This is a genomic window from Tumebacillus sp. BK434 (assembly GCF_004340785.1).
Taxonomy (GTDB): Bacteria; Bacillota; Bacilli; order Tumebacillales; family Tumebacillaceae; genus Tumebacillus_A.
In genome coordinates, this window is the sequence record NZ_SLXS01000001.1 from 1 (window position 1) to 115343 (window position 115343).

Annotated in this window: 123 protein-coding genes (1 of these 123 running past the window's edge); 116 read left to right on the forward strand and 7 right to left on the reverse strand. The window is 57.1% G+C overall.

Features of this window, described 5'->3' with window-relative positions; all coding sequences use genetic code 11:
* Positions 1 to 115: 115 nt before the first annotated feature.
* On the reverse strand, positions 116 to 601 hold the full coding sequence (locus EV586_RS00005; protein ID WP_132943043.1) for a nitroreductase family protein: 486 nt from the start codon (positions 599 to 601) through the stop codon (positions 116 to 118).
* Between the two features lie 163 nt (positions 602 to 764).
* Here EV586_RS00005 and EV586_RS00010 point away from each other — a divergent pair, with 163 nt between their 5' ends.
* From EV586_RS00010 to ispG, 57 genes are all read left to right on the forward strand, one after another.
* On the forward strand, positions 765 to 1001 hold the full coding sequence (locus EV586_RS00010; protein ID WP_132943044.1) for a hypothetical protein: 237 nt from the start codon (positions 765 to 767) through the stop codon (positions 999 to 1001).
* 77 nt (positions 1002 to 1078) lie between these two features.
* Positions 1079 to 1243, forward strand: coding sequence for a DUF2197 domain-containing protein (locus EV586_RS00015; protein ID WP_132943045.1), 165 nt, complete (start codon positions 1079 to 1081; stop codon positions 1241 to 1243).
* Between the two features lie 115 nt (positions 1244 to 1358).
* Complete coding sequence (sucC, locus tag EV586_RS00020; RefSeq protein ID WP_132943046.1) at positions 1359 to 2516, forward strand: ADP-forming succinate--CoA ligase subunit beta; 1158 nt, start codon at positions 1359 to 1361, stop codon at positions 2514 to 2516.
* Between the two features lie 24 nt (positions 2517 to 2540).
* The gene (sucD, locus tag EV586_RS00025) at positions 2541 to 3443 is read left to right on the forward strand and encodes a succinate--CoA ligase subunit alpha (protein ID WP_132943047.1); all 903 of its coding nucleotides are present in this window, start codon (positions 2541 to 2543) and stop codon (positions 3441 to 3443) included.
* Between the two features lie 65 nt (positions 3444 to 3508).
* Positions 3509 to 4606, forward strand: a complete 1098-nt coding sequence (gene dprA / locus EV586_RS00030) for a DNA-processing protein DprA (RefSeq protein ID WP_132943048.1) — start codon at positions 3509 to 3511, stop codon at positions 4604 to 4606.
* A 204-nt stretch (positions 4607 to 4810) separates the two neighbouring features.
* Positions 4811 to 6919: a type I DNA topoisomerase gene (gene topA, locus EV586_RS00035; protein WP_132943049.1), complete on the forward strand. Its 2109-nt coding sequence runs from the start codon at positions 4811 to 4813 to the stop codon at positions 6917 to 6919.
* Positions 6920 to 6959: 40 nt separating this feature from the next.
* Entirely contained in the window at positions 6960 to 8273 is a 1314-nt protein-coding gene (gene trmFO / locus EV586_RS00040) for an FADH(2)-oxidizing methylenetetrahydrofolate--tRNA-(uracil(54)-C(5))-methyltransferase TrmFO (RefSeq protein WP_132943050.1), read from the forward strand.
* A 56-nt stretch (positions 8274 to 8329) separates the two neighbouring features.
* Entirely contained in the window at positions 8330 to 9250 is a 921-nt protein-coding gene (gene xerC / locus EV586_RS00045; RefSeq protein WP_207893837.1) for a tyrosine recombinase XerC, read from the forward strand.
* A 20-nt stretch (positions 9251 to 9270) separates the two neighbouring features.
* Positions 9271 to 9816, forward strand: a complete 546-nt coding sequence (gene hslV, locus EV586_RS00050; protein WP_132943051.1) for an ATP-dependent protease subunit HslV — start codon at positions 9271 to 9273, stop codon at positions 9814 to 9816.
* Between the two features lie 15 nt (positions 9817 to 9831).
* Positions 9832 to 11235, forward strand: a complete 1404-nt coding sequence (gene hslU / locus EV586_RS00055; protein ID WP_132943052.1) for an ATP-dependent protease ATPase subunit HslU — start codon at positions 9832 to 9834, stop codon at positions 11233 to 11235.
* Positions 11236 to 11263: 28 nt separating this feature from the next.
* The gene (gene codY / locus EV586_RS00060; RefSeq protein WP_132943053.1) at positions 11264 to 12028 is read left to right on the forward strand and encodes a GTP-sensing pleiotropic transcriptional regulator CodY; all 765 of its coding nucleotides are present in this window, start codon (positions 11264 to 11266) and stop codon (positions 12026 to 12028) included.
* Positions 12029 to 12285: 257 nt separating this feature from the next.
* On the forward strand, positions 12286 to 12699 hold the full coding sequence (gene flgB, locus EV586_RS00065; protein ID WP_132943054.1) for a flagellar basal body rod protein FlgB: 414 nt from the start codon (positions 12286 to 12288) through the stop codon (positions 12697 to 12699).
* Between the two features lie 2 nt (positions 12700 to 12701).
* Entirely contained in the window at positions 12702 to 13154 is a 453-nt protein-coding gene (gene flgC / locus EV586_RS00070; protein ID WP_132943055.1) for a flagellar basal body rod protein FlgC, read from the forward strand.
* Between the two features lie 18 nt (positions 13155 to 13172).
* A complete protein-coding gene (fliE, locus tag EV586_RS00075; protein ID WP_132943056.1) occupies positions 13173 to 13481 on the forward strand; it encodes a flagellar hook-basal body complex protein FliE in 309 nt (102 codons plus the stop codon).
* A gap of 68 nt (positions 13482 to 13549) precedes the next feature.
* On the forward strand, positions 13550 to 15073 hold the full coding sequence (fliF, locus tag EV586_RS00080) for a flagellar basal-body MS-ring/collar protein FliF (RefSeq protein ID WP_165898124.1): 1524 nt from the start codon (positions 13550 to 13552) through the stop codon (positions 15071 to 15073).
* 21 nt (positions 15074 to 15094) lie between these two features.
* Entirely contained in the window at positions 15095 to 16099 is a 1005-nt protein-coding gene (fliG, locus tag EV586_RS00085) for a flagellar motor switch protein FliG (protein WP_481937747.1), read from the forward strand.
* The gene (locus EV586_RS00090) at positions 16092 to 16862 is read left to right on the forward strand and encodes a FliH/SctL family protein (protein ID WP_132943059.1); all 771 of its coding nucleotides are present in this window, start codon (positions 16092 to 16094) and stop codon (positions 16860 to 16862) included. Before fliG ends, EV586_RS00090 begins: the two co-directional genes overlap by 8 nt.
* Positions 16859 to 18184 carry a flagellar protein export ATPase FliI gene (gene fliI / locus EV586_RS00095; protein ID WP_132943060.1) on the forward strand — a complete coding sequence of 442 codons (1326 nt, stop codon included), beginning with the start codon at positions 16859 to 16861 and terminating at the stop codon, positions 18182 to 18184. Before EV586_RS00090 ends, fliI begins: the two co-directional genes overlap by 4 nt.
* Complete coding sequence (locus tag EV586_RS00100) at positions 18181 to 18627, forward strand: flagellar export protein FliJ (RefSeq protein ID WP_132943061.1); 447 nt, start codon at positions 18181 to 18183, stop codon at positions 18625 to 18627. Before fliI ends, EV586_RS00100 begins: the two co-directional genes overlap by 4 nt.
* Before the next feature lie 10 nt (positions 18628 to 18637).
* Positions 18638 to 19192: a MotE family protein gene (locus tag EV586_RS00105; RefSeq protein ID WP_132943062.1), complete on the forward strand. Its 555-nt coding sequence runs from the start codon at positions 18638 to 18640 to the stop codon at positions 19190 to 19192.
* A gap of 21 nt (positions 19193 to 19213) precedes the next feature.
* A complete protein-coding gene (locus tag EV586_RS00110) occupies positions 19214 to 20635 on the forward strand; it encodes a flagellar hook-length control protein FliK (RefSeq protein WP_132943063.1) in 1422 nt (473 codons plus the stop codon).
* A gap of 17 nt (positions 20636 to 20652) precedes the next feature.
* A complete protein-coding gene (locus tag EV586_RS00115) occupies positions 20653 to 21063 on the forward strand; it encodes a flagellar hook capping FlgD N-terminal domain-containing protein (protein ID WP_132943064.1) in 411 nt (136 codons plus the stop codon).
* A 23-nt stretch (positions 21064 to 21086) separates the two neighbouring features.
* Positions 21087 to 21482 (forward strand): TIGR02530 family flagellar biosynthesis protein, encoded by a 396-nt coding sequence (locus EV586_RS00120; protein WP_207893838.1) that lies wholly within the window; start codon positions 21087 to 21089, stop codon positions 21480 to 21482.
* A 78-nt stretch (positions 21483 to 21560) separates the two neighbouring features.
* The gene (flgG, locus tag EV586_RS00125) at positions 21561 to 22370 is read left to right on the forward strand and encodes a flagellar basal body rod protein FlgG (protein WP_132943065.1); all 810 of its coding nucleotides are present in this window, start codon (positions 21561 to 21563) and stop codon (positions 22368 to 22370) included.
* 21 nt (positions 22371 to 22391) lie between these two features.
* A complete protein-coding gene (locus EV586_RS00130) occupies positions 22392 to 22622 on the forward strand; it encodes a flagellar FlbD family protein (RefSeq protein WP_132943066.1) in 231 nt (76 codons plus the stop codon).
* Complete coding sequence (locus EV586_RS00135; protein ID WP_165898125.1) at positions 22612 to 23052, forward strand: flagellar basal body-associated FliL family protein; 441 nt, start codon at positions 22612 to 22614, stop codon at positions 23050 to 23052. Before EV586_RS00130 ends, EV586_RS00135 begins: the two co-directional genes overlap by 11 nt.
* 32 nt (positions 23053 to 23084) lie before the next feature.
* The gene (gene fliM, locus EV586_RS00140; protein ID WP_132943068.1) at positions 23085 to 24089 is read left to right on the forward strand and encodes a flagellar motor switch protein FliM; all 1005 of its coding nucleotides are present in this window, start codon (positions 23085 to 23087) and stop codon (positions 24087 to 24089) included.
* The gene (fliY, locus tag EV586_RS00145; RefSeq protein WP_132943069.1) at positions 24082 to 25410 is read left to right on the forward strand and encodes a flagellar motor switch phosphatase FliY; all 1329 of its coding nucleotides are present in this window, start codon (positions 24082 to 24084) and stop codon (positions 25408 to 25410) included. The genes fliM and fliY overlap by 8 nt, the downstream gene beginning before the upstream one ends.
* A gap of 18 nt (positions 25411 to 25428) precedes the next feature.
* Positions 25429 to 25791: a response regulator gene (locus EV586_RS00150; RefSeq protein WP_087457825.1), complete on the forward strand. Its 363-nt coding sequence runs from the start codon at positions 25429 to 25431 to the stop codon at positions 25789 to 25791.
* Positions 25792 to 25885: 94 nt separating this feature from the next.
* Positions 25886 to 26452, forward strand: a complete 567-nt coding sequence (locus EV586_RS00155) for a flagellar biosynthetic protein FliO (protein ID WP_165898126.1) — start codon at positions 25886 to 25888, stop codon at positions 26450 to 26452.
* Positions 26452 to 27216 (forward strand): flagellar type III secretion system pore protein FliP, encoded by a 765-nt coding sequence (gene fliP / locus EV586_RS00160; RefSeq protein ID WP_132943071.1) that lies wholly within the window; start codon positions 26452 to 26454, stop codon positions 27214 to 27216. Before EV586_RS00155 ends, fliP begins: the two co-directional genes overlap by 1 nt.
* A gap of 20 nt (positions 27217 to 27236) precedes the next feature.
* Positions 27237 to 27506, forward strand: a complete 270-nt coding sequence (gene fliQ / locus EV586_RS00165; RefSeq protein ID WP_132943072.1) for a flagellar biosynthesis protein FliQ — start codon at positions 27237 to 27239, stop codon at positions 27504 to 27506.
* A 16-nt stretch (positions 27507 to 27522) separates the two neighbouring features.
* Complete coding sequence (gene fliR / locus EV586_RS00170; protein WP_132943073.1) at positions 27523 to 28311, forward strand: flagellar biosynthetic protein FliR; 789 nt, start codon at positions 27523 to 27525, stop codon at positions 28309 to 28311.
* Between the two features lie 3 nt (positions 28312 to 28314).
* Positions 28315 to 29391 carry a flagellar biosynthesis protein FlhB gene (gene flhB / locus EV586_RS00175; protein WP_132943074.1) on the forward strand — a complete coding sequence of 359 codons (1077 nt, stop codon included), beginning with the start codon at positions 28315 to 28317 and terminating at the stop codon, positions 29389 to 29391.
* A gap of 17 nt (positions 29392 to 29408) precedes the next feature.
* Positions 29409 to 31442, forward strand: a complete 2034-nt coding sequence (flhA, locus tag EV586_RS00180; RefSeq protein ID WP_132943075.1) for a flagellar biosynthesis protein FlhA — start codon at positions 29409 to 29411, stop codon at positions 31440 to 31442.
* Positions 31442 to 32722: a flagellar biosynthesis GTPase FlhF gene (gene flhF, locus EV586_RS00185; RefSeq protein ID WP_132943076.1), complete on the forward strand. Its 1281-nt coding sequence runs from the start codon at positions 31442 to 31444 to the stop codon at positions 32720 to 32722. Before flhA ends, flhF begins: the two co-directional genes overlap by 1 nt.
* Complete coding sequence (locus EV586_RS00190) at positions 32715 to 33590, forward strand: MinD/ParA family protein (RefSeq protein ID WP_132943077.1); 876 nt, start codon at positions 32715 to 32717, stop codon at positions 33588 to 33590. The genes flhF and EV586_RS00190 overlap by 8 nt, the downstream gene beginning before the upstream one ends.
* Positions 33591 to 33618: 28 nt before the next feature.
* Positions 33619 to 34680, forward strand: a complete 1062-nt coding sequence (locus EV586_RS00195; protein WP_132943078.1) for a protein-glutamate methylesterase/protein-glutamine glutaminase — start codon at positions 33619 to 33621, stop codon at positions 34678 to 34680.
* A 13-nt stretch (positions 34681 to 34693) separates the two neighbouring features.
* Positions 34694 to 36739, forward strand: a complete 2046-nt coding sequence (locus EV586_RS00200) for a chemotaxis protein CheA (RefSeq protein WP_132943079.1) — start codon at positions 34694 to 34696, stop codon at positions 36737 to 36739.
* A 14-nt stretch (positions 36740 to 36753) separates the two neighbouring features.
* On the forward strand, positions 36754 to 37230 hold the full coding sequence (locus EV586_RS00205) for a chemotaxis protein CheW (RefSeq protein ID WP_132943080.1): 477 nt from the start codon (positions 36754 to 36756) through the stop codon (positions 37228 to 37230).
* Between the two features lie 6 nt (positions 37231 to 37236).
* Positions 37237 to 37860: a chemotaxis protein CheC gene (locus EV586_RS00210; protein WP_132943835.1), complete on the forward strand. Its 624-nt coding sequence runs from the start codon at positions 37237 to 37239 to the stop codon at positions 37858 to 37860.
* Complete coding sequence (locus tag EV586_RS00215; RefSeq protein WP_132943081.1) at positions 37857 to 38336, forward strand: chemotaxis protein CheD; 480 nt, start codon at positions 37857 to 37859, stop codon at positions 38334 to 38336. Before EV586_RS00210 ends, EV586_RS00215 begins: the two co-directional genes overlap by 4 nt.
* A complete protein-coding gene (locus EV586_RS00220; RefSeq protein ID WP_132943082.1) occupies positions 38336 to 38734 on the forward strand; it encodes a hypothetical protein in 399 nt (132 codons plus the stop codon). The genes EV586_RS00215 and EV586_RS00220 overlap by 1 nt, the downstream gene beginning before the upstream one ends.
* Positions 38735 to 38749: 15 nt before the next feature.
* A complete protein-coding gene (locus EV586_RS00225; protein WP_132943083.1) occupies positions 38750 to 39538 on the forward strand; it encodes a sigma-70 family RNA polymerase sigma factor in 789 nt (262 codons plus the stop codon).
* Between the two features lie 26 nt (positions 39539 to 39564).
* Complete coding sequence (locus EV586_RS00230) at positions 39565 to 40995, forward strand: DUF342 domain-containing protein (protein WP_132943084.1); 1431 nt, start codon at positions 39565 to 39567, stop codon at positions 40993 to 40995.
* Positions 40996 to 41012: 17 nt separating this feature from the next.
* Complete coding sequence (locus EV586_RS00235) at positions 41013 to 41321, forward strand: hypothetical protein (protein WP_132943085.1); 309 nt, start codon at positions 41013 to 41015, stop codon at positions 41319 to 41321.
* Between the two features lie 19 nt (positions 41322 to 41340).
* Positions 41341 to 41901: a DUF6115 domain-containing protein gene (locus EV586_RS00240; RefSeq protein ID WP_132943086.1), complete on the forward strand. Its 561-nt coding sequence runs from the start codon at positions 41341 to 41343 to the stop codon at positions 41899 to 41901.
* Complete coding sequence (locus tag EV586_RS00245) at positions 41901 to 42386, forward strand: hypothetical protein (protein WP_132943087.1); 486 nt, start codon at positions 41901 to 41903, stop codon at positions 42384 to 42386. The genes EV586_RS00240 and EV586_RS00245 overlap by 1 nt, the downstream gene beginning before the upstream one ends.
* A 226-nt stretch (positions 42387 to 42612) precedes the next feature.
* Positions 42613 to 43314, forward strand: a complete 702-nt coding sequence (rpsB, locus tag EV586_RS00250; RefSeq protein ID WP_132943088.1) for a 30S ribosomal protein S2 — start codon at positions 42613 to 42615, stop codon at positions 43312 to 43314.
* A 90-nt stretch (positions 43315 to 43404) separates the two neighbouring features.
* Positions 43405 to 44055 carry a translation elongation factor Ts gene (gene tsf, locus EV586_RS00255; RefSeq protein WP_132943089.1) on the forward strand — a complete coding sequence of 217 codons (651 nt, stop codon included), beginning with the start codon at positions 43405 to 43407 and terminating at the stop codon, positions 44053 to 44055.
* Positions 44056 to 44164: 109 nt separating this feature from the next.
* Positions 44165 to 44884 carry a UMP kinase gene (pyrH, locus tag EV586_RS00260; RefSeq protein WP_132943090.1) on the forward strand — a complete coding sequence of 240 codons (720 nt, stop codon included), beginning with the start codon at positions 44165 to 44167 and terminating at the stop codon, positions 44882 to 44884.
* A gap of 7 nt (positions 44885 to 44891) precedes the next feature.
* Positions 44892 to 45449, forward strand: coding sequence for a ribosome recycling factor (gene frr, locus EV586_RS00265; RefSeq protein ID WP_132943091.1), 558 nt, complete (start codon positions 44892 to 44894; stop codon positions 45447 to 45449).
* Between the two features lie 54 nt (positions 45450 to 45503).
* A complete protein-coding gene (locus tag EV586_RS00270) occupies positions 45504 to 46277 on the forward strand; it encodes an isoprenyl transferase (RefSeq protein WP_132943092.1) in 774 nt (257 codons plus the stop codon).
* Positions 46278 to 46290: 13 nt separating this feature from the next.
* A complete protein-coding gene (locus EV586_RS00275; protein WP_132943093.1) occupies positions 46291 to 47103 on the forward strand; it encodes a phosphatidate cytidylyltransferase in 813 nt (270 codons plus the stop codon).
* A gap of 30 nt (positions 47104 to 47133) precedes the next feature.
* Positions 47134 to 48300 (forward strand): 1-deoxy-D-xylulose-5-phosphate reductoisomerase, encoded by a 1167-nt coding sequence (locus EV586_RS00280; protein WP_132943094.1) that lies wholly within the window; start codon positions 47134 to 47136, stop codon positions 48298 to 48300.
* Positions 48297 to 48869: a hypothetical protein gene (locus EV586_RS00285; protein ID WP_132943095.1), complete on the forward strand. Its 573-nt coding sequence runs from the start codon at positions 48297 to 48299 to the stop codon at positions 48867 to 48869. Before EV586_RS00280 ends, EV586_RS00285 begins: the two co-directional genes overlap by 4 nt.
* A 44-nt stretch (positions 48870 to 48913) precedes the next feature.
* A complete protein-coding gene (gene ispG / locus EV586_RS00290) occupies positions 48914 to 50002 on the forward strand; it encodes a flavodoxin-dependent (E)-4-hydroxy-3-methylbut-2-enyl-diphosphate synthase (protein WP_279388240.1) in 1089 nt (362 codons plus the stop codon).
* A gap of 49 nt (positions 50003 to 50051) precedes the next feature.
* Here ispG and EV586_RS00295 read toward each other — a convergent pair whose 3' ends face one another.
* On the reverse strand, positions 50052 to 50885 hold the full coding sequence (locus tag EV586_RS00295; protein ID WP_132943096.1) for a glycerophosphodiester phosphodiesterase: 834 nt from the start codon (positions 50883 to 50885) through the stop codon (positions 50052 to 50054).
* A 634-nt stretch (positions 50886 to 51519) separates the two neighbouring features.
* On the opposite strand from EV586_RS00295, the gene EV586_RS00300 reads away from it, so the two are divergent.
* The 39 genes from EV586_RS00300 (at position 51520) to EV586_RS00490 (ending at position 93824) form a co-directional block, all read left to right on the forward strand.
* A complete protein-coding gene (locus EV586_RS00300) occupies positions 51520 to 52893 on the forward strand; it encodes an APC family permease (RefSeq protein WP_132943097.1) in 1374 nt (457 codons plus the stop codon).
* Positions 52894 to 52907: 14 nt separating this feature from the next.
* Positions 52908 to 53666 carry an SDR family NAD(P)-dependent oxidoreductase gene (locus EV586_RS00305; RefSeq protein WP_132943098.1) on the forward strand — a complete coding sequence of 253 codons (759 nt, stop codon included), beginning with the start codon at positions 52908 to 52910 and terminating at the stop codon, positions 53664 to 53666.
* Positions 53667 to 53782: 116 nt separating this feature from the next.
* Positions 53783 to 55501, forward strand: coding sequence for a proline--tRNA ligase (locus EV586_RS00310; protein ID WP_132943099.1), 1719 nt, complete (start codon positions 53783 to 53785; stop codon positions 55499 to 55501).
* A gap of 71 nt (positions 55502 to 55572) precedes the next feature.
* A complete protein-coding gene (locus EV586_RS00315; protein WP_132943100.1) occupies positions 55573 to 56196 on the forward strand; it encodes a glycosyltransferase family 2 protein in 624 nt (207 codons plus the stop codon).
* Between the two features lie 50 nt (positions 56197 to 56246).
* Complete coding sequence (locus EV586_RS00320) at positions 56247 to 60608, forward strand: PolC-type DNA polymerase III (protein ID WP_132943101.1); 4362 nt, start codon at positions 56247 to 56249, stop codon at positions 60606 to 60608.
* A gap of 176 nt (positions 60609 to 60784) precedes the next feature.
* Positions 60785 to 61246: a ribosome maturation factor RimP gene (gene rimP / locus EV586_RS00325; RefSeq protein ID WP_132943102.1), complete on the forward strand. Its 462-nt coding sequence runs from the start codon at positions 60785 to 60787 to the stop codon at positions 61244 to 61246.
* A 33-nt stretch (positions 61247 to 61279) separates the two neighbouring features.
* Positions 61280 to 62419 (forward strand): transcription termination factor NusA, encoded by a 1140-nt coding sequence (gene nusA, locus EV586_RS00330; RefSeq protein WP_132943103.1) that lies wholly within the window; start codon positions 61280 to 61282, stop codon positions 62417 to 62419.
* Positions 62420 to 62439: 20 nt separating this feature from the next.
* The gene (rnpM, locus tag EV586_RS00335) at positions 62440 to 62727 is read left to right on the forward strand and encodes an RNase P modulator RnpM (protein WP_132943104.1); all 288 of its coding nucleotides are present in this window, start codon (positions 62440 to 62442) and stop codon (positions 62725 to 62727) included.
* Positions 62720 to 63046 (forward strand): L7Ae/L30e/S12e/Gadd45 family ribosomal protein, encoded by a 327-nt coding sequence (locus EV586_RS00340; RefSeq protein ID WP_132943105.1) that lies wholly within the window; start codon positions 62720 to 62722, stop codon positions 63044 to 63046. The genes rnpM and EV586_RS00340 overlap by 8 nt, the downstream gene beginning before the upstream one ends.
* On the forward strand, positions 63043 to 65493 hold the full coding sequence (gene infB, locus EV586_RS00345) for a translation initiation factor IF-2 (protein WP_132943106.1): 2451 nt from the start codon (positions 63043 to 63045) through the stop codon (positions 65491 to 65493). The genes EV586_RS00340 and infB overlap by 4 nt, the downstream gene beginning before the upstream one ends.
* Positions 65494 to 65607: 114 nt before the next feature.
* Positions 65608 to 65994, forward strand: a complete 387-nt coding sequence (gene rbfA / locus EV586_RS00350) for a 30S ribosome-binding factor RbfA (protein ID WP_132943107.1) — start codon at positions 65608 to 65610, stop codon at positions 65992 to 65994.
* Complete coding sequence (locus EV586_RS00355) at positions 65960 to 66976, forward strand: DHH family phosphoesterase (protein ID WP_132943108.1); 1017 nt, start codon at positions 65960 to 65962, stop codon at positions 66974 to 66976. Before rbfA ends, EV586_RS00355 begins: the two co-directional genes overlap by 35 nt.
* Positions 66973 to 67887, forward strand: a complete 915-nt coding sequence (truB, locus tag EV586_RS00360) for a tRNA pseudouridine(55) synthase TruB (RefSeq protein WP_132943109.1) — start codon at positions 66973 to 66975, stop codon at positions 67885 to 67887. The genes EV586_RS00355 and truB overlap by 4 nt, the downstream gene beginning before the upstream one ends.
* 11 nt (positions 67888 to 67898) lie before the next feature.
* Positions 67899 to 68855 carry a bifunctional riboflavin kinase/FAD synthetase gene (locus EV586_RS00365; RefSeq protein WP_243652885.1) on the forward strand — a complete coding sequence of 319 codons (957 nt, stop codon included), beginning with the start codon at positions 67899 to 67901 and terminating at the stop codon, positions 68853 to 68855.
* A gap of 142 nt (positions 68856 to 68997) precedes the next feature.
* Positions 68998 to 69225, forward strand: a complete 228-nt coding sequence (locus EV586_RS00370) for a hypothetical protein (RefSeq protein WP_087457866.1) — start codon at positions 68998 to 69000, stop codon at positions 69223 to 69225.
* Positions 69226 to 69227: 2 nt separating this feature from the next.
* Entirely contained in the window at positions 69228 to 69449 is a 222-nt protein-coding gene (locus EV586_RS00375) for a hypothetical protein (protein ID WP_132943110.1), read from the forward strand.
* Between the two features lie 82 nt (positions 69450 to 69531).
* Entirely contained in the window at positions 69532 to 69801 is a 270-nt protein-coding gene (gene rpsO / locus EV586_RS00380) for a 30S ribosomal protein S15 (RefSeq protein WP_094236838.1), read from the forward strand.
* A 188-nt stretch (positions 69802 to 69989) separates the two neighbouring features.
* Positions 69990 to 72227: a polyribonucleotide nucleotidyltransferase gene (gene pnp, locus EV586_RS00385; RefSeq protein WP_132943111.1), complete on the forward strand. Its 2238-nt coding sequence runs from the start codon at positions 69990 to 69992 to the stop codon at positions 72225 to 72227.
* Positions 72228 to 72380: 153 nt separating this feature from the next.
* The gene (locus tag EV586_RS00390) at positions 72381 to 73085 is read left to right on the forward strand and encodes a polysaccharide deacetylase family protein (protein WP_165898127.1); all 705 of its coding nucleotides are present in this window, start codon (positions 72381 to 72383) and stop codon (positions 73083 to 73085) included.
* Positions 73082 to 74065: a polysaccharide deacetylase family protein gene (locus tag EV586_RS00395; RefSeq protein ID WP_132943113.1), complete on the forward strand. Its 984-nt coding sequence runs from the start codon at positions 73082 to 73084 to the stop codon at positions 74063 to 74065. Before EV586_RS00390 ends, EV586_RS00395 begins: the two co-directional genes overlap by 4 nt.
* 110 nt (positions 74066 to 74175) lie before the next feature.
* Positions 74176 to 75420 carry a M16 family metallopeptidase gene (locus EV586_RS00400; protein ID WP_243652886.1) on the forward strand — a complete coding sequence of 415 codons (1245 nt, stop codon included), beginning with the start codon at positions 74176 to 74178 and terminating at the stop codon, positions 75418 to 75420.
* Positions 75421 to 75510: 90 nt separating this feature from the next.
* Positions 75511 to 75792: a YlmC/YmxH family sporulation protein gene (locus tag EV586_RS00405; RefSeq protein WP_132943115.1), complete on the forward strand. Its 282-nt coding sequence runs from the start codon at positions 75511 to 75513 to the stop codon at positions 75790 to 75792.
* A 135-nt stretch (positions 75793 to 75927) separates the two neighbouring features.
* Positions 75928 to 76806, forward strand: coding sequence for a dipicolinate synthase subunit DpsA (gene dpsA / locus EV586_RS00410; protein WP_132943116.1), 879 nt, complete (start codon positions 75928 to 75930; stop codon positions 76804 to 76806).
* A 16-nt stretch (positions 76807 to 76822) separates the two neighbouring features.
* Complete coding sequence (locus tag EV586_RS00415; protein ID WP_132943117.1) at positions 76823 to 77425, forward strand: dipicolinate synthase subunit B; 603 nt, start codon at positions 76823 to 76825, stop codon at positions 77423 to 77425.
* Between the two features lie 37 nt (positions 77426 to 77462).
* A complete protein-coding gene (locus tag EV586_RS00420; RefSeq protein WP_132943118.1) occupies positions 77463 to 78500 on the forward strand; it encodes an aspartate-semialdehyde dehydrogenase in 1038 nt (345 codons plus the stop codon).
* 15 nt (positions 78501 to 78515) lie between these two features.
* Complete coding sequence (dapG, locus tag EV586_RS00425) at positions 78516 to 79733, forward strand: aspartate kinase (protein ID WP_132943119.1); 1218 nt, start codon at positions 78516 to 78518, stop codon at positions 79731 to 79733.
* 53 nt (positions 79734 to 79786) lie between these two features.
* Positions 79787 to 80662 (forward strand): 4-hydroxy-tetrahydrodipicolinate synthase, encoded by an 876-nt coding sequence (dapA, locus tag EV586_RS00430; RefSeq protein WP_132943838.1) that lies wholly within the window; start codon positions 79787 to 79789, stop codon positions 80660 to 80662.
* A gap of 214 nt (positions 80663 to 80876) precedes the next feature.
* Positions 80877 to 82544, forward strand: a complete 1668-nt coding sequence (locus tag EV586_RS00435; protein WP_132943120.1) for a ribonuclease J — start codon at positions 80877 to 80879, stop codon at positions 82542 to 82544.
* Positions 82545 to 82646: 102 nt separating this feature from the next.
* Complete coding sequence (locus tag EV586_RS00440) at positions 82647 to 83435, forward strand: ClpP family protease (RefSeq protein WP_132943121.1); 789 nt, start codon at positions 82647 to 82649, stop codon at positions 83433 to 83435.
* The gene (locus EV586_RS00445) at positions 83432 to 83659 is read left to right on the forward strand and encodes a YlzJ-like family protein (RefSeq protein ID WP_132943122.1); all 228 of its coding nucleotides are present in this window, start codon (positions 83432 to 83434) and stop codon (positions 83657 to 83659) included. The genes EV586_RS00440 and EV586_RS00445 overlap by 4 nt, the downstream gene beginning before the upstream one ends.
* A 131-nt stretch (positions 83660 to 83790) precedes the next feature.
* Positions 83791 to 86361, forward strand: a complete 2571-nt coding sequence (locus tag EV586_RS00450; protein ID WP_132943123.1) for a DNA translocase FtsK — start codon at positions 83791 to 83793, stop codon at positions 86359 to 86361.
* 166 nt (positions 86362 to 86527) lie between these two features.
* Positions 86528 to 87259, forward strand: coding sequence for a GntR family transcriptional regulator (locus tag EV586_RS00455; protein ID WP_243652887.1), 732 nt, complete (start codon positions 86528 to 86530; stop codon positions 87257 to 87259).
* A gap of 97 nt (positions 87260 to 87356) precedes the next feature.
* A complete protein-coding gene (locus EV586_RS00460; RefSeq protein WP_132943124.1) occupies positions 87357 to 88412 on the forward strand; it encodes a BMP family lipoprotein in 1056 nt (351 codons plus the stop codon).
* A gap of 94 nt (positions 88413 to 88506) precedes the next feature.
* Positions 88507 to 90033: an ABC transporter ATP-binding protein gene (locus EV586_RS00465; protein WP_132943125.1), complete on the forward strand. Its 1527-nt coding sequence runs from the start codon at positions 88507 to 88509 to the stop codon at positions 90031 to 90033.
* Positions 90030 to 91091 (forward strand): ABC transporter permease, encoded by a 1062-nt coding sequence (locus EV586_RS00470; protein ID WP_132943126.1) that lies wholly within the window; start codon positions 90030 to 90032, stop codon positions 91089 to 91091. Before EV586_RS00465 ends, EV586_RS00470 begins: the two co-directional genes overlap by 4 nt.
* A complete protein-coding gene (locus EV586_RS00475) occupies positions 91091 to 92059 on the forward strand; it encodes an ABC transporter permease (protein WP_132943127.1) in 969 nt (322 codons plus the stop codon). The genes EV586_RS00470 and EV586_RS00475 overlap by 1 nt, the downstream gene beginning before the upstream one ends.
* A gap of 96 nt (positions 92060 to 92155) precedes the next feature.
* Positions 92156 to 93199, forward strand: a complete 1044-nt coding sequence (locus EV586_RS00480) for an HD-GYP domain-containing protein (protein ID WP_132943128.1) — start codon at positions 92156 to 92158, stop codon at positions 93197 to 93199.
* A 41-nt stretch (positions 93200 to 93240) separates the two neighbouring features.
* Complete coding sequence (locus EV586_RS00485) at positions 93241 to 93444, forward strand: helix-turn-helix domain-containing protein (RefSeq protein WP_132943129.1); 204 nt, start codon at positions 93241 to 93243, stop codon at positions 93442 to 93444.
* Positions 93444 to 93824, forward strand: a complete 381-nt coding sequence (locus EV586_RS00490) for a gamma-glutamylcyclotransferase family protein (protein ID WP_132943130.1) — start codon at positions 93444 to 93446, stop codon at positions 93822 to 93824. Before EV586_RS00485 ends, EV586_RS00490 begins: the two co-directional genes overlap by 1 nt.
* Positions 93825 to 93909: 85 nt before the next feature.
* On the opposite strand, the gene EV586_RS00495 is transcribed toward EV586_RS00490, so the two are convergent.
* The gene (locus EV586_RS00495) at positions 93910 to 94122 is read right to left on the reverse strand and encodes an alpha/beta-type small acid-soluble spore protein (protein WP_132943131.1); all 213 of its coding nucleotides are present in this window, start codon (positions 94120 to 94122) and stop codon (positions 93910 to 93912) included.
* Between the two features lie 120 nt (positions 94123 to 94242).
* On the opposite strand from EV586_RS00495, the gene EV586_RS00500 reads away from it, so the two are divergent.
* Entirely contained in the window at positions 94243 to 94425 is a 183-nt protein-coding gene (locus EV586_RS00500; RefSeq protein ID WP_132943132.1) for a hypothetical protein, read from the forward strand.
* Positions 94426 to 94604: 179 nt separating this feature from the next.
* Here the strand turns inward: EV586_RS00500 and EV586_RS00505 are convergent, their stop codons facing one another.
* Both EV586_RS00505 and EV586_RS00510 read right to left on the reverse strand, forming a co-directional pair.
* Positions 94605 to 94949, reverse strand: a complete 345-nt coding sequence (locus tag EV586_RS00505; RefSeq protein ID WP_132943133.1) for a hypothetical protein — start codon at positions 94947 to 94949, stop codon at positions 94605 to 94607.
* A 239-nt stretch (positions 94950 to 95188) separates the two neighbouring features.
* Positions 95189 to 96412, reverse strand: a complete 1224-nt coding sequence (locus EV586_RS00510; protein ID WP_132943134.1) for an MFS transporter — start codon at positions 96410 to 96412, stop codon at positions 95189 to 95191.
* A 185-nt stretch (positions 96413 to 96597) separates the two neighbouring features.
* Here EV586_RS00510 and EV586_RS00515 point away from each other — a divergent pair, with 185 nt between their 5' ends.
* The 3 genes from EV586_RS00515 to EV586_RS00525 are packed head-to-tail and all read left to right on the forward strand — an operon-like array spanning position 96598 to position 99281.
* Positions 96598 to 97617 (forward strand): type 1 periplasmic-binding domain-containing protein, encoded by a 1020-nt coding sequence (locus EV586_RS00515; protein ID WP_132943135.1) that lies wholly within the window; start codon positions 96598 to 96600, stop codon positions 97615 to 97617.
* Between the two features lie 27 nt (positions 97618 to 97644).
* Entirely contained in the window at positions 97645 to 98424 is a 780-nt protein-coding gene (locus EV586_RS00520; protein ID WP_132943136.1) for a DUF3388 domain-containing protein, read from the forward strand.
* Between the two features lie 38 nt (positions 98425 to 98462).
* Positions 98463 to 99281 (forward strand): helix-turn-helix domain-containing protein, encoded by an 819-nt coding sequence (locus EV586_RS00525; protein WP_132943137.1) that lies wholly within the window; start codon positions 98463 to 98465, stop codon positions 99279 to 99281.
* A 54-nt stretch (positions 99282 to 99335) separates the two neighbouring features.
* Here EV586_RS00525 and EV586_RS00530 read toward each other — a convergent pair whose 3' ends face one another.
* Both EV586_RS00530 and EV586_RS00535 read right to left on the reverse strand, forming a co-directional pair.
* Positions 99336 to 99704, reverse strand: a complete 369-nt coding sequence (locus tag EV586_RS00530) for a hypothetical protein (RefSeq protein WP_132943138.1) — start codon at positions 99702 to 99704, stop codon at positions 99336 to 99338.
* Between the two features lie 5 nt (positions 99705 to 99709).
* The gene (locus tag EV586_RS00535; RefSeq protein ID WP_132943139.1) at positions 99710 to 100063 is read right to left on the reverse strand and encodes a YhjD family protein; all 354 of its coding nucleotides are present in this window, start codon (positions 100061 to 100063) and stop codon (positions 99710 to 99712) included.
* A 182-nt stretch (positions 100064 to 100245) separates the two neighbouring features.
* On the opposite strand from EV586_RS00535, the gene EV586_RS00540 reads away from it, so the two are divergent.
* The 16 genes from EV586_RS00540 to EV586_RS00615 form a co-directional block, all read left to right on the forward strand.
* Entirely contained in the window at positions 100246 to 100737 is a 492-nt protein-coding gene (locus EV586_RS00540) for a YajQ family cyclic di-GMP-binding protein (RefSeq protein WP_132943140.1), read from the forward strand.
* Positions 100738 to 100872: 135 nt separating this feature from the next.
* Positions 100873 to 102219 carry a 30S ribosomal protein S12 methylthiotransferase RimO gene (gene rimO / locus EV586_RS00545; protein ID WP_132943141.1) on the forward strand — a complete coding sequence of 449 codons (1347 nt, stop codon included), beginning with the start codon at positions 100873 to 100875 and terminating at the stop codon, positions 102217 to 102219.
* Positions 102220 to 102798, forward strand: a complete 579-nt coding sequence (pgsA, locus tag EV586_RS00550; RefSeq protein WP_132943142.1) for a CDP-diacylglycerol--glycerol-3-phosphate 3-phosphatidyltransferase — start codon at positions 102220 to 102222, stop codon at positions 102796 to 102798.
* A gap of 82 nt (positions 102799 to 102880) precedes the next feature.
* Complete coding sequence (locus EV586_RS00555) at positions 102881 to 104134, forward strand: competence/damage-inducible protein A (RefSeq protein WP_132943143.1); 1254 nt, start codon at positions 102881 to 102883, stop codon at positions 104132 to 104134.
* A gap of 10 nt (positions 104135 to 104144) precedes the next feature.
* Entirely contained in the window at positions 104145 to 105725 is a 1581-nt protein-coding gene (locus EV586_RS00560) for a DEAD/DEAH box helicase (protein ID WP_132943144.1), read from the forward strand.
* 195 nt (positions 105726 to 105920) lie between these two features.
* Positions 105921 to 106964: a recombinase RecA gene (recA, locus tag EV586_RS00565; RefSeq protein ID WP_207893849.1), complete on the forward strand. Its 1044-nt coding sequence runs from the start codon at positions 105921 to 105923 to the stop codon at positions 106962 to 106964.
* A 10-nt stretch (positions 106965 to 106974) separates the two neighbouring features.
* Positions 106975 to 107667: a regulatory protein RecX gene (locus EV586_RS00570; RefSeq protein ID WP_132943145.1), complete on the forward strand. Its 693-nt coding sequence runs from the start codon at positions 106975 to 106977 to the stop codon at positions 107665 to 107667.
* 124 nt (positions 107668 to 107791) lie between these two features.
* Positions 107792 to 109333, forward strand: coding sequence for a ribonuclease Y (gene rny, locus EV586_RS00575; protein WP_132943146.1), 1542 nt, complete (start codon positions 107792 to 107794; stop codon positions 109331 to 109333).
* A gap of 115 nt (positions 109334 to 109448) precedes the next feature.
* Positions 109449 to 109955, forward strand: coding sequence for a hypothetical protein (locus EV586_RS00580; protein ID WP_132943147.1), 507 nt, complete (start codon positions 109449 to 109451; stop codon positions 109953 to 109955).
* Positions 109956 to 110001: 46 nt separating this feature from the next.
* Positions 110002 to 110814 (forward strand): TIGR00282 family metallophosphoesterase, encoded by an 813-nt coding sequence (locus EV586_RS00585; protein WP_132943148.1) that lies wholly within the window; start codon positions 110002 to 110004, stop codon positions 110812 to 110814.
* 147 nt (positions 110815 to 110961) lie between these two features.
* The gene (spoVS, locus tag EV586_RS00590) at positions 110962 to 111222 is read left to right on the forward strand and encodes a stage V sporulation protein SpoVS (RefSeq protein ID WP_087457906.1); all 261 of its coding nucleotides are present in this window, start codon (positions 110962 to 110964) and stop codon (positions 111220 to 111222) included.
* Positions 111223 to 111340: 118 nt separating this feature from the next.
* Entirely contained in the window at positions 111341 to 112288 is a 948-nt protein-coding gene (locus tag EV586_RS00595) for a dipeptidase (protein ID WP_132943149.1), read from the forward strand.
* 6 nt (positions 112289 to 112294) lie between these two features.
* Entirely contained in the window at positions 112295 to 113125 is an 831-nt protein-coding gene (locus EV586_RS00600) for a PHP domain-containing protein (RefSeq protein ID WP_165898128.1), read from the forward strand.
* Positions 113126 to 113243: 118 nt separating this feature from the next.
* On the forward strand, positions 113244 to 113906 hold the full coding sequence (gene pduL, locus EV586_RS00605; RefSeq protein ID WP_132943151.1) for a phosphate propanoyltransferase: 663 nt from the start codon (positions 113244 to 113246) through the stop codon (positions 113904 to 113906).
* 15 nt (positions 113907 to 113921) lie between these two features.
* On the forward strand, positions 113922 to 115010 hold the full coding sequence (gene mnmH / locus EV586_RS00610; RefSeq protein ID WP_132943152.1) for a tRNA 2-selenouridine(34) synthase MnmH: 1089 nt from the start codon (positions 113922 to 113924) through the stop codon (positions 115008 to 115010).
* A gap of 116 nt (positions 115011 to 115126) precedes the next feature.
* Positions 115127 to 115343, forward strand: the start of a protein-coding gene (locus EV586_RS00615; RefSeq protein ID WP_132943153.1) for an MBL fold metallo-hydrolase. Its footprint extends 527 nt past the window's final position; 217 of the gene's 744 nt are visible here — the first part of the coding sequence; the start codon lies at positions 115127 to 115129; its stop codon lies off the right edge, out of view.

Below are 115343 nucleotides of genomic sequence, written 5' to 3' on the forward strand. Positions count from 1 at the left end.
CTAAATTAAGCGAGCGCTCCCCCGTTGAGTACCGGAAAGCGCTCGCTGCATAATACATGTCCTTTATTACTGTCTACTTGACGGGGCTACGACCACAGCGACGGGTGTCTTTTGTTTAAGGCAGTTGATGCAGTTTTTCCTGAATCGGGGTGCGCGGTTTGGCTTCCGGCACTTCCAGCGGATAGCCGACCGGCAGGAAGCCGACGATCTCCATCCCCTGCGGCAGTTGGAGCAGTTCACGCACGCGGGGTGAGACGCCAAGCGAGGACCAGCCAGTGCCGACTCCATCGGCGTGGGCGGCCAGCATGAAGTTCTGAATGAAGCAGGCCACCGCTGCGATATGCTCATCCCGGTCGACCGCCGTTTTCGCCGGTGTGGAGGCAACGGCGAGCAGGAGCGGTGCGCCGCCAAAATCGGTCTTGTGCTTCACGTGCGCCCGCGTTTCCGGACCGACCACGCAGACGATCCAAGGCTCGGCCATGCGGTGGTTTGGCGCATAGCTGGCCCAAGTCAGCCACTCCTCGACATGCTCCATCGGCACCGGGTCCGGCTTGAATTGTTTGATGTTGCGGCGGGTGAGAATCGCATCTTTTACATCCATCAGTACGCGCTCCTTTCCAAGTACCAAAAGTATCTCCTAGTAGGATATGTGGGCATACCGAAATTGTAGTATTCCGAATTTTTTTCAACGACGCAAACAGGTTTGTATTTTCCACAAGGTTGGATTATCCTAAGGAAGATGTGTGTGGAAGGGGGCTATGCGGATGGATAAAGCTTCTGTTCGCGCGATGGTGATCAAGAAAGTCGTTGACGAACTCTATCTTGACGAGCAGTTTGTCACCGAGCAGATTGACGCGATGGAAAAGGAGCTTGGCGATGACCTTTACGGCCGCGACACGATCGCGGAAGTAGTCGCCCGCATGCTCGACATCATGGACGACGTGGAGTGGTCCAGCGACAAATCCGGCCTGGTCGACAAGCCTGTCAAGAAAGTAAACTGATCGGCGTACAAGCATCTAAGAGGTAAGGAAGCAGCATACTAGTCTCATCTGTTACCATTCAAAAGGAGTGACGCCAGATGAATCAAGAGTATACGCTTCGCTGTTCGCTCTGCGGCACAACGCATGAAGCGGACGCGGCATCGGTCGAACAGGTACAGGCTGCGAAAGAAGGCAGCTCCACCTTTATCTGCGATACGTGCGGACGCAAAGTGCAGTTCGAAAGCGAACAAAAATTCCGCTAAGAAATTGTCACTGATTTGTCGATTCTTGCAGGACTCGGACGAAACGGGTCGAATATAGAAGTTTGGTTTGGGCAATTGTACATTTTTTCACGAATCAAGTGGAGGAGGAAGCGGAATGAACATCCATGAGTATCAAGGCAAAGCTGTCTTGAAAAAGTATGGCGTCGCGGTTCCGAACGGCCGCGTGGCCTTTACGGTAGATGAAGCAGTACAGATCGCTGAAGAACTGGGCGGCAAAGCTGTAGTGAAAGCACAGATCCATGCAGGCGGCCGCGGCAAGGCAGGCGGCGTCAAGCTCGGCAAGAGCGTTGACGAAGTACGTACATACACAGAACAGATTCTCGGCATGACCTTGGTCACGCATCAGACCGGCCCGGAAGGCAAGGTTGTCAACCGCCTCCTGATCGAAGAGCTGTCCGACATCAAGAAAGAGTACTACATCGGCCTCGTCGTCGACCGCGCGACCCAGCGCGTCGTCATGATGGCGTCTGAAGAAGGCGGCACCGAGATCGAAGAAGTGGCAGCAGCAACTCCGGAGAAGATCTTCAAAGAAGCGATCGACCCGGCTGTCGGTCTGGCTGCTTTCCAAGCGCAAAAGCTGGCGTACGCGATCAACATCCCGAACGAGCTGGTCAAGCAGGCTGTGAAGTTCATGCAAGGCCTGTACAACGCTTTCGTTGAAAACGACTGCTCGATCGCTGAGATCAACCCGCTCGTCGTCACCGGCGACGGCCGCGTTGTCGCGCTGGATGCGAAGCTGAACTTCGACTCCAACGCCCTGTTCCGCCATGCGGACATCCTCGAACTGCGCGATCTGGAAGAAGAAGATCCGAAAGAGATCGAAGCTTCCAAGTTCGACCTGACCTACATTGCACTCGAAGGCAACATCGGCTGCATGGTCAACGGTGCAGGCCTGGCGATGGCGACGATGGACACCATCCAGCACTACGGCGGCACCCCGGCGAACTTCCTTGACGTAGGGGGCGGCGCGACCACTGAGAAAGTTACGGCTGCCTTCAAGATCATCCTGTCTGACGAAAACGTCAAAGGCATCCTCGTCAACATCTTTGGCGGCATCATGAAGTGTGACACCATCGCAGAAGGCGTTGTCGCAGCTGCGAAAGAGATCGGCCTCAACCAGCCGCTCGTCGTTCGCCTCGAAGGCACCAACGTCGAGCTCGGCAAGAAGATCTTGAACGAGTCCGGCCTGAACATCGTCGCAGCAGACAGCCTCGCGGACGCAGCGCAAAAGATCGTCGCATTGGTGAAGTAATACGAGCGGAGGAGGGTAACCCAAATGTCTATCTTGATTAACAAAGATACGAAGGTCATGACCCAGGGCATCACGGGTAAAACGGGCCTTTTCCATACAAAGCAAGCGATTGAATACGGAACGAACATGGTTGCAGGCGTAACCCCGGGCAAAGGCGGCACCGAAATCGAAGGCGTGCCGATCTTCAACACCGTGCTGGAAGCGAAGAACGCGACCGGCGCAAACGTTTCGGTCGTGTACGTTCCGCCGGCGTTTGCAGCAGACTCGATCTTGGAAGCGGTAGACGCTGACCTCGATCTCGTCATCTGCATCACCGAGGGCATCCCGGTCATGGACATGATCAAAGTGCGTCGCTTCATGGAAGGCAAGCGCACCCGCCTGATCGGTCCGAACTGCCCGGGCGTGATCACGCCGGGCGAGTGCAAGATCGGCATCATGCCGGGCTACATCCACACCCCGGGCCGCGTGGGCGTTGTTTCCCGCTCCGGCACCTTGACCTATGAAGCGGTGCATCAGCTGACCACGGAAAACATCGGTCAATCCACCGCAGTCGGCATCGGCGGCGACCCGATCAACGGCACCAACTTCATCGATGTTTTGGAACTGTTCCAAAACGACCCGGACACCGACGCGATCATCATGATCGGCGAAATCGGCGGCACTGCGGAAGAAGAAGCGGCTGAGTGGATCCAAGCGAACTGCACCAAGCCGGTTGTCGGCTTCATCGCAGGCGCAACCGCACCTCCGGGCAAGCGCATGGGCCACGCAGGCGCGATCATCTCCGGCGGCAAGGGCACCGCAGCTGAAAAGATTGCGGCGATGGAAGCAGCGGGCATCCGCGTAGCTCCGACCCCGTCCGACCTCGGCTCGACCATGGTCGCACTGCTCAAGGAAAAAGGTCTGCTTGAAAAAGTGACCGTGAAGTAATTTCACACAATCAGCAAGAGAGACTCCTGGGAGTCTCTCTTTTTTATCCGAGAGGGGGAACGTTTGTGCGCGTTGACGATATTTTGCTATGGCTGTCTGTAACGCCCGGCGCAGGCGGGGTTACGGTGCGCCGGCTGTATGACACGTTTGGCTGTTGGGAGAGCGTGTGGGCGGCCGGGGAAGCGGAGATGGAGCGGCAGTCCGGGGTGAAGAAGCAGATCATCCGCTCCCTGGTCGCGACCCGGGCCTCTTTTGACCCGGTGGCGGTGCGCAAGCAGTTTGAGCCGCAAGGGGTGCGCTACGTTTCGCAGGTAAACGGTGAATATCCGCAGATCCTGCATACGCTGTACGATCCGCCTGCAGGTCTGTTTGTGATCGGGACGATTCCGCGAACGGGCGCTGCGGCGCTCGCTGTCGTCGGCGCGCGGACGCTGACCGCCTACGGGCGGCTGGCGACGGAGCGGCTGGTGACAGAGCTTGCTGCAAGCGGCTTGACGATCGTCTCCGGCTTGGCGCGGGGTATCGACACAGCGGCACACCATGCGGTGCTGCAGGCGGGCGGACAGACGATCGCGGTGCTCGGGAGCGGCGTGCTGCAGATCTACCCCCGGGAGAATGTCACCCTCGCGCATCGCATCGCCGACGGCCATGGCGCCGTGCTCTCCGAATATCCCCCGCATGCTCCCGGCCGTCCACAGAATTTCCCGGTCCGCAACCGGATCATCTCCGGTCTTTCGCAAGCCACCCTCGTCGTCGAAGCGGGTGAAAAAAGCGGTTCGCTGATCACCGCCGACCAAGCGCTCGAACAAGGCCGCGACGTCTATGCCGTCCCCGGACCGATCACCTCCCCGGCCAGCGCCGGCACCAACCGTCTGATCCAACAAGGTGCCAAGCTCGTGCTGTCCGCCGCTGATCTCCTCGAAGACTACGAGTTTTCCCTCCCGCAAAACACAACGCATTTCCCGCAACATGACCTGACGTATCTGCCCTCCGAGTTCCGTATCCTTTTCGAAGCACTCGGCCATGAAGCAGCCACGCTAGACGAACTGCATCTTCACACCGGACTCCCCCTTGGCCAGCTGCACAGCACGCTGTTGCGGTTGCAGTTGCAAGGGGAGATCGCCGCCTTGCCTGGCAACCGTTTCCTGCGCGTCAAACGGTAAGCAAGAGAGGGTGCGACCCTCTCTTTTTTGGTTGCCACCGTTTGCCGTTTGTGCGGTTTGGATAATACTAATCCATGAGTTCATGCATAAAAAATATCGTTTTGTCGTGACAAACGGTGATTTCTTGATATATATTGGTACATAGCATCTCGGATTTGGCTTATGAAAACGCATTCTAATACATAAAGAAAGGAGGAGAGAGTCGTGTCCGATTATCTCGTAATCGTCGAATCTCCCGCCAAAGCAAAGACGATCGGCAAATACCTTGGGAAAAAATACGTGGTCAAAGCGTCGATGGGTCACGTTCGCGATTTGCCCAAATCGCAGCTTGGCGTAACTGTAGAAGACGACTTCTCTCCGAAATACATAACCATTCGTGGAAAAGGCGACATTTTGAAAGAGCTGCGCGACGCCCGCAAAAAAGCGAAACAAGTTTTTCTCGCAGCCGACCCGGATCGCGAAGGTGAAGCGATCGCGTGGCATTTGGCGCATATTCTCGATGTGGACACTGCGACACCTTGCCGCGTGGTCTTCAACGAGATCACCAAAGACGCCGTCAAAGAAGCGTTCAAACATCCGCGCTCGATCAATATGAACTTGGTCAACGCCCAGCAGGCCCGCCGCATTTTGGACCGTCTCGTCGGCTATCAGATCTCCCCCCTTCTATGGAAGAAAGTCAAAAAGGGGCTGTCTGCCGGCCGCGTCCAATCGGTCTCGGTGCGCTTGATCATCGACCGCGAAAACGAAATCCGCGCCTTCGAGCCGGAGGAGTACTGGACGCTCACCGCTCATTTCAAAATTGACAAAAGCAAATTTGAAGCAAGATTCCACGGTTTCGGAGAAGAGAAAAAAGAATTGAAATCGGAGGCGGACGTGCTGGAGATCCAGCAGAAGATCGCCGGTCAGAATTGGGTCGTGCAATCGGTCAAGATGACCGAGCGCAGACGCAACCCGTCCGCGCCGTTCACCACCTCCACCCTGCAGCAGGAAGCAGCCCGCAAATTAAACTTCCGCGCATCGAAGACGATGTCGCTCGCCCAGCAGCTCTATGAAGGGATCGACATCGGCGGCGAAGGGACGGTCGGTTTGATCACGTATATGCGTACCGACTCTGTCCGCATCTCTCCGATCGCACAAGAGGAAGCGAGAGAATATATCACGGAGGAATTCGGCGCGGACTATTATCCGCCCGAACCGCGCAACTACGCGACCAAGTCTAAAGGCGCACAGGAAGCGCATGAAGCGGTACGCCCCTCTTCGGTGCTGCGGCACCCGGACAAGATCAAGGAATTTTTGAGCCGCGACCAGTTCCGCCTCTACAAGTTGATCTGGGACCGCTTTGTCGCTTCGCAGATGGCGTCGGCGGTGCTCGATACGATGACGGTCGACATTGCCGTCGGCGAGACGCGTTTTCGCGCGACCGGGTCGAAGATCAAGTTCCCTGGCTTCATGACCTTATATATTGAAGGAAATGATGAAGGGAAGGACGAAGACGAGAAATTCCTGCCGCCGATGGAAGAAGGGCAGCAGCTGAAAGACCCCGAGGTCGAGCCGAAACAGCACTTTACGCAGCCGCCGCCCCGCTATACGGAAGCGCGCCTCGTCAAGACGATGGAGGAGATCGGCATCGGACGCCCGTCCACCTATGCGCCGACCTTGGAGACGATTCAGAAGCGCGGCTACGTGCTGCTCGAAGAGAAGCGTTTCGTACCGACCGAGCTTGGCGAGATCGTGCACGAGATGATGGAAGAGTTCTTCCCGCAGATCGTCGACGTCGATTTCACTTCCAACATCGAGCAAGAGCTCGACGAAGTGGAAGAAGGCGACATCGACTGGGTGAAAGTGCTCGGCGAGTTCTACGTGGATTTTGAAAAGCATCTGCGGATCGCCGAAGAAGAGATGAAGCATGTCGAGCTCCAGGAGGAAGTCTCCGATGTCCCCTGTGAGAAATGTGGGAAGCTGATGGTATACAAACACGGCCGCTACGGCAAGTTTTTGGCTTGCCCGGGTTTCCCGGACTGCCGCAACACCAAGCCGATTTTAAAAGAGATCGGCGTTGCTTGCCCGAAATGCAAGGAAGGGCAGCTCGTCGAGCGCAAAGGCAAGCGCCGCCGCGTCTTCTTCGGCTGTGACCGCTATCCGGAATGCGATTTCATCATCTGGGATCGTCCGACCGGCCAACCTTGCCCGGAATGCGGCGAACCGCTAGTCATAAAACGCACCGGAAAAGGTGAAGGTAAAGAAGTCATCCAGTGTTCCGGTGCGGAATGCAACCATAAGGAAGAAGTGACCGCAGAGGGCAAACAGGGGTAGTTTGCCCCTGTTTTTTGTGGTACGAAAGGAGACATACATCATGACACAACCGATCACAGTCATCGGAGCGGGGCTGGCAGGTTCGGAGGCAGCGTGGCAGATCGCCAAGCGCGGCCATCAGGTCAACCTGTACGAAATGCGCCCTGTTCGCAAGACTGATGCACATAAAACGGAAAACTTCGCCGAGCTGGTCTGCTCGAACTCCCTGCGCGGAGCTTCGCTGACCAATGCGGTCGGCCTGTTGAAAGAAGAGATGCGCCGCCTCGACTCGGTGATCATCACTTCGGCCGACAAGACGGCCGTTCCGGCAGGCGGTGCGCTTGCTGTCGACCGCGATGTGTTCTCCGGGGAAGTGACGCACCGCGTCATGGAGCACCCGAACATCAACGTCATCCGCGAAGAGATCACCGAGATTCCCAAGGAAGGCATCGTGATTATCGCCAGCGGTCCGCTGACCTCACCGCACCTGTCGCAAGCGATTCTGGAGCTGACCGGGGAGGAGTATCTGTATTTTTACGATGCGGCCGCTCCGATCATCAACAAGGAATCGATCAACTTTGACAAAGCGTACATCGCCTCCCGCTATGACAAAGGCGAAGCAGCATACATCAACTGCCCGATGACCGAAGAGGAGTACAACGCGTTTTACGAAGCGCTGATCACGGCGGAAGGCGTTCCGCTCAAAGAGTTTGAGAAAGAGATCTTCTTTGAAGGGTGTATGCCGATCGAAGTGATGGCCAAACGCGGCCGCCAGACGATGCTGTTCGGTCCCTTGAAACCGGTCGGCCTCCCCGACCCGCGCACCGGCAAAGAGCCGTTTGCCGTCGTGCAGCTGCGCCAAGACAACGCGACGGCGACGCTCTACAACATGGTTGGCTTCCAGACCCATCTCAAGTGGGGCGAGCAGAGCCGGGTGTTCCAGATGATCCCGGGCCTGGAGAACGCCGAGATCGTGCGCTTTGGCGTCATGCATCGCAACACTTACATCAACTCGCCGAACTTCCTGCGCCAGACCTACCAGACGAAAGTGCGCGACAACCTGTTTTTTGCAGGCCAAATTACCGGGGTGGAAGGCTATGTCGAATCGGCAGCGGCCGGCCTGATCGCAGGCATCAACGCGTCGCGCCTGCTCGAAGGCAAGGAGCCGCTCGAGTTCCCGCGCGAGACGGCGATCGGCTCACTCGCGTATTACATCACACACACCAGCGGCAAGAATTTTCAGCCGATGAACGCGACGTTTGGGCTGCTTCCGCCGCTGGAGAAAAAGATCCGCAACAAGATGGAGAAAAACGAAAAGATCTCCGAGCGCGCTCTAAACAGCCTTGGGGACTTTGTGACTGAACAACAGCTGTAAATCGGTCTAAAGCGCCCTTTTTTTACATAGGGTTGCAGGAAAAGGCGGGGATTACGATGGAACAGCCGCTCGTCTGGCCGCCGATGATCGATCATCAGGTGGACTTGTACATGCAGTATCTCGCCGTCGAGAAGAAGGTCTCGCACCACACGCTCGACCATTATTATTCCGACCTCGAACAGTTCATCGCCTTCATGCTGGGCGAAGGGCGCGCATCGTTTGCCGACATCACCCACCTTGACGTGCGCACGTTTGTCGGCCGCATGGCGCGCGACCGCGCGAAGAAGACGATCGCGCGCAAAATTTCGGCGCTCCGCTCCTTTTACGCTTTTTTGCGGCGCGAAGGATTTGTGGAGAAGAACCCGGCGAAAGATGTGCACCTGCCGAAGTTGGAGCGCCGTCTGCCGAACTTTTTGTACCTCGATGCGGTGGAGCGCCTGATGAATGCGCCCGACACCACCACACTGCTGGGGCTGCGCGACAAGGCGCTCCTTGAGCTGTTGTACGCCTCTGGCGTGCGGGTCAGCGAATGTGTCGGGCTCGACCGCTCCGACCTCGATCTCGACCTCGGAGCGGCGCTCGTCTTCGGCAAAGGCTCCAAAGAGCGTTATGTCCTGCTCGGGTCGCCTGCCGTCAGCGCCTTGCGCCGCTATCTGGCCGACGCTTGGCCGCTCTTGCGCCAGCAGGCGGGCGGAGAGGACCGCCCGGTGTTTCTCAACCACAAAGGAACGCGGCTCTCCGACCGCAGCGTGCGACGTATTCTCGACAAATACGTAGTACAACTTGCCGGGATGCAAAAAGTGTCTCCGCACACGCTGCGCCACACGTTTGCCACTCATCTGCTCGACCATGGCGCTGATTTGCGGGTCGTGCAGGAACTGCTCGGCCACGCCAGTCTGTCCAGTACGCAGATCTATACGCACACGACTCGCGAGCATCTGGAGCGTGTCTACACCAAGGCCCATCCGCGGGCTTAACGAGAGAGGGGACGGGAAGTATGAGTCAAAGCCAATTCCACTCCACGACGATCTTCGCCTGCCGCCGCAACGGCAAAGCTGCGATGGCAGGCGATGGTCAGGTCACATTTGGCCAAAACATGGTCATGAAAAACGGCGCCAAGAAAGTCAGACGCCTGTTTCGCGGCGAAGTCGTCGCCGGGTTTGCCGGATCGGTCGCCGATGCGTTTACGCTGTTTGACCTGTTCGAAGGAAAGCTCGAAGAGTTCCACGGCAACCTGCAGCGGGCTGCTGTCGAACTGGCCAAAGACTGGCGCACCAGCAAGATGATGAAGAACCTCGAAGCGATGCTGATCGTGATGAACCGCGACCATCTGCTGCTCGTCTCGGGCAACGGGGAAGTGATCGAGCCGGATGACGACATCATCTCGATCGGTTCGGGCGGCTCCTTCGCCTTGGCGGCCGGACGCGCGCTGTATCACCACACCGAGCTCAGCGCCCGCGAGATTGCAGAGAACGCCTTGAAGACGGCGGCAGACATCTGCGTGTACACCAATCACAACATCATCGTCGAAGAGATCGGCTAAGAGGAGGGGAACGCTATGAACAAAATGAAAGACCTGACCCCAAAGCGGATTGTCGAAGAACTCGATAAATATATCGTTGGCCAAAGCAAAGCGAAAAAGGCGGTCGCCGTGGCCTTGCGCAACCGCTACCGCCGCTCGCTGCTCGCCGAAGACATCATCGAGGAAGTGACGCCGAAAAACATCCTGATGATCGGACCGACCGGCGTCGGCAAAACGGAGATCGCTCGCCGCCTCGCCAAACTGGTCGGCGCGCCTTTCATCAAAGTCGAAGCGACCAAGTTCACCGAAGTCGGTTATGTCGGGCGTGACGTGGAGTCGATGGTACGCGATCTGGTCGAAACGGCGATCCGCATCGTGAAGGCGGAAAAAATGGCGGAAGTCGATGAAAAGGCGAAGTTTATGGCGGAGGACCGCCTTGTTTCCCTGCTCGTTCCCGACCCGTCGAAAAACAAAAATTTCAAAAATCCGTTTGAAATGCTGTTTAGTGGCAATGCTGGTACACAACAAGACGAAAATGCACAGGATTCGTATGAGATCCGACAAAAACGAAGCGAAGCTCGCAGACGTTTGGAAAGCGGAGAGCTGGAAGACCAGATCATCGAAGTCGATGTCGAAGACAACACGCCTGGCATGATGGACCTGCTTGGAAACGGCGCCGGCATGGAGGGGCTTGGCATGAACAACCTCCAGGAGATGCTGGGCAACATGATGCCCAAGCGCCGCAAGAAGCGCAAAGTCCCGATCCGCGAGGCGCGCAAGCTGCTTGCGCAGGAAGAGGCGCAAAAGCTGATCGACATGGACGAAGTGACCGCCGAGTCTGTACGGCGCGCCGAACAGTCCGGCATCATCTTTATCGATGAGATCGACAAGATCGCCGGCAAGGAGCGCGGCGGTCCCGATGTCTCCCGCGAAGGCGTGCAGCGTGACATTCTGCCGATCGTCGAAGGTTCGACCGTGATGACCAAATACGGTTCGGTCAAGACCGACTACATTCTTTTCATGGCAGCCGGCGCATTCCACATCTCCAAACCGAGCGACCTGATCCCGGAGCTGCAAGGCCGCTTCCCGATCCGGGTCGAACTGACGAGCTTGTCCAAAGAAGACTTCCAGCGCATCCTCACCGAACCGAGAAACGCGCTGATCAAGCAGTACATCGCGCTGCTAGAGACGGAAGGCATCAAAGTCGAGTTTACCGAAGAAGCGATCGGCAAACTCGCTGAACTCGCCACCACCGTCAACCAGGAGACCGATAACATCGGAGCAAGACGCCTGCACACGCTGCTGGAAAAACTGCTCGAAGACCTCTCCTTTGAAGCGTCCGACGTGCTGCTCGACAAAGTGGTGATCACCCCGGCCTACGTCGCGGAGAAACTGGAAGGCATCGTGAAGAACAAGGATCTCAGCCACTATATCCTGTAGGCATACCTCAGGAGGGTACCAGGCTGATATGGAACTTTTAAGCAAAACGCGGGTATTGAACCAATTGCTGCAACGTACGGACGGCATGAAGGTGGTCTTTGATGAAATGACCGCATCCTTGCGCGACATCGTTTTTACCAACGTCTTCTTGACGGATGATAATGGCCGGCTGCTCGGCCATGCGCTCTCCGGGATGTTTGATGTCTCGCAGTTTCCAAAGGATGCAGCAGGGATGATCTGCCTGCCGAAAGACTTTGTGGCAAAACTCCACAGCAATGATCTCACACGCATCAACTTACAGGAGGACACCCCGTTTTGCAGTGCGGCAGGGGACGGTACGTACCTGTCGATCGTGCCGATTCGCGGCAACGGCGAACGGATGGGGACGCTGCTCTTAACGCGCCAGGGCGAAGAGATGACCGAAGAGGACATCGTGCTCGCAGAATACAGCGCCTCACTGATCGGCCTTGAGCTGGTCCGCGCCGCTTCGCAGAAGAAAGTGCAGGAAGGCCGCGACCGCTCGATCGTGCAGATGGCGGTCAGCTCCCTCTCCTTCTCGGAGTTGGAAGCGGTAGACCACATCTTCGCGGAGCTGAACGGCCGTGAAGGGCTGCTCGTCGCCTCCCGCATCGCCGACCGCGTCGGCATCACGCGCTCCGTGATCGTCAACGCCTTGCGCAAATTGGAAAGCGCAGGCGTTGTGGAAGCGCGCTCGCTTGGGATGAAAGGCACGCACATTAAAATCTTGAACGAGAAGCTTCTTCCATTGCTGGAAGATATGAAATCGAAATAGCAAACAGGGCGCGGACTCAGGTCCGCGCCCTGTTTTGTTGTTCATGTAAATGGCAAAGAAATCAGCAGGATATTGACAAAGTAAGGTCGAAAGTCCATCAGAAGAATAATGTCGAGTAAGGTCGAAAGTCCCTAGTAAGATTTTAGTTAGAGTTATAAAATGGTGAGTGGCAGTTTCAATTGGATTGTCGAATCATGAAGGAATTTCGCACATCTCGCAGAAATATTATCTTACTATCAAATCGTAAGGGTGATTGTATGTCGTTAATTAACAACAACCGCGCTATCACCTTGCTGGAGCGTTCGCTGGATGCTGCGAGCTTGCGGCAGAAAGTGATTTCAAACAACCTCGCAAATATCGACACGCCGAATTACAAACGCAGCGATGTGTCTTTTGAACAGACTCTGCAGCAAGTGTTGCAAGGTAATGCGCTGAGCGGACGCCGCACCGATGCGCGGCACATCCAAATTGGCACTTCTTCCGTAGCGGAAGTCGAGCCGGAGATCGTGACCGACCGCACGACTTCGATGCGCCAGGACGGAAACAACGTGGACATCGATGTCGAGATGACCAATCTCGCAGAGAACCAGATTCTCTACAATGCGTTATCGCAGCGAATCAACGGCAAGTTCGCCACGCTCAAGTATGCGATCAGTGAAGGGAAGCGATAAGGATGGGAGTATTCGACAGCATTAACATCAGTGCTTCGGGGCTGACGGCACAGCGTATGCGCCTCGACGTTATCGCCGGCAATATCGCCAATGCCAACACGACGCGCGGCGTGGACGGCCAGCCGTACCGCCGGCAGATCGTCACGTTTGGCGAGCGCACGCAATCGTTCCAAAACGTGCTGAACCAAGAACTGGGTCAGTCGGCCGGACAAGGCGTTCGTGTGACCGGAATTGTCAGAGATGAGACGCCGTTCAAACTGGTCTACGACCCGAACCACCCGGATGCGGTCAAGACGCCGGGCGATCCGATGTACGGCTACGTGCGGATGCCCAATGTCGACATCGCGCGGGAGATGGTCGACATGATCTCCGCGACCCGCAGTTACGAAGCGAGCGTAACGGCGGTCAACGCCGCCAAAGCACAGGCGATGAAAGCGCTGGAAATCGGCAAATAGGAAGGAGGAGCGGGATAGATGATTCAGGGAGTCAACAAACTGATGCAGCCGGCCGCCCTTGAAGGGGTTAAAGCCCTGCAGGCGCCGGATACCAAAAAGGCGGAAGGCCCGTCCTTCTCCGACGTGCTGACACAGGCGATTGAAAGCGTCAACACGCAGCAAAAGCAAGCGGATGTGCTGACCGAGGCGCTGGCCAGCGGACAAGCACCAGATTTGCATACGGTGATGATCGCAGCGGAAAAAGCAACGATCTCTTTCCAGTTGATGGTGCAGGTGCGAAACAGAGCGATGGAAGCGTACCAAGAAGTCATGCGCATGCAGGTCTAGGGGTAGAGGCTTGCGTGATCTAGCAGTAGGCATGTGTGGGGAGTAAGAAGTGACGACGAGGTGAAATCGTGAACCAGCAGTTTAAGCAATTATTCGAAAAACTCTTGGGGTATTGGAAGCAGCTCGAGAAAAGACAACGCCGGAACCTGATCCTTGTTGGCGTCTTCTTTATACTCACCGTATCCTTGCTCTCTTGGTTCGCTTTTCGCCCGAATTATGTAGTGGTATTCGCGAATCAAACGCCTGCGAGTTTGGGTGAGCTGTCACAAAAGCTCGATGAATTGAAGATCCCGAACCAAGTGGGAAGCGATTCGATCTCCGTGCCGGAACAATACCAGCATGAAGCGACGATGAAGCTTGCGATGGAAGGTCTCCCGCAAACCGGTACGCTCGGCTATTCCGTCTTTGACAAGACCGATCTGGGCATGACGGCAAAGGAGTTCGATGTCCGCTACCAGCAGGCGATCGAAGGCAACATTGCCAACGCGATCCGAACGATCAAGGGAGTGCAGGATGCGAAGGTCAGTGTTGTGCAGGCGGAAGAGAAGTTATTCGTTGCGCAAGAGCAGCAAAATGCCAAAGCTTCGGTCTTGCTGGCTCTGGCGCCGGGCATGCAGCTGACGAATGAGCAGGTCACCGGCATTCAGCAGCTCGTGTCACACTCGGTCAAAGGGCTTGTTCCGCAAAACGTCACCATCGTGGACCAAAACGGCACGCGTCTGGTCGATGATGCCGGTGAAGCATTGGCGGCGAATGGTTCCAGCAGCCAACTGACCAAGCAGCAGCAAATCCAGATCCAAGTCGAACAGGAAGCTACTAAAAAGATTCGTAATGCATTGGAGCGGATTGTCGGTCTCAACAACGCAGCCGTTGTGGTTCATGCAGATGTTGATTTCAACAAGCGCTCATGGACCGATAAGAAGCTGACCCCGCCGATCGAAGGGGCCACGACCGGGGGTGTGATTTCGCAGCGTGAGAGCAGCGAGGAAACCCAAGGCACGACCGGGGGCGGCGCTGCCGGCCAGCAGCAGAACAACAACAATCAGCAGCAGCTGGTCAACGGCGGCCAAGGCACGCAGTCTTCGTCCAAGAAGGACGACACCACCAACTTCGAGTGGAACACGTACGTGGAAAATGGCGCAACGTCCGAATACCGCGTCCAGCAATATACGGTTTCCGTGCTGCTGAACAAAGAATCGATGACCCCGCAGGAACGTGAGGACATCACCAACTTTGTCTCCACGGCGATCGGCCGCAAAAACGACGGAACGGCGAACGACGTAATCACCGTCACCGGCAAATCGTTTGTTGCGCCGGCCAACCCTTTCGAAACGGAAGCGTTCTATCAGCAGCCGTGGTTCCTCGGCGCGATGGCAGCGGCGCTCGTTCTCCTCGGCGGAGGCGCGTATGCGCTGACCCGCCGCCGCAAGCAGACCGACGTTCCGGTGCTCGAAGCGCCGGTGACGAAAGAGATCGCGGTGGCGATGGAAGAATCCGAATCGCAAAAGATGAAAAAGCAGCTCGAAAAGCTGGCAAATCAAAAACCGGAAGAATTTGTCAACCTGTTGCGTACCTGGTTGGTAGAAGAGTAGGAGTGACTGCTTGTGGCGCGCATGCAACAAAAACTTACCGGGCGTCAAAAGGCGGCCGTTCTGCTTGTCTCTCTTGGACCAGAAATCGCATCAAAAGTGTTCAAGCATCTGCGTGAAGACGAGATTGAACAGTTGACTCTGGAGATCGCGAACGTTCGCAAGATTGAATACGAACAAAAAGAAGATGTGCTCGATGAGTTCCACTCGATTGCCCAAGCGCAAGAGTATATCTCCCAAGGCGGGATCGAGTATGCCAAAGACGTTTTGGAAAAGGCGCTCGGTTCGCAAAAGGCGATCGACATCATCAATCGACTGACCGCTTCTTTGCAAGTTCGTCCGTTCGACTTTGCCCGCAAAGCGGACCCGAACCAGATCTTAAACTTTATTCAGAATGAGCATCCGCAAACGATTGCGCTCGTTCTCGCCTATCTCGATGCGCAGCAGGCGGCGATGATTCTGTCCGCCTTGCCGCAAGAGCGCCAGGCGGACATCGCGCGGCGCATCGCGATCATGGATCGCACGTCTCCGGAAGTGATCAACCAAGTCGAGCGGGTGCTGGAGAACAAGCTCTCGCAGATGACCTTGCACGACTTCTCCACCGGCGGCGGGATCGATGCGATCGTGCAAGTCCTCAATGGCGTCGACCGCTCGACCGAAAAGACGATCCTCGAGTCGTTGGAACTGCAGGATCCGGAACTGGCCGAAGAGATCAAGAAACGCATGTTTGTCTTCGAAGATATCGTTTCCATCGACAACCGTTCGATCCAGCGCGTCATCCGCGATGTGGATACGAACGACCTGGCGCTGGCGCTCAAAGTCTCCAGCGAAGAAGTGCAGGAAGTCATCTTCCGCAACATGTCGAAGCGAATGGTGGAAACGTTCAGACAAGATATGGAATTCATGGGACCTGTGCGTCTGCGCGACGTCGAAGAAGCACAACAACGCATCGTAGGCATCATCCGCCGCCTCGAAGAGAGCGGCGAGATCGTGATCGCCCGCGGCGGAGGAGACGATATCATTGTCTAGATTGCTGAAAGCACAGCAGACATCGCTCAATTCGCAAGCGTACCAAATGCCGGTTCAGCCGATGCATCGTCCGCACTCGCTCTCTTTGGAGCAGGCGGAGCTGGAAGCGGTCCAATCGGCGGCCGAACTGACCGCGGAAGCCATTTTGAACGAGGCGCGTCTGGCCGCCGCAGAGATCCTCGCCCAAGCAGAGGCGCAAGCGGCAGACCTGCTTGCGCAGGAACGGCAAAACGTGCAGGCCATGCTCTTGGCAGAAGTGGATGCAGCAAAAGCGCAGGGCTATCAGGACGGTCTGGCGCAAGGTGTTCGTCAGGCAGAAGCAGACTGTGCCGGCATGATCGAAGCGGCTGAAGAGCAATACCGCTCGGCGCTGGATGAACGTCGCCGCTATCTGGCGGAAGCGGAGCCGATGATCGTCGATCTCGCGCTTGGGATCGCCAAAAAGATCATCACCCGCGAAAGCAGCGCCGACCGCTCGTTTGTGGTAGACGTCGTGCGCACGGCGCTGGAGGAAATGCATGACGGCGGCAAAGTCGAAGTGCGCGTCCACCCGGATGACCATGAGGCGGTGCAGCAAAGCCGTGAGCTTTTGCGCAAGGCGGTACCGGGTCAGACGGAGCTGCTCATCATCAAAGATCACAGCGTGGAAGCTGGCGGCTGTGTGGTCTGCACCGCGTTTGGCAACATCGATGCGCGGATCGACACCCAATTGGAAGAGGTGAGAAAGGCGCTGCAGGAAGTCGCTGCAGGCCTCGAACCATGAACGGGCACGCGAAACTTGAAACGTATCTCAACCGGCTGAACCGCACCCGTACGATCAAAGTCAACGGCAAAGTAACCAAAGTGATCGGCCTGACTATCGAATCGAAGGGACCGGCGGCGTCGATCGGCGATGTCTGCCAGATCGAAGCGCCAGGCGCGCCGCAGATGCTGGCCGAAGTGGTCGGGTTTCGGGAGAATCACGTGCTATTGATGCCGTTTTCCGATCTCGGCGCCATCGGCCCCGGCCATGATGTCGTCGCGACGGGGAACTCGCTGCAGATCCCGGTCGGACCGCATCTGCTCGGGCGCATTCTCGACGGGCTGGGTCAGCCGATCGACGGCAAGGGACCGCTCGACAGCCTGCAGCTGTACAGCGTCAACCGCCAACCGCCCAATCCGCTCAAACGCCAGCGGATCGACCGGCCGCTGTCGGTCGGCGTCCGCTGCATCGACGGTCTGCTGACCGTGGGACGCGGTCAGCGCGTCGGGCTGTTCGCAGGTTCCGGCGTCGGCAAAAGCACGTTGCTTGGCATGATGGCCCGCAACACTGCGGCCGACATCAATGTGATTGCGCTGATCGGGGAGCGGGGCCGCGAAGTGCGGGAGTTTATCGAGAAAGACCTCGGGCCGGAAGGGCTGGCCCGTTCGGTCGTGATCGTTGCCACCTCCGACCAGCCGCCGCTCGTGCGGATCAAAGGTGCCATGGTGGCGACGGCGATCGCAGAATACTTCCGCGACCAGGGGCAGGATGTCGTCCTGATGATGGATTCGGTTACCCGGTTCGCCATGGCGCAGCGCGAAGTGGGCCTCGCTGTCGGCGAACCGCCGACCACGCGAGGGTACACGCCTTCCGTTTTTGCGATGCTGCCGCGTCTTTTGGAGCGGGCCGGCACCGGGGAGCGGGGCACGATCACCGCGTTTTACACCGTGCTCGTCGACGGGGATGACATGAATGAGCCGATCGCCGATGCGGCGCGCGGGATTCTGGATGGGCACATCGTCCTATCCCGCCAGATCGCCAACCGGGGGCATTTCCCGGCGATCGACGTGCTGGCGAGCGTCTCGCGCGTGATGAACGACCTCGTGGAGCCTGACCATAGGCGGGCGGCTGCGACGGTCAAGAAGCTCAGCTCGATCTACAAGGATTCGGAAGACCTGATCAACATCGGCGCGTATCAGCGCGGCAACAACATGCAGATCGACAAAGCGATTTTGCATCAGCCGGCCATCGCGAGCTTCACGGCGCAGGATGTCCAAGAACACAGCGATTTGGACAGCGCCAAAGCCGCACTTTTTGAACAGTTCGGAGGCCTTGAGGTATGACGATCTCCTTGACTTCTCTGCAGAAGATCACCACATTGAAGAACCGCATCACGCAGCAGGCGACTTGGGAATATGCCGAGTCGAAACGCAAGCTCGATGCGGAGTATGACAAGTTGTACACGCTGGCCGAGCAGCATGATGCGGCGAAGGTGGAAATGCATCAAGCGACCTCGGAGCGCATCTCCTCGCAGCATTTGCATGCGTGGACGTTGTATCTGAGCGCTCAGCAGCTCCAGATGCTGCAGCAGGCGCAGGCGATCGCCGAGCAGAAAGTTGATTGTGAAGACAAGCAGGACCGGCTGAAGGGCCGTTTTCTTGACGAACAGATGTGGTCAAAACTGCAGGAAAAGCGCCGGGTGGAAGTGCAGGTCCAATTGGATCGACAGGCGCAGGAAGCGCTGGATGAAGCGGCTGCAGTCTTGAGAAGCCGCGCAGGGAGGTGAAGAGGGAAGCATGGAAGCGGAACATCGCTACAGCAAAATGGAGTGGCTGTTTTACATCATCATCCTCCCGCTTCTGTTTACCGCTCTTTTGTCCGGGATCATCCTTCAATTTCTAGGGTTTGACGTGACCGGCAAGATCGCAGGCGCCACGCGTGAGCTCCCGGTGGTCTCCTCCTTCTTTCCGGAAGAAGAGGGAGCTGCGGTCGATACGAAAGCGGCAGCCGATGCAGCCAAGCAAAAGAAGATTCAGGAGCTGCAGGACCAAGTGACAGCGCTTGAAGGTGAAAAACAGCAGGCTGATTCCGATTTGAAGAAGAAGGACAACGAGATCAAACGCCTCAAAGAGCAGATCACGGAGCTGGAGGCGAAAACCGGCAAAAACGATCCGCTGAAAGCGAAAGCGGAGACGTATGCGGCGATGGCTCCGGCCAAAGCGGCGCTGGTGCTGACGCAAATGTCTGTCACCGAAGCGAAGCAGTTGCTCGCCAAGATGGACCCGAAAGCGCAAGCGGCGATCCTCGAAAAGATGGAGCCGGCGATCGCGGCGAAGATGATGAGCAGCTAACGGTGAAAGGAGGTGACAGAAATGGAACTGCTGATTGGAAACACCACAATGACGCAAACGACTGTGAGCGCGGCGAAAACGCCGGCGCCAACCGGCAAGACCGACGGGCAAGGCGCGTTTGGCCAGCTGTTGCAAGCGGCCGGATTGTCGCAGCAAGCGGCAGGAGCTGAAGAAAGCGCTGCTGACCAGGACGGTCTGATGGCCGCACTGGCGGCATTGGCAGGCGGCTTGTCCCCGCTGTTGCTGGCAGGCATCAACCAGCCGGAACTCACCGCAGAAGGCGTCGATCAAGGTATTGCCTTGACGCTGCAAACGGAGCAAGGCACCGTTTCGCTGTTGCTGAAAGACTTGCCGATGAATAACTCCGAACTGGCTCGTGTTCTACAGGATTTCGGTGCAGCTCCGGAACTTTTGACTGTCCTGTCTGCAGAGCCGCAAGGAAATCCGCTCGACACATTAAAAGCGAACCCGCAGCTCATGCCGCAAGTGGCAACTGCGCTGACCCAAATGGTGCAGACCCTGACCGCAGCACCGCAGCTTCTGGTGCAGGAAACGCAGACGGCCACACTTTTTCAAAGCCTGATGCAGGCCGTGCAGATTGAAACGGTGCAGGAAACGCAGACTGCGGCAAGCGGTGAGGAGAAGACAGACCTCGCAGTGCCGGCCAAAGGCAGCAGCCTGCTTGGCAAACTGCAAGCGACGATTTCGATGCACACCTTGCAAGCCGCCTTGACCATGCAGGAAGCGGCCATCGCGGCGAATGCGCAAGCACAAACGACTGAAGCAACCTCAGGCAACGCTGTGCTGGCTCAAGCGAATGCGGAAGCAGGCGCAGGTGTCGAAGCGGGTGCTGCGACAACTGCCGCACCAGACGCACAGCCGAAGCAGGCAGATGCACAGCCGCCCGCTGCAGTGACGGTCAACCAGACGCACCTGCAACTGCCGGAGCGCCAGTTGAAACTGGAGCCGGTCGTCACCGTTCGCGCCGATCAATTACGCACGGAGTTATCCGCGAATGTGGTCAAACGCGCGACGCTGATCGAAGCGCCGGGCCGTCATGAATTCCGCATCATCCTTGAACCGCAGGGTCTGGGCGAAGTGGAAGTCCGCATCCAGTCGGTGAACAAACAGATATCTGTACAATTGATCGCCGATTCCCTTGCATCGAAAGGCATGCTCGATTCGGCGCTGGCTGGTCTGAAACTGCAGCTGCAGGCACAAGGCATCCAGTATGACCGCATCGAGGTGCAGACCGCTTCGAACAGCAACACCGATCTGGGCTCCGGGCTCCCGGAACACCGCGGATCGGGCCAAGGAGCGCGTGAACAACAGCATGGCGGACAAGGGCGTGTCATCAACGCCGACACCTTTACCCTAAGCGACGGGGAGGCAGAGCTGCTTGATCCGCTGAGCAATCCGGACAGCATCGACGTCACCGCGTAGAAGGAGTGGGAAACAAGATGGCCAACACCGTTCAAATCGACAACTCGCACCGCTACGAATCACGCCCGGAACCAACGATCAAGCGTGAACTCGACCGCGATGCATTCCTGAAAATCCTCGTCACACAGCTGGCGAACCAAGATCCGACGCAGCCTATGCAAGACCGAGAGTTTATCGCCCAGATGGCGCAGTTCTCTTCGCTTGAGCAGATGAACAAAGTCGCCGCTTCCAATTTGCTCGTGGTCCAAATGAACGCGATGACGCTCGGAGCGCAGCTGCTCGGCAACACCGTCTCGTATGCAAATGACTTAGGGGAAACCGTAACCGGCAAAGTGACAGGGGTCAACACGGTTAGCGGCACAGTCAAAGTGCAGGTGGGCAAAGATCTCGTCGATCTCGGCGCCATCGTGACAATCCAAGCTGAATAACCTTCGAGCAGGGGGTGGGGAACGTGAGCCAAGACTGGCTTTTGCGGCCGTTGTCGCAACCGATCGCTCCGAAGCGGGAGATCGGCACGGGAATCACAAGACCGAAGTTACATGGGGGCAGTTCCTTTCAGGAGGAGCTGAACAAAGTCCTAGCCAAGCAGCAGCAGGAGGTCACCTTTTCCGGACATGCGCTTGAGCGATTGCGCGTGCGCAACATCTCGCTCACACAAGATGATCTCAAACGCTTGGGAAATGCGATCGACAAAGTCGCTGCCAAAGGCGGGCGTGAATCGCTGGTAGTCTACAAAGACACCGCCTACGTGATCTCGGTGAAGAACCGCACGGTGATCACCGCCGTCGATTCGGCACATATGACCGATCACGTCTTTACACAGATCGACAGCGCAGTTTTTGCTTAAACGGGCCGGACCACCGAGTGGATGCCCGACAGCCGCCGACCGACAGACGCGGCTCACAAACCAAGGAGGGAAACTTCGATGCTTCGTTCTATGTACTCCGGCATTTCCGGGATGAGAGGTTTTCAGACCAAGCTTGACGTAATCGGCAACAACATCGCCAACGTAAACACGGTGGGCTTCAAAGCGGGCCGCGTGATGTTCAAAGACATCATGAGCCAGACCCTGCAAGGCGCAGGCGCTCCGGCCGCTCCGTTTGGCGGCACCAACCCGCAGCAGATCGGCCTCGGTTCAGCTTTGTCCGCGATCGACACGATCATGAACAACGGTGCGCCGCAGATGACCAATCGTCCGCTCGACTTTGCAATTCAAGGCGACGGGTTCTTCACGGTCGTCAACGACAACGATGAGACGTTCTACACCCGCTCCGGCAACTTCTACTTTGACAGCGCGGGCTTCCTCGTCAACGGCGATGGCTGGAAAGTGGTCGATTCGGGCGGCACGCCGATCGAAGTCGCCAACATCGGGGAGATCAAGTCGTTCTCCTTTGACTCCAAAGGTATCCTGACCACCGTCGACGGCGCGGGCGCGATCACCACCTATGAACCGATCGGGCTGACCAAGTTTGCCAACCCGTCCGGTCTGGAAAAAGTAGGCGGCTCGCTGTTCAAGGAATCTCCGAACTCCGGCGCTCCGACGCTGGCAGCGCCCGGCGATGCGGCGGCAGGCACGGGCGTGCTGATGGTCGGCTCGCTGGAAATGTCGAACGTCGACCTGACCAATGAATTCGCCGAGATGATCGTCGCGCAGCGCGGTTTCCAAGCCAACTCTCGCACGATCACGACGGCTGACGAAATTCTGCAGGAAGTCGTCAACCTCAAGCGCGGATAATAGCAGAAGTGAGGTGATCGTATGATCCAAGTTACCAGGTTCAACCGTTCCACCGTCTATCTCAACGCAACCTTGATCGAAGCGGTGGAAGCCACGCCGGATACGGTTATCTCACTGATCACCGGGAAAAAGTTCGTCGTGGCCGAAACGGTCCCGGATGTGCTTGATAAGATCCAAACATTCTACCGAAACGTCGGGCTTGTCGCTGTACAAGCCCGGCAACTCAAAGCGGAGGGAACCGATGTTTCGTAATAAGATGCTCAATATCGTACTCATACTGATCATCGCAGTGGCCCTGCTTGGCATTGTCGGAATCGTCGCTTACAAAACTGTCTTCGTGCCGACTGCCGGGAATGAGGAGGAAAAAGTACCAACTGCTGCGGAATTATTAAAGAGCCAGTTTGATATCGGCAAGATGACGACCAACCTGGCTGGCAATGCGCTGATTCAGGCGACGTTCTCCATTCAAGGGGACAGCGTGGATACGATGAACGAACTGGATAAGCGCAAAGCACAGATCAAAGACATCATCAACTCCGTGCTGCATACGACCACTCAAGCAGACATTGAAAAACCGGAAGGCTATCAGGAGTTGAAAGTCCGTCTGGTTACTGAGATGAACAAAGTGATGCTCGAGGGAAAAGTGACTGACATCTACATCTCCGACATTGTTGTGCAGTAAGTCCACCCGATAGAAAAAGGAGGTGATGACAGATGGCTGAGGTCTTGTCGCAAAGTGAGATTGATGCGCTGTTATCCGCGCTTTCGTCGGGCGAGTTGACAGCGGAAGAGATTCGTAAAGAAGACACCGACCGCAAGATCAAAGTATACGACTTTAAGCGTGCCATGCGGTTTTCCAAAGACCACATTCGAAGCATCACGCGGATTTTTGAAAACTTTGCGCGGCTGCTCACGACCTATTTTTCTGCTCAACTGCGCACGTTTGTGCACATATCGGTCGTGTCTGTCGATCAATTGCCTTATGAGGAATTTATCCGATCCATCTCCAAAATGACGATATTGAACGTGTTTAACTGCGCGCCTCTGGAAGGGAAATTCGTCATGGAAGTCAACCCGAACATCGCCTATGCGATGCTCGACCGCCTGCTGGGCGGTCCGGGTCAAGGAACGGATGAACTGCGCGATCTGACCGAGATTGAAATGACGATCATGGAGCGCGTGTTCGGCCGGGCGCTGGACAACTTCCAGGAAGCGTGGAAGGCGGTCGCCGACCTTGATGCGGCGGTGGATCATCTGGAGGTCAACCCCCAGTTCCTGCAGCTCGTTTCGCCCAACGAAACGGTTGCTGTCGTCTCCCTGTCGACGAAGATCGGGGAAACGACCGGGATGATCAACATCTGTATGCCGCACGTCGTGTTGGAGCCGATCATTCCGAACCTTTCCGCTCATTATTGGATGGGCAGCATGAAGAGTTCCAAAGATTACAGCGAAGATTGGGAGGCCATCCGTCAGAGCCTCGGTCAAACACAAGTGCCGCTGGCGGCAGAACTTGGACATTCTTCAATCTCCGTAGGCGAATTTCTCTCGCTTGGTGTCGGTGACGTCATTGCCTTGCATCAGGATGTCAACGCCAAGATTCAGCTTCGGATTGGTAACCGTGTGAAATTTTACGGGCAGCCGGGCACTGCACGCGGCAAAGTGGCCGTGCAGATTTCGCAAGCAATAGAGGATGATGAAGGAGTGGGCGCAGATGAATAGAGAGGTTTTGTCGCAGCAGGAAATCGATGCCCTTCTCAGACAGAGTGATGGAGACAGCACGGGCTCGAGTGATTTGAAAGTTTCCGATTATTTGTCGGACTTTGAGATGGATGCATTGGGTGAAGTCGGGAACATCTCGTTTGGCACCGCGGCAACCGCGCTTTCCACCCTCTTGCGCCAGAAAGTGGACATCACGACACCGAAAGTGTCTGTCGTCGCGCGTGACCAGCTCAACCACGACTTCCCCCTGCCGCACGTTGCGATCAAAGTCAGCTACACCGACGGATTTGTCGGCGCAAACGTGCTGGCGATCCGCGTGGAGGACGCGCAGGTGATCGCCGACCTGATGATGGGCGGCGACGGCAAGTCGGCACCGGCTGAGCTCAACGAACTGCACCTGTCGGCGGTGGCTGAAGCGATGAACCAGATGATGGGCTCCGCTTCCACCTCGATGTCGACGATCTTTGACATGATGGTCAACATCACCCCGCCGGATGTCGATGTGATGGATTTTGACAAAAAGCAGTCGGTCAGCCTGTTCCCGAATGATGAAGTGCTGATCAAGATCTCCTTCCGCCTGATCGTCGGCGATCTGATCGACTCGCACATCATGCAGTTGGTGCCGGTCTCGTTTGCTAAAGACATGATCAACAAACTGACCGGCGGCATCGGGGAAGAGCCTGCTCCGGCGGCCCCGGAACCGGTCCTGGCTGAAGCTCTTGCCCCTGCTCCGGCTCCGCAGCCGGTCCCGCAAGCGGCAGCGCCGATTCCGGAACAGCCGGCCGCAGCAGCGCCGATGCACCCGGGTTACCAGCCGCAGCAGCCGGTGTATGAGCAGCCGGCACATGCCTACCCGCCGCAGCCGATGTACGCGGAGCACCCGCCGGCACCGTATCCGCCGCAGTACCCGCCGCAATATCCGCCATACGGATATCCGCCGCATGGGTACGGGCATGCCGAAACTGCCGCCGCGCAAGCGCCGCACCGCCCGATGCCAAGCGTTAACGTCCAGCCGGTGCAATTCGCATCGTTTGACGAAGGCGCAGGCATGGGCGGGCAGCAGAGCAATCTCGATCTGCTGCTCGACGTGCCGCTGACGATTACCGTGGAACTGGGACGCACCAAGAAGCTGATCAAAGACATTCTGGAGCTCGTGCCGGGCTCGATCGTGCAGCTCGACAAACTGGCGGGCGATCCGGTCGACATCATGGTAAATAATAAGCTGGTGGCAAAAGGAGAAGTTGTAGTCATTGACGAAAACTTTGGTGTACGGGTAACTGACATTATCAGTCCGTCTGAGCGAGTTCGCAAATTACAGTAATTAGGGGGAAACCAAAAGATGTCTCATAAAATCCTGATCGTAGACGATGCAGCATTTATGCGAATGATGATCAAAGAGATCCTCACCAAAAACGGATATACCGTGGTAGGGGAAGCGCAAGACGGGGTACAAGCGGTCGAGAAATACAAAGAGCTGCGCCCGGATCTGGTGACGATGGACATCACGATGCCGGAGATGGACGGCATTCACGCCCTGAAAGAGATCCGCGGTTTCGATCCGAATGCGAAGATCATCATGTGCTCCGCAATGGGTCAGCAGGCGATGGTTATCGACGCGATCCAAGCAGGCGCAAAGGACTTTATCGTCAAACCGTTCCAGGCTGATCGCGTTGTCGAAGCGATCAAGAAAACGCTGAGCTAATTTTCCCTTGCGTCAACAATTGAGAAAGGGTGGGGTCATGCGACCGAAACTACGTAGACTTGTTGCCTGGTCAGTTGCTGCGGGAGCCCTCTGGTTGACGTCCCCCCCTCGCGTGTTGGCGGTTGAGAACAATGTGGAAGACATGTTGAAAAACGATGCCCCGGCCACAAAATTTCAAGGGGCGGGCGTCGATGGCGGGTCGATGTTCTGGTCGATCCTGCAGCTGTTTTTCGCGCTTGGGATCATCATTGCCATCATCTACCTGCTGATTCGCTTTCTCTCCACGCGAACCAGCCTCACACGCGGCAATGTCATTCAACCGCTCGGAGCGCATACGCTTGCGTCCAACCGCTCCGTGCATGTGATTGCCCTGCAGGATAAAGTGTATGTGATCGGTGTGGGGGAAAACGTCACACTGCTTGATACGATTGAAGATGCAGAGCAGATTGAACAGCTGAAAGAAATCACGCTGCAGGCGGACGGGATGATGAAGGCAGCGCCGGGACTCGCCGACCTGATCGGCCGTTTGCGCAAAAAGCAAGCGCCGCAGGCGGAGGAGTTGCAGGTTGCAGACTTGACCTTTGACGCCGCACTGCGCAAGAAGCTGAACTCGCTCAAAGAACAGCGCACTTCGGCTGTGCAACCGGAGGATGACAAGTGATGAAAAAACTCCAAGTCTTCCTGCTGGTGATCGTCGCCTTGCTTTCCTTTGCTTTGGGGACGGAGCCCGCGCATGCGCAGCAGAGCATCGTGATTCCGGGGATTGATATCGGGGTCTCGACGGCTGACGATCCGGAGTCTGTCTCCACAAGCATTCAGATCATCATGATGCTGACGGTCCTGTCATTGGCGCCGTCGATCCTGATTTTGATGACGTGCTTTACCCGCATCGTCATCGTGCTGTCATTTGTCCGCAACGCTTTGGCGCTGCAGCAGATGCCGCCGACTCAAGTCTTGATCGGGCTTGCGTTATTTATGACCTTATTCGTTATGTATCCAACCTTACAGCAAATCAATGATGACGCTTTGCAACCTTATTTGAACGGTACGATGTCGCAAACGGAAGCATTGGAGCAGGCTGCAACACCGCTGAAGCATTTCATGGCCAAGCAGACCCGGGAGCAGGATCTGAAGTTGTTTTTGGATTTCCGCGATCAGCCGATGCCTGCCACCGTGGAGGAGATCCCGATCTCCACACTGGTGCCGGCGTATACGATCTCCGAATTAAAAACGGCATTTACGATCGGCTTCATGATCTTCGTCCCGTTTTTGATCATCGACATGGTCGTCGCGAGCGTCCTGATGTCGATGGGGATGATGATGCTGCCGCCGGTCATGATCTCCATGCCGTTTAAGATCCTGCTGTTTGTCTTGGTTGATGGTTGGTATCTTGTCGTGAAGTCGCTATTGGTCGGCTACCAGTAAACGGAAAGGAAGATGGAAGATTGAGCGCGGACTATATCATCTCACTTGGACAAAACGCGATCTGGACGCTGCTCATGATTTGCGCTCCGTTGCTTGGCATCGGGCTTCTGGTCGGTTTGGTGGTTTCGATTTTTCAGGCGACCACTCAGATTCAGGAGCAGTCGCTGCAGTTTATCCCGAAGCTGATTGCCACGTTTGTTGCAATGGTCGTCTTTGGACCGTGGATGCTGTCGCTGATTTTGGACTTCACGAGAAATATTTTCGGAAACTTAAACTCGGTTATCGGATAGAAGGGGTGGCATCTACATGTTAGGTCTTGTTGTTAACTATGTAGAAGTGTTCACCCTTGTCTTAGTCCGAATTTCGAGTTTTTTCTTCCTCACCCCGTTTTTTGGCGCCAGAAACATTCCGGTTCAAGTCAAAATCGGGCTTGCGTTTATGATCGCACTGTTGATGACTCCGGCACTGACAGGCACGGAGGCCGGGCAAATGTATGCCGGAGCCGGTTTTGCCGAGCTGATTCTGATCATCTTGAAGGAACTGATGGTCGGAGTCGCATTGGGGATGGTCGCAGCGTTTATCTTTGCGGCGATTCAGGTGGGCGGGATGTTTATCGACATGCAGATCGGGTTTGTGATGGCGAACGTGTTTGACCCGCTGACGGGCCACTCGGCCCCGCTTACCGGCCAGTTCAAGTATGCGCTTGCCATGCTGCTGTTTTTGGGGTTGGACGGACATCACGGACTGCTTGCGGCGCTGTTGCAAAGCTATAACTTTCTGCCGCTCGGCTCGTTCGCTTTCTCCGGCGACCTGCTTTCCGTCGTGATGCAGACCTTCTCCGTCATGTTTTTGCTCGGCTTCAAGATCGCCATTCCGATCTGTGCCTCCCTGTTCCTCACCGATGTAGGCTTGGCCATCCTCTCCCGCGCTGTCCCGCAGATGAACGTGTTTGTCATCGGGATGCCGGTCAAGGTGCTGGTCGGCCTGGTGATGATCGCGGTGGTCATGCCGGCGTTCATCTATCTGCTGCGGGGGCTGTTCCAGACCATGTATGGTCAACTGGATACGCTTTTGCGGGTCATGGGGGGCAGCTAAGAGATGATTCGTTTAGACCTCCAGTTGTTCGCCGGTGAAAAGACGGAAAAAGCCACACCTAAGAAACGGCAGGACGCCAGACAGAAAGGGCAAGTCGCCCGCAGTCAGGAATTCGGGCAGGCGATTGTGCTGTTGATCGGCCTGTTTTGCCTGAAGCTGATGTCCGGCACGTTCCTGACTCAACTGGTCGAACAGTTTCGCATCCGGCTGACTGACGGTCTGTCCTATCAGGTGTCCGATCAGTCGATCGCGCCGCTGTTTTTGGATCTGACGCTGACCGTCGCGTTGCTGGTCTTGCCGATCGGCGGCGCGGTGATGATCATCGGGGGGTTCGTCGCCTATTTTCAAGTCGGCTCCCTGTTTACAATGAAGCCGCTGATGCCCGACATCAAAAAGATCGATCCGATTCAAGGGTTTAAACGCATGTTTTCGATGCGCACATTCGTCGAACTGATCAAATCGCTCTTGAAGATGACGGTCGTCTCCGTCATCGTCTATCTGGAGCTGATGAGCGACTGGAAGCGCGTATCGCAGCTCGGCTCGATGGAAGTGCTCGATATCCTGTCGGTGGTCGGTAGCCTGGCCTTTGCTATCTTCTGGAAAGTCGGGGTCGCCATCCTCGTCATCGCCATCTTTGACCTGTTTTATCAGCGCTTTGATTTTGAGAAAAATCTGCGCATGTCAAAGCAGGAAGTCAAAGAGGAGTACAAGCAGACGGAGGGGAGCCCGGAGATCAAAGGGAAGATCAAAGAGCGTCAGCGCCAGATGGCGATGCGCCGCATGATGGCCGATGTGCCGCAGGCGGATGTCGTCATCACCAACCCGACGCACTACGCGATCGCGATCAAGTACGACGCCGACAAGATGGAAGCGCCGCAGGTCGTCGCCAAAGGGATCGACGAGACGGCGCAGCGTATTAAGAAAGTGGCCAAAGAAGCCAATGTCGTGATGGTGGAGAACAGGCCGCTCGCGCAAACGCTTTACAAAACGGTGGAAATTGGGGAATCAGTTCCGGGCGAACTGTTCCAAGCCGTGGCGGAAGTGCTCGCCTACGTCTACCGCCTGAAAGGTAAAGTGTAAGGAAAGGAGTGACCGAGTTGAAGTTAAAAGACATCGCCGTAATCGGAGCAGTCATCGGAATCGTCATCATGATGGTCATTCCTCTGCCTCCCGCTTTACTCGATTTTCTGATCATCATCAACTTAAGCATCGCGCTGACGATTTTGCTCGTCGCCATGAACACCAAAGAACCGTTGCAGTTTGCGATTTTTCCGGCCTTACTGCTTTTGACCACGATGTTTCGACTCTCATTGAACGTCTCCTCCACCCGCGCCATTCTCTCACAAGGCGAAGCGGGTAACGTTATTCACACGTTTGGCACGTTCGTAATCGGCGGCAACGCTGTCGTCGGGATCATCGTGTTTTTGATTCTCGTCATCATTCAGTTTATCGTCATCACCAAGGGTTCTGAGCGCGTGGCGGAAGTCGCGGCGCGCTTTACACTCGATGCGATGCCGGGCAAACAGATCTCCATCGACGCCGACTTGAATGCAGGCCTGATCACGGAGAAGGAAGCGAAAGACAAGCGCCAGAAGATCGAGCGCGAAGCAGATTTCTACGGGGCGATGGACGGTGCGTCCAAGTTCGTCAAAGGGGACGCGATCGCAGGCATCATCATCGTCGTGATCAACATCGTGGCCGGTTTCATCATCGGCGTTGCGATGCGCGGCGAATCGGCCGCCGAAGCGATGCAGACGTATACGATTCTTTCGGTCGGTGACGGTCTGGTCTCCCAGATTCCGGCCTTGCTGATCTCCACGGCGACCGGTCTTGTCGTCACCCGCGCCGCTTCTGACGGCAACCTCAGCGACGATTTGCTGCGCCAATTGCTTGCCTACCCGCGCATGCTGTACATCGTCGGCGGCGTGATCGCGATGCTCGGGCTGCTTACGCCGATCGGCGTGCTCAGCACCTGGCCGATCGCAGGCCTCCTCGTCTTTGGCGGCATCCGGATGCAGCGCACGATGCAGATCGAAGAGCTGCGCGATATGGAGCGCGAAGAAGAGGTCAAGCAAGACGAAGTTCGTTCGCCGGAAAGCGTGCTGTCCCTGATCCATGTCGACCCGATCGAGTTCGAATTCGGCTATGCGCTGATTCCGCTCGCCGACGTCAACCAGGGCGGCGACCTGCTGGACCGCGTGATCATGATCCGACGCCAATGCGCGATCGAGATGGGTCTGATCGTGCCGGTGATTCGCATCCGCGACAACATCCAGCTTCGCCCGAACGAATATGTGATCAAGATCAAAGGCAACGAAGTGGCGCGCGGCGAGCTGCTGCTCGACCATTACCTCGCGATGAGTCCAGGTGTGGACGACGAATCGGTCGTCGGCATCCCGACCAAAGAACCGGCGTTTGGCTTGCCGGCGCTTTGGATCGCCGAGAACATGCGAGAAAGTGCTGAATTTGCCGGTTATACGGTGGTCGATCCACCGTCGGTGGTGGCGACGCACCTGACCGAAGTGATCCGGACGCACGCGAGTGAACTGCTCGGCCGTCAAGAGACCAAGCAGCTCATCGACTCGCTGCGCGAGAACTACCCGGCGCTGGTCGAAGAGGTCGTGCCGTCACAGCTGTCGATCGGCGAAGTACAGAAGGTGCTCGTCAACCTGCTGCGCGAAAAGATCTCGATTCGCGATCTCGTCACGATCGTCGAATCGCTGGCCGATTACTGCCAATACACCAAAGAACCGGACATCCTCACCGAATATGTGCGCACGGCGCTGGCTCGTCAGATCACGAACCAGTACCGCACCCCGCATGGACCGGTCAAAGTGATCACGCTGGCGCCGACGGTGGAAAAGATGGTCGTCGACAACATTCAAAATTCTGAACACGGCGCTTACTTGGCACTCGACCCGCGCGTTTCCCAGCAGGTGTACCAGAAGCTGGCCGAGCAGGTGCAGGGACTGGTCGCGATGGGGCATTCTCCGATCCTGATCACGTCGCCGAACATTCGCATGCATGTGCGCAAGCTGATCGAGCGCGTGCTGCCCGACGTGGCAGTGCTGTCGTTTAATGAATTGGACGCAACGGTTGAAGTGCAAAGCGGAGGGGTGGTGAATCTGTAATGTTAGTCAAACGCTACGTGGTCAAAGAGATGCCGGAAGCGGTGGCGATGATTCGCGAAGACCTCGGGATCGATGCGGTGATTCTTTCGACGAAAAAAGTTCAAAAGCGCGGTTTTCTCGGTCTGTTTCCGAAAACGCACATCGAAGTGATCGCCGCAGCCAATGAACAGGAGCCGCCTGCCGAGCTCACGCCGCAGACGTACCAGGCCCGACCATCCGCTGCGAACGCCTACCAACGCCAGATGGGGCAGCAGGCTGCTGAGCCTGCGCCCCCGGCACCGCTGCATGCGCCGGCCGCGACTCCTGCTCCGGCATCCGCACCAACTCCTGCTCCTCCTCCTGTCGCACCAGCGCCGGTTCGTGAACCGGCCCCTTCCCCGACAGCCGCACCTGCTCCTCAAGAGGGCGAACAAGTCCTCAAAGAAGTCCAGGAACTGCGCACGATGTTCCGCAGCCTCCTTAACTCGTCGTACAACCAGTTAATGCCGGCTGCGGTCGTCAACGTCCGCAAGCAGCTCTTGAAAGGCGATATTTCTGAAGAAGCGGTCGATCAGTTAATTGAACGGGGAATTCGAAATATTGATGGGGTTCATGACATAAACGAGCAGGAATTTCGGGGCATTTTGACAAACTTTATAAGGGAGGATTTAGATCGCTATAGTCCTCCATCTCAAATTGCTTTAAAATCAAGAGTAGTTGCGTTTATTGGACCGACCGGAGTCGGTAAGACGACAACCATCGCCAAACTCGCGGCGGAGCAGGTGCTCTCGCGCGGCAAGAAGGTCGGCCTGATCACCACCGATACCTATCGGATCGCCGCCGTCGAACAACTTCGCACCTATGCGAACATTTTGGGAATTCCGCTTGAAGTGTGTTACGCACCGGAAGACATCAAGCGGGCGATGGGCGCATACGCCGACTACGATCTGATTCTGATCGACACGGCGGGGCGCAACTATCACAATCTGCTCAATGTACGGCAGTTAAACACCTACCTTGAGGAGATCCAGCCGGACGAGACTTACCTCGTGCTTTCGCTGACCACCAAAGCTTCCGATCTGGAAGAAATCGCGGGCAATTTCACGCAGGTGCGCGCCGACAAGTTTTTGTTTACCAAGTCGGACGAAACCAAAACGTACGGCGCGGTCTACAACCTCGTCACCCGCTTCCAGAAGCCGCTGTCGTATCTGACGACCGGGCAGAACGTGCCGGAAGACATCGAAACGGTGTCGACCGAACGGCTTGCCAAAATGCTGACAGGGGACCAGTCCTATGAATGACCAGGCGGAGCGTTTGCGTTCGATGGTCGCACAGTCTCGTCAGGAAGAAACGCAAGCCCCAAACACGCGCGTCATCACCATCACCAGCGGTAAAGGCGGCGTGGGCAAATCGAACTTCACGCTGAACTACGCGCTGGGGCTGGCCCAGCAAGGCAAACGGGTCGTCATTCTCGATGCGGACGTGGGTTTTGGCAACATCGACGTCTTGATGGGGGTCACACCGAAAAAGACCCTGGCCGATTTGATTCGCAAGGAAGCCACGCTCAAGGACATCCTCGAAACAGGCCCATGCGATATCAAATTCATTGCGGGCGGTTCTGGCTTTCAAGATCTGCTCGATATTAAGCCTGAACAATATGAGTACCTCTTGGAACAGCTCGGAGAGCTGCAAGGATTCGCCGATTATGTGCTGATCGACACCGGGGCCGGACTGAACGCGCAGACGCTGCAGCTGATCCTGGCGTCTGACGATGTATATGTGGTGCTGACACCGGAACCGACAGCCATCACCGACGCATATGCGCTGATCAAGATGGTGGTCAACCGGGAACGGGGCACCCGCATCCAACTGGTGATCAACCGGGCACAGTCTGTGCCGGAAGGGAAGGAGACGGCCGAGAAGATTCGGCTGGTCGCAGAGCGGTTCCTCGCCGTGGAGATCCCCACGCTGTGCGTGCTGCTCGACGACCCGAACGTCACCAAATCGGTCAGACGGCAAGTGCCGTTTCTGCTCGCGTATCCGAACGGACTGGCCTCGATGTGCATTGGCAACGTCGTGTCCGCGCAGCTCAAAGGCGAAGTTGCCAGAGATTTATCGACTAAAGGAATGAAACAGTTTTTGCATCGAATGGTTCGGCTGTTTCAATAGGACCCAGAATTGAGGGATGTTTGACAGGATGAGCCCGATCAAAGTTCTCGTTTGTGACGATTCAGCTCTTATGCGTCGCATCATCAGCGACATTTTGAAATCGGACCCCGAAATCATGGTGGTTGGAGCAGCGAAGAACGGCCTGGAAGCGCTTGAACTCATACCTCATTTAAAACCGGACGTTCTTACTCTCGACATCGAGATGCCTGTCCTTAACGGCCTCGAAGCGCTCCCGATGATTTGGCGCCGGTACAAGCTGCCGACGATCATGCTGTCCTCCCTGACGCAGGACGGCGCGGAGGCGACGATCAAGGCGTTGGAGCTTGGCGCATTCGATTTTGTCGGCAAACCCTCCGGAGCGATCTCGCTCGATCTGCGCATCGTTGGCGAAGAGCTGGTCGCCAAAGTAAAAGCGGCCGCAAAAAAAGACCAAGTCGTGCGCAGCACCACCTATTTTAAGCCGCTGGCCAAACCGATCCCGACACCTCCCAAGCCGATGCGGGCGGGGAAGCGGGTGGAGGAGATCATCGCCATCGGCACTTCGACGGGCGGACCGCGCGCTTTGCAGGTCGTCTTGTCGCACCTGCCCGCCGAACTGCCTGCTGCCGTCGTCATCGTGCAGCACATGCCGCCCGGATTTACCAAGTCGCTCGCCACACGCCTCGACCATTTGTGTCAGGTGCGGGTGCATGAAGCGGAGCACGGTCAGGTGTTAGAAGAAGGGCATGTCTACATCGCACCAGGGGACTTTCATATGAGAATCGTGGAGCATCGCCCTCATAGCTATCGAACGGAGCTTTCTCAAACACCGCCGGTCGGCGGACACCGCCCGGCAGTCGACATCCTGTTTGATTCGGTCGCCGATCTGCGCGACGTGCGCATCACCGCCGCCATCCTGACCGGGATGGGCGGAGACGGTTCGAACAGCATGGTCAAGATCAAACAAAACGGCGGTCGCACGATCGCTGAAGCGCAGGAGTCATGCGTAGTATTTGGAATGCCGCGTTCCGCGATCGCCAAAGGTTGTGTCGATACGATAGTTCCCCTGGATCGCATTGCGGACGAGCTTAGAAAATCGTGGAAACGCTAGGAGGTGTTTTGAAATGGACATGAATCAATATCTTGATATGTTCATTGAAGAATCAAAAGAGCATCTGCAGGCCATCAACGAGAACCTGCTTGCTTTGGAGCAATCACCTCAGTCGCTCGATATCGTCAACGTTGTGTTTCGCTCCGCTCATACCCTAAAAGGCATGGCGGCGACGATGGGCTTTGAGAAGATGACGCATTTGACCCATGAGATGGAAAACGGACTCGATCTGATGCGCAACGGCATCCTCGCGGTCAACGGTGACGTGATGGACGTGCTGTTCTCCTGTGTGGATATTCTGGAAGGGCAGCTGAATCAGATCATCGAAGCGGGCAACGACAGCGCGTCCGACATCGAGCAGACCGTGCAGAAGCTGAAAGAGCTGGTCACCGGCAAGCCGTCCGCTCCGGCCAGCGCAGCGGCAGCGGGCGTTGTGGAAGTGACGGAAGACGGAATCGAGTTCAATGAATATGAATCGACGATCCTGCGCCAGTCGCAGGAAAGCGGGTTCAGCGCTTTCAAGATCATCGTCACCTTGAACGAGAAGTGCATCATGCGTGCCGCGCGCGCTTACATGGTGTTTGACGCCTACGAGCGCACCGGCGAAATCATCAAGTCCGATCCGAGCGTGGAGGATCTCGAAGAAGAAAAGTTCGAGAAGGACTTCATGATCGTGCTCGTCACGAAAAAGGATCTGGAGACGGTGCGCACGATCGGGATGAACATCTCCGAAGTGGCCGACGTCAAAGTCACGCCGATTCAAGTCGAACTGCAGCCTGAGCCGGTCCAAGCGTCCAAAGCGGAAGTGGCGGCAACTGCAGCGTCCGCGCCGCCTGTCAAGGCAGAAGCAGCTCCTGCTGCCGATCTGAAAACACCGGCGATGCAAGACCACAAGAAATCACAGATCGGCAAGTCGGTTCGCGTCGACATCGACCGCCTCGACGTGCTGATCAACCTGTTCTCCGAACTGGTTATCGACCGCACGCGCCTCGAACAGATTTCTAAAGATATCGGAAACACCGACCTGATTGAGACGGTCGAACATATGAGCCGCATCTCGACCGATCTGCAGAACCTGGTCATGACGATCCGCATGGTGCCGGTCGATACGGTCTTCAACCGCTTCCCGCGCATGATCCGCGATCTGGCGCGCGAACTGGGCAAGAAGGTCGACTTTGTCATCCGCGGCCAGGAGACGGAACTCGACCGCACCGTCATCGACGAGATCGGCGATCCGCTGGTACACCTCTTGCGCAACTCGATCGACCACGGCCTGGAAGTTCCGGCGAAGCGCCGCGAACAAGGCAAAAGTGAAACGGGCCGCGTCGAATTGGTCGCGTTCCAGTCGGGCAACCACGTGTTCATCGAAATCACCGATGACGGCAACGGCATCAACCGCGAAGGCGTCCTGAAGAAAGCGATCGACAAAGGGCTTGTCGACCCGCAGTCAGCAGAGACGATGCCGGACATCCAAGTGTTCGATCTGCTGTTCCATTCCGGGTTCTCCACAGCGGAGAAGATCTCCGACATCTCCGGCCGCGGCGTCGGCCTCGACGTGGTCAAGACGAAGATCGAATCGCTGGGCGGCCGCGTGGTCGTGCAGTCGACACCTGGACAAGGCACCAAGTTCTCCATTCAACTTCCGCTGACCCTGTCCATCATCCAAGCGATGCTGGTGCAGATCGCAGACGAGAAATACGCCATTCCGCTTTCCTCGATCATCGAGACGGCGATCATCAAAAAGACCGACATCAAACGCGTGCATCGCCAAGATGTCATCGACTTCCGTGGCAAAGTGGTTCCGCTGCTCGACCTCGAAAAGACGTTCTCCGTACCGCGCCAAAACGCAGAGGAAACGGATGAAGTCAACGTGGTCATCGTCCGCAAAGGCGACAAGATGGCGGCGCTGTCTGTCGACTTCTTCATCGGCCAGCAGGAAGTGGTGCTCAAGTCGCTCGGCAAGTACCTGAGCGGCACGGTGTTCGCAATTTCCGGCGCAACCATCCTCGGCGATGGCCAGGTCGCGCTGATCATGGATTGCAACGCTTTGATTCAATAAGGAGGGGACAAGTCATGTTGGAGCGCAAAGATATCGTCGAAGAAATCAAGGTAATCGTGTTTAGTCTGGTGGACGAAGAGTACGGCGTGGAAGTCGCACAAGTCCGCTCGATCGAAAAGATGCAGAACATCACCCGCGTCCCGCGCACGCCGGACTTCGTCAAAGGCGTGATCAACCTGCGCGGTGTGGTCACCCCGGTCATCGACTTGAAAACTCGCTTTTCGCTTGGTGAAGAGTCTTACACCGACTCCACCCGCATCATCATCGTGGCGGTGGAAGACATGGAAGTCGGCCTGATCGTCGATGCGGCGAACGATGTTATCGACATCCCGGTCAACTCGATCGAACAGCCGCCGGCAGTCGTTGGCGGGATCAAAGCATCCTACCTGCGCGGTGTTGCGAAACTGGAAGACCGTCTGCTGATCATGCTGAACCTCGACAAGGTGCTCAGCAACGAAGAGATCCAAGCGATGTCCTCGATGGAGCGCTAAACGATGATGGAGGATATCCGAAATCTCGGAGAAATCCAACTGAGCTGCCTGCGCGAAGTCGGGAATATCGGGGCCGGACATGCGGCAACCGCCTTGTCCAAGCTCCTGCATTCCGATATCCAAATGAATGTGCCTCGCGTTTCGGTCGTCGGTTTTGATGAGATCGCAGACGTCGTGGGCGGTGCTGAACAGCTGGTGATCGGGATCTTCCTGCGCATCGAAGGCGAGCTTCCGGGCAGCATTTTCTTCCTGCTGCACCAAGAGAGCGCCAAGCGCCTGGTCTCCGGCCTGGTCGGCGAATACGGTTCCAGCGAGCATGATGAATTTTCCGAGATGGAGATCTCCGCACTGCAGGAGATCGGGAACATCCTGGCCGGATCATATCTCTCGTCGCTGGCCGACTTTACGAAAAAGGACACCTCGCCGACTCCGCCTGCACTGGCTGTCGATATGGCGGGCGCGATTTTAAGCATCGGCATGATTCAGTTGGGCCAGGTGTCCGACTATGCACTCGTCGTCGACACCGAGTTTCGCCAAGGGGAGTTGGAGATACACGGTCACTTCTTTCTGCTCCCTGACCCCGGTTCTGTCAATATCTTGTTCCAGTCTTTAGGGGTGGAGAGCGCATGAATGTGATCAGAGTGGGAATGGCCGATCTCGGCACCGCAACATCTCCTGACTCGCTGCGCACGACCGGGCTCGGGTCATGCGTGGGCATCGCTTTGTTTGATCCGCATGCCAAGGTGGCCGGGCTCGCCCATATCATGCTGCCTGCCGCGGCCAATGCGGAAGAGAAGAACCGGGCGAAATACGCCAACACTGCCGTTCCGCTGCTGATTCAGCTGATGGAGCAAAAGGGCGCCAACAAAAGGCGAATGATCGCAAAGCTGGCCGGCGGCGCGCAGATGTTTACGTTTGCCGGGCAAAGCGATCTGATGCGCATCGGGCCGCGCAACGTGGAAGCGGTCAAACAGGCGCTGACGCTGTACACCATTCCGGTGACAGCGGAAGACACAGGCGGCAACTGCGGCCGGACGATCGAGTTGAGCGGTGCGGACGGAGCGCTTGTGATTCGAACAGCAAAGCAAGGAGTTACGACGATCTGATGATGCTAAAACAAAACGGACTTGGGCTGCAAGTTGGACTTGGCGTGTTTGGATTTTTTCTGGCGATGGGTTTGTCGCTGGCCGCTGGAAACACGATGCTTACCAGTCTGACCCGCGGGGCTGTCGGGTTGCTTGGTCTGTTTGTTTTCGGTTATGTTCTGAAGTTCATCCTGCGCAACTTGATTGGGGACTCGCAAGGCGAAGAAGTGCGCGGCCAACATATCGATCTGCTGCTTCCCGAACAGTCGCCGGGCAGCGCTTCGCACGAAGAGCAGCAGATGGAGGAGCTGGAGGCGGATTTCGTTCCGCTGCATCAGGCGCTGACCCGCGAACCGCTCTCCGATGACGACGCCCGCAAGATGGCAGATGCATTGCGGCATCTCAAAGAATTGGACTGATAGGTGGTGGTGGAGATGAAGCAACTGCAGCATCTGGAGCAAACAGACCTATTATGGACACGTTGGCAGCAAGATCATGACAAACAGGCGCGCGATGCTCTCGTGGTCGCTCATCTTCCACTGGTGCAAAAAGTTGTCTACAAGATGTCGAGCACATGGAACGCTGCTGTGAACTTCGACGATCTGGTCAGCATGGGCACGCTCGGCCTGATTGAGGCGATCGAGCGCTTCGACCCGAAGCGCGGCTATGAGTTTGTCACCTTTGCCACGTGGCGGATTCGCGGCGCGGTGCTCGACGGGCTGAGAAGCCAGGACTGGGTGCCGCGCTCCCTGCGCGCCAAGGCGAAGGAGATCGAGGCGGCCTATGCAGGATTGGAGCATGAACTGCTGCGCTCGGCTGAAGACGAGGAGATCGCAGCACGTTTGAAGATGCCGATTGCTGAATTTCGGCAGACCTTGTATGAATTGTCCGTTTCCCCGCTTGTATCGCTTGATGGGATTCTGAAAAAGGACGACACAGACAGCGCGGTGACGGTGGCCGATACGATCATCGATCACAACGCTCCTCAGCCTGAGACATCTATGGAACGGTCGATGGTGCAAGACGTGTTGGCGAGAGTCCTTGCCCGACTCCCGGAAAAAGAACGCCTTGTCGTCACGCTGCATTATTATGAAGAATTTTCGTTCAAAGACATCGCGGAGATTTTGGAGCTGTCTGGCTCCCGGGTTTCGCAACTGCACACCAAGGCGATCTATCGACTGCGCGGAGCCTTGAGCCGTCAGAAGCAAGAGTTGAGAAGCTAAGGGTTCTGACAGTGGGGGGGAAGAACATGGAGCACAAACAAGACGAGAGCGCCTTTTGGCTCAAAAACTGCAAAGTAACGGTTGAAGGCGGATTTACTGCCTATGTGACGCTCAGCGAGACATTGCTGCAAGAACAAAATTTTCCGCATCTGACATACAACGGCCTAGTCGAGCATCTGCGCAACAACGCCGTCACCTTCGGCATCGACATGGTGGCCTGCCAGCAGATTTGCATGAATCCCCGCGGCTACATCGGCTTCAAGCAAAAGGTGGCTGTCGGCAAAGCGCCGATCAACGGCGACAACGCTGTGATCGACGTCATGCTCGAAGACAGCGAGCGCGTTCCGCGCGAATTAGAGGACGGGCGGGTCGATTTCTTTGATCTTGGCGTCGTGCGCACCGTGCGCAAAGGCCAGATCTTGGCGAAAAAGAAAATGCCGACCGAAGGCGTGCAAGGCGTGGGAGTGAACGGTGGTCCGATCATGGCGAAACCGGGTCGGGATTATCGACTGCCGCAAGGGAAAAATACGGTGATCAGCCAAGACGGGCTCCAACTGATCGCTGACAAAGACGGCCATGTTTCCTATACGCCGCGCGATGTGAAAATCCACGTCTTCGATGTGTTTGAAGTGAACAGCGACATCGACTTCTCTGTCGGCAACATCGATTTCCTCGGCAATGTCCGCATCCGCGGAAACGTGCTACCGGGCTTTCGGATCGTGGCAGCCGGCGACATCGAAGTTGCCGGCAACGTGGAGAATGCTGTGCTCGAAGCGGGCGGCGACATCATCATCCGCGGCGGCGTACAGGCACGAGGCAAAGGCTTGATCAAAGCGGGCGGCACTGTGCGCGCACGCTTCATGCAAGGGGCGATCGTCGAATCGGGCGTCGATGTGATCGTTCGTGACTCGATCATGCACTGCAACATCTCCGCCGGGCGCAACATCATGATGGAAGCGCAGAAAGCTGTGATCGTCGGCGGTCTGGTCCGCGCCGGTGAAGAGGTGCGCACTCGCACACTCGGTTCACCGATGGCGACTCCGACCGAGGTGGAAGTAGGGGTCCATCCGCACCTGCGGACGGAGATGCAGGAACTGCAGCAGAAGATGAAAGACCTGCATCAGAACATGGACAAGACGAAAAAAGCCCTCGCGCTGCTCGACAACCTGGCCGGCATCGGCAACCAGTTGCCTCCCGACAAGGCAGCGCTGCGCCAGAACTTGACGGCCACCTACCAGCATTACCTGAGCGAGGAAGAGGAACTGATGTTCCGCCGCTCAGAGATCGAAGCGATCTTGCTCGACACCAAACGGGCAAAAGTCTATTGTTACGAGCTTCTGTACGGCGGTGTCAAACTCACGCTCGGACAGCAGGTGGCGTATCTGCGCGATACGCGCACAGGTCCTGTCGTCTACGGGATTGCGGACGGCGAACTGACTGCGAGCGTCGTCTACTAGTCGGGAGGTGCGCTCTGATGTCACTCAAAGCGGTGGAATTGCAAGTCGCAGTGCCAAGAACGGTGGAACACAGCAGGCTGATGCAAAACCAACAGCACCAGACCGTCCTGGCCAACGCGATGCATGCGGAAGCCTTGGCGAGCCGGACGGCAGAGCGGGATCAGACGGTGACCTATTCCGAAGAAAGCGCACGCGCCGAGCACCGTGACAAGCGGGAAGGCGACGCACGGCAGGAGAGCGGACAGGACCGGTCTCAAGACGGCAGGCAGCAGGAAGCGGCTGCTCCTCACCCTTATAAAGGGCATCGCCTGGACATCAAGATGTAAGAGAGCGGGGACCGCACTGATGGTGAATCAACTCTACCTTTACGTAGCACTGATCGGACTTGCGCTCGTCCTCTATGCGCTTACCCGCACGAAAGGGACAGCACAAGCACCGGCGCCGGATCGCCCGGCACCGGCAGCAGTCGATCAGGAGCTCAAAGACCTGCTCGATGATTTCATGAATGAGCTCGAGCGCGACAACGTCAAGCTGATCGATGGCTTCAACAAGCTTCAGATCGAACAAAAAGAGCAGATCGCAAGTCAAAACAAGATCATCCGCACTTTGGAAAAGCGTATCATCGAGCTCGAAACCAAGCTCGCCGCAGCACCGCAGCCAGACCTGATGCCTACGCAGGAGACGCCGGCAGCGTTAGTTTCGGCTGCTCCGGCACCGGCAGCCGTCGCTGCAGCGACGGTGGCAGAGGAGACGGCAAAACCGGCTTTTGTGATGCAGGAAAAATATGCTCACGTGCTCACGTTGTCGCGCCAGGGACTCACACCGGAACAGATCGCCCGCGATACGGGCATCGGCGTCGGCGAGATCCTGCTGGTTATCGGCCTGGCCAAGCGAGGTGAAGCCTGATGGACAAGCGGCTCTTTTTTCTCGGGCTTGGGACAGGGCTGATCGCAGCGACGCTGGTTATCGCCGGCGGCAACTCGCTGCTGCCGAAAGCGGAAACGCCGGCGGCAGAGCACCCGCAGCAAGAGCAGCCGGCCACGCAAACCGACTGGCGACAGGCGGCGAAGGAAGCCGGGATGGTCGTTTTGCCAGAGGATGACTACCAGAAGCAGCTGGCTGGTGCCAAAGCGGACGGAGCCCAACAAAAAGAAGCGGAACTGAAGAAAAACACGGCGGACAGCGGTGTCTTTATCTATATCCAGCCCGGCATGGGTACGACCGATGTGGCGATCCTGCTGCAGGCATCGGGGGTGCTTCAGGACGGTAACCGCCTGATCGCGCTGCGCGAGAACTGGCCGAATCCGATCCGGTCAGGCACGTATCAACTGAAGAAGAATTCCGACCCGCAGGAAGTTTTAAAAACGATCGCCACACCGCCTTCCCAATAGGCGGATTTTGCCGTTTCTGGAACAACTGGGCATGGTACACCAGGCCTGGTTGTTTTTTTCTTGGTAGCTCTTGCACAAGCTTGAACCATATGCTATAGTAATCAACGGTGTGAAAACACAACACACGCCAGCCTGACTGTTTCGAAGGTGCTGGCCCACGGGGCGAGTGTCGAAGCGGATTGACGGCGGCGGAGGAAAAAACCATCTTGAGAGGAGGCTGAGGATCATGGCGATCATCAGCATGAAACAACTGCTTGAGGCAGGCGTTCACTTCGGTCATCAGACCCGTCGTTGGAACCCGAAAATGTCTCGCTACATCTTCACCGAACGTAACGGCATCTATATCATCGACCTTCAAAAGACTGTTAAGAAGGTAGAGGAAGCGTACAACTTTGTTCGCGACCTGTCCGCAGAAGGCAAAGACCTCCTGTTTGTAGGCACCAAGAAGCAAGCTCAAGATTCCGTTAAGGAAGAAGCAGAGCGCGCAGGCCAATTCTTCGTGAACCAGCGTTGGCTGGGCGGCACGCTGACCAACTTCTCCACCATTCAAAAGCGCATCAACCGTCTGAAGAAGCTCGAAGCAATGGAGCAAGACGGCACTTTTGAAGTCCTTCCGAAGAAAGAAGTTATCATCCTGAAGAAGGAAATGGAACGCCTCGAGAAATTCTTGGGCGGTATCAAGGACATGAAGGGTCTCCCGGGCGCGCTGTTCATCATCGACCCGCGCAAAGAGCGCATCGCGGTTGCTGAAGCACGCAAACTGGGTATCCCGATCGTTGCAATCGTTGACACCAACTGCGATCCGGACGAGATCGACTACGTAATTCCGGGCAACGACGATGCAATCCGCGCGGTGAAACTGCTCACCGGCAAGATTGCTGACGCGATCCTGGAAGGTCGTCAAGGCGAAGATAACACAAACGAGTAGTTTCGAAAGGGTGGCTTTAGGGTGTAAAGCCCTAACCACCCTTTTTTCTACTCGATTTAGGGTAAGATAAAACCAAGGAGGGAAATGACAATGACCATTTCTGCTGGACTTGTTAAAGAACTGCGCGAGAAAACCGGCGCGGGCATGATGGACTGCAAAAAAGCTCTTGTTGAAACCAACGGTGACATGGAAAAAGCGATCGACTTCCTGCGTGAAAAAGGCCTCGCAGCTGCTGCGAAGAAATCCGGCCGCATCGCTGCGGAAGGTCTTGTAGAATCCTACATCCACGCTGGCGGCAAGATCGGCGTTCTGCTCGAAGTCAACTGTGAAACCGACTTCGTAGCGAAGAACGACGACTTCAAAGGCTTTGTACGTGACCTCGCGATGCATATCGCAGCTGCGAAACCTACATACCTGACCCGCGAAGAAGTTCCGCAAGAAGTAATCGAACACGAAAAAGAAATCCTGCGCGCTCAAGCTCTGAACGAAGGCAAGCCGGCGAACATCGTCGACAAGATGGTCGAAGGCCGCGTGCAGAAGTACTACAAAGAAAACTGCCTGCTCGAGCAAGGGTTTGTAAAAGACCCGGACAAGTCGATCGAGACCATCGTAAAAGAAAAGATCTCGATGATCGGTGAAAACATCAACATCCGTCGCTTCGTTCGTTGGGAGATGGGTGAAGGCCTCGAGAAGAAAGTTGATAACTTCGTAGAAGAAGTTATGAGCCAAGTTAAGAAGTAAGTTTGCAACTTTAAGGTCACCAGTGGGAACACTTTTCGTGTTCCCTTTTTTTAAGCCACGGCAGGAAATGGATAAATCACGTAGAAACTACTGTATTGGAGGATAGGCAATGCTTCAACCAAAATACAAGCGTGTCATTCTCAAATTGAGCGGTGAGGCACTTGCCGGTGAAGCCGGTTATGGGATCACGGCACCGGTTATTTCCTCGGTTGCGCTGCAGATTCGCGACATTGTCGATCTTGGCGCACAAGTAGCCGTTGTTGTAGGCGGCGGCAACATTTGGCGCGGTGTCTCCGGCAGCAAGCAGGGCATGGATCGTGCGACGGCAGACTATATGGGCATGCTGGCGACTGTGCTCAACGCACTCGCCTTGCAGGATGCGCTCGAAAACATCGGTGTGGATACGCGTGTTCAGACATCCATTGAAATGCGCCAAGTTGCAGAGCCATACATAAGACGCAAGGCCATCCGGCACTTGGAGAAAAACCGTGTTGTCATCTTCGCAGCAGGCACTGGTAACCCGTACTTCTCCACCGATACCACCGCTGCACTTCGCGCGGCGGAGATCGAGGCGGAAGTCATCCTGATGGCGAAAAACAACGTGGACGGCGTCTACGATGCCGACCCGAAAAAAGTAGCTACAGCGACCAAGTTTGACACGCTTTCCTATATGGATGTGCTGAACAAAGGGCTTGGTGTGATGGATACGACGGCGATTACGCTGTGCATGGATAACAAGATTCCGATCGTTGTATTCAACATTTCGGAAGAAGGCAACATCAAACGAGCGATCCTCGGCGAAGAGATCGGGACTACTGTTGAGGGGTGAACCATACATGGTCAATGAACTGATGAAGAATATGAATGACCGCATGGAAAAAGGGATCGGCAGCTTGAAGCGCGAATTCGCAACTGTGCGCGCAGGTCGCGCAACTCCGGCGCTGCTCGATCGCGTGCAAGTGGATTACTACGGCAGCGCAACGCCGGTCAACCAAGTGGCGAACATTTCCGCTCCGGAACCGCGCATGCTGGTCATCCAGCCGTGGGACAAAAGCAGCTTGGCTGACATTGAGAAAGCGATCATCAAGGCGGACCTCGGTCTGACACCGACCAACGACGGTTCGGTGATCCGCATCTCGATCCCGCAGCTGACCGAACAGCGCCGTCAAGAGATGGTGAAGATGGTCAAGAAAATGGCAGAAGAAGGCCGTGTTGCCATCCGCAACATTCGCCGCGACATCAACGATGACCTGAAGAAGCTTGAGAAAAACGGCGAGATCTCCGAAGACGAAAGCCGTCGCACGCAAGAGAAAGTGCAGAAGGAAACCGACCGTTACATCGGGGAAATTGACAAGTTGCTGGTGGCTAAAGAAGCAGAAATCATGGAAGTATAAACCGTCGCCCCCCTTGGCAAGAGGGGGGTATTTTTGACGTGGGGGACATCCTGTATGCTACAACGACTCATTCGTTTTTTTCAAAAAGCACCGAAGGAACAGACAGATGAACATGGGATCGTTCTGGACAGCGTGCCAAACCACGTAGCCATCATTATGGACGGGAACGGACGTTGGGCCAGAAAACGCGGTCTGCCGCGCATCGCCGGCCATCGCGCCGGGATGCAGACCGTCAAGGAGATCACCACGGCAGCGGATGATATCGGCGTCAAGGTGCTGACTTTGTATGCGTTCTCCACCGAGAACTGGAAGCGCCCCACCGATGAGGTCGATTTTTTGATGCGGCTTCCGGAAGAGTTTTTGCGGTTGGAACTGGCAACGCTGATGAAGAGAAACTGCCGCATCCGCATCCTCGGCTATCCGGAAGGATTGCCGGAGCACACGCGAAGAGTCGTGCGGGATGCGGAGCTGAAAACGAAAGACAACACCGGTCTTATCTTGAATATCGCGCTGAACTACGGAAGCCGCGCCGAGATGCTCCATGCGGTGAAGCAGATTGCCCAAGACGTGGCGGACGGGAAGCTGCAAGCGGAAGACATCGACGAACAGACGATGGACGACGCGCTGTTGACCCGCGGACTGCCGGACCCCGATCTGATGATTCGCACGTCTGGCGAAGTGCGCCTGTCCAACTTCCTGCTCTGGCAGGTTGCGTATACCGAACTTTGGTTTACTGACATGTTCTGGCCAGATTTTAAACGGGAAGATTTCTTCCACGCCATTCGCGAATTTCAGGGACGGGGCCGAAGATTTGGCGGACTAAAATAGAGGGGGACGCAGCATGTTATACCAACGAGTCCTGACTGGCGTGATCGGCGGCGCCCTCTTCCTGGGTGTCGTCTGGCTGGGCGGTGTGGCTTTTAGCCTGGTCGTGGCGCTGCTCGCGGTGCTCGGGTACCGCGAGCTGGTGAAAATGCGGGGCTTTGGCAGCATGTCCGCTCCGGCGCTGCTCGGCTACGTCGTCACGCTGGCACTGGTCAGCAACCCGCTGTGGCGGGATACGTGGCAGCTGTCGGCTGCCCCCGATTCGATTTCGATCTTTTGGCTGATCGTCGTGCTGTTTGCGTTTTTGACGGTCAGCGTGGTGACCAAGAACCGCTACACGTTCCAAGACATGGGTTTCCTGTTCGCAGGCACGCTCTATCTCGGCCTTGCCTTGCAAAGCGCCGCCCTGCTTCGCACAGAGGCGGATTTGGGGCTGCAGTACTTCTTATTCCTGCTGATTTTGATGTGGACGACCGACACGTTTGCCTATTTTGTCGGGCGGTCGCTGAAAGGGCCGAAGATCTGGCCTGCGATCTCGCCGAACAAAACGGTGTCCGGTTCGGTCGGTGGCGTGGTCGGTGCCATCGTCGTCGGCTCGATCTTTGCCGCGATGTACGACTTGCCCTTTGGGCCGTGGCTGCTCCTCTCGGCGGTACTCTCCATCGTCGGGCAGCTCGGTGATTTTGTGGAATCCGGATTGAAGCGGTCGCTAAACGTCAAAGACTCCGGCACCCTGCTGCCGGGGCACGGCGGTGTGCTCGACCGATTTGATAGCTTGATCTTTAGCGCGCCGATCGCGTATTACTGGATTTTGGCGCTCATACACTAGCTTGGAACGCACCAGATATGAGGTGACTGAATGTCTCGAACGATCGCATTGCTCGGCTCGACCGGGTCGATTGGCACGATGACGCTTGACGTTGTGCAGAACCACCCGGAAGAGTTTCGCGTCGCAACTTTGGCAGCAGGTCGCAACATCGACCTGCTGCTCTTGCAAATCGAACAGTTTCGTCCGGAGATCGTCTCCGTTGCTGATGAAGCAGGGCGGGACGCCGTGCGCGCCCGCTTTGGCTCGCAGGTCGAAGTGCTGACCGGCATCGAAGGGCTGATCGCCTGCGCCACCCATCCTGATGTCGATGTGGTGGTAACGGCGGTCGTCGGCTCCGTCGGCCTTGTGCCCACGATGAAGGCGCTGGAAGCGGGCAAGGACATCGCGCTCGCCAACAAAGAGACGCTGGTCGCCGCCGGCCACTTGGTGACGGATCTGGCTCGTGCCAATGGCTGTGCCATCCTCCCGGTGGACAGTGAACATTCGGCGATCTACCAATGCCTGCACCAAGAGCGTCCCGTCGACGTCGAGCGTCTCATTTTGACGGCGTCGGGCGGCTCTTTCCGTGACAAGACGCGCGCAGAGATGAAAACGGCCACCGTCTCCGGGGCCTTGAACCATCCGAACTGGTCGATGGGGGCGAAGATTACGGTCGACTCCGCGACGCTGATGAATAAAGGCTTGGAAGTGATCGAAGCGCACTGGCTGTTCGGAATGCCGTATGACCGCATCGATGTGGTCGTGCATCCGGAAAGCATCATCCATTCCCTGGTCGAATTTGTGGACGGGTCGGTGCTGGCTCAGCTTGGCTCTCCCGACATGCGCATCCCGATTCAATATGCGCTGACCTATCCGCATCGCTTGGCAGCGCCGTTCAAGCGGCTCAACTTGTTGGAAGTCGCGCAGCTGCATTTTCGCGCGCCTGACTTTGACCGCTTCCCGCTCTTGCGCATGTGTTTTGAAGCCGGGCGGGCCGGCGGTTCGATGCCGACGGTGCTCAACGCGGCGAACGAGGTGGCCAATGAACTGTTCCGCCAAGAGAAGATCGGGTTCCTCGACATTGAACGGACGGTGGAGCGCGTGATGGACCGTCATCAGCTCCTGAGCCACCCGAGCCTCGAAGAGGTGATGGCAGCCGACGCATGGGCCCGCCAGCAAGCGCTGGAGGTCGTGCGCAAACTGGATATGGAAGCATGACCGAGCGGCAGGCGCTCGATGCGGTTTTGGCCCATCTCTGTGCCGCGTTGGCAAGTGAAGAGATCATCTGGGGAGTAGGCGGTTCGCGCCTGCTCCTTGCGCATGGAATCCCCTGTGCTCCGCGCGATCTCGATCTGCTGGTCACAAGCGATTCTGCCGCCCGTGCGCTTGCCGTCTTGAAGCGGCTGGGCACAGGCGGGCCAGGGCTGCCCAAGGCGCCGTTTGCTTCGCGCACGTTTGCGCAGTTCACCGTCGATGGCATCGAGATCGACTTGATTGCCGGCTATCGGATCGAGCATGCAGCGGGCATGTACGAACAGCAGTTCTCCGCCGCTTCGATCACTGGCAGCATGGCGCTCGACGGGGTACTCGTCCCGCTCACGGCGCTGGAAGACTGGTATGTGACCTACCTGCTCTACCCGGCAAAAGCGCAAAAAGCGGAGCAGATCGAAGCATATCTTACAAAAAATGGCGTATCGCGGCCAGATCTGCTCAGACAGGCCTTGCAAGGGGAATTGCCGGATCAGGTGCGTGTACGAATCGAACGGTTGCTGGTACAATTGTCTTAGGATCTCTCGCAGGCACCAAGACATTGAAATGGGAGAGTGGAAGAATGTTGATTCATCGTTCCAAGACGCGGCCGGTTCAGGTCGGCGATATCACGATCGGCGGCTCGGACTCCGTTGTCCTGCAGTCGATGACCATGACCAAGACGGCCGACGTAAAGGCGACCGTGGAACAGATCAAGCGCCTCGAAGATGCAGGCTGCCAGATCGTTCGTGTCACTGTCAACAACATGGAAGCGGCAGAAGCGATCAAAGAGATCAAACGTCAGATCTCGATTCCGCTGGTCGCTGACATTCACTTTGACTATAAGCTCGCTGTCAAAGCGGTGGAAAACGGGATTGACAAAGTACGGATCAACCCGGGCAATATCGGCAAGCGCGAGAAGGTGGAAGAGGTTGTCAAAGCGTGCAAAGAGCGCGGCGTGCCCATCCGCATCGGCGTGAACGCCGGATCGCTGGAGAAGCACATTTTGGACAAATACGGCTACCCGACCGCACAAGGAATGCTGGAGAGCGCGGAGCTGCATGTCGGCATCTTGGAAGACCTCGGCTTTGAAGACATCATCATCTCGATGAAGGCGTCCGACGTGCCGCTGGCGATCGAAGCTTACACGCTGGCTGCCCAGCGTTTTGACTATCCGCTGCACCTTGGCATCACCGAGGCCGGCACGATCTTTTCCGGCACGGTGAAGAGTGCGGCTGGCCTTGGCGCGCTGCTGGCGAAAGGCATCGGGTCGACGATGCGCGTCTCCTTGTCGGCCGATCCGGTCGAAGAGATCAAAGTCGGCCGCGAACTGCTCAAGTCGTTTGGTCTGGCATCGAACGCGGTCACGCTGATCTCCTGCCCGACCTGCGGTCGGATTGAGATCGATCTGATCTCGATCGCCAACGAGATCGAAGCGTACGTCTCGACGATCAAAGCTCCGATCAAAGTTGCTGTGCTCGGTTGTGCTGTCAACGGCCCGGGTGAAGCGCGTGAGGCGGACATCGGCATCGCAGGCTCCCGCGGCGAAGGACTGCTGTTCCGCCACGGTGAAATCGTGCGCAAGATTCCAGAAGCGACGATGGTCGAAGAATTGAAGAAGGAAATCGACGCGCTGGCGAAGCAATACGAATTGACCGGATCGCTTACGTAAACAGTAAACGAACGAAAAGCGCACAGACATTCACTGTCTGTGCGCTTTTTTATCTGGTAAAGGTATCGGTGATCACGGCGTCAACGCCTGCCGCAGCCAGCACCTGAATGTCTTCCGGGGACTGTGCGGTCCAAGGGATGATCTTCATGCCCAGTTCATGCACCTGCTCGACGAGCGACGGGGTGACAAGTTTGAGATTCGGATGAATCGAATCGGCAAAGGCGGCGTAGCGGCGCAACTGCGCTTCATTCAGCTTGTCGCTGCGCTTGATCAGCACGCCGACCGGGACGTCAGGCGCGTGGAGGTGAAACTGCTGCAGGGAGCGGCTGTCGAACGAATGCACCACGACGTTGCTGTCGGCCGTATCGAGCTGATGCTGCCGCAGCAGCGCAGCCAGTTTTTCTTCGATGCCAGGGTAGCGGGAAGGAACTTTCAACTCCAGCAAGAGACCGGTCGATCTGCCGTAGCGGGTCAGCACTTCGTCGAGGGTGGGCACCTTCGTCCCGCGAAACGTCTGGTCAAATTTAACTCCGGCATCCAAGGCGCGAAGTTCGGCGAAGGTTAACTCTTTGACCGCACCTTTGCCGTTCGTTGTGCGATCGACGGTGCTGTCATGCAGGACGACCAAGACGCCGTCCCGGCTCATCTGAACGTCTAATTCCAGCGACTCGGCCTGCAGGGCGACAGCAGCGTCAAAAGCAGGGATCGTGTTTTCCGGGGCCAGCATCGCGGCGCCGCGATGAGCGATCAGCGGGAGTTGGGCAGGAACCACAAGCTGGCCGGCATCGGGAATCGCCAGCGAGACGGCCGACGCCTCTGCGGTAAAAAGCGTCAGGAGAACTGTCACCAGCAGGGCCGGCAAGGTGGTAGTTAAACGTTTCATGCATCCCACTCCTCATTAAGTCCTCTTTCTACTTTATTCGATTTGTCGTATTTTGTCTATTCTGATTATTTAGAAAATATTTTAGGTTTGGATCTAAATATATAAAACAGAAGGAGGTGTCTTTGAAATGATTGAAGTGAAATTAAAATCGTTCTCAAGCTCGAGCATGCAAAGGGGTTGGGTCTATAGACTCGCAAGGAGGGCGGAGGAAAGTAAAGAAAATGAGCCTTGTTGAAGTGCTATAGAAAATTGGCGACCCCCTAGATCTAGGGCTTTGCATCTAAATTAGAGTAGTTCCTTCTTCCTGTTTTATTCGAATCTTGCTAGTACTAAAGGGTTTCCTGTAAAAATGCGGTACTCTATATATAGGGGGTATTAATGAGTGCTCATAATGTCTTTTTTTAAGGCAATTGAGAAATTTCCGGGCAAACTCACATCAAGTGGTTACAAAACATGCGCGTTAATGTATAATGAACAAAAAATAATAATTCAATCCAAGGGAATATTCGATCACATGTAAATTTAGAAGATTAAGATTTTAAAGAATATTCCGAAATAGCGGTAGGGACTTGTTTATTTCCATTGTGGGGGAATATCCAAAAATCCTTAGCGGAAATGGAAGAGGTGTGTTGGCATGGCACAGATGGAAATGCAAACTGGTTCAAGTTATGGCTACAAACAGGAGTTGAAAAGAACGCTGACATTCAAAGATCTGGTCATCTTCGGCTTGGTGACCATGCTGCCAATTGCGCCTGCGCAAGTCTATGGCCTGATCGCGCCGAGCAGCTTTGGGATGACACCGCTCGTCTATCTGGTAGGGATCATTGCGATGTTGTTTACAGCGCTTTCGTATAGCAAGATGAGCCGGGAATTTCCGTACGCCGGCTCCGTGTATTCCTTCGTACAGCGCGGGCTGAATCCGCACATCGGGTTTGTCACCGGCTGGCTGATCATCATCGACTACATCTTGGTGCCGGCGCTGCTGTATTCTTTCGCCGGGATCTGGATCTCCGGCGTGATTCCGTCCGTACCGGCGTTCGTCTGGGTGATCGTGTTTTTGATCATCAACACCTACATCAACGTCCGGGGCGTGTCTTTGGCAGCGAAGACGAACTTCATGTTTTTGATCGTCGAGCTGCTGACGGTGTTTTTGTTCCTCTGGTTTGCCATCAAATATGTGTTTATCGACGGCGGAGGTGCGGGTGGCTTCTCGGCAGCGCCGATCTATCAGGCGGACAAGGTCGATTTCAGCTTCTTGGCTACGGCCGCTTCGATCGCCGTGCTTGGCTTCCTCGGGTTTGACTCGATCTCGACCTTGTCGGAAGAGGTGAAGAACCCGAAAAAGACGGTCGGCAAGGCGACGGTCGCCGCTTTGGTGCTGATCGGCGCGCTGTTTATGGTTCAGGCTTACATGGCCGCATTGGTGCAGCCGAATGTGACCAATCTGGATCCGGACATGGCGTTTTTTGACATCACCCGCATCGTCGGCGGCGACTTCCTCTACTTTATGTGGATCATGGTCGGCGTTGCGGCGGTCGGCATCGCCAACGCGCTGACTGTGCAGGCGGCGATCTCCCGCATTTTGTATTCGATGGGCCGTGATAAGCTGCTGCCGTTCTCCGGGTTCCTCGGCAAGATTCACCCGAAGTTCCATACGCCGGCCAACGCGACGTATTTTGTGGCGCTGCTGTCGGTGCTGATCGCGGCGCTGGCCGATCTGGAGACGATCATCAAGTACATCAACTTCGGTGCGTTGACATCGTTTATGATCTTGCACATCACGGTGATCTATCATTTCTTCTTCCGCAAGAAGGTGCGCAGCGCTAAAGGGGTGGTCGGGTATCTGATCTTCCCGCTGATCGGGTTTGGCGTGCTGCTGTTTGTCTGGATGGGCTTTGACACGATGACATATGTCCTGGGCTTCTCGTGGATGGTGATCGGCGTGCTGGTCGGATTCTTCAAATCGAAAGGGTACAAAGAAGTGCCTCCTGCTTTGCAAGAGGTCTAAGAGGAGGGGCAACGATGAGACTGAACAACAAAATCGCAATCGTCACAGGAGCCGCACAAGGGATCGGCGCTGCGACAGCGCGCCGCTATGCACAGGAAGGCGCAAGCGTCGTGCTGACCGATGTGCTGGAAACCGGCGCTTTAGTGGCGCAGGAAATTCGCGACGGGGGCGGCAGGGCCGAGTTCTTTCGCGCCGACATCTCCAAATCGGCAGAGGTGCAGCAGCTGATCGCCTTTGCGGTGGAGCGCTTTGGCGCATTGCACATCATCTGCAACGTCGCCGGGATCAACATTCCGGGCTCGGTGGTCGATCTGGACGAAGCGATCTGGGACCGCACGTTTGAAGTGAACGTCAAGTCGATGTTTCTGACCGCGAAATACGGCATCCCGGAAATCAAAAAGGCGGGCGGCGGCTCGATCATCAACACCGGATCGGCCAACTCCATGGTCGCTGAACCGCTCCTGTCCGCGTATGTCGCATCTAAAGGCGGCATCCTGATGCTGACCAAGCAGATGGCGCTCGACTTTGCCAAAGACAACATCCGCGTCAACTGCGTCTGCCCGGGCTGGGTGGACACGACGATCAACGACGCGCACCACGACCTGTTTGGCGGGCGCGGCGTGCTGGAAGCGATGATCGACGATGTGCAGCCGATCGGCCGGGTGATTCAACCCGAGGAGATCGCCGATGTCAATCTGTTCCTCGCTTCGGATGAATCGTCTTCGATGACGGGCAGCGCCATCGTCTGTGATGGTGGCATCACCGCGAAATAATTCACAGTCCCCAGACTTTTGTCTGGGGATTTTTGAATGCCAGATTCGCTTTGTGTTTTGGTACGAAATACCTTACAATAAAGAATCATGTAATATAAGATTTGGAGGAACTCAAGATGCGTCAGAACAAGATGATCCTTCCCACGCTGCGGGAAGTGCCGAAAGAAGCGGAAATTACCAGCCACAGGCTGATGCTGCGCGCAGGTCTCATTCGCCAGCTCGCCTCGGGGATCTATACATATCTGCCACTGGGCTATCGCGTCCTGAAAAAGGTGGAGCGCATCGTTCGCGAAGAGATGGAGCGCGCAGGCGCGCAGGAACTGCTGTTCTCCGCGCTTCAGCCGGCTGAGCTGTGGCATCAGACCGGCCGTTGGGACGATTACGGCCCGGAGCTCGTGCGCCTGAAAGACCGGCATGACCGCGACTTTGTCCTCGGTCCGACCCATGAGGAAGTCATCACCACGCTGGTGAAGCAGGAGATCTCCTCCTACAAGAAGCTCCCGGTCAACTTGTTCCAGATCCAGACCAAATACCGGGATGAGCGCCGCCCGCGCTTTGGCGTCATGCGTGCCCGCGAGTTCGTCATGAAAGACGCTTATTCGTTCCACACGTCCTGGGATGACCTCGATGTCACCTACAAGACGATGTACACCGCCTACAGCAACATCTTCTCCCGTCTTGGCCTGTTCTTCCGTCCGGTCGAAGCCAATTCTGGCGCGATCGGCGGCGAAGGCGAGAACCATGAGTTCATGGCGATGGCTGCCGTCGGCGAAGACACGATCGCCGTCTGCTCGCACTGCGACTACGCAGCCAACCTCGAGAAGGCGGAAGCGGCCGACGTACCGGCTGCCGGCCTGGAGCCGACTGCAGACGCTCCGGCGTTTGCCAAGCTGCACACGCCGGGCACCAAGACGATCGAACAGCTGGTCGCGGCGCTTGGTCTCGAGGCATCCGTCTTCCTGAAGACTCTCGTCTATCTCGCAGACGGCGAGCCGGTGGTGGCGGTCGTGCGCGGCGACCACGATGTCAATGAAGCGAAACTGAAAGACCTCGTCGCGGCGACGACGCTGGAGCTGGCGAACGACACCACGATCCTGCGCACCCTGGGCGCTCCGGTCGGCTTTATCGGTCCGGTCGGCCTGAAAGGCGTCAAGATCATCGTCGACAAGTCGGCTGCCAAGGTCGCAAGCGGTGTGACCGGCGCGAACGAAGCGGACTACCACCTGCAAAACGTCGTCGTCGGCCGCGATTTCACGCCGGACACTGTAGCAGACATCCGCAACGTGGTCGAAGGCGACAAGTGCCCGAATTGCGGCGACGGTACGCTGGAATTCCATCGCGGCATCGAGTGCGGTCACATCTTCAAGCTGGGGACGAAATACTCCTCGAAGATCGGCGCTACCTATCTCGATGAGAACCAGAAGTCCCAAGACATCATCATGGGCTGCTACGGCATCGGGATCTCGCGCTGCCTCGCTGCGATCATTGAGCAGAACAACGACGAAGGCGGCATCATCTGGCCGGTCTCCGTCGCGCCGTATCATGTGCATGTGATCCCGGTCAACGTCAAGGACGAAGAGCAGACTGCGATCGCGGAAAACCTCTACCGCCGCCTGCAGGCGCAAGGCGTCGACGTGCTGATCGACGACCGCGACGAGCGTCCGGGCGTGAAGTTCAAGGACTCCGACCTGATCGGCATCCCGCTGCGCGTCACCGTCGGCAAGCGCGCGGGCGAAGGCATCGTCGAGTTTAAAGTGCGCAAGACCGGCGAGACGACCGAAGTGTCGATCGAGCAGGCGTACGAAGAGATCATGGGCATGGTGCTTGGCCAGTAATCGCCTCACCGCCCGGCACGAGGGAACAAGGGAGAGGAGACAGGGTGCTCTTTTGAATGAGGAGTGAGACCTTGCTTACCTTGATTATCCCGGCCTATAACGAAGCGGAGAACATCGAAGCTGTGCTCGATGTGGTCGTCACGATGCCCGATTTCCAACAAATAGTTGTGATCGATGACGGTTCGGTCGACGGAACTTATGATAAAATCAAACAGTATCCGGTCGAATCGATCCGTTTTGATCACAACCGCGGCAAAGGTGCCGCGATCTGGGCGGGTGTCCAATTTGCACAGCACCCCTATATCATGCTGCTCGATGCAGATTTGATCGGACTTCGTGAGGAACACTTGCGAAGTCTGATCGAACCTGTGGTTCATGGAGACGCGGCGATGTCGCTCGGCCTGTTTGGCACGGGACGTTTTGCCACCGACTGGGCGCAGCGAGTGGCGCCGAATCTGTCCGGTCAGCGCGTCTTGCGGCGTGAAGTGCTCGAATCTTTGCCGATGTTGGAAGACGCCCGCTACGGCGTGGAAGTGGCGCTCACCCGCCATGTCCGCCACGCGGGGCTGAAGGTGGCCGAAGTGCCGCTCAGTGAGCTGACCCATCGGATGAAAGAGGAGAAATTGGGCCTGGTGCCCGGCTTCATGGCGCGGATGCGAATGTACTGGGACATCATGCGCGTCCTGATACGCTAGAGTTGCTACTTAATAAGTATCATTCAAATAATCGAGGGGGTTTTCCCATTATGAGTCTTGTGGATATGAATGGGCAAAGTCTCTCTTTTTTTTGCGAACGTTTGGGGATTCAGGAAGAACAGGTGATCGCAGAGCTTGCCCGCGGACAATTTGAGGGACGGGCGGTCGTCAATAAAAAAGACCGCACCGTCACCGCCAAGATCAAGCTGCAAAGCCGCATTCCCGTCGCAGCCTACGCGCGGGTGCAAGGTGCGTTCCAAGCGTATTTTGCCGATGTGGCGGCACAGGCGAACCTGCGCTTTGAATACGCTTCGGAAGAGACCGATGTGCTGGAGTGTGTCCGCGATTATTGGGCGCTGGCGGTCGATCAGGTGCTCGGCGAGGATCTGTCCTTAAAGGGAGAGCTCAAAGAAGCGGCCCGGCTGCTGCTCGATGAGCGTTCGATCCGCGTGCCGGTCACGTCGGATGTCATCGTCAACCGCGTGAAGCAGAAGCAGTATGACGAGCGTTTGGCGAACTGGCTGAAAGACCACTTGAGCCTGCCGCTGATCGTGCAGCTGTACACCGATGAGAGCAAGCGCACCGAAGCGTTTGAGAACTTCCGTTCCCTGGTCGAAGAGCAAGACCGCATCGAGGGACAAAAGGCGGCGGTGGCGGCCGAAGAAGAGAAGCGCCAAGAAGCGATGAAAGGTTCCAAAGGCGACGGCGCGGCGCCGGAGAAGGTCGAGCTCGGCCATCCGATCGACGACGAGCCGACCCGCCTGAAGGAGATCCAAGATGAGATGCGCCGCGTGACGGTGCTCGGCCGGATCTTCTCCGTGGAAACGCGCGAACTGGCCTCGGGCCGCACCTTGTTCACCTTTAACATCACCGACAACACCGACTCGATCTCCTGCAAGACCTTCTCCAAAGGGGACAAGCAACTGGACGTGCTCAAGCTGCTGAAAGACGGGATGTATCTGAAGGTGCGGGGCACGGTGCAGTTTGACACCTTCGCCAAAGAGCTCGTGCTGATGGTGCAGGACTTGTCTGAACAGCCCAAGCCGTCCCGCAAAGACACGGCGGAGAAAAAGCGGGTCGAACTGCATCTGCACACGCCGATGTCCTCGTTGGACGGCGTGGTTCCGGTCAAAGACCTGTACGGCCAGGCGGCCAAATGGGGCCACACGGCGATCGCCGTCACCGACCACGGCGTCGTGCAGTCGTTCCCGGAAGCGTACAGCGTCGCAAAGAAAAACAACATGAAGTGCCTGCTCGGTCTCGAAGCATACGTCGTCGATGACGGGGCGGCGATCGTCCACCAATTAAAAGACGGCACCGACATCACGATCGACGCCAACACCGAATGGATCGTGTTCGACACAGAGACCACCGGTCTGAACGCGGCGGAAAACACGATCATCGAGATCGCAGCCGTGAAGATGAAGGGTCTGGAGATCATCGAAGAGTGGACGGAACTGATCGACCCGGAAGTGCCGATCTCCGCGAAGATCACCGAACTGACCCGCATCACGAACGACATGGTCAAAGGCAAACGCAAGCTGCATGAAGTGCTGCCCGACTTCCGCGCGTTTGTCGGCGACGGCGTGCTGGTGGCGCACAATGCGGAGTTTGACCTCGGCTTCCTGAAAGCGAGCGCTAAGCGCATCGGCATGGAGCGGTGGAACAACGTCGCGCTCGACACTTTGTCGCTGGCCCGCAAGATCTATCCGCATGAGAAGAACTATCGCCTCGGCACCTTGGCGAAAAAGTTCGAAGTCGATCTGGTCAACGCTCACCGCGCGCTCGACGACACGGTGGCGCTGGCGAAGATCTACCAGTTCATGCTGAAAGACCTCGAGGAAAAAGGCTACGCGACCTTGGCGCAACTGAACCAGAACGACGGTCAGGTCGATTACAGCCGCATCCGTCCGTTCCACGCCACGATCCTCGTGCAGAACAAGACCGGTCTGAAGAACCTGTACAAGATCGTCTCCGAGTCGCACACCAAATATTTCTTCCGCGTGCCGCGCGTGCCGCGCAGCCTGCTCACCAAATACCGCGAAGGCCTGCTGATCGGCTCGGCCTGCCAGCAGGGGGAAGTGTTCGACTCCATCCTGCGCGGGAAGACGGAAGACGAGCTGAAGGGTGTCGCCGAATATTACGACTACCTGGAGATCCAGCCGCTTCTGCACTACAAACCGCTCCTGCGCAACGAATCGATCTCCACGCTGGAGTCGGTCAAAGAATACCAGCGCATGATCATCCGCGTCGGCAAAGAGCTCGGCAAGCCGGTCGTGGCGACAGGCGACGTCCACTTCCTCAACCCGGAAGATGCGATCTACCGCGACGTGTTCCTGCAGGCGACGAACGATTCCAACGCCGGAGATCAGCCGCCGCTGCATTTCATGAGCACCGATGAGATGCTCGAAGCGTTCGAGTACCTTGGACCGGAGCTGGCGGAAGAAGTGGTCGTCACCAACACCAACCTTGTCGCCGACATGATCGAAGACGTGTCGCCGGTGCCAGATCAGCTCTACACGCCGAAGATCGAAGGCGCCGAAGACGAGATGCGCAACATGTGCTATGAAAAAGCGCGCCGTCTCTACGGTGACCAGTTGCCGACGATCGTTGAAGAGCGCTTGGAAAAAGAGCTGACGTCGATCATCAAGCACGGATTTGCCGTCATTTATCTCATTTCGCACAAGATCGTCAAGAAGTCGCTCGACGACGGCTATCTCGTCGGGTCGCGGGGGTCTGTCGGCTCGTCGTTCGTGGCGACGATGTCTGACATCACCGAAGTCAACCCGCTGCCGCCGCACTATCGCTGCCCGTCCTGCCAGTACAGCGAATTTATCGCCGACGGTTCGGTCGGCTCCGGCTTCGACCTGCCGGACAAAGACTGCCCGAAGTGTGGACAGACGCTGGAAAAAGACGGCCATGACATTCCGTTCGAAACGTTCCTTGGGTTTAAAGGGGACAAGGTTCCTGATATCGATTTGAACTTCTCCGGGGATTACCAGGCGCGGGCGCATGCCTACACCAAGGTGCTGTTCGGGGAGGATTACGTATACCGTGCCGGGACGATCGCAACCGTCGCGGAAAAGACGGCATTTGGCTACGTGAAGAAATACGCGGAAGAAAAGGGCTGGAATCTGCGCAACGCCGAGATGGCGCGGATGGTGCAGGGCTGTACCGGCATCAAGCGTACGACCGGCCAGCATCCGGGCGGGATTCTCGTCGTGCCGGACTACATGGACGTGTACGATTTCAGCCCGATCCAGTTCCCGGCCGACGATAAGAACGCGGAGTGGAAAACGTCGCACTTCGACTTCCATTCCATCCATGACAACCTGCTCAAGCTCGATATTCTGGGGCACGATGACCCGACCGTCATCCGCATGCTCCAAGACTTGACCGGACTCGACCCGAAGAAGATACCGACCGACGATCCGTTGGTGATGTCTTTGTTCGCCGGCACGGAAGCCTTGACGATCGAGCCGGACAACCCGGTCACACCGCAAAAGATCCGCTCGAAGACGGGCACGTACGGCATCCCGGAGTTCGGAACGAAGTTCGTGCGCCAGATGCTCGAGGACACCAAGCCGAGCACGTTCTCGGAGCTTCTGCAGATCTCCGGACTGTCGCATGGGACGGACGTCTGGCTGAACAACGCGCAGTCGCTGATCCAAAAAGGTGTCTGCAAGCTGAAAGACGTCATCGGCTGCCGCGACGACATCATGGTCTACCTGATCTACGCCGGCCTCGAACCTTCCTTCGCCTTCAAGATCATGGAGAGCGTGCGGAAAGGGAAAGGCCTGACGCCGGAGATGGAAGAAGAGATGAAGAAGCACAAAGTGCCGGACTGGTACATCTGGTCCTGCAAGCAGATCAAGTACATGTTCCCGAAGGCGCACGCGACCGCGTATGTGCTGATGGCGGTGCGGATCGCCTACTTTAAGGTCCACTATCCGCTGGAATTTTATGCAACCTACTTCTCCGTCCGCGCCGATGACTTCGATCTCGAAGTGATGGGCAAAGGCTACGACGCGATCGTCGCCAAGATCGAAGAGATCGAAGCAAAAGGCTTCCAGGCAGCTCCGAAAGAAAAAGCGCTGCACACGGTGCTGGAGATGGCCTGCGAGATGACCGCGCGGGGCTACAAATTCCTGCCGCTCGACCTTTACAAGTCGGACGCGACGAAGTTCCAGGTCGTCAAAGAAGAAAACGGCCTGCGCCCGCCGTTTGGTGCGCTGGCCGGCTGCGGCGAATCGGCCGCCAAGTCGGTCGCCGAAGCGGCGAAGCAGGGCGAGTTCCTGTCGATTCAAGATCTGCAGGAGAAATCCCGCGTTTCCAAAACGGTGATAGAGCTGCTCGAAGCGCACGGCTGCCTGCAGGGGATGCCAGAGAGCAACCAGCTCTCCCTGTTTTAGTCTTGCGTGGGAAAGTCGTTCATGCTATAATTTGTATGGCTATGATGTGGAATACTGTCATCGACAAGAGTGGGGAAACCCACTCTTTCGGTTTATCTGGGTGTTTCGCGAGGTGCATACTTTGGAAATACTATTCCCACACACGACATCTGCTCTCATTCTGAAGGAGGGATAGCATGACGAAGCGTAAAGTTACAGAAATCGTAGAAGAACTCGCAACCCCCATCGTCGAGGGTGAAGGTCTCGAACTTGTCGACGTTGAGTATAAAAAGGAAGGCGCCAACTGGTTCCTTCGCGTATTTATCGACAAGCCGGAGGGCGTAGACATTGACGACTGCGGCCGTGTTAGCGAAAAATTGTCCGACATGCTGGATGAAGTCGATCCGATTCCGACCAGCTACTTCTTGGAAGTCTCCAGTCCTGGTGCGGAACGGCCTCTGAAAAAGCCTGCCGATTATGAACGGGCGGTTGGCAAACATGTATACATAACTACGTACGAACCGATTGATGGACAGAAAACGTTCGAGGGTGTGCTGGAAGCGTATGACGGTGAGAACCTGACCGTTAAAGAGGCGAAGTCGGCAAAGACGCTCAAATTGGAAGCGGTCGCGTCGGCGCGCCTGGCCGTCGCTTTCTAAACGGCCATTCTCGAAAGGAGGAGAGACCATTCTATGAATACAGAGTTTATTGATGCTTTAGAGCAGATCGAACGCGAAAAAGGCATTTCCAAAGACCTTTTGATCGAAGCGATCGAAGCTGCGCTCATCTCTGGTTACAAGCGCAACTTTAACTCCGCGCAGAACGTGCGCGTCGACGTCAACCGCCACACCGGCCTGGTAAAAGTCTACGCGCGCAAGACGGTCGTCGAAGAGCCGACCGATCCACGCCTCGAGATTTCGCTGGACGCCGCCGAGCAGATCGACCCGGGCTTCCAGATCGGCGACATCGCCGAGATCGAAGTCACACCGCGCGATTTCGGCCGCATCGCGGCGCAGACGGCGAAGCAAGTTGTCACCCAGCGCATCCGTGAAGCGGAGCGCGGCATGATCTACAATACGTTTGTTGACCGCGAGTATGACATCGTCACCGGTATCGTACAACGTCAGGACAACCGTTTTTATTACGTGGACCTCGGCAAGGTGGAAGCGGTGCTTCCGCTGACCGAAGTGATGCCGACCGAAAAATTTACGCATAACGACCGCGTGAAAGCTTACATCACCAAGGTCGAGAAGACGACAAAAGGTCCGCAGATCATGCTCTCCCGCACCCATCCGGGCCTGCTCAAGCGCCTGTTTGAGCTGGAAGTACCGGAGATTTACGAAGGTGTGGTCGAACTGAAATCGGTCGCTCGCGAAGCGGGTTACCGCTCCAAGATCGCCGTGTTCTCCCGCAACCCGGAAGTCGATCCGGTCGGCTCTTGCGTCGGTCCGCGCGGCTTGCGCGTGCAGGCGATCGTCAATGAGCTGAAAGGCGAGAAGATCGACATCGTCAAGTGGAGTGAAGATCCGAAGGAACTCGTGGCCAACGCCCTGTCTCCTTCGAAGGTCGTCTCCGTCGAGACCGATGAAGAGAACAAGGTCGCGCGCGTGGTCGTGCCCGACTATCAACTCTCGCTCGCGATCGGCAAGGAAGGCCAAAACGCGCGCCTCGCCGCCAAGCTCACCAACTGGAAGATCGACATCAAGAGCGAATCGCAGGCGGGCGAAGACGGCGATGTGCTCCCGCAGCATGCAGCTTCTTCCGATCACGAAGAATTTGCGGATGAGAACTACCACGCAGAAGCTGCGGACGCCGAAGAAGTACGCGACTAGGGAAAAGGAGGGGATCCGCCTTGCAGAAAAAGATCCCTCTTCGCAAGTGCGTTGGTTGTCAGGAGATGAAGCAGAAGCGCGAATTGATTCGCATCGTCTACAACCAAGCAGAGAGTACGGTAGCGCTTGACCCGACCGGCAAGAAGGCCGGCCGGGGAGCCTACATCTGCCGCAAGGCAGAATGCTTAACGCCGGCACGCAAGAAAAAAGCGCTGGAGCGCTCGCTGAAAACGTCAGTATCTGAGGAGATCTACGACACCTTGGCCAGAGAGCTGTCTCTGGTGGATGAGGTGGGCCCTGATGAATGATGGGAAGATCTACAACCTTTTGGGACTGGCGATGCGGGCAGGAGCTCTGACAGCAGGAAACGACGCGTGTATGTCCAGTGTGCGTTCCGGTAAAGCAGCCCTGGCCGTCGTTGCAGGTGATACGGGTGGGAATGCCAAGAAGAAGTATGCTGACAAGTGCAAGCACTACGGGGTACCCCTGGTGGAGCTTGGCACAAAAGAAAGCCTTGGCCACGCGGTCGGGAAGGCGCAAAACGCCATCCTCGTGCTCACAGACCGCGGCTTCGCACACCGGATTCTGCAATTGACTGGGGAAAACATCGGGGGTGAAGCACATTGAGCAAACTGCGGATCTATGAATACGCAAAACAGCAAAATATGTCATCCAAAGAGATCATTACAATCCTAAACCGCGTGAATGTGCCAGTTACCAACCACATGAGCGTCATGGATCAGGAGATGATCAACAAAGTGGAACAGCATTTCAAAGATGTGAAAGCGAAAGCAGTACCACAAAAAGGGGATACGTCCTCAAAACAAAATGGAGAACGGAGAAATCAGGGATATATGGCAAATGAGAATTCGAAAGGGACCCCGTCGCAACAGTCTCCTCAGGCGAAATCTGAGAACGATAAAGACTACGATAACATCGTAGATGACCGCGTGGCTTCCCAGCCGCGCAATGAGCGCATTCCGAAGAAACCGATTCCGAACAAGCCGGCCGGCGCGAAGCCGAGCACCGGCGGCCAAAGCGCCGGCAACCGCCCGAGCAACACCGGCGGCAACCGTCCGGGTGGTCAGGGCGGTAACCGTCCGGGCGGTCAGGGCGGTAATCGTCCGGGCGGCCAAGGCGGCAATCGTCCGGGTGGCCAAGGCGGCAACCGCGGCCCGAGCAACAACAACCGCGGCGGAAACAACAACAATCGCGGCGGCAATCAAAACAACCGTGGCGGGAACAACAACAACCGCGGCGGCGGACGCGGCGGCAACCAGCAGGGCGGACATCGCCCGGCAGCGCCGAAACAGCCGGAATTGCCGACGAAAATCGAACTGATGGATCCGCTGACCGTCAAGGACTTCGCCAAGCTGGTCAAGCGCGAGCCGTCTGAGATCATCAAAAAGCTGCTCTTCCTCGGCATCATGGCGACGATCAACAACGAGATCGAAGTCGATGCGATGACGCTGGTCGCCGAAGACTACGGCATCGAAGTCGAAGTGAAAGAGCCGGTCGATGAAGAAGCGGTCGACATGCTCGTCGAAGAAGAGAACCCGGAAGAGCTCAGCGAACGCTCCCCGATCGTCACGATCATGGGGCACGTCGACCACGGGAAAACCACGCTGCTCGATGCGATTCGTTCCACGAACGTCACCGCATCGGAGGCAGGCGGCATCACCCAGCACATCGGTGCGTACCAAGTGGAGATCAAAGGCAAGAAGATCACCTTCCTCGACACCCCGGGCCACGCTGCGTTCACCACGATGCGTGCGCGCGGTGCGCAAGTCACCGACATCACCATTCTCGTCGTGGCAGCCGATGACGGCGTCATGCCGCAGACGGTCGAAGCGATCAACCACGCGAAAGCTGCGAACGTGCCGATCATCGTTGCCGTCAACAAGATGGACAAAGAGAACGCCAATCCGGACCGCGTGAAGCAAGAGCTGACCGAATACGGTCTGGTCGCGGAAGAGTGGGGCGGCGACACGATCTTCGTGCCGGTGTCCGCACTGAAGCGTGACGGTCTGGAAGACATCTTGGAAATGGTCCTGCTGGTCGCAGAAGTGCAAGAGCTGAAGGCCAATCCGGATGGCCGCCCGCGCGGTACTGTCATCGAGGCGGAGCTGGACAAAGGCCGCGGTCCGGTTGCGACCGTGCTCGTGCAAAACGGCACCCTGCGCGTCGGCGATGTCGTCGTAGCGGGCACCACCTATGGGAAAGTGCGCGCGATGGTCAACGATCGCGGCCGCCGCATCAAAGAAGCAGGCCCGGCGATGCCGGTGGAAATCCTCGGTCTCTCCGACGTGCCGAGCGCAGGCGACCCGTTTGTCGTCTACGATGATGAGCGCAAGGCGAGCAAGCTCGTCGACAAGCGCGTCTCTAAGGCCCGCCAGGAAGCGATCGGCGCGAGCTCCCGCGTCACGCTGGACGATCTGTTTAAGCAGATCAAAGAAGGCGAGATCAAGGAACTCAACGTCATCTTGAAAGCGGACGTGCAAGGCTCTGTGGAAGCGCTGCGCGGCTCGCTGGAAAAGATCGACGTCGAAGGCGTACGAGTTCGCGTCGTGCACCAAGGCGTCGGCGCGATCAACGAGTCTGACATCATCCTTGCGACCGCATCCAACGCGATCGTCATCGGCTTCAACGTCCGCCCGCAGCCGCAGGCGGAGAAGATGGGCGAATCCGAAAAGGTTGATGTTCGCCTCTATCGCGTCATCTACAACGCGATCGAAGAGGTCGAAGCAGCTCTCAAAGGGATGCTCGATCCGGAATTCAAAGAAGTTGTGCTCGGCCGTGCCGAAGTGCGCCAGACCTTCAAAGTATCTAAGGTCGGCACCATCGCCGGCTGCTATGTCACCGACGGCAAGCTCGTTCGCAACGCCGAACTGCGCGTCATCCGTGACGGCATCGTCATCTTCGAAGGCGCGTTCGATTCGCTCAAGCGATTCAAAGACGATGCCAAAGAAGTGGCGACCGGCTTTGAATGCGGCGTGACCATCGAGAAGTTCAATGACCTCAAAGAAGGCGACATCATTGAAGCCTTCCAGATGGAGCAAATTAAGATCGTATAATGACGACAGGAGTTGGGTTTCGCAGATGCCGCAGCACGCTTCGGCATCTGCGGGGCGCAACTCCGTCATGTATACAAAGGCTGTTCACACTCTAACAAGATGAGGTGACCATTCATGGCAAAACTCAGAGTCAGCCGTGTGGGAGAACAGATCAAGAAAGAAATCGTCGACATCGTGCGCACCGAGGTCAAAGACCCGCGCGTCGGATTCGTGACGATCACCGAAGTAGAAGCATCGGGCGACCTGCAGCATGCGACCGTATACGTGTCGGTTCTCGGCGATGAAGAGCAGCGCAAAGGCACGATGGAAGCTTTGCAAAAGGCGGCGGGATTCATCCGCGCCGAGGTCGGACGCCGTGTTCGCCTGCGCCGCACGCCGGAATTGCACTTCAAATTGGACACTTCGCTTGATTACTCCACTCGCATCGGCAAAGTCCTGCGGGATATCAAAGAAGGTGAAAAGCAGGATGAGTCTCAACCTGAAACTGAATCCAGAATATAAGACGGCTGCCGACTTTTTTCAGAGTCATGACAACCTGCTGCTCCTCGTCCATGAGAGACCGGACGGGGACGCTCTTGGTTCTGTACTCGGCGCTGCACATCTTCTGCACCAGCTCGGGAAAACGGTGACCTTGGTCAACGATGATCCGATTCCTGACAAGTTCAAGTTCCTGCCGCTGGCCGACCGCTTCCAACTGCCGGAGGAGGTCGAAGGGACATTTCACAATGTGATCTCCTTTGACTGCGGGGACCGCAAGCGCCTCGGACGTTCCGGTCAGTTAGTCGCCGAGGGTGCCAACCTGCTGAATGTGGACCACCATGTGACCAACGACCGCTTCGGCACGGAGAATCTCGTCGACCTCGACGCAGCAGCAACCTGCCAGATCGTCTTCAAGATCGCGCAGCAGCTCGGCATGGAGCTCGATCTGGATACGGCGACCTGCCTCTACACAGGTTTGGTCACCGACACGGGCGGTTTCCGCTATTCGAATACTACAGAAGAAGTGCTGCTGATCGCAGCGAACCTGCTGACTGCAGGCGTCTCGCCGTACAACATCGTCGACCGCGTGATGGAGACGATGACCTGGCCGCAGGTGCTGCTGATCCGCGCCGCCCTCGACACGCTGGGCCGCGATGACAGCGGGCGCATCGCCTGGGTGACGATCACTCGCGACATGCTGGAAACGGCTGGCGGCTGTGAGGAAGACGTGGAAGGGCTGGTCAACTACCCGCGCAACGTCGAAGGCGTAGAAGTCGGCATCTCCTTTCGCGAAGGGCTCCCCGGCAAAGTCAAAGTCAGCTTCCGTTCGAAGTATGTCGTCGATGTCGGGGCCATCGCGCTGGAATTTGGCGGCGGCGGTCATGCCCGCGCTGCCGGCTGCACGGTCGACGGCGATGTGGAGACGGTGAAAAGCCAGGTGCTGGACCGCGTGAAAGAAGCGGTCGCCGCAAGCTTTGCAAATACGGAGGCAGGAGCCAAATGAACGGAATTCTCGTCATCAACAAGCCGGCGGGAATGACTTCCCATCAGGTAGTCGGCAAAGCACGGCGGATCTTGGGCATCAAAAAGATCGGCCACACCGGCACGCTCGACCCGGACGTGCAAGGCGTCCTGCCGATCTGCATCGGCATGGCGACTCGCGTTGCCGAGTATCTGCTCGACCAGTCCAAAGCATATCGTGGTGAGGTGACGTTCGGTTTCTCAACCACGACGCAAGATGCTTCCGGCGAACCGGTTGCGACGGTCGATGATGTCCGTCTGACCGAAGCGGACGTTCGCGAGGCGCTTACATCGTTTCTCGGTCCGATCCTTCAGCGGCCGCCCGCGTTTTCGGCGATCAAGATCGACGGCAAGCGGGCGTACGACTTGGCTCGCAAAGGGGAAGAGGTGGAGATCCCGCCGCGCGAAGTGACGATCTACAAGCTGGAGATCGAAGAGCTGCAGCTAGACCTGCCAAGGCCCAAGGTGCGTTTTTATGTGGAATGTTCCAAAGGCACGTACGTGCGGACGCTCTGCCACGATCTGGGGCAGAAGCTGGGCGTGCCGGCGCATATGTCGGATCTTTTGCGCACCAAATCGGGGCCGTTCGACCTGTCGCAAGCGCTGTCGTTCGAAGCTTTGGAAGAGCATGTGAAAAATGGAACGATTGAGGGAGTGCTGCTGCCGATGCAGGCGGCGCTTCCGCATCTGCCGCAAAACATGATTCCGGAAGTGTTGGAGCGGCGTGTCAACAACGGGAGAGAGTTGACTATCAAACGCCCGATTCCGGGAGCTGAGGTCGGGTCGCTCGTGCGGATCGAAAGCCGTGCCGGGAAGCTTCTGGCGCTGTATCGCGTCGCGGAAATCGCAGACGGAGAGCTGCACACACTGCCGGAAAAGGTGTTTAAAGAGTAGGGGTGAACCTCGTGGAGATCATTCAAATCACCGATCTTCTGGACGGGAATGGGAGTACGGCATTTCGGCCGACTGTCATGGCATTGGGGAATTTTGACGGGCTGCACATCGGCCATCAGCAGCTGATTGCGCGGGCGAGGGGCTTGGCGGAGTCGAGCGGCCTGCCGGTCAGCTTGCTGACCTTCTATCCGCATCCGCGCCAAGTGCTGGGCAAAGGCGGCTACACGCACCTGCTCACGCCGTTTGACGAAAAGATGCGCGTGATGCAGGAGCTCGGGGTGGACATCGTCTATGTCGTCAACTTCTCGCTGGAGTTTGCGGGGATGTCGGCGGAGGACTTTGTGTTCCGCTTCCTCGGCGCGCTGCACCCGCAGACGGTCGTCGTCGGCTTCGACTATGCGTTTGGCCGCGGCGGCACCGCCGACACGTCGCAGCTCAAGCAGCTCGCCGAACAGATCGGCATCGACGTCGAAATCGTCGGCGCGGTCAACGCGTACGGCGAGAAAGTGTCTTCCACGCTGATCCGCGAGAAGCTGTCTTACGGCGATGTGCGTCTGGTGCAGGAATTGCTCGGACGTCCATACGGGATCAACGGGATCGTCGTGCATGGCGAGAAGCGCGGACGGCTGCTCGGGTTCCCGACGGCGAACATCGAACCGAACGATCCGTACTCGTTGCCGAAGAACGGGGTTTATCTGGTGCGGGTGCTGGTGCAGAATGCATGGTACGCCGGCGTGCTGAACATCGGCACGAAACCGACGTTCCACGACAACCATCGCCGTACGCTTGAAGCACACCTCTTGAACTTTGAAGGGGACTTGTACGGACAGAATGTGCGGCTGCAGCTGCTCGATTTCTTGCGCGATGAGAAAAAGTTTTTCTCGGTCGACGAACTGATTGCCCAGATCCGTTCCGACGTGCGGGAAGCAGAGACGCGCCTGCATTCGTTTTCCGGCATATCGTACTAGTTTCGGTGCATACATTTACAGCACATAGGCTGGTATTGTGGAACATGTCCTCGTATGATATACTACTTTAGTGGTTCTTACTAACATTCCAGTGATCCCAGCTCCGGCTCTACTCTGTTCGTGAGCGAGGGGATGGAAGAGCGTGAGATACCCGCATGTCGATGAACGTGACGAACGTCTGATGGAATTGTGTCGCGAAGTCGCTCGCATCTGCATCAGCGATGAGTTTAAACGACTCAACCGCGACCTTGTGAAGTTTTACCGCAAGAGCGGCATGCAAGACGCATTTCTGCTCGCATTTCAAGATTCGCTCTTCTCCATGTACACGGAGATGGACGATGACCGCCAGCTCTCGTTTGAGTATAACTGAGTATGCGAGTCATCGTCACAGATCACGCCAGACAACGGTTGTTTGAAGAACGGCAACGAGGCATCCGCATCGAGGATATCTCGAAAGCAGCGCGGCTGATCCCGGGACTGGTCCCGGTGGCCACACGTTTTCGGGGGTTTGTTTCTTTAGGCGGGCGGGCGTTTGATATCGTGGCGAAAGATATTGCGCAGGGAAGACTTGTCATCACGGTAATCGGCAAATGACAGAGCAACCATGAGCGCGGATTGTCCGAGCACACCGACGGCATTCTGGGCCTTGGGGATAAACTAATGGAGGTGTATTGAGATGGCATTGTCTCAAGACGCAAAAAACCAACTGATCGAATCCTTTAAAGTACACGAGACCGACACCGGTTCTCCGGAAGTACAAATCGCAATCCTCACCAACAAGATCAACTACCTGAACAACCACCTGCGCACGCACAAGAAGGACCACCACTCCCGTCGCGGCCTGCTGAAAATGGTTGGTCATCGCCGTAACCTGTTGAACTACCTGCGTAACAAAGACATCAACCGTTACCGCGAAGTAATCGGTAAACTCGGTCTGCGTAAGTAAGGAATCAAGAAGCGGGAAGAAATTTCCCGCTTCTTCTTTGTATGTCTATGATTTTTCTAAGACGAAGAAGGAAATACTGTCCACAGGTGCGAATTACTTAGAGGTTGTGGGTATAGTTACCACACATCTCTTTTTCATGAATACATAGGATATCAGGCAAAACGCCAAAAGGAGGCAGTTTTTCTTCTATGCATAGAACGTTTACGACTACACTCGGAGGCCGCACGCTGACGATCGAAACGGGCAAACTCGCGAAACAGGCGAGCGGCTCCGTTCTGGTACGTTATGGCGAAACGGTGATCCTCTGTACTGTCACCGCTTCGAAAGAACCGAAAGACCTCGACTTTTTCCCGCTCACCGTCAACTACGAAGAGCGTCTGTATGCGGCCGGCAAGATCCCGGGCGGCTTCATCAAGCGTGAAGGACGCCCGTCTGAAAAAGCGATCCTGGCCAGCCGCCTGATCGACCGTCCGGTGCGCCCGCTGTTCCCGGAAGGCTTCCGCAACGACGTGCAGATCGTCGACATCGTCATGTCGGTCGATCAGGACTGCGCGCCGGAGATCGCCGCGATGATCGGCACCTCCGCTGCACTGATGCTGTCTGACGTGCCGTTTGAAGGCCCGATCGCCGGCGTCATCGTCGGCCGCGTCGACGGCCAACTGGTGATCAACCCGACGGTTGAGCAAACGGAAAAGTCCGACTTGCACCTCGTGGTCGCCGGCACCAAAGAAGCGATCAACATGGTCGAAGCGGGCGCGAAGTTCGTCTCCGAACAAGACATGATCGAAGCGATCATGTTTGGCCATGATGCGATCAAAGAGCTGATCGCGTTCCAAGAACAGATGATCGCTGAGATTCAGCCGGCGAAGATGGAAGTGATCCTGCACGAAGTGGACGCAGAGATCAACGAGCAAGTCCGCGCCATGGCGACAGACAAGCTGAAAGAAGCGATCCGCACTTTCGACAAGCACGAGCGCGAAGCGAACATCTCAGTCGTCAAAGACGATGTCCGCACGGCGATGCTCGAACTGCTCGGCGAAGACGCATACAAAGAAAAGCAGAAGGACATCGATGAAGTCCTCTACGACATCGTAAAAGAACAGGTGCGCTACTCGATCGTGCACGAAGGCATCCGACCGGACGGCCGCGCGGTTGACGAAGTGCGCCCGGTTGCGACCGAAGTGGCGATCCTGCCGCGCGTGCACGGCTCCGGCCTCTTCACCCGCGGACAGACTCAGGCGCTGTCGATCTGTACGCTCGGTGCCCTCGGCGACGCGCAGACGATCGACGGCCTCGGTCTCGAGGAAGAGAAGCGCTTTATGCACCACTACAACTTCCCGCCGTTCTCCGTCGGCGAAGCGCGCCCGCTGCGCGCACCGTCCCGTCGCGACATCGGTCACGGCGCACTCGGCGAACGCGCGATCGAGCCGATCATCCCGAACGAAGAAGAATTCCCGTACACGATCCGCCTCGTCTCCGAGGTGCTGGAATCGAACGGCTCCTCCTCGCAGGCTTCTATCTGCGGCTCTGTGCTGGCGCTGATGGATGCGGGCGTGCCGATCAAGGCGCCGGTGGCCGGCGTGGCGATGGGCCTGATCGCAGACGGTGACAAGATGGTCGTCCTCACCGACATCCAAGGCATGGAAGACCACCTCGGCGACATGGACTTCAAGGTTGCCGGGACCAGCGAAGGCATCACCGCGCTGCAGATGGACATCAAGATCAAAGGCATTAACCGCCAAGTGCTTGAACAGGCATTGGAACAGGCGCACCGCGGCCGCGCTCACATCATGGCGAAGATGATGGAAGCGATCTCCGAGCCGCGCCCGGAGCTTTCCCCGTACGCGCCGCGCATCATCACGATGCGCATCAACCCGGACAAGATCCGCGATGTGATCGGACCGGGCGGCCGCGTGATCAACAAGATCATCGACGAGACCGGCGTCAAGATCGACATCGAGCAGGATGGACGCGTCTTTATCGCCGCGACCGATGCGCAAGCCGGGTATCGGGCGAAAGAGATCATCGAAAACATCGTGGCGGAAGTGGAAGCAGGCGCAACGTACAACGGCACGGTCACCCGTGTCGAAAAATACGGCGCGTTTGTTGAACTGCTGCCGGGCAAGGAAGGTCTCGTGCACATCTCCCAACTCGGCGATGAGCGCGTGGCGAAGACGGAAGATGTGTGCAATGTCGGCGACAAGCTGATGGTCAAAGTCACCGAGATCGACTCCCAAGGCCGCGTCAACCTGTCGCACCGCGAAGCGTTGCGCGAACTGCGCGGCGAGCCGCCGACGCCGCTGGAGGAGATCCAGCGCCAAGTCAAGGCAGCACGTGAACGCTCCGGAGGTCCGAGCCGTGGCGGAGATCGCGGCGGCGACCGCAACCGCGACCGCGGCGAACGTCCGGCACGTCCGAGAAGCTAAGCCTTTTAGATTGACGAAGCAACTACGAGGAACAGAGCATCCGCTCTGTTCCTTTTTTTCATGAGGTCTAGTCCTTTTTGAAGTCGCATAGACTGCCATTGAGGTTAGGAGGACAACCAGATGAGAAAAATAACGTACAGGAACAGAAACAGATTGCATTCCGGCAAACTGGTCGCCGCCTGTGCCGTTTGCCTGTTGATGTTTTCCGGTATCACCGATACGCTGGCCATCAACACGTATGTCCGCGATCTGAAAGGACTGGCGATCCCGGTGCAGACCTACCGCGTCGAGCATCCGGTGGTGGCACTGACCTTTGATGTGTCGCAGGACAGCGACCCAGTCGCGCAGATTTTGGTCAAACTGCGGACCGAACGGGCACGCGCGACCTTTTTCCTGACCGGAGAATGGGTGGAGCGACACCCGCATCTGGCCCGCGCCATCGTCAAAGAAGGGCACGAGGTGGGGCGCAGTCTGTATAGCAGCCGCACCGCATCCGAACTTTCGCCAGAGCAACTGCGCCAAGAGCTGCAAAAGACGGACGACGCTTGGCGTGCGGCACACCTGCCGGAGGTAGACCTGTTTCGCGTGCCCGACGGTGAAACGAACGGACAAGTTGCCAAAGAGATCCGCAAACGTCATGAAAATCTGATCGCCTGGTCGGTCACCGCCGTCCCGGAATCACCGGGAGCTGCTGCCGGCGTCTGGAGCGGGCTGCCGTCTGCGTTGTCGGCCGGAGACATCGTGCGCCTGCGCGCCGACCGGCTCACTTTGGAGGGGATCAGCACAGTGCTGACAGGAATTCGCGGCGCCGGCTATGACGTGAAGACGATCTCTTCGATGCAGGAGGAGGTAGAGTGACTGTGAAACGACCGTATTTGATCGTGACGCTGACCAAACGCCGTCTGTTGCTTTGTGCGGCGGCGTTTTTGTTTTTGGCAGGCGGGCTGGTCTTGAGCGGCAGCCACGAGCAGCAGGTCGCCGTCGTCAATGTGATGACAGGGGTGAGCCACGATTCGCTCAAACAGCGGATCGAACTGCTCGCCAAAGAGTATGACAAACAACCGATCGACGCCAAGAACGATCCCGTTTGGCGGGCCATCCCCGGATTGAACGGGCTGAAAGTCGATGTCGATGCCACGTATGAAAAAACGAAAAAAGCGGGCGGCGACCGCATCCAGGTGGTGGCGGAGCAGATTCCGCCAAAAGTGCATCTGAAAGACCTCGGCGCTGTGCCGATCTACAAAGCAAATGCGCAAAAAAAGCAAATCGCGCTTATGATCAACGTTGCTTGGGGGACAGAATATATACCAGAGATGCTCGCCACCTTGGCTGAACACCAGGTGAAAGCGACTTTCTTCCTCGACGGCAGTTGGACGAAAAAGAATCCGGACGTCGCGAAGCAGATCGCGGCGGCCGGTCATGAGCTCGGCAACCACGCCTACTCGCACCCCGATATGTCACGGATGGGCGTCTCCGATCAGCTGCGCCAGATCACCCGCACCAACGAAGTGATCGAGGCGGCGACAGGCATCCGGCCGAAGCTGTTCGCACCGCCGTCCGGTGCGTACGCCGATTCCACCGTCTCGACCGCCTACAAGCAGGGCATGTACACGATCCTCTGGTCGCTCGACACGGTCGACTGGAAAAAGCCACCCGCTGCGACGATCGTCAACCGCGTGCTGTCCCGCGCGGAAAACGGTTCGATGGTGCTGATGCATCCGACCGAACCAACTCGCAACGCGCTGCGTACGATAGTACCAAGTCTCGTCAAAAAGGGCTATGGCCTGGTCACCGTTTCCGAACTGCTGGACGAAACGCGCCCTGTGCCATCCTCTTAAATTGGTTCGATGTGGCATCGAGCCCGGTTTTTTGCTATAGTAAACCTGATTCAGTCAGATAGAAATCGTCATAGAAGTAAGAGTCTCTCGTTGACAAGAGGAGGATGTTCTTGATTTATCGTGAAGTGCTCCAAAACGGGATACGAGTGGTCATCGAAGAAATACCATCGGTGCGCTCCGTATCGCTGGGGATCTGGGTCGGGGCTGGCTCCCGCGACGAAAGTCCGCAGAATAACGGCGTTACCCATTTTATTGAACACATGATGTTTAAAGGAACGGAGAAGCTGAACGCGCGCCAGATCGCCGAGCTGTTCGACGGCATCGGCGGGCAGGTCAACGCTTTTACGTCCAAGGAATACACATGCTATTACGCGAAAGTGCTGGACGAACATTTCGGGCTGGCGCTGGAGACGCTCGGCGATATGGTGCTTAACTCAAAGTTTGCGGAGGAGGAGCTGGCCAAAGAGCGTCGCGTGGTCCTTGAAGAGATCAAGATGTACGAAGATGCTCCGGATGATCTGGTGCATGACATGATCGCCGAAGTGGTGTTTCAAAAGCACCCGCTCGGCTACAACATCCTCGGCACGGAAGCCAACCTCAACGCGTTTGTGCCACAGGATCTGTTCTCTTATATGGAAGAGAAATACACGACCGACAACGTGGTCATCGCGATCGCCGGCAACGTCAAGCGCGACCACGCCGTGGCGCTGGCGAGCAAGCTGTTCGGCCACCTGCAGCCGTCGCGCATTTCGCGACAGGAAGAGCAGGCGGTGTTCCATGCCGGCAAAGCGATCCGCAACAAGAAGACCGAGCAGGCGCACATCGTGCTGGGCGCGCCTGGCATCGCGTATGATGATCCGATGATCTACCCGGTGATCCTGTTTAACAACGTGCTGGGCGGGTCGTCCTCGTCGCGCCTGTTCCAGGAGATCCGCGAAGAGCGCGGTCTGGCCTATTCGATCTACAGCTACCACACCGCGTACAAAGACATCGGCATGTTCGGGCTCTATGTCGGCACCGCTCCGGAGCGGGCGCAGCACGTGCTCGACCTCTGCGAACAGGTGCTCGGCGGCATCGCGCAACATGGCATCACCGCTGACGAGCTGAACAAAGCGAAAGAGCAGGTGAAAGGCTCGCTGATGCTCTCCTTGGAGAGCACGTCCTCGCGCATGTCGAGACTTGGCAAAAACGAGCTGCTCGGCCGCCACATCTCGCTTGACGAGATGGTCGACAAGATCAAAAACGTGACGCTGGAAGATGTCAAAACGGCGGCGGGCGCGATCCTTGGCGGCAAATTCGCGATGTCGGCCGTCGGACCGCTGGACGATCTGCGGGCACCGGGCGAAACGAAATAAGCGTTTTCATGAAAAGCACCTGATCGCTTCAGGTGCTTTTTCGATTTTTTTGCGCATAAGAGGTAACAAAGACAGGAGGGATCAGGACAGATGAGACTGAGTGAACTGGCAGGGAAAGAACTGATCGACGTGCGTTCCGGCACCCGGATTGGCATGCTCGGGGGCGCCGATTTGTTTATTGATGAAGTGAGCGGGCAGATCCATTCGATCGTCATCACCCAAGGCGGATTTTTCAACAAGCGGAAAGACCAGTCGGTCATCCCGTGGGCGGCGATCCACAAGGTCGGCCCTGACATGATCCTGCTCGATTCGACCCAGGAGGCGCGCGGCGCCTATGCGGTGTTTGGCACCACCGACTCGCCCAGCGCATAGGATATCTCACCTGCAGCGACCCGCGGCACTGGAGATTCCCCGTTATCTGTGCAGCAAGGTCTCAGGAAGAATTGGCTGTGTGCCTTGAATTTTCTTGTGTTTCGCGTAAAATGTTGTGAAAGGGGTAACCGGAGCATGCTGACAGGGATCAAAATGGCGTTCGTCGGCGGCGACGCTCGCATGATTGAAGTGATCAAGTATGCGATCGAACTCGATGCGAGCATCGTTTTGATCGGCTTCGACCAACTTGAGACCCCCCTCGCAGATACGGTAAAGGCAGAACTTGACCCAGATGCATTCAGAGACGTAGACGCAATCGTGCTTCCTGTGACCGGGATGGATGATGCTGGCCGCGTGGAATCTCGTTATTCCAAGGAAGAGCTGGTACTGGCGGATCATCACTTTTCCGCAGTCCGGCAGGGGGCGCTCATCTTTACCGGGATCGCAAGGAAGCGACTGACGGAGGTGTGTCAGACCAAAGGTCTGCGCCTGATCCAACTGATGGAGCTCGATGAGGTGGCGATCAAGAATTCTGTGCCTTCTGCCGAAGGGGCGATCGCGATGGCGATGGAGCATACGGATATCACGATCCATGGTTCGCGCTCCGTAGTGCTCGGGTTCGGGCGCTGCGGGATCACCCTGGCCCGGATGCTGAACGGCATCGGGGCGGATGTACGGGTCTGTGCGAGGAAAGAGCCGGACCTCGCCCGCATTGAAGAGATGGGGCTTGAGGCATACCCGATGAATGAAATCGGAAAGGCGGTAAGCGATGCGGAGCTGATCTTCAACACGATTCCGCATCTTGTGTTGTCAGCCGAAGTGCTGGCGCGGGTGCCGAAGTCCTGTGTGATTATCGACATCGCGTCCAAGCCGGGCGGCACCGACTTTCGCTATGCAGAAAAACGGGGAATCAAAGCAATTCTTGCTCCAGGCCTGCCGGGGATCGTTGCCCCGAAGACCGCAGGGCAGATTTTGGCAAGGACGCTCTGCCGGATCCTTTGGGAGTACGCATAACCTGGAGGTATCGGCGATGGAATTGAAAGGGAAAACGATTGGTTTTGGTCTTACCGGTTCACATTGCACGTACGCGGAAGTACAGCCGGCGATGGAAGCGCTGGTAAATGCCGGAGCCCGCGTGATTCCTGTCTTGTCCTATACGGTACAGTCGACTTCCACCCGTTTCGCCGAAGCGGATGAATGGGTGGCGACGATTGAGCAGATCACCGGCGAGCAAGCGATCAAGTCGATTCCGGAGGCCGAACCGCTCGGCCCCTCGAAACTGCTCGACTGCATGCTGATCGCACCCTGCACCGGCAACTCGCTGGCGAAGCTGGCCAACGCGATGAACGAATCGCCCGTGCTGATGGCAGCGAAATCAACGCTGCGCAACGACCGCCCGGTCGTCGTGTCGATCTCGACCAATGACGGCCTGGGGCTCAATGCGACCAACATCGGGCGGCTGCTGGCGACGAAGAACATTTTCTTTGTCCCGTTTGGGCAAGATGACCCGTGGAAGAAAATCAATTCGCTGGTCGCGCGAAACGAGCTGATTTTGGAAACGATCGAACAGGCGCTGGAGAAGAAGCAGCTCCAGCCGATGATCGTGGAGAAGTGGCGCGACCTGCAAAAATAAACAGCAAGCTTACTTGACGAGGAGTTGGACGATCGAAATGGTAAAAAAAGAACGCTACAATGTTGCAGTGGTTGGAGCCACAGGCGCAGTCGGTCAGAAAATGATTGAAACTCTGGAGAAACGGGATTTCCCCGTTGGCGAACTCCGCTTGCTCGCCTCTCCTCGTTCTGTTGGCCAGCAAGTGACGTTTAAAGGCCAGACCTATACGGTGGAAGAAGCCCGTCCGGAAGCGTTCGAAGGCATCGACTTCGCGCTGTTCTCGGCGGGCGGTTCCATCTCTGAGAAACTGGCTCCGGAAGCGGTGGAGCGCGGTGCGGTCGTCATCGACAACACCAGCGCGTTCCGCATGGTGCCGGAAGTGCCGCTCGTCGTGCCGGAAGTCAACCCGCACGCGATCTCGCAGCACCAGGGCATCATCGCCAATCCGAACTGCTCGACGATCCAGATGGTCGTCGCGCTCAAGCCGCTCTATGATGCTTATGGCATCGAGCGCATCATCGTCTCGACCTACCAGGCGGTGTCCGGCGCCGGGCAAAAAGGCGTCGACGACCTGCTCGACCAGACCCGCGCCGTGCTGAACGGCGAAGAGGTGGTCGGCACGCATCTGCCGGTCGGCTCACAGCCGAAGAAACACCAGATGGCGTTTAACGCGATCCCGCAGATCGACGTGTTTGAAGAAAACGGTTTTTCCAAAGAAGAGATGAAGATGGTCAACGAGACGCGCAAGATCTTCGGCGACCAAGAGATCCAAGTCACGCCGACCGCTGTGCGTATTCCGGTCATGTACGGCCATGCCGAAGCGGTTTACATTGAGACGGAGAAGTCGTTCGACCTCGAAGAGGTGCGCCAACTGCTCGAGCAGGCGCCGGGCGTGACGGTGATCGACAACCTGAAAGAACAGGAGTACCCGATGCCGGCGATGGCAGAGGGCACTCATGACGTGTATGTGGGGCGCATCCGCCGCGACCTGTTCCATCCGCGCGGCTTGAACTTGTGGGTAGTATCTGACAACGTGCTCAAAGGCGCTGCCTGGAACGCGGTGCAGATTGCGGAATATATGGTGAAATCCAAGTAGTAAGAAGGGGACTGCATGCGAATACTCGTTCAAAAGTTCGGTGGCACTTCGGTGGCCACGCGAGAGATCAGGGAACAAGCGATCGAACACATCCTGGAGGCCAAGTCGCTCGGGTACAGCGTCGTGGTCGTCGTCTCGGCGATGGGGCGCAAAGGAGATCCGTACGCGACCGACTCGCTGCTCTCTTTGATCGACGAGCAGGACAGAACCTCCCGCCGCGAAGTGGATCTCTTGATGTCTTGCGGCGAAGTGATCTCCGGCGTCGTGTTTGCCGCGCAGCTGCGCTCGCACGGCGTGGAGGCGACCGTCTTGAACGGCGGTCAGGCGGGGATCACGACCAACGATGATTTTTCCCAGGCGCAGATCATGACGATCAACCCGAAGCGGATCTTGCAGGAGCTCGAGCATGACCGCGTGGTGATCGTGACCGGTTTTCAAGGCTGGACGAAAGACTATGAAACGACGACCCTCGGCCGCGGCGGCAGTGACACGACGGCGACCGCGCTCGCCGTGGCGCTCGATGCGGAAGTGGTCGACATCTTCACCGACGTCGCAGGCATCATGACGGCCGACCCCCGCATCGTCGATGACGCGAGACGCCTGCGCTCCGTCACCTACAGCGAGATCTGCAACCTCGCCTATCAGGGCGCGAAGGTGATCCATCCCCGCGCCGTAGAGATCGCGATGCAAAAAAACATCCCGATCCGCGTGCGGGCGACTTCTTCGAAAGAGGAAGGAACGCTGGTCACCTCACAGACCGGGACGGACCGCATCGAAGGCGAACTGCGCGATCAGCTGGTGACCGGCATCACGCAGACGGCGAACGTCACTCAGCTGAAAGTGTTTGCCGAACCCGGCGATAACGGGATGCAGTTGAAAGTGTTTCGGGCGATGGCTGCGAACGGGATCTCGGTCGATTTCATCAACGTCAATGCGCGCGGCGTCGTCTATACCGTCTCAGACCATGATACGAACAAGGCGATCCATGTGCTGGAAGACCTCGGCTTCCGTCCGGAAGTGACGCGCGGCTGTGCAAAAGTGTCGGCGGTTGGCGCCGGTATCGCCGGCGTCCCGGGCGTGATGGCGCTGATCCTCGAAGCGATCACGTCGGAAGGCATCGAGATCCTGCAATCGGCCGACTCGCATACGACGATCTGGTGCCTCGTGCGCGGTGAAGATATGGCACAAGCTGTGCGCGCCCTGCACAACAAATTCGAACTGCACGCTCTGTAATCGGAGCAGAAGATTCAAACTTAATATCCAAGGATGGTGTGTAGACAGTGGCAGTGGATTTTGGAAGACTCTTGACCGCGATGGTCACTCCGTTTGATGACAATGAGGAGATCGACTACGGGCGTTTGGACCGTCTGATCGATCATCTGATCGCGACCGGTACGACAACGCTCGTCGTTTCCGGCACGACCGGCGAATCGCCGACTTTGACACACGATGAGAAGATCTCCCTGTTCAAATATGTGGTGGAAAAAGCGGCCGGCCGTGTCAAAGTGGTCGCCGGGACGTCGAGCAACAGCACGAAAGCATCGGTCAAACTGTCGCAGGAAGCGGAAGCGGCCGGCGTGGACGGCCTGCTGCTCGTGGTGCCGTACTACAACAAGCCGTCGCAAGAGGGCATGTACCAGCACTTCAAAGCGATCGCCGAGTCGGTGCAGATTCCCTGCATCCTGTACAACATTCCGGGCCGCACCGGCGTGAACATGACGTCGGAGACCACTCTGCGCCTCGCCGAGATCGACAACGTGGTGGCGACCAAAGAATCGAGCGGCGACTTCAACCAGATCTCGGAGATCACAGCAGCCGCGCCGGCCGGATTCAAGGTGTACAGCGGCGACGACTACCTGACCCTGCCGATGCTGTCTGTCGGGGCTTATGGCATCGTCTCGGTGGCTTCGCACGTCATCGGCAGCGAGATGACCGAGATGATCAATCAGTTTGTGGAAGGCAATGTGGCGGAAGCAGCGCAGATTCACGCCAAGCTGCTGCCGGTCTTCCAAGGCCTGTTCCTCGCCACCAACCCGACGCTCGTCAAAGCTGCGCTGAACCAGAGCGGCGTCGAAGTCGGTGGCGTGCGCCTGCCGCTTACGGCTGCGCCGTTCGAGCTGGTCGAAGAGATTGGCACCCGTTTGAAAAAAGTCAAAGGCTAAGACGCTTCGCCAAAAGAGGAGCGGCTCTCCCGTGCAGAGCCTGCTCCTCTTTTTGTTGTGTAAGCCTGGTTTTCGACGGAAATACTACGCTCAATGGCTCTCTCTTGTAACGAAGATATAGTTCATGTATAATATTTACCAAGTGACTGGTACGGGTTTTTGGTGACACGAACTAGGACAAGCGAATGAATCGGATACTTTTGGAGGTGTAGTTTTGAGCAAGAACAACAACAAATTGTCGATCATCCCGTTGGGCGGCGTTGGGGAAATCGGCAAGAATATGACGGCGTATGTGTATGGCAACGACATCATTGTGGTCGATGCCGGCTTGAAGTTCCCGGAGGAGGAAATGCTCGGGATTGACATCGTCATCCCGGATATCACCTACCTGATCGAGAACAAGAACAAGATCCGCGGTATGTTTATTACTCACGGACACGAAGACCACATCGGAGGTCTTCCGTACTTCCTGAAGCATATCAACGTGCCGGTCTACGGGACACGTTTGACGCTCGGGCTGATCGAAGGCAAACTGCGTGAACACAATCTTCTTGAGGTCACCAAGCTGATCACCGTCACCAACCAGAACAATATCAAAGCGGGTGCCTTCACGGTTACTCCGTTCTATAACAACCACTCCATTCCGGACACCGTCGGTTTTGCGATCGACACTCCGGAAGGCATCGTGATCCACACCGGCGACTTCAAATTTGACTTCACGCCGGTCGACAACCGCAAAGCGGACTTCCATATGCTGTCCGAGTGGGGCGCGAAGGGCGTACTTGCGCTGCTCTCCGACTCCACCAACGCAGAGCGTCCGGGCTACACGATGTCGGAGCGCGTGGTCGGCGTCACGATCGATGACACCTTCCGTCAGGCGGAGCGCCGCATCATCCTCGCGACATTCGCTTCCAACCTGCACCGGATTCAGCAGGTGTTTACCGCGGCGGAGCGGCACGGGCGCAAAGTTGCCGTCGTCGGACGCAGCATGGTCAACAACATCAACATCGCGATGGAACTCGGCTACCTGCAGGTGGCAAAAGGCACCTTGATCGATCCGGACGAAGTGAACAAACTGCCGGCCGACAAGATCGTCGTGCTCTCCACCGGCTCCCAAGGTGAAGCGATGTCTGCCTTGACCCGCATGGCGCGCGCGACACACCGCAAAGTGGAGATCCTGCCGGGCGACACCGTCATTATCGCGTCTTCGCCGATCCCGGGCAACGAGAAGTTCATCTCCCGCACGATCGACCAGCTGTTCCGCATCGGCGCGAACGTCATCTACCAGCAAGTGTCCGGCGTACACGTTTCCGGTCACGGCTCGCAGGAAGAACTGAAGTTGATGCTCAACCTGGTGCAGCCGAAATACTTCATCCCGGTACACGGTGAGTTCCGGATGCTGAAAAAACACGTTGAACTGGCCGTGGCAACAGGCGTTGAAGAAGATAACTGCTTCATCGTCGATGTCGGCGATCAGGTAGAATTCCAGAACGGCCGCGCCCGCCTCGGCTCGAAAGTGCCGTCCGGCACCGTGCTGATCGACGGTCTCGGCGTCGGCGACGTTGGCAACATCGTCCTGCGCGACCGCAAGCTGCTCTCGCAAGACGGCATCCTCGTCGTTGTGGTTACCTTGTCCAAGGCGGAAGGCACGATTCTTTCCGGTCCGGACATCATCTCCCGCGGCTTCGTCTACGTGCGCGAGTCGGAACAGTTGCTCGACGAAGCGAACCGCATCGTCACGGCGACACTGCAGCGCATGGTGGCAGAGAACGTCAACGAATGGTCGTCCCTGAAGACGGGCGTGCGCGATGCCCTGTCCCGCTTCCTGTACGAACAGACCCGCCGCCGTCCGATGATCCTGCCGATCATCATGGAAGTGTAATGCAACGATCAAGCCTTGGTTTCTTCCGAAACCAAGGCTTTTTGCATGTTTTGGCGGGCGTTGCTTCATACTACATCCGAGAACTTAGAGGAGAGTGGTACGATGCAAGAATGGAGAAACGGGCGGATGGACATGCCGCCAACGATAACGCCCCCACAACCGCCAGGCGCCCAGCCTTCGACTCCGCCCGGAATGCCGCTTGACATGCCGAGCCGCGGTCCTGTGGATACGATTCAGGCGCTGGGCACGACCAACGTGCCGTCCACCGAGCAGTCAAATATCTATTGCATCAGCGTGATCGGGCAGGTGGAAGGTCATGTTGTCCTGCCGCCGCAAAACAAGACCACCAAATACGAACACATCATTCCGCAACTGGTTGCGGTCGAGCAAAACAATTCGGTCGAAGGCGTGCTGATCATTTTGAATACGGTGGGCGGGGATGTGGAGGCAGGGTTGGCGTTGGCAGAGATGATCTCCTCCTTGTCCAAGCCGACCGTCACCTTGGTGCTGGGCGGCGGCCACTCGATCGGAGTGCCGATCGCCACCGCGTCCGACTACAGCTTTATCGCCGACACGGCCACGATGACGATTCACCCGATCCGCCTGACCGGTCTGGTCATCGGGGTGCCGCAATCGTTCGAATATCTGGAAAAGATGCAGGAGCGCGTGGTCAGCTTCGTCACCACCCACTCGAACATCACCGAAGACAAATTCCGCGAGCTGATGCTGAAGACGGGGGAACTGGCGCGTGACATCGGCACCACCGTCGTCGGCCGCGATGCGGTCAAATACGGATTGATCAATGAGCTCGGCGGTTTGGGCCAGGCGATTGGCAAACTGAACGAAATGATCGCGGAACGCCGCACCCGCGGAACCGAGGTGCTGCAATGATGCTCTGGTCGGTCGTGCCGGAAGAGCTCATCCTCGAAAATTATGACAAGCAGACGTACAATTGGGTGGAAGCGGAAGTAAGCGGCGTGAAAATGCTGGTCGAACCGGCCGAAGGACAGCCTGGCTACGGCCGCATCATCCGGCTGCTCTGTCCGAACCCGTCCAACTACTTAAACCCGAAATATCAGCCCGGCCAAACGATCTGCTTGACCGGCGGGAACTAAAAATACGCAGAAGTAGGGCCACTTCCAGACCGGGCGGGAGTGGCTTTTTTGCTGGGCACTGAAGGAAATGGTGCAAAAAAGGAGAAACTTTCATAGAGCAAGATTTGGCAAGAACGGAGCGAAAGCAAGCGATGGCGAGAGCAAAAGGGAAAGGCAAAGGCGCGAAAGGCGCCGGCAAAATGGAACAGACCAAGCAGTTTCTGAAGTTCGAACTTCTCGGCCTCTCCCTGATCGCCCTGGCGATGCTGGGGCTCGCCGCGCAAGGCTGGGTGGGCAAGACGATCGACTATTTGTTCATCCTGCTCGGCGGCAATTGGGATTGGCTGCTCGAATGGTATCTCATCTATGTGGCGGTCTATCTGATGATCAAGCGGCAGCGCTTGAAGCTGACCGCGCGGCAGTGGGGGCTGATCGTGTTTTTGATCGTGATGCTCACCTGGTCGCACATGAACCTGTATGACACCATCACCCGCGGGCACGCCAACGTGGCCCCCGACCTGTTTGATGTGACGATGGAACGCATCTCGGCGCAGTCTGAATACAACACGACAATACCGCTGCAAAACGGCCAGCCGGTCGCAAAACCGTCGGCTGGCGGCGGCTTGACCGGATTTTTGGTCTTTTCGCTGACCCACTACCTGTTCGATACGGCCGGCACCTTGTTTGTGCTGGTGATGGCCGGCATCATGGCGGTGATCTTAATCACGAAAAAGTCGCTCGTCACCACACTTGGCAACGGGCGCGATAAGATGGCGATACGAATGTCCGGCCTGTATGACGCCTTGCGCGAATGGCCGGGCCTGCTCCGGGAGAAGCGCGCGAAGTCGAAGCAGGAGAAGCAGCAGGCGCAGAGCCGGGCGGCCGATGAGGTATCCCCATTGTGGGACCTCGAGGACGACGAGTTCGCCGCGGTGTCCGAAGCGTCTGCGAAGCCGAAACAGGCGGCCAAGCACCCCGAGCCGCAATTTCTGCCGCAGGAACAGGAGCCAGGAGGCGACCTGCCCTTCACGGTGCGCTCCTTCGCCGATCAGCTGCATGCTGAGCAGCAGACGGACGGGGGGGCAGCAGCGGACGAACAGCTTGACGTGCCGCGCTTTGTGCAAGGCGCCGATTCGCCGCAGATCAAGATCCAGTTTCCGGTCAAGCCGGCCCAGACGCCGCTCGACGCGCCGCAAGCTCAGCAGGCCCTGCCGACGATGCCGCTCAAAGGCATTCCGAAGTTGGAAGAGCCGGTTGAACTGCAGCTCGATTTCCAACCGGTGCAGGAAGATTTTTATGAAGTTCCGCCGCTCTCCTTGCTCGACGTGCCGAAGTCGGGGCAAAAGGGCATGGGCATCGCCTCGGTCAAAGCGAACGCCAAGAAGTTGGAGCAGACGTTCGAAAGCTTTGGCGTCTCCGTCAAAGTCGTCAACGCGCAGATCGGACCGACCGTCACCCAATACGAAGTCCAGCCGGCCGTCGGGGTCAAAGTCTCGAAAATCGTCAACCTCTCCGACGACATCGCGCTGGCGCTGGCAGCGAAAGATATCCGCATCGAAGCACCGATCCCCGGCAAATCGGCGATCGGCATCGAGGTGCCCAACACGGAAGTGGCGGTCGTCACGCTGCGCGAGGTGCTGGAGGCGGGCGAATTTGCCGCCAATGAGTCCAACTTGGCGATCGCACTCGGCCGCGACATCTCCGGTCTGCCGATCGTCGGCACCCTCTCGAAGATGCCGCATCTCTTGGTAGCCGGCGCGACCGGCTCCGGGAAATCGGTCTGCGTCAACGGGATCATCACGTCGATCCTGTACAAGGCCAAGCCGTCCGAAGTCAAGTTCATCATGGTCGACCCGAAGATGGTCGAATTGAACGTCTACAACGGCATTCCGCACCTGATGGCGCCGGTTGTCACCGACCCGCGCCGCGCCGCGTACGCCTTGAAAAAAGTCGTGGCGGAGATGGAGCACCGCTATGAGCTGTTCTCCAAGACCGGCTGCCGCAACATCGACGGCTACAATGCGCTGATGAACGAAAAAGGAGCCCAGCCGCTCCCGTACATCGTCGTCATCGTCGACGAATTGGCCGACCTGATGATGGTGGCGCCGGGCGATGTGGAAGATGCGATCTGCCGACTGGCACAGATGGCGCGCGCCGCCGGCATCCACATGATCATCGCCACACAGCGCCCGTCGGTCGACGTGATCACCGGCGTGATCAAAGCGAACATCCCGTCGCGGATCGCGTTTGCCGTCTCTTCGCAAGTTGACTCGCGGACGATCCTCGACTCCGGGGGCGCGGAAAAGCTGCTCGGGCGCGGGGACATGCTCTACCTGCCCGTCGGCGCTTCCAAGCCGGTGCGCGTGCAAGGCGCGTTCCTCTCCGACGCGGAAGTGGAGCGGGTCGTCACCTACGCCAAGTCGCAGGGCGAAGCGAACTACACGGTCGACCTCACCTCGCCGCAAGCGGACGAAGCTGGCGGCGCGGGCGACGACGATCTCGACGATCTGTTCTACGACGCTGTCTCGCTGATCGTCGACGCGCAGCAGGCGTCGGTGTCGCTTCTGCAGCGCAAGTTAAAAGTCGGCTATGCGCGGGCCGCCCGCCTCGTCGATCAGATGGAAGACCGCGGCTTTGTCGGACCGTTTGAAGGCAGCAAACCGCGGGAGGTGAAGATCACCCGCGATCAATGGATCATGATGCAGCAGACCGCCTCTGAGTAAATTCAGGGCGGTTTTTTATTGACAGAATGTGCCGAAAACGATAAACCTTGTATGTTCTGTTTATCTTTTTTGTAAATGAGGAAAAATATCTCTAGCACTCCACAGGCGAAGTATGTAGAATAAGAAATGGTGTCAGACATCTGACTGACTATCCAAGGAGGTACTCGTGAATCAATTACGACCGGACACACGTCCTTTGTACATGCTGGTCATCGATCGCATCAAAGCGATGGCGGCAGGCGGCGAATGGCCGCCCGGAACGCGGCTTCCCTCCGAGTTCGAACTCGCCAAGTTGTTTGGCGTGAGCAGAGCGACACTGCGGGAGGCGCTTCGCGTGCTGGAGGAAGAGGGCGCGGTCGTGCGCAGACACGGCATCGGAACGTTTATCGCAGAGCGTTCGCTTGTGCAGGCTGGCATCGAGCAGCTGTTTTCCGTCACCGAATGGATCGAGCGGGCGGGCCGGACTCCCGGCACGACCGGCTTTTCGATCGGGGAAGTGGAAGCGGAGCAGGAAGATCGGGAAGCGTTCGGCTTGACAGGGCCGGAGAGCCTCTATCTCATCCACCGCATCCGCACCGCGGACGATGATCCGGTGGTGTACTGCGAAGACCGCGTGCCCAAGTCGGTGCTGCCGGACGGCCTTGACGGGTTTGACGGTTCGATCTTCAACCACTTGGAAGCGGCAGGGCGTCCGATCACCTATGCACGGACTGTGATCAAGCCGATCGCCCGGCACCCGGAAGTGTTTCCGGCGCTCGATGTGAAAGAGGGGCAGGCCCTGCTTTTGCTGGAGCAGATGCACTTTGATGCAAGCGACAGCCCCGTTTTGCTGTCGGCCAACTATTTCCGCACCGACACGTTCCACTTTCATGTGCTAAGACGCAGACCGAAAGAATAACGATGCAAGTTCGTGGGGCAAATGGGAAAGGCTAGTATCAGTACATACCAGATGATCTGTTACACCATGTGAATCTATGAGAGTGAGGGACAACACAATGAAAGCAAAGAAGTTTTTGAGCTTGGCGCTCACCGGCGTGCTCGCAGCATCCCTGCTTGCAGGCTGCGGCACTGATAACAACGCGAATAAAGGCGGCAACAACGCAGGCGGCGACAACGCGAAAAAGCTGACGATCGGCATGGTTACCGACGTTGGCGGCGTGCACGACAACTCCTTCAACCAAGCAGCTTGGGAAGGCTTGACCCGCGCGAAAAACGAACTCGGCATCACCCCGAAAGTATCGGAGTCCAAGCGCGCAGAAGACTACACCCCGAACCTGAACGGTTACGTGAAAGACTCGAACGTCAGCATGACCTGGGGCATCGGCTTCCTGATGGAAAAAGACATCAAGACGGTTGCTACCGCGAACCCGGATGCAAAACTTGGGATCATCGACTCCGACCTCGGCGGCGACATTCCGAAAAACGTGACGGCTGTCACCTTCAAAGAGGAAGAAGGCTCCTTCCTGATGGGCGTTATGGCCGGCAAGATGACCAAGTCGAACAAAATCGGCTTCGTTGGCGGCGTGAAGTTCGCGCTGATCGAGAAGTTCGAGTACGGTTTCAAAGCAGGCGTGAAATCGGTCAACCCGAACGCGACGGTAACCGCAGTTTACGCTGACGCATTCGACAAGCCGGACAAAGGCAAGCTGCTGGCTGCTCAGCTGTACCAGCAAGGCGCTGACATCATCTTCCACGCTTCCGGTCTGACCGGCGACGGCGTCTTCGCAGAAGCGAAAGAGCGCGGCGCAGGCCACTGGGTCATCGGCGTTGACCGCGACCAGTCCGAACTCGCTCCGGCCAACACCCTGTCCTCGATGGTTAAGCGTGTCGACAACGCGATCTTCGCGATCACCAAAGATCTGAACGAAGGCAAATACGACGGCGGCCACATCGTCTACGGCCTGAAGGAAGACGGCGTAGGCTATGCACCGACCACCAAGAACAACGTTCCGGAAGACGTGATCAAGCTGATGGACGACTACAAAAAGCAGATCATCGACGGGAAGATCACCGCTCCGGCTACTGCGGACGCTTTCAAAAACTTCAAGTAAGACCAAGCACCGATTATAGTTTCGACTGACAAGGCTAGTGCTGACCCACTGGCCTTGTTTTTGGATTCAACCTCTAGTATGGGGAGGGAATGCTGTGCCGGCAGTCGTTGAAATGCTGGGGATCACAAAGCGGTTTGCAGGTTTTACCGCGAATGACAACATCAATCTGGTTGTAGAAAAAGGCGAGATCCATGCGCTGCTCGGGGAGAACGGCGCGGGGAAATCGACCTTGATGAATATCTTGTTCGGTCTGTATCAGCCTGATCTGGGCGAGATTCGCATCCGGGAGAAGCCGGTGAAGATCAACGACCCGAACATGGCGAACAATCTCGGCATCGGCATGGTGCATCAGCACTTCATGCTCGTGGACAAGTTTTCCGTCACCGAAAACATCATCCTTGGCGCCGAACCGAAAAAAGGTGTGAAGATCGACATCAAGCGTGCGGAGCGCGAGGTGCAGGAGCTGTCCGACCGCTACGGTCTGAAAGTCGACCCGAGCGCGAAAGTTGCGGAGATTTCGGTCGGGATGCAGCAACGGGTCGAGATTTTGAAAACGCTTTACCGGGGCGCGGAGATCATCATTTTTGACGAGCCGACGGCCGTGTTGACGCCGCAGGAAATCAAAGAGCTGATGGAGATCATGCAGAACCTCGTCGCGGAAGGCAAATCGATCATCTTCATCACGCACAAACTGAAAGAGATCATGGCCGTCGCCGACCGCTGCACGATCATCCGCCGCGGGAAGCACATCGACACCGTTTCGATCAGCGAAACGAATGTCGATGACCTCGCCGCCAAGATGGTCGGGCGTCACGTCTCGTTTGAAGTGCATAAAAAGCCGGCCGAGCCCAAAGGGCCGGTGCTGCAAATCCAAGACCTCGTCGTCGCCGGCAACCGCGGCGTCGATGCGCTGCGCGGCTTGAATCTCGAAGTGCGCGCCGGCGAGATCCTCGGCGTGGCCGGGATCGAAGGCAACGGGCAGTCGGAGCTGATCGAAGCGATTACGGGTCTGCGCAAAGTCAAATCGGGCTCGATCAAGCTGAACGGCAACGAACTGCAAAACCGCCGCCCGCGCGAGATCATCGAATCGGGCGTCGGGCACATCCCGGAAGACCGCCACAAGCGCGGGCTGGTCCTCGACTACTCGATCGGGGAGAACATGGTGCTGCAGACGTACTACAAGTCCCCGTTTGCCAAACGCGGGGTGATGCGCTATAACGCGATCTATGAGTATGCGCGCAAGCTGATCAAGCAGTTTGACGTGCGCACGCCGAGCGAATATACGGAAGCGCGCGCGCTGTCGGGCGGCAACCAGCAAAAAGGCATCATCGCCCGCGAAGTGGATCGCAACCCGGACCTCTTGATCGCCGCTCAACCGACACGGGGCCTCGACGTTGGTGCGATCGAGTTTATCCACCAAAAGCTGGTCGAGCAGCGCGATGCGGGGAAAGCAGTTCTGCTGCTGTCGCTCGAATTGGACGAAATCTTGAATGTGAGCGACCGCATCGCTGTCATCTATGAAGGCGAGATCGTCGGCATCGTCGATCCGCAAGCGACCGACCATGACGAACTGGGTCTGATGATGGCCGGCGGCGCAGAGAAAGGGGGAGCGCAGGCATGAACAGCAACTCGAAACTGAATGCGTTTCTCATCCCTGTGCTGGCTGTCATCCTTGGGATGATCATCGGGGCGATCGTGATGTTTGCGATGGGCTACAACCCGCTACAGGCGTACTCGCTGATGTTCCAAGGCATTTTTGCAAATCCGTATTACATGGGCGAGACTTTACGCTCGGTGACGCCGCTGATCTTTGCCGGTCTGGCTGTCGCGTTTGCTTTTCGCACCGGTCTGTTTAACATCGGCGTCGAAGGCCAGTTCATCATCGGCCAGTTGACCGCCGCATACGTCGGCATCATGTGGGATCTGCCGCCGGTGCTCCACGCGATCGTCGCGGTGGGGGTCGCTATGGTGGCGGCAGGCCTCTATGCAGGCATCGCCGGCTGGCTGAAAGCGCGTCTTGGCGTACATGAAGTCATCACGACGATCATGCTCAACTACATCGCGCTGTTCAGCGCCAACTACATCATCCGCACGTTCCTGAAAGGCGCGTCGGAAGGCACGAAAGACATTCTGCCGTCGGCAGCGCTGACCTCGCAGTTCCTCGCCAACCTGTTCGATGGGGCGCGCGTCAACTTCGGCCTGTTCCTGGCACTGGGCTTGACCTTGCTGATGTATTGGCTGCTTTGGAAGACGACGACCGGCTACGAACTGCGCGCTGTCGGGCTCAATCCGCACGCGTCCGAGTACGCCGGGATGAGCGTTTCGAAAAACGTCGTGCTGTCAATGGTGATCTCCGGCATGCTCGCCGGTGCGGGCGGCGCGGTGGAAACGCTTGGCGTCTACGGCTACATGGCGATCTCCGCCGGCTTTACCGGCATCGGCTTTGACGGCATCGCCGTCGCGCTGATCGGGGCGAACAACCCGTTTGGGGTCGTGCTTGGTGCTCTCTTGTTTGGCGGTTTCTCCTTTGGCGCGGACAACATGCAGCGCACCGAAGGGATCCCGACCGAATCGATTCAGATCGTCATCTCGATGATCATCTACTTCGTGGCGGCGTCCTCGATCATCTACCGTTTGCTCGGTGTGTTCCGTCGTCGTCGTGAGGAGGTGCAGAGCTGATGAATATTGCAGATATTTTGGTTACGATCATCAACGGTTCGATCATCTTTGCGACACCTTTGATTCTGGCAGCGCTTGGCGGCGTATTCTCAGAGCGCTCCGGCGTCGTCAACATCGCGCTGGAAGGCTTGATGGTCATCGGCGCGTTCACCGCAGCTGTGATCACGATCTTCGCCGGCGAACAGTGGGGCGTGCCGGGCTGGCTGGCTCCGTGGCTTGGGATGCTCGCTGCGATGGTGGCCGGCATCATCTTCTCGCTGCCGCATGCGGTGGCGTCGATCGATTTCAAAGCCGACCAGACGGTCAGCGGCGTGGCGCTCAATTTCTTGGCAGCAGGTTTTGCTCTGTTCTTGGTCAAGAAGATTTTTGAAGGGGCAGGTCAGACCACGACCGTGCAAAACGTGTTCACTAAGATTGCCATTCCGGGCCTGTATGAGATTCCGATTATCGGCCCAGGGGTCTTTAACGTGTACGGCATCTCCTATCTGGCATTGATCCTCGTTGGGGTCTCGTATTTTGTGCTGTACAAGACGTCGTTCGGCCTGCGCCTGCGCGCTGTCGGCGAACATCCGCGCGCAGCCGATACGCTGGGCGTCAACGTGCGCAAGATGCGCTATCTGGCGGTGATGATTTCAGGCGCGCTGGCCGGGCTTGGCGGCAGTGCGCTGTCGATCGCGATCTCGTCGAACTTCCAGCATGCGACCGTCTCCGGTCACGGCTTTATGGCGCTGGCGGCGATGATCTTCGGCAAATGGCATCCGGCCGGCGCGATGGGCGCAGCGCTGTTCTTCGGCTTTGCGACCGCGCTGTCCGTCTCCGGCCAGGTGCTGGGGCTGACCGCCTACGTGCCGAGCGAATTTTTGAATGCGCTGCCGTACCTGCTGACGATCCTCGCACTCGCCGGGGTGGTTGGACGGGCGGAAGCGCCGGCCGCATCGGGCAAGCCGTACGAAAAAGGCAGCCGATAAACGGTCAATACTTCAGAGGGACGGGTCGAACCCCGTTCCTCTTTTTCATTTTCTCTGGTATAATTTTCACACACAATTCATGCGGGGGAAACAGGTATGCCGACAAACGAGCGTAAAGTGCAAACATCTGAATGGCAGAGCGAACTGGTCCTGGCCCGTGACATCATCGGGGAGCGGGGGCAATTGGTGCTGCCGCGCAAGACGGTGCTGACTCAAGCACAGTTGACCCGGCTGAAACAGCTTGGCATCTTAGAAGTCTGGGTGCGGGAGATCGACCCGGTGGTGGCGCCGCTGTTTAACGATGTGATCGTGCAGGTCTATGAAGAAGCGGCCATCTGTGTGGAAGACCTGTTTGCTCAGGCGTCTGCCGCCCGCCAGCTCGACTTGGCGGACATGCCCGACGTGCTGCAACAGTTTTGGTGCGTCTGCAAAGAAGAAACTAATTTTTTGAACTTAATTCTGAATCTTCGCACGCTAGATGACTATACGTTTCAACATTCGCTGGGGGTCGGTCTGCTCTCAGCGCAGATCGGAGAGTGGATGGGCCTTACTGAGGAGCAGTGCGACGAGCTGCTGCTTGCCGGCACCTTGCACGACATCGGCAAGAGCCTGGTCGACCAGGACGTGCTGCTGAAGCCGGACCGACTGACACCGGAAGAGTATGAGCATATCAAAGCGCATACGACGCTCGGCTACATGGTGCTGCGCAATTCGGAAGTCAGGGAGGCGGTCGCGCTGACGGCGCTCAACCACCACGAGCGCTTGGACGGCAGCGGGTATCCGCGCGGGTTGCGGCGAGGCGAGATCGACCTGTACAGCCGCATCGTCGCCGTCTCAGATGTGTTTAATGCGATGACGTCGCGCCGCGTCTACCGCGATGCCGCTTCCTATTACCGCGTGCTCGATGAACTGCTCAGCGATTCGTATGGCGCGCTCGACCCGGAGGTCGTGCTGGTCTTCGCCCGGCACATGGCCGGTTTTTTCGTTGGCAACGTGGTGCGGCTGACTGACGGCAGCACAGGCAAAGTGGTGATGATCCCGAAGGACCGCCCGACGCGGCCGCTGTTGATGACAGAAGCAGGGGTGGTCGATTTGCAGAAGCACCCCGAGCTGTTCATCGAAAAAGTGCTGGAAGTATGATACAATGGTCGCAGTTTTGATGTGCGAAGGAGACTTGCCCGATGAGCGCAACCCAATCGTTTGAGCAACTGTTGAAAGAGAAGAAGCTGACTATACAGAAAATTGCTGATGAGACGGGCGTCTCGACGCTCGCTTTGGAATTTCTGATCTACAAACAACACCAGCCGAAGCCGCACATCGCCCAAAAGATCGCCAAAGTGCTGGAGATGAAAGTCGGAGAGATCTGGCCGGAACTGAAACCATAATGCAGAAGAAGATCTTTGTCTATGGCACGCTGCTCAGCGGCGAGCGCAATCATCATGTCGCCGCGCCATTTTTGCTGCAGATCGAGCCCGGCCGCGTGCGGGGCCGCTTGTATGATGCGGCAGAAGGGCGGTACCCGGCGCTGGTGCTCGCGGCTGACGGTGAGTGGATCGAAGGGGAATGGTTCCTCGTGACGCCAGAGGGCGTGGCGAAGATGGATGAGCTGGAAGCGTATTTTGGCCCGGGGCATCCTGACAATCTGTACGAGCGCGTGACGGTGCGCGATGCGGACAGCGGGCAGGCAGGCGACATCTATGTGTGGCACAATCCGCGCGGATGCCCGCCGATCCCCGGCGGTTCGTGGCGGGCGTATCGCAAATGACATAGGAACGAATAAGAGAAAGCGACCTCTCAGGCAGAGGTCGCTTTCTCTTGTTGTTGTCCCTATGTAGCAAAGGAAATGAAAATTAGCGGCGCATGCCCATCGTGCCCATGCCGGACATCGACTGTTCGGCAAAAGCGACCAGGCGCTTCGTCATTTCACCGCCAACCGAACCGTTCATGCGGGAGGGGGTGTCACCACTGAGGTTTACACCGAATTCATTCGCAATTTCGTACTTCATCCGATCCAGCGCGTTTTCTGCGCCGTTCACCAGCACTCGATTGGAATTGCGTGCCATTGCTATCACCTCCTTGTATTGAATACCTTTCCTTGGCATCTTCGTTCTTATACATGGGATGGTATCCTATTTTTCGGTCATCCTAAGCGGTAAAGACCGATCTGAAGGGGAGGTGTCCCTGTGCGCTCCGACAGCTTAAAAATGATCAATCTGTATGAGATCCCGGTCCGTGATGCCAAAAGCATCGTCGATGTGCTGCAAAACGATCTCAAGGAATACGAGCAGCTCGACGCTGATTTTGGTCCAGGCACGGAACAGGCCTTGAAACAATTTGTTGAGGAGATGTCCCGCCACCTCGAGTAGAAAGGAGTGCACATCCATGCCGCCGTCTCTCTGGTTTACCGCAAATTGGATCGGGGTGCTGACCATTCTTGCCACGGTCGGTGTTCTGGTCTGGCTGATGGCCTACCGCCGCAAAAGCAAGCGCAGATAACTCAAAAAGCCGCCTGCCCCACACAGCTGCATGGGCAAGCGGCTTTTCGCTATTTCCATTTTTCGATGCCGATGATATAAGCTTGCGTAAAACCGATTCCGAGGTTGCGCGTTTCTCGGAGCAGCGCCCGGATGACCGATTCGTGTCCGTTTTTCATCAGTGTCTCAATGATCGTCTTGGCAGTAAACGGCTCGCTCATCGCTTCCTGCACGTCCGGATCGTTTTCGAGATCGTCCAGCCATTCATCGCTGTAATGCGGGCCGAGTCGCTCTGCATACGCCTTTTTGTACAGGTCTTTCACCGAAAAGGGCAGATTGAGTGCCTTGAGATAGAAGTCCAACTGATACAAGGCCTGGTCCGTCGTATACTCCGTATGATGAAATTCTTGTGCCACCTTGACATCTCCCCTTTTCCTGTGACCTTCGAATCCTTTTTCTATATATATTCAAAATCAGAAAAAGTGATGATTTTTTGGTACAATATGATGGAGTTGAAATGAGGAGGAAGACATCGTGGATTTCTTTATGGCTGTAGCGTTTGTGCTCGTGGGGTTTCTCACGTTTGGATTAATGATGATCTTTGCGCGGAAGAAAAAGAAATAAGGATGGAACTTCGAGGGTCGAAGTTCCATCCTTATACGCGCAAGGACTCGCGCAAGGACTGACAGGTGCGCCGGAAGAAAAACAAGGCGACGAGCGGGGACAGGCCGACCAGCAGGAAGGTCAGTTTCAGCGACAAGCTTTGCGAAACTTGCCATTGCAACAGGATCAAGGCGAGGATCGACAAGCAGCGCCCTGTGTTGACCACCGCTTCCCGGATGACGATGTATTCGACTTTGCGGTGCACCGCTTCCGGAAGCTGCCCCATCACGTCGTAGGTGAGGCAGGAATAAGGGATGACCAAGAGCGGCGTGAACAAAGCATTGGCAATCCCAAAGACAAACAGGGAGACTTTGTTCACTTCAAATAACAACAGCAGGACGGAGAGTCCCAGCATCATCGCGGCGGTCGTGACAAACGTCATGCGCCGCGCGTTGGTCAGAAATTTCTTGACCACATAATAGGCGAGCAGCGACCCGGCCGATGTGAACAGCAGATAGCGCGAGGCGGTCAGCTCGTCCTGTGTGATGACAAAGACCAGCAAAAACGGCAAAAAGGCGAGCGTGCCTTCCCGAAATCCCATCGAGAAGGACATGGTGAGCATTTTTCTCCAGACATTCTTGTGTTCTTGCGGTGAAAATCCGGCGTACAAATCGTAAGAGGGCGGTCCTGCTCTGGGACTGAGCTTCCATGTGATCAGCACGGCGGTCAGGAACAAAGCGAACGAGACGGTAAAGATGATCGTATAGCCTTTCATCGGCAAGGTGGAAAGAATGCGACCGGCGAGCAGCGGCGCGGCCATCGTGGCCACAGCGAACAAAAAGCCGTTGGCGCCGTTGTATTCGTCCCGCGTCTCCGGTTCGGTCACTTCAAACACAAGCACGTTGTAGGACAGCCAAAAAAAGCCGGTGCCCAAGCCCTGCAGTACTCCGAGCAGCACGTACAGGCTCACCGCCCGCGAGCCGAAGCTGATGATCAGGATGTAGAACAGGGCGAGGATGGCGACGCCGATGCGCAGCGTGTACAAGCGATCGCTTTTTTTGGCAATCCAGCCGGCGATCGTGTACCCGATCGCAGAAAACAAAAAGATATAGAAGTTGTAGATGGCAATCTGCTCGACGCTCTGCAGGAACTTCCAGAGGTAGATGTTGAGGAAAGTGTTCGATAAGGCGCTCGCTCCCGCAAAAAGGGTGTTGATCGAAAGCAGCCATTTGGAGCTTGGTGGCAAAAGCTGCCGAGTGGCTTCTGTCGTGTTCATGGACCTCCTCCTTTTTGTGAGATAGACATCCTTCAGCTTTCCCGCCGCATCGCAGGGTTACTTCTGGAAAAATTCGCAAAGGACGAGGCTCTGCTCGAACCTGAACGGAACTCTGTGTTATACTAGCAGGGAGTACCGTTTTTTCGCATCTCAGGCAATCTACAGGCAGGAGCGTTCCTTTCCACATGAAACAGAGAATCGTACAACTCATTGCAGCAGGCTGTCTGACCGCTGTGTTTGTCAGCGGTTGTCATAAACCAACGTTTGACCACATGGAACCAAGCTCGATCAAATGGTCGATGAGCGTCGTCTCCGGCGCAGAGAGCGAAGCGGAGCAGCAGGCCGCCGATGTGCTCGCTCAGGAAGTGGCGGGCAAGCACGGACTGTCCGCCGAGGTGCTGTACACAGCGAAGGGGGGCAATGTCTCCCAGCTCGCCTCTTTAAAAGGGCTGGATCTCGTGCTGGCTGCTGCCGATACGCCGAAGATTCAGGAACTGGCCAAGGCGCATCCGGAACTGCGCTTTTCATTGCTCGGCGACACGTCCGACCCGACGCTTAGCAATGTCCGCCATCTCGTGCATCAGCGGGCAAGGATACTGTTCCTGGCCGGTTTCCTGGCGGCGGAAGCGAACCGCACGTCGAGCCAGCCGTTTACGGTGGTCGTAAAGGAACTGCGCACCCCGGACGATCCGGACTGGAAGATGATCATGGCAGGTCTCCATTATGCCGGACGCAAAGATGTGCCGGTGCAAGTGCCGGTCTCGCAGCTCGACGGAACGGCCGGAGCGGGAACGGATGCAAGTGCCGGGCAGACGGCGGCGAACCGGAACACGCCGAAGCTGCAAGGCTTGTTGGCCGTCCTGCTCGATCCCGTTTCCGAGGCGGCGTGGGAGCAGCTCCGAGCGGGCGGCCAATGGCTCGTTCGCACCGATGAACGGGCGGCTGCCGTGCCGCTGCAAGATCGCGTCATCGCCCAGCCGGCCTCGCTGTATGAAGCGGCGCTGGAGCAGGAGGCGGCGCTGCTGGTGTCCGGAAAGTGGACAGGTCAGCAGAAGGCTGTGGTGGAAGGCAAGCAGACCTACCGCATCGCCAACCCGTCCGCCTTCGCCGATGCACAGATCGGCGTGCGTCTCGAACTGATCGAACAACAAGTGAAATCCGGTGCGATCAAGCCGGACGAATATGTGGCAGGAGTCGTGCAATAAGCTGACCCTGATGGCAAAAGGGGATGAATGGTGTTGGAGGATTGGTATCTGGAATATCACATCCACAAGGACAGGCCGGGTCTGCTCGGTGACATCGCCTCTCTGCTCGGGATGCTGTCGATCAACATCCTGACCGTGAACGGCGTCGAAAACAAAAACCGCGGTTTTCTGCTGCAGACAGACGACCGTCAAAAGATCTCGGCTCTGCGCTCGATGCTGCGCAAAGTCGAAAATATCACCGTGACCGCCCTGCGCCAGCCGACGGTGATCGACCGTCTGGCCTTGCGCCATGGCATGTTCATCGAGCGAGAATCGAACGAAAATGTCAAAACGTATAAATTCACCCGTGCCCAACTTGGAATTCTTGTGGACTTTTTGGGGGAATTACTAAAAAAAGAAGGAAATCAGGTGATCGGCATCAGAGGGATGCCGCGCGTCGGCAAAACGGAGTCGATCGTCGCCGCCAGCGTCTATGCCAACAAGCGATGGTCGTTCGTGTCCTCCACGCTCTTGCGCCAGACGATCCGCTATCGGCTGGAAGAGGATGAGCTGGCGACAGACAACATGGTCTACCTGATCGACGGCATCGTGTCGACATTGCGCTCCAACGAGCAGCACCACTCGCTCGTCCGCGAAATCATGCGGCTGCCGGCGCCGAAGGTGATTGAACACCCTGATATCTTTGTTCGGGAGACAGAGTTTGGCTGGGAGCATTTCGACCGGATTATCGAGCTGCGCAACTCGCCGGAAGAAGAGATCTCCTACCAGATGATTCAGACCGGATTTTCATCCTTCGATATCAGTTAGCAAGGAAAGGGCAGCATAGTCTCGAAGGAGGTAACAACGTGCAGGAACTCGGAGCTGAGCTCAAACGAATCCGCGAGGAAAAAGGCTATCAGCTGAATGATGTCCAGCAGGCGACCAAGATCCGCACCCGCTATCTCGAAGCGATCGAAGCGGGCGATCTGTCGGCAATGCCGGGTGTAGTCTATGTTCGCGGCTTTATCAAAAGCTATTGTGATTTCCTGGAGGTGGACGGCCAGGAGATGCTCGACCGCTACGGACTGTCTGCAGAGAAAAGCGATGCGCAGGTCGAACCGGTGCGCGTCGCGCAAAAGAGCAGGAGCCTCGGCAAGCCCGCTTCGTTCAATCCGCGCCTGCTTCCGCAGGTGGCGATCGCCGTCGCGATCCTCGTGGCGCTGTCGGCTGCGTACGCCCTGTACGTGAACCGAGACGACCAGCAGCAGGTCAGCAACGAAAAGGCGGATGTCAAGACGGCTGAACAGCAAAAGCCGCCAGCGAATCCGCAGACGCCCGCTACGACGCCGACCACTCCGCCGAAAGAGGAGCCGCCAAAGCAGACGACGGTGGTACAGCAGGTGCAAAAAGCCGGGACGCAGACCACCTATCAGGTATCCGGCACCAACGAAATGACGGTGGTGCTCGCCGCATCGAACGACTGCTGGATGCAAGTCACAGCAGATGGCAAGGTGCTGGAGTCGGGCATCGTCAAAAAGGGTGAGACCCGCACCTGGAAGGCGAAACAAGCGATCTCGATGCAGACGGGGGCATCCAAGTACCTCACCGTCAAAGTCAACGAGCAGCCGGTGCAGATCGAACAGATCCTCGGCGGCTATACGTTCTTGTTCAACCTGAAGTCGTAACCAGACGAGTCCTTACAAAACCGGAAAGGCAGAAGAAAAGGGGATTCGGCCGCATCAGGATTCGTCCTCTCCGCCGTCATCGAGACGGGGAGGACGGCCTGTATTGCGCCCGGGCTTGAGGATGCCCATGCCGATCCCCAGCCGTTCTGTCTCCTCAGCGATCACGTCGAGCAGCTTGGTGAGCCCGTTGTCGTCGAGCGTCTTGAAGATCGTCAGCAGCGAATAAAATTCATCCCGCCCGGCCCGAACCTGCGGGTCATCGGCCAAAAACTCCAGCCACAGCGCACCCGGCATCTCCTCCCATGCCGCACCATAGGCTAACCGGTACAGATCGACCAGCGTAAACGGCACGCCGATCGCGTAAAAGTACACGCTGAGCTGATCGAGCGCACGGGCCAATTGCAAGTCTTCTTTTCCTTTCATCCTCATCACCTCCCACCCCAAAAATCCAGCAAAAACCGCTCTTGGCTTTCCGCATACAAGGTTGCCAGCAGAAAGCAGTGCCTGATTTCATATCCCCGCTCCACGTAGGTGATCTGAAAATCCAGACTGCTTTTTTCCTGTTGGATCACGCGCACGCCATGTCGTTTCAAGAGCCGCTTCGCGTCGCCAATCCGCTTGAGCAGGCCGGCATGGTACGCTTCCAGCCGTTCGACATAAGCCTTGCCCAGATGAAGCGCCAAGGCGCGGATTCTGCCGAGGTCTGCTTCGACATGCTGGCGGAGCAGATGGAGGATGAGGATTTCCTTTACCGTGGAGAGCGGATCAAATCCGTCGGTCATCGCATCGGCCTCCTCAAAATCAGAACAAACGTTCCGGGAATATATGTTCGTATTCTAACACCGTGTTCGCCATTTTAAAAGCGCGAAGTCGAATTTTTGTTATGGGATTTTTTGGCGCTTAATGTGCGGCGCTTTGTGTTATAATTGGGGAGATAGATTGTTGGGACAGGAGGTACCTACAGATGGCGAAAGACGCGTCTTTTGACGTTGTGTCTAAAGTGGACATGCAAGAGCTGGACAACGCAGTCAACCAAGCGAGCAAGGAGATGACCTCCCGCTTTGACTTTAAAGGCAGCAAGAGCTCGATCGAGTTGAAAGAGGAAGAGATCGTGCTCGCATCTGATGATGAAGGCAAGCTGAGAAGCGTTGTTGACATCCTCGAAAGCAAGATCATCAAGCGCGGCATCTCGCTGAAGTCGCTCAACTACGGCAAGGTGGAGCCGGCTGCTGCCGGCACCGTGCGCCAGTCTGTCAAGATCAAGCAAGGCATCGATCAGGACAACGCGAAGAAGATCGTCAAGCTGATCAAGGACTCGAAGATCAAAGTTCAGGCGTCCGTTCAAGGCGATGCGGTTCGCGTCTCCGGCAAGAGCCGCGATGATCTGCAAGCGGTGATCCAACTGCTGAAAGAGGCGGATGTTCCGGTCGACCTGCAGTTTAACAACTACCGCTAACATCCGGCTTCAAACCGATGAGGAAGACTCTGCCCGCTGCGGAGTCTTCTTCCTTTACTTTTGACACCATTTCCGCATTCGTTTATACTTGAGTGCAGAATGCCAAGCTTCGCTTAGGCTCTGGAGGATAGGCTAGTGACACAGAAAACCATACAAAAAGTACACTTCGTGACGCTCGGTTGTGAAAAAAATCTCGTAGATTCGGAAGTCATGATGGGGATTGTCAAAGGCAAAGAGTATGAAATTGTCGACTCCCCGGATGATGCAGATGTCGTTGTCGTCAACACTTGCGGCTTTATCGACAATGCCAAGGCTGAATCGGTCGAGACGATTCTGACCATGGCGCAATTGAAAGAAACACACCATGTAAAATCTGTTCTGGTCGCCGGCTGCATGGCTCAGCGCTATCAGGATGAATTGATGACCGAAATTCCGGAGATTGACGGGATCGTCGGCACCCAGGATCTGATCCGGATCGACGAGCTGATCGAAGAGGCGCAGACCGGCAACCGCCCGCGCTACTTCTCGGCGGAGAACCCGATCTACCTCTATGACGAATCCACCCCGCGCGTGCATACGACAGGAGGCTCTTCTGCGTATATCAAGATCGCGGAAGGCTGCAACCACTCCTGCACGTTCTGCATCATTCCGAAGATGCGCGGCAAATTCCGCTCGCGTCCGATCGAGTCGATCGTCAGTGAAGCGGAGATGCTCGTCGCGCAAGGCGTGAAAGAGATCGTGCTGATCGCACAGGATTCGACCGACTACGGCATCGACATCTATAAAAAGCGCCGTCTGAACGACCTGCTCGAAGCGTTGAACGGCGTGGAAGGCCTCGAATGGATCCGCTTGCACTATGCGTATCCGGGCTTCTTCACCGATGAAGTGATCGATGCGATGGCGCGCCTCGACAAAGTGGCGAAATACATCGACATGCCGCTTCAGCATTCGGAGAACCACATTCTGAAAGCGATGCAGCGTCCGGGCCACCAGGCCGGCGTCAAGAAACTGGTGCAAAAGATCCGCGACCGCGTGCCGAACGTGGCGCTGCGCACTTCGTTTATCGTCGGCTTCCCGGGCGAGACGGACGAAGATTTTGAGAACCTCTGCAACTTCGTGCGCGAAGTCGCATTTGACCATATCGGCGTCTTTACCTACTCGCCGGAAGAGGGTACGCCGTCTGCCGAATTCGGTGCGCAGGTGCCGGATGATCTCAAAGAGCGCCGCTCGAACATCCTGATGGAAGTGGCCCGCGAAGTGGCTGCCGAGCGCCAGGCCCGCCATGTCGGCACCGTGCTCGACGTGTTGGTTGAGAAGTATGATGAAGAAGACGAAACGATTCGTGTGGGACGAACGCAGTACGATGCGAAAGACATCGACGGTATGGTCTTCGTTGCCAACAGCGATGCCAACGTCGGCGACATGATCAAAGTCCGCATCACCCATGCGTACGATTTCGACCTCTCGGGGGAGGCGGTCTAAATGAAATTCAATCTGGCTAACCGCATAACATTAGTCAGGATTTCATTGGTACCGATCGTCATGTTTTTCCTCTTGGTGCGACTTGATTTGGGGAAATTTACGTTGTTCGGTCATACAGCCTCATGGTCTGACATGATCGCCGCGCTGATCTTTATCATCGCGGCGGTCACGGACGGCCTTGACGGCTACATCGCGCGCAGCCGCAAAATGATTACAGATTTCGGCAAGTTTCTCGATCCGCTCGCCGACAAGCTGCTGGTCTCCGCCGTGCTGATCTCGCTCGTCGAACTGGATCGTCTCGACGCGTGGGTGGCGATTATCATCATCTCCCGCGAATTCGCTGTGACCGGCCTGCGCCTCGTCGCGGCGGCGAACGGCACGGTGATCGCCGCTTCCAAGCTGGCGAAATGGAAGACGACTTTTCAGATCGTCGCCATCGTCGCGTTGATCCTCAACAATTTCCCGTTCTCCACGCTCGACATCCGCTTCGATCTGTGGATGGTCTGGGCGATGGTCGTCATCACCGTCTGGTCGGGTGTTGACTATTTTGTGAAAAACAAACAAGCGATACAAGAATGATGCGTGTACGGTAGCCGAGTGGAATTATCCCTTGGCTACTTTGTTTCTTTCCTAATCATCGAATCGGAAGGGCTGAGACTTGATGAGAGCTGAGATTCTTGCGGTCGGCACCGAGCTTTTGATGGGTCAGATCGCCAACACCAACGCGCAATACCTGTCGCAGCGCCTGGCGGAGATCGGCGTCGGCGTCTACCACCACACCGTGGTCGGTGACAACTTCGACCGCGCCGTGCAAGCGCTGCAAACGGCAAAGGAACGCGGGGCGAACGTGGTGATTTTAACGGGCGGCCTCGGGCCGACGGAAGACGATCTGACACGGGAAGTCGTCGCTTCATTTGTCGGCAGAAGTCTGAAATTGTCAAACGAAATAGTAGAATATATTCGCAGCTTTTATACATATCGTGGACTTGAGATGCCCGAAAACAACAAACAGCAGGCGATGGTGATCGAGGGCGCGGAAGTGCTGCACAATCCGCGGGGCACGGCGCCCGGCATGTACCTTAAGCAGGACGGTGTGCACTTCTTCCTGCTGCCGGGCCCGCCGACCGAGATGCGCCCGATGTACGAAGAGCAGGTGCAGGCGATTCTCAAGCGTCTGCAAGGGGCGGCGTCGCTCGTCTTCGCCTCCCGCTTCCTGCGCATCTTCGGCCTTGGCGAATCGGCGATGGAAGAGCAGATCCGCGACATCATCCAGAACCAGTCCAATCCGACGGTGGCGCCGTATGCTTCGGAAGGGGAAGTGAAGATCCGCCTGACTGCCAGCGCCGCCGCGGAAGCGGAGGCGCTGGCCCTGATCCTGCCGGTGGAAACGGCGATCCGCGAGCGCATCGGCCGCTTTATCTACGGGATCGATGACGAGTCGCTGGAAGTGAAGGCGGGGCAGCTCTTGCAAGCGGCCGGGCAGACCTTTGGCACGGCGGAAAGCTGCACGGGTGGTCTGATCGGCAAGATGATGACCGATCTGCCGGGCAGTTCGGCGTATTATTACGGCGGTGTGGTCTCGTACCACAACGACGTGAAACAGCATGTGCTCGGCGTGGAAGAAGCGGTGCTGAAGCAGCATGGCGCCGTCTCGGCCGAATGCGCGGTGGAGATGGCAGACGGCGCGAGACGCCTGCTCGGCACCGACTGGGCCCTATCGGTGACAGGCATCGCCGGCCCCGGCGGCGGATCGGAGGAGAAACCGGTCGGGCTGGTCTACATCGCCGTCGCCGGTCCGGACGGCACAACCGTCAAGCAACACCAATGGAAACACGGGGATCGCACGCAGATCCGTTTGCGGGCTGCCAAAACGGCGCTCTACAGCTTGATCCAACGTCTCCAGAACGAAAGGTGATCATACGCATATGACGACATTTTTGGAACTGAACCTTGGCAAGAAGATTCAACAGGCGATCAGCGACATGGGCTTCGAGGAGCCGTCACCGATCCAGGCGCAGTGCATTCCGGTCGTGTTGACCGGCAGCGACGTGATCGGTCAGGCGCAGACCGGCACGGGCAAGACGGCGGCGTTTGGCATCCCCCTGCTGGAGATGGCAGGTCCGAGCAAGCACGTGCAGGCGCTGATCCTGACCCCGACCCGGGAACTGGCGATCCAAGTGGCGGGCGAGCTGCGCAAGATCGCCAAATACAAGCGCACCCGCACGTTGCCGATCTACGGCGGACAGTCGATCGGCTCGCAGATCCGCGCGCTGCAGCAAGGCGTGCAGATCGTCATCGGCACGCCGGGCCGGATTCTCGACCACCTGCGCCGCGGCACGCTCAAGCTCGACAAGTTGAAGACGCTGGTGCTCGACGAAGCGGATGAAATGCTCGACATGGGCTTTATCGAGGATATCGAAGCGATCTTGAAAGAGACGCCCTCCGAACGTCAGACGCTGCTCTTCTCGGCGACGATGCCGCCGGAGGTGAAGAGCCTCTCCAAGCGCTACATGACCGATCCGCAGAACGTGACGATCAACCGCGGCGATGTGACCGTGCCGCTGATCGAGCAGGTCTACTACAAAGTGCTGGAGCGCACGAAGCTGGAAAGCCTCTCGCGGATCATCGACTCCGAAGAGGTGGAGCTCGGCATCATCTTCTGCCGCACCAAGCGCGGCGTCGATGAGTTGACCGACGCGTTGATGAGCCGGGGCTACCTGGCCGACGGGCTGCACGGCGACCTGTCGCAGGCGCAGCGCGACCGCGTGATGCGCAAGTTCCGCCACACCGAGATCGAGCTGCTGGTGGCGACAGACGTGGCAGCGCGGGGGATCGACGTGGAGAACGTGACGCACGTCATCAACTTCGACATCCCGCAGGACCCGGAGTCGTACGTGCACCGCATCGGCCGCACCGGGCGCGCCGGCAAGCGCGGCCTCGCGTTGACGCTGGTCACGCCGCCCGAGTTCAAACTGCTCAAGCAGATCGAGAAGGAGACCAAGGCGAAGCTGGTCGCCAAAGAGGTTCCGACGCTCGCCGACGTGGCGGAGCGGCAGACGGAGATCTGGCGCGATCGTCTCGTGCGCACGATGCAGGACGGCAAGCTGGCGACCTACCGCGCGATCCTCTCCGGTCTGGTCGACGAGTTCGATCCGCTCGATCTGGCGGCGGCCGCCTTGAAGCTGGCCAGCGGCGAGGACTTCGAAGCGCAGGAGGCAGATTACAACTTTGGCGAGACGGGCGGAGCGCCGGGGATGGTGCGCTTCTTCCTGAACATCGGCCGCAGCGCGAAGATCGGCCCGAGCGACCTCGTCAAACACATCTCCGAAGAGGCGGGCATCCCCGGCGGTGCGATCGGCAAGATCGACATCTTCGAGAAGTTCACTTTCGTCGAAGTGCAGGAGGAGTCGGCGCCGTTCGTGTTCGAGGCGCTGCGCAAGTCCCGCATCAACGGCTCCCGCATCAATCTCGAACCGGCGCGTCCGCGCGAACGCCAGCGCCGCTAGCCCTCGAACAGTCCCTGCTCATGCAGGGGCTGTTTTTTGAAAAAAGAGGAGAACAAACGTTTGCTTTTTCTCTCCAGATGAAGTACAATAAAAGCAGGGATTGAGGAAACGAACGCGAATCTAATGAAGATTCGTGAGAGGAATAGAATAAGGGGAGTGTAACCATTGTCTAACGATCGTAAAGCGGCTTTGGATATGGCGTTGCGCCAGATTGAGAAACAGTTCGGGAAAGGCTCTGTCATGCGTCTTGGGGAAGCGGCTTCCAACTTCAACGTGGAAACTGTTTCGACCGGTTCGCTGGCTGTAGATATTGCACTCGGCGTCGGCGGGTTCCCGCGCGGCCGGATCATCGAAGTATACGGACCGGAATCCTCCGGTAAAACGACCGTCACCCTGCACGCGATCGCCGAGGTGCAGCGCACCGGCGGTCAGGCGGCGTTCATCGACGCCGAGCACGCGCTCGACCCGGTGTATGCGCAGAAGCTGGGCGTCAACATCGACGAGCTCCTGATCGCTCAGCCTGACACCGGCGAACAGGCGCTGGAGATCGCGGAGGCGCTCGTCCGCTCCGGCGCGGTTGACATGATCGTCGTCGACTCCGTTGCGGCGCTCGTGCCGAAAGCGGAGATCGAAGGCGACATGGGCGACTCCCACGTCGGTCTGCAAGCCCGCCTGATGTCGCAGGCGCTGCGCAAGCTGGCCGGCGCGATCAACAAGTCGAAGACGATTGCGATCTTCATCAACCAGATCCGTGAGAAAGTCGGCGTGATGTTCGGCAACCCGGAGACCACCACCGGCGGCCGTGCGCTGAAGTTTTACTCCACCGTCCGTCTAGAAGTCCGCCGTGCCGAAGTGCTCAAGCAAGGCAACGACATGGTCGGCAGCCGCACCCGCATCAAGGTCGTCAAGAACAAGGTGGCGCCGCCGTTCAAGCAGGCGGAAGTCGACCTGATGTTTGGCGAAGGCATCTCCCGCGAAGGCACGCTCGTCGACATGGGCACCGAGCTCGACATCATCAACAAGTCGGGCGCCTGGTACTCCTACGAAGGCGAACGCCTCGGCCAGGGCCGTGAGAACGCGAAGCAGTTCCTGAAAGACCATCCGGAGCTGGCGGCGAAGGTCGACGGGCTGATCCGCGAACACTTCCAGGTCGGCAAAGCGGCCGCGCCGGAGTTCAAAGCGACTGCCGAAGAGCAGGCCGATCAAGAAGCGGACGAACTGCTCGGTCTCGACCTGTAAGGCGTATCCTATGCAAGAGAAGAAAAAGCAGCAAGAGCAACCGGAATTTCGGGGCGGTCAATTGACCGCCCTTTCTGTGCAGAAAGCAAGTCCCGACCGGCTGAACGTGTTTGTGGACGATGAGTTCCTGATGGGGGTCTACCGCGAAGTGGCGCTCAAGCACCGCTTGAAAAAGGGGCTGCAAGTCACGGTAGAGCTGCTCGAGGCGGTGTGGCGGGACGAGGTCGTGTACAAGGCGAAGGAAGCGGCCGTGCATTACCTGTCCTTTCGTCACCGCTCAAAAAAGGAGATGGCCGACTATCTGTCCGGCAAAGACCTGTTCGACGAAGCGGTCGTCAACATGACGCTCGAATGGCTCGTCGAAAGCGGCTACCTCAACGACAACGACTTCGCCCGGCAGTGGGTGGAGAACCGCATGCGGAGCCGTCCGCGCGGCAAAGCGATGCTGAAGTGGGAGTTGAAGCAAAAGGGGATCGAGTCGGATCACATCGCTGAAGCGCTGGACGAAGTGTTCGATGACGAACTGGAAGTGGAAGGCGCGATTCGTCTGCTGGAGAAAAAAGTTGGCCGCAAAACGCTGCAATTCACATTCGAAGAACAGCGGAAACTGGCGCAACATCTGGCGAGACGGGGCTTTTCCTCGTCTGTGATCAAGGACGCCCTGCGCCGTTTCATATCTCTCGCCAATCTTGACAATGATTGACACAGACGATAGAATTAATATTGCGTATAAACAGCTTGATCATTCTCTCGTGGAAGTAGCTTCGCATACCGGGATTGCGTCAGACATGCTTGGAATTATTTGAACTGAGCAAGGAGGCGCCACCATGGATTCCTTACTCCCGATCTTGTTATCGGTGATCTTCTTGGCAGTCGGTCTTGTTGGAGGCTATCTGGTTCGCCGCAACATCGCAGAGGGCAAATTGGCCGCTGCTGAGCTGCGCGCAGAGCAGATCTTGGACACTGCAGCAAAAGAAGCCGAGGCGAAGAAGAAGGAAGCAATTTTAGAGGCGAAAGAAGAAGTACACAAGCTACGTTCCGAAGCTGAAAAAGACACTCGCGAGCGCCGCAATGAGATCCAGCGGCTCGAACGTCGCCTGTTGCAAAAAGAGGAGACGCTCGACCGCAAGACCGAATCCATTGAGAAGCGCGGGGAAGTCTTATCGAATAAAGAACGTATGATTGAGGAGACCAAGGAGCGCGCAGATGCGATGCTCCGCGAGCAGGTCGCCGAGCTGGAGCGGATTTCCGGACTGACTCGCGATGATGCCCGTCAATTGATCCTCACCAATGTGGAAAATGAATGCCGTCACGAAGCGGCAATCATGATGAAAGAGATCGAGCAGCAAGCGAAAGAAGAAGCTGAAAAGAAGGCGAAGGAAATCATCGCAACCTCCATTCAGCGTTGCGCTGCCGACCATGTCGCCGAAACGACCGTCTCCGTCGTCGCTTTGCCGAACGACGAGATGAAAGGTCGCATCATCGGCCGCGAAGGCCGAAACATTCGTGCGCTGGAGACGCTCACCGGGATCGATCTGATCATCGACGATACGCCGGAAGCGGTCATCCTCTCCGGTTTCGACCCGGTACGCCGGGAGATCGCACGCGTTGCTTTAGAGAAGTTGGTTGCTGACGGGCGGATCCACCCGGCCCGCATCGAGGAAATGGTGGAAAAGGCTCGCCGCGAAATCGACGAGCGCATCCGCGAAGAGGGCGAACAAGCCACCTTCGAAACAGGGGTGCATGGAATTCACCCCGACCTGATCAAAGTTCTTGGACGTCTCAAGTATCGTACAAGCTACGGTCAAAACGTTCTCAAACACTCGATCGAAGTGGCCCATCTCGCCGGTCTCATGGCTGCCGAGCTGGGGCTCGATGTACAACTTGCGAAACGTGCTGGCTTGATCCACGACATTGGCAAAGCGATCACTCATGAGGTGGAAGGCTCCCATGTCGAGATCGGTGTGGAACTTGCGAAGAAGTACAAGGAACACCCGATTGTGGTCAACGCGATTGGAGCGCATCACGGTGATATCGAATTCACATCGCCGATCTCCATGCTGGTAGCAGCGGCTGACGCATTGTCGGCTGCACGTCCGGGGGCACGCCGTGAAACGCTTGACATTTACATCAAGCGTCTTGAAAAATTGGAAGAAATCGCCGAGTCCTTTGACGGCGTAGAAAAGTCATATGCCATTCAGGCTGGACGTGAAGTACGAATTATTGTCAAACCTGAGCAAATTGACGACGCAGAATCGGTACGCGTTGCACGTGAGATTTCCAAACGAATCGAGAATGAACTCGATTACCCTGGACAAATCAAAGTTACGGTCATCCGGGAGACCCGAGCCGTCGAATACGCAAAATAAAGTAGCCCTTATGGCTACTTTATTTTTTTCTGCTCAATTTTTACCTGAAGGAATTTGCCGAAGGGTAAGCGAATAGGTGGAAGGTGACATCTTGACTTGAAGGGTTGGATTGCGATTGGCAAAACTTCGATTGAAGGAAACGCCGGGCACGAATCTGCTCGTTTCGATGCTGATTCGTTATCCCGAGCTCTCCTCACTCCGTTTGAACGCGCGAGCAGGCATGCTCACGTTTACCATATTGGTCAAAGGCGAAGTGGCGGACGACAAGGGCCGTGAATTCGCAGCGACTTGCACCGATTATTTCCTGGCTTGCCGCGAGCTGGAGCCGGGGTTTGCTCCGCTCGGCAAGATCGGCCATGCGCTGATGGAGGGCGTGACGATCTTAACGTACGAACAGCAGGTGGACGCCTTGCACCTGAGCGAACTGTCTTTATTCACGCAACTCGTGCGCGAGTTTTATGCCGGGATGGTCGGCAGCGATCTGCTTCCGCTGCAGGAGGCGGAACTTGATGCGCAAGAAGAGATCATTGCGGGTATCTTAGGAGAAAAGGAGACCTTGCGCCACGAGGATTCGATCGTTGCTTACCGTGATGGCGGGAAGGTGTTCGTCTACAACAAGTAACAAATGCAGAAACAAGAAGAATGGAACATAGACCGGAGGAAATGCTGTGCGCATTTTGTTTTTAGGAGACATCGTTGGACACCCGGGCAAGCAGATGGTGGAGCAGTGGATGCCGAAGCTGATGAAACGCTTCCAACCTGACATCACCATCGCCAATGCCGAAAATATCGCACCGAATGGACGGGGCATCACCGAACGGCTGGCCGAAGCGCTGTTCGATGTGGAAGTCGACATTTTGACGCTGGGCAACCACGCGTTTGATCAAAAGGAATCCTTGCAGTTGATCGGCACGGACCGCCGCATCGTCCGCCCGGCGAACTATCCGGACGGCGCGCCCGGCCAAGGCTACACGCTGTGCAAGGCGGGCAACTCACAGGTGGCGATCATCTCGCTGCTCGGACGCTCGTTCATGGGCGATTATGACGACCCGTTTCGCAAGGCAGACCAGATCCTCGCCGAGATCGGCGACAAGACGAAACATATCTTCCTCGACCTCCATGCCGAAGCGACGGCGGAAAAAGCCGCGCTGGCGACCTATCTGTCCGGTCGCGTCTCGGCGGTCGTCGGCACCCATACGCACGTGCAGACGGCCGATGAGCGGATTCTGGCCGGCGGTACGGCCTTCTTGACCGATGTCGGGATGTGCGGACCGTACGAGTCGATCATCGGGTTCCACAAAGACGGCGTCATCCAAAAGTTTTTGATGCAAATGCCGTCCCGTTTTGAAGTTCCACAAGGAGATGCACAGCTGCACGGCGTATTTATAGAAACAAACGAGCTTGGACGCGCTGTCTCCATCGAGCGCATTTCGATCACCCCGGATCGTCCGTGGGGCGATTCAAACTTCAGTTTAAAATAAAATTAAATACCCACTTCTTTCTCCTTTAAGGATCGCTGGTGGAATTTTGAGAAAATTTCACGCATTTCAGAAGGAATTAATTTGGTCTGCGCGAATATAGATAACAGTGTCCTAACCTAACGATCCAATCTAAAGGAGGTACTTGAAGTGGATGTATTAAAAGTTTCAGCAAAATCCAACCCTAATTCTGTAGCTGGAGCATTGGCAGGTGTCCTTCGCGAACGGGGCAATGCTGAGATCCAAGCGATCGGGGCGGGCGCACTCAATCAGGCCGTGAAGGCGGTGGCGATTGCACGGGGCTTTGTCGCACCTAGCGGCGTTGACCTGATCTGCATCCCTGCTTTTACTGATATCATTATTGATGGCGAAGAACGCACCGCGATCAAACTGATTGTTGAACCCAGGTAAGAGAGAACTTATTGCTCTTATACATTTTACGACCTCCTGTTTATCACCCGATAAGCAGGTTTTTTCATATTTATAAGCGAATCAGTAACGACTACATACGTTGAGGGGAGTTCTGCAGATGAGTACGAAACCATTGATTATTGACGGACATGCCGATATTCTCTACCGCATGGAAACGGAAGGGCTGCGTTTTCAAGACACGACCGGCCAACTGCATCTGAGCAAAGACCGCATCGCCAAGGCGGGCATCGACCTGCAGTTTTTCGTCCTGTTCGTGGAGCCGAAACATGATCCGGCCGCGCAGTTGAAGATCCATTTGAGTATGATTGAACAGTTTTATGACGAAGTGGTCGCTGGAGCCAACTTCCGCCCGGTCTTGAAAAAAGGCGATTTGGAGCGCAACCTGGCGGACGGCGCAACCTCCGGCCTGTTGTCGATCGAAGGCGGCGACTGTATCCAGTCCGACCTGCGCATCCTGCGGGCGATGTACCGCTTGGGCGTGCGTGCCATGGGGCTGACCTGGAACCATGGCAACTGCATCGCCGACGGCTGCGGGGAGCGGGTCGACCGCGGTTTGACGGCGTTTGGCCGCGAGGTGGTGGGCGAGATGAACCGGCTTGGCATGATCGTCGATGTCGCTCACCTCGGGGAGAAAGGGTTCTGGGACGTGATGGAGATCGCCCAAGCGCCGGTGATCGCGTCGCACGCCAATGCCCGGGCGATCTATGACCATCGCCGCAACCTGTACGATGACCAGCTGAAGGCGCTGTTTGCCACCGGCGGGCTGGTTGGCGTGACCTTTGTGCCGATGTTTGTCGGCGAGGGCACGGTGTCGATCGACGATCTGCTGCGCCATGTTGACCACATTTTAAAGCTCGGCGGCGAAGACCACCTCGGCATCGGCTCGGACTTTGACGGCATTGAGCGCACGCTGACCGACCTGCGCCATGGAGGAGACCTGCCCAACCTGCAGGAGCGCCTGCTGCGGGAATATGGCGAGACGGTGATGCGAAAGATAATGGGTGGAAACTTTAAGCGCGTGATCGACAGCGTGTTGAAGGGGTAGAGGATGATGCAACTGGCAGATTTGCATGCGCATACGACCGCCAGCGACGGCACGTTCACACCGCGTCAACTGGTCGAACTGGCCAAGCAAAACGGCTTGGCTGCCGTCGCAGTCACCGACCATGATACGACAGACGGACTGGCCGCAGCATGGGCAGCCGGACGCGAACTCGGCGTCGACGTGGTGCCGGGCATCGAGCTGAGCACGACGTTCGAAGGTCGGGAAGTTCATGTGCTGGGCTATTATTACGACCCGGAGCATGAGGAGCTGCGCGACTTGACTGCGCGGATGCGCGAAGACCGCCTGAACCGCCTCGACAAGATGATCGGCCGCCTGCAGGACGCGGGTGTCTCGATCAACAAGCAGGAGGTGCTGGAAGAAGCGCAAGGCGCGGTCGGACGTCCGCATATCGCGCGCGTCTTGATCAAGAAAGGATATGTCCGGGACATTCCGGAAGCGTTTGAACAATACCTCGGCTCCGGCAAGATCGGCTATGTCGAGCGGTTGAAAGTATCGCCTGCCGAAGCGGTGCCATTGATCTTGCGCGCCGGCGGCGTGCCGGTGATCGCCCATCCGGGGCTAGTCGGCAAAGATTATCTGTTCGACACGCTGGTGCCGCTCGGGCTGGTCGGCTTGGAAGCGCATCATCCCGATCATCCGGCGGAGCAGCGAAAGCATTACGAACAGCTCGCCCGCCACCACGGGCTGCTGGCGACGGGCGGTTCCGATTTTCACGGCAGCGGCGCGGAGCATCGCGGGGCGCTGGGATCAGTGCATGTGCCGTACACGGTCGTCGAAACACTGCGCGAGAAAGCTGCGTACAAAGGCTGGACATAACTCTCAAGGCCGCCTGTTATTACAGGCGGCCTTTTTGCGTGGCGGGGTGGCCTGGCGGGCACGATAAGTTTGAAATTGTCGCTCGAACAGGACTTCGCTATAATGAGGGGGTATCTGGATGAATATACCGGTCGGTGTTTCGGCAAGGCATGTGCATGTCAGCCAGCAGGATCTCGAAGCGTTGTTTGGGCCGGGTGCTGCCTTGCACCCGAAAAAAGAGCTGTCGCAGCCAGGGCAGTTTGCCTCCGAAGAGACGGTGGATCTGCAAGGCCCGCGCGGCACGATCGAAAAGGTGCGCATCTTAGGTCCGGTGCGCCCGCAGACGCAAGTGGAAATATCCAAAACGGATGCGGTCAAGCTTGGCGTGGAAGCGCCCGTCCGCGAGTCCGGTGATATACAAGGCAGTGCAGGGCTCTTGCTGATCGGTCCGCAAGGCCATCTGGAACTGCAGACCGGCGTGATCGTCGCCGCGCGCCATGTGCATTTTTCGGTAGAGGATGCACGGAAGTTCGGGGTGCACAACGGTGATGAGCTCGACTTGCAGGTGCAAGGGGAGCGCGGTCTGATCTTCAACCATGTGGCGGCACGGGTGAGCAAAGCGTACCAGCTCGATTTCCATCTCGACACCGATGAAGCGAATGCAGCCGGCCTGCATACTGGTGACGAGGTGGAGCTTGTCGAGGTGCATGATCTGCACGCCGACGTAGATTTCCGCGGAAATGAAGAAAAACGTGACATTTCGACGCCTGTCGCCGCTGAGCGCCAGCGCGTCATGAAGTGATGGAGAGGAACAAGTATGGCGTTTAAAGAGATTGGAATCGAGCGGCTGTATGAAGTGCCGGGGCGCGTGCTGATCGATGTGCGCTCCCCGGGCGAATTTTTGGAAGGGACGATCCCGGGCAGTGTCAATGTGCCGCTGTTTACCGATGAAGAGCGGGCGCTGATCGGCACCGTCTACAAGCGGGAAAGTCCGGCGGCGGCGCGACGACTGGCGATGTTGACCGTCTCGTCGAAGATCCCGCAGATCGTCGAACAGATGGAAAGGCTGATGCAGCAAGGTGAGCTGGTGATTTATTGCTGGCGCGGCGGGATGCGCAGCTATGCGGCCTGCACGTTCATGGATCTGCTCAAATATCCGATCGTGCGCTTGAAGGGCGGTTACCGCGCTTACCGCCAGCTGGTGATGACCGAGCTTGGCGCCTACGCGGGCCTGCAAAGTCAGGTGATCGTCCTGCACGGTCTGACCGGGGTCGGGAAGACCCGCGCGCTGCTGATGCTCAAAGAGCACGGGCACCAGGTGCTCGACCTCGAAGGCATGGCCAACCACCGCGGATCGGTGTTCGGCTCGATCGGGCTTGGCGAGTCACACAACCAAAAGACGTTCGATTCGCACCTGTGGGAAGCGTTGCGCGAGCTCGACCCGACCCGGCCGGTGTTTATGGAAGCGGAGAGCCGCCGCATCGGCCGCTCGGTGATGCCGGAGTGGCTGGAGCGGGACAAAAAGTCGGGCTGCCACGTACTGCTCGAAGCGTCGATGGAACAGCGGGTGCAGCGGTTGCTGGAAGACTATCTGCCGCATGAAGACGAGCTGATCAAGAGTCAGCTTGGCGAAGCGCTGGCAGCGATCCAACGCCGCATCTCCCGCGAGGAGTATGACTGGCTGGAAACGCAGCTGAGCAACCACGCCTACGACCGTTTCTGCGGCCGGCTGCTGGAGCTGTACTACGACCCGAAGTACAAGCACAAACTCGCCAGCTATCAGGCGGAGATGCTCCGGATCGACGGTGATGATCTGGAAGACGCAGTGTACAAGCTGGAAGCGCTGGCAACCGAGCTTGGAGAATCTCGTGCTGAAGCGGTCATCGCGGGAAGAAATGGAATATAAAACAGCTCGTTTTACGTCACGAGGATCGTCAGGGCGTAACGAGATGGAAGAAAAGACAGTACGGAGTACGCCATGCTACCTGTTGCGCATGGCGGGAACTTGAAGGAGTGTATACGATGACGATGAAACTGCGCGTATTGGGCGAGACGGGCCCGTATCCGGCTCCGGGCGGGGCGACGACCGGATTTTTGCTGTCGACGGAGCATGGCAATGTGTTGATCGACGCCGGGAGCGGCGTGATGTCTGAACTGACCAAGCATGTGGCGATCAAAGACCTGCATGCGATCATCATCACGCACCACCATGCCGATCACACCAGCGATCTGAATGTCC

Bases quoted from the DNA above. Each gene is read 5' to 3' on its own strand.
- EV586_RS00475 (WP_132943127.1), top strand. From the start codon at position 91,091: ATGAATATTGCAGATATTTTGGTTACGATCATCAACGGTTCGATCATC.
- EV586_RS00470 (WP_132943126.1), top strand. From the start codon at position 90,030: ATGAACAGCAACTCGAAACTGAATGCGTTTCTCATCCCTGTGCTGGCT.
- frr (WP_132943091.1), top strand. From the start codon at position 44,892: ATGGTCAATGAACTGATGAAGAATATGAATGACCGCATGGAAAAAGGG.
- EV586_RS00195 (WP_132943078.1), top strand. From the start codon at position 33,619: ATGAGCCCGATCAAAGTTCTCGTTTGTGACGATTCAGCTCTTATGCGT.
- EV586_RS00600 (WP_165898128.1), top strand. From the start codon at position 112,295: ATGCAACTGGCAGATTTGCATGCGCATACGACCGCCAGCGACGGCACG.
- EV586_RS00445 (WP_132943122.1), top strand. From the start codon at position 83,432: ATGATGCTCTGGTCGGTCGTGCCGGAAGAGCTCATCCTCGAAAATTAT.
- pnp (WP_132943111.1), top strand. From the start codon at position 69,990: ATGCATAGAACGTTTACGACTACACTCGGAGGCCGCACGCTGACGATC.
- EV586_RS00515 (WP_132943135.1), top strand. From the start codon at position 96,598: ATGAAACAGAGAATCGTACAACTCATTGCAGCAGGCTGTCTGACCGCT.
- fliG (WP_481937747.1), top strand. From the start codon at position 15,095: ATGCAACAAAAACTTACCGGGCGTCAAAAGGCGGCCGTTCTGCTTGTC.
- EV586_RS00405 (WP_132943115.1), top strand. From the start codon at position 75,511: ATGAGACTGAGTGAACTGGCAGGGAAAGAACTGATCGACGTGCGTTCC.
- fliY (WP_132943069.1), top strand. From the start codon at position 24,082: ATGAATAGAGAGGTTTTGTCGCAGCAGGAAATCGATGCCCTTCTCAGA.
- EV586_RS00485 (WP_132943129.1), top strand. From the start codon at position 93,241: ATGAGCGCAACCCAATCGTTTGAGCAACTGTTGAAAGAGAAGAAGCTG.
- EV586_RS00415 (WP_132943117.1), top strand. From the start codon at position 76,823: ATGGAATTGAAAGGGAAAACGATTGGTTTTGGTCTTACCGGTTCACAT.
- EV586_RS00530 (WP_132943138.1), bottom strand. From the start codon at position 99,704: ATGAAAGGAAAAGAAGACTTGCAATTGGCCCGTGCGCTCGATCAGCTC.
- EV586_RS00285 (WP_132943095.1), top strand. From the start codon at position 48,297: ATGACCGAGCGGCAGGCGCTCGATGCGGTTTTGGCCCATCTCTGTGCC.
- EV586_RS00240 (WP_132943086.1), top strand. From the start codon at position 41,341: ATGGTGAATCAACTCTACCTTTACGTAGCACTGATCGGACTTGCGCTC.
- EV586_RS00490 (WP_132943130.1), top strand. From the start codon at position 93,444: ATGCAGAAGAAGATCTTTGTCTATGGCACGCTGCTCAGCGGCGAGCGC.
- EV586_RS00245 (WP_132943087.1), top strand. From the start codon at position 41,901: ATGGACAAGCGGCTCTTTTTTCTCGGGCTTGGGACAGGGCTGATCGCA.
- EV586_RS00305 (WP_132943098.1), top strand. From the start codon at position 52,908: ATGAGACTGAACAACAAAATCGCAATCGTCACAGGAGCCGCACAAGGG.
- EV586_RS00375 (WP_132943110.1), top strand. From the start codon at position 69,228: ATGCGAGTCATCGTCACAGATCACGCCAGACAACGGTTGTTTGAAGAA.
- pyrH (WP_132943090.1), top strand. From the start codon at position 44,165: ATGCTTCAACCAAAATACAAGCGTGTCATTCTCAAATTGAGCGGTGAG.
- fliR (WP_132943073.1), top strand. From the start codon at position 27,523: ATGTTAGGTCTTGTTGTTAACTATGTAGAAGTGTTCACCCTTGTCTTA.
- truB (WP_132943109.1), top strand. From the start codon at position 66,973: ATGAACGGAATTCTCGTCATCAACAAGCCGGCGGGAATGACTTCCCAT.
- EV586_RS00440 (WP_132943121.1), top strand. From the start codon at position 82,647: ATGCAAGAATGGAGAAACGGGCGGATGGACATGCCGCCAACGATAACG.
- EV586_RS00520 (WP_132943136.1), top strand. From the start codon at position 97,645: ATGGTGTTGGAGGATTGGTATCTGGAATATCACATCCACAAGGACAGG.
- EV586_RS00230 (WP_132943084.1), top strand. From the start codon at position 39,565: ATGGAGCACAAACAAGACGAGAGCGCCTTTTGGCTCAAAAACTGCAAA.
- EV586_RS00110 (WP_132943063.1), top strand. From the start codon at position 19,214: ATGGAACTGCTGATTGGAAACACCACAATGACGCAAACGACTGTGAGC.
- EV586_RS00540 (WP_132943140.1), top strand. From the start codon at position 100,246: ATGGCGAAAGACGCGTCTTTTGACGTTGTGTCTAAAGTGGACATGCAA.
- EV586_RS00130 (WP_132943066.1), top strand. From the start codon at position 22,392: ATGATCCAAGTTACCAGGTTCAACCGTTCCACCGTCTATCTCAACGCA.
- trmFO (WP_132943050.1), top strand. From the start codon at position 6,960: ATGACACAACCGATCACAGTCATCGGAGCGGGGCTGGCAGGTTCGGAG.
- xerC (WP_207893837.1), top strand. From the start codon at position 8,330: ATGGAACAGCCGCTCGTCTGGCCGCCGATGATCGATCATCAGGTGGAC.
- EV586_RS00555 (WP_132943143.1), top strand. From the start codon at position 102,881: ATGAGAGCTGAGATTCTTGCGGTCGGCACCGAGCTTTTGATGGGTCAG.
- EV586_RS00460 (WP_132943124.1), top strand. From the start codon at position 87,357: ATGAAAGCAAAGAAGTTTTTGAGCTTGGCGCTCACCGGCGTGCTCGCA.
- mnmH (WP_132943152.1), top strand. From the start codon at position 113,922: ATGGCGTTTAAAGAGATTGGAATCGAGCGGCTGTATGAAGTGCCGGGG.
- sucD (WP_132943047.1), top strand. From the start codon at position 2,541: ATGTCTATCTTGATTAACAAAGATACGAAGGTCATGACCCAGGGCATC.
- EV586_RS00275 (WP_132943093.1), top strand. From the start codon at position 46,291: ATGTTATACCAACGAGTCCTGACTGGCGTGATCGGCGGCGCCCTCTTC.
- dpsA (WP_132943116.1), top strand. From the start codon at position 75,928: ATGCTGACAGGGATCAAAATGGCGTTCGTCGGCGGCGACGCTCGCATG.
- fliM (WP_132943068.1), top strand. From the start codon at position 23,085: ATGGCTGAGGTCTTGTCGCAAAGTGAGATTGATGCGCTGTTATCCGCG.
- EV586_RS00135 (WP_165898125.1), top strand. From the start codon at position 22,612: ATGTTTCGTAATAAGATGCTCAATATCGTACTCATACTGATCATCGCA.
- EV586_RS00495 (WP_132943131.1), bottom strand. From the start codon at position 94,122: ATGGCACGCAATTCCAATCGAGTGCTGGTGAACGGCGCAGAAAACGCG.
- EV586_RS00480 (WP_132943128.1), top strand. From the start codon at position 92,156: ATGCCGACAAACGAGCGTAAAGTGCAAACATCTGAATGGCAGAGCGAA.
- EV586_RS00295 (WP_132943096.1), bottom strand. From the start codon at position 50,885: ATGAAACGTTTAACTACCACCTTGCCGGCCCTGCTGGTGACAGTTCTC.
- sucC (WP_132943046.1), top strand. From the start codon at position 1,359: ATGAACATCCATGAGTATCAAGGCAAAGCTGTCTTGAAAAAGTATGGC.
- EV586_RS00225 (WP_132943083.1), top strand. From the start codon at position 38,750: ATGAAGCAACTGCAGCATCTGGAGCAAACAGACCTATTATGGACACGT.
- fliP (WP_132943071.1), top strand. From the start codon at position 26,452: ATGAAAAAACTCCAAGTCTTCCTGCTGGTGATCGTCGCCTTGCTTTCC.
- EV586_RS00015 (WP_132943045.1), top strand. From the start codon at position 1,079: ATGAATCAAGAGTATACGCTTCGCTGTTCGCTCTGCGGCACAACGCAT.
- EV586_RS00115 (WP_132943064.1), top strand. From the start codon at position 20,653: ATGGCCAACACCGTTCAAATCGACAACTCGCACCGCTACGAATCACGC.
- rny (WP_132943146.1), top strand. From the start codon at position 107,792: ATGGATTCCTTACTCCCGATCTTGTTATCGGTGATCTTCTTGGCAGTC.
- hslV (WP_132943051.1), top strand. From the start codon at position 9,271: ATGAGTCAAAGCCAATTCCACTCCACGACGATCTTCGCCTGCCGCCGC.
- flhB (WP_132943074.1), top strand. From the start codon at position 28,315: ATGATTCGTTTAGACCTCCAGTTGTTCGCCGGTGAAAAGACGGAAAAA.
- flgG (WP_132943065.1), top strand. From the start codon at position 21,561: ATGCTTCGTTCTATGTACTCCGGCATTTCCGGGATGAGAGGTTTTCAG.
- nusA (WP_132943103.1), top strand. From the start codon at position 61,280: ATGAATACAGAGTTTATTGATGCTTTAGAGCAGATCGAACGCGAAAAA.
- fliE (WP_132943056.1), top strand. From the start codon at position 13,173: ATGATTCAGGGAGTCAACAAACTGATGCAGCCGGCCGCCCTTGAAGGG.
- EV586_RS00105 (WP_132943062.1), top strand. From the start codon at position 18,638: ATGGAAGCGGAACATCGCTACAGCAAAATGGAGTGGCTGTTTTACATC.
- EV586_RS00420 (WP_132943118.1), top strand. From the start codon at position 77,463: ATGGTAAAAAAAGAACGCTACAATGTTGCAGTGGTTGGAGCCACAGGC.
- EV586_RS00235 (WP_132943085.1), top strand. From the start codon at position 41,013: ATGTCACTCAAAGCGGTGGAATTGCAAGTCGCAGTGCCAAGAACGGTG.
- EV586_RS00100 (WP_132943061.1), top strand. From the start codon at position 18,181: ATGACGATCTCCTTGACTTCTCTGCAGAAGATCACCACATTGAAGAAC.
- rpsB (WP_132943088.1), top strand. From the start codon at position 42,613: ATGGCGATCATCAGCATGAAACAACTGCTTGAGGCAGGCGTTCACTTC.
- EV586_RS00340 (WP_132943105.1), top strand. From the start codon at position 62,720: ATGAATGATGGGAAGATCTACAACCTTTTGGGACTGGCGATGCGGGCA.
- flhF (WP_132943076.1), top strand. From the start codon at position 31,442: ATGTTAGTCAAACGCTACGTGGTCAAAGAGATGCCGGAAGCGGTGGCG.
- EV586_RS00510 (WP_132943134.1), bottom strand. From the start codon at position 96,412: ATGAACACGACAGAAGCCACTCGGCAGCTTTTGCCACCAAGCTCCAAA.
- recA (WP_207893849.1), top strand. From the start codon at position 105,921: ATGGCGTTGCGCCAGATTGAGAAACAGTTCGGGAAAGGCTCTGTCATG.
- EV586_RS00310 (WP_132943099.1), top strand. From the start codon at position 53,783: ATGCGTCAGAACAAGATGATCCTTCCCACGCTGCGGGAAGTGCCGAAA.
- EV586_RS00190 (WP_132943077.1), top strand. From the start codon at position 32,715: ATGAATGACCAGGCGGAGCGTTTGCGTTCGATGGTCGCACAGTCTCGT.
- EV586_RS00220 (WP_132943082.1), top strand. From the start codon at position 38,336: ATGATGCTAAAACAAAACGGACTTGGGCTGCAAGTTGGACTTGGCGTG.
- flgC (WP_132943055.1), top strand. From the start codon at position 12,702: ATGGGAGTATTCGACAGCATTAACATCAGTGCTTCGGGGCTGACGGCA.
- pduL (WP_132943151.1), top strand. From the start codon at position 113,244: ATGAATATACCGGTCGGTGTTTCGGCAAGGCATGTGCATGTCAGCCAG.
- tsf (WP_132943089.1), top strand. From the start codon at position 43,405: ATGACCATTTCTGCTGGACTTGTTAAAGAACTGCGCGAGAAAACCGGC.
- EV586_RS00535 (WP_132943139.1), bottom strand. From the start codon at position 100,063: ATGACCGACGGATTTGATCCGCTCTCCACGGTAAAGGAAATCCTCATC.
- EV586_RS00200 (WP_132943079.1), top strand. From the start codon at position 34,694: ATGGACATGAATCAATATCTTGATATGTTCATTGAAGAATCAAAAGAG.
- EV586_RS00215 (WP_132943081.1), top strand. From the start codon at position 37,857: ATGAATGTGATCAGAGTGGGAATGGCCGATCTCGGCACCGCAACATCT.
- EV586_RS00355 (WP_132943108.1), top strand. From the start codon at position 65,960: ATGAGTCTCAACCTGAAACTGAATCCAGAATATAAGACGGCTGCCGAC.
- ispG (WP_279388240.1), top strand. From the start codon at position 48,914: ATGTTGATTCATCGTTCCAAGACGCGGCCGGTTCAGGTCGGCGATATC.
- EV586_RS00005 (WP_132943043.1), bottom strand. From the start codon at position 601: ATGGATGTAAAAGATGCGATTCTCACCCGCCGCAACATCAAACAATTC.
- codY (WP_132943053.1), top strand. From the start codon at position 11,264: ATGGAACTTTTAAGCAAAACGCGGGTATTGAACCAATTGCTGCAACGT.
- EV586_RS00450 (WP_132943123.1), top strand. From the start codon at position 83,791: ATGGCGAGAGCAAAAGGGAAAGGCAAAGGCGCGAAAGGCGCCGGCAAA.
- rimP (WP_132943102.1), top strand. From the start codon at position 60,785: ATGACGAAGCGTAAAGTTACAGAAATCGTAGAAGAACTCGCAACCCCC.
- EV586_RS00210 (WP_132943835.1), top strand. From the start codon at position 37,237: ATGGAGGATATCCGAAATCTCGGAGAAATCCAACTGAGCTGCCTGCGC.
- EV586_RS00270 (WP_132943092.1), top strand. From the start codon at position 45,504: ATGCTACAACGACTCATTCGTTTTTTTCAAAAAGCACCGAAGGAACAG.
- EV586_RS00280 (WP_132943094.1), top strand. From the start codon at position 47,134: ATGTCTCGAACGATCGCATTGCTCGGCTCGACCGGGTCGATTGGCACG.
- hslU (WP_132943052.1), top strand. From the start codon at position 9,832: ATGAACAAAATGAAAGACCTGACCCCAAAGCGGATTGTCGAAGAACTC.
- EV586_RS00560 (WP_132943144.1), top strand. From the start codon at position 104,145: ATGACGACATTTTTGGAACTGAACCTTGGCAAGAAGATTCAACAGGCG.
- flgB (WP_132943054.1), top strand. From the start codon at position 12,286: ATGTCGTTAATTAACAACAACCGCGCTATCACCTTGCTGGAGCGTTCG.
- EV586_RS00010 (WP_132943044.1), top strand. From the start codon at position 765: ATGGATAAAGCTTCTGTTCGCGCGATGGTGATCAAGAAAGTCGTTGAC.
- EV586_RS00205 (WP_132943080.1), top strand. From the start codon at position 36,754: ATGTTGGAGCGCAAAGATATCGTCGAAGAAATCAAGGTAATCGTGTTT.
- EV586_RS00150 (WP_087457825.1), top strand. From the start codon at position 25,429: ATGTCTCATAAAATCCTGATCGTAGACGATGCAGCATTTATGCGAATG.
- pgsA (WP_132943142.1), top strand. From the start codon at position 102,220: ATGAAATTCAATCTGGCTAACCGCATAACATTAGTCAGGATTTCATTG.
- EV586_RS00570 (WP_132943145.1), top strand. From the start codon at position 106,975: ATGCAAGAGAAGAAAAAGCAGCAAGAGCAACCGGAATTTCGGGGCGGT.
- EV586_RS00300 (WP_132943097.1), top strand. From the start codon at position 51,520: ATGGCACAGATGGAAATGCAAACTGGTTCAAGTTATGGCTACAAACAG.
- EV586_RS00595 (WP_132943149.1), top strand. From the start codon at position 111,341: ATGAGTACGAAACCATTGATTATTGACGGACATGCCGATATTCTCTAC.
- rpsO (WP_094236838.1), top strand. From the start codon at position 69,532: ATGGCATTGTCTCAAGACGCAAAAAACCAACTGATCGAATCCTTTAAA.
- dapG (WP_132943119.1), top strand. From the start codon at position 78,516: ATGCGAATACTCGTTCAAAAGTTCGGTGGCACTTCGGTGGCCACGCGA.
- EV586_RS00320 (WP_132943101.1), top strand. From the start codon at position 56,247: ATGAGTCTTGTGGATATGAATGGGCAAAGTCTCTCTTTTTTTTGCGAA.
- rbfA (WP_132943107.1), top strand. From the start codon at position 65,608: ATGGCAAAACTCAGAGTCAGCCGTGTGGGAGAACAGATCAAGAAAGAA.
- fliI (WP_132943060.1), top strand. From the start codon at position 16,859: ATGAACGGGCACGCGAAACTTGAAACGTATCTCAACCGGCTGAACCGC.